Source organism: Kitasatospora sp. NPDC098663 (assembly GCF_044760075.1).
Lineage (GTDB): Bacteria > Actinomycetota > Actinomycetes > Streptomycetales > Streptomycetaceae > Kitasatospora.
This window is the reverse complement of sequence record NZ_JBIWAP010000007.1, coordinates 53,796-165,606: the sequence shown is the minus strand read 5'-3', so window position 1 is coordinate 165,606 and position 111,811 is coordinate 53,796. Positions and strand designations below refer to the sequence as shown.

At 73.0% G+C, this 111,811-nt stretch carries 104 protein-coding genes (2 of these 104 only partly in view); 53 read left to right on the top strand and 51 right to left on the bottom strand.

Annotated elements, in window-relative coordinates; translation table 11 throughout:
- Window positions 1-1,144, top strand: partial view of a hypothetical protein gene (locus tag ACIQVZ_RS10235; RefSeq protein WP_402448613.1) — the 3' portion only. It extends 80 nt beyond the left edge of the window; 1,144 of the gene's 1,224 nt are visible here — the last part of the coding sequence; its start codon lies beyond the left edge, outside the window; the stop codon is at window positions 1,142-1,144.
- On the opposite strand, the gene ACIQVZ_RS10230 is transcribed toward ACIQVZ_RS10235, so the two are convergent.
- From ACIQVZ_RS10230 to ACIQVZ_RS10220, 3 genes are read right to left on the bottom strand one after another with little or no spacing between them, the layout of a single operon-like run.
- Window positions 1,134-1,727, bottom strand: a complete 594-nt coding sequence (locus ACIQVZ_RS10230) for an NUDIX hydrolase (protein WP_363631749.1) — start codon at window positions 1,725-1,727, stop codon at window positions 1,134-1,136. The genes ACIQVZ_RS10235 and ACIQVZ_RS10230 overlap by 11 nt on opposite strands.
- A gap of 43 nt (window positions 1,728-1,770) precedes the next feature.
- Window positions 1,771-4,929 carry a trypsin-like peptidase domain-containing protein gene (locus ACIQVZ_RS10225; protein ID WP_402448611.1) on the bottom strand — a complete coding sequence of 1,053 codons (3,159 nt, stop codon included), beginning with the start codon at window positions 4,927-4,929 and terminating at the stop codon, window positions 1,771-1,773.
- Window positions 4,926-5,798 carry a hypothetical protein gene (locus ACIQVZ_RS10220; RefSeq protein ID WP_402448609.1) on the bottom strand — a complete coding sequence of 291 codons (873 nt, stop codon included), beginning with the start codon at window positions 5,796-5,798 and terminating at the stop codon, window positions 4,926-4,928. The genes ACIQVZ_RS10225 and ACIQVZ_RS10220 overlap by 4 nt, the downstream gene beginning before the upstream one ends.
- A 201-nt stretch (window positions 5,799-5,999) precedes the next feature.
- On the opposite strand from ACIQVZ_RS10220, the gene ACIQVZ_RS10215 reads away from it, so the two are divergent.
- The 3 genes from ACIQVZ_RS10215 (at window position 6,000) to ACIQVZ_RS10205 (ending at window position 8,516) form a co-directional block, all read left to right on the top strand.
- Window positions 6,000-7,310 carry an MFS transporter gene (locus ACIQVZ_RS10215; RefSeq protein WP_402448607.1) on the top strand — a complete coding sequence of 437 codons (1,311 nt, stop codon included), beginning with the start codon at window positions 6,000-6,002 and terminating at the stop codon, window positions 7,308-7,310.
- Between the two features lie 264 nt (window positions 7,311-7,574).
- Window positions 7,575-7,808, top strand: coding sequence for a hypothetical protein (locus tag ACIQVZ_RS10210; RefSeq protein WP_350878384.1), 234 nt, complete (start codon window positions 7,575-7,577; stop codon window positions 7,806-7,808).
- Window positions 7,809-7,970: 162 nt separating this feature from the next.
- On the top strand, window positions 7,971-8,516 hold the full coding sequence (locus tag ACIQVZ_RS10205) for a methylated-DNA--[protein]-cysteine S-methyltransferase (RefSeq protein ID WP_402448605.1): 546 nt from the start codon (window positions 7,971-7,973) through the stop codon (window positions 8,514-8,516).
- Between the two features lie 64 nt (window positions 8,517-8,580).
- On the opposite strand, the gene ACIQVZ_RS10200 is transcribed toward ACIQVZ_RS10205, so the two are convergent.
- A complete protein-coding gene (locus tag ACIQVZ_RS10200; RefSeq protein WP_402448603.1) occupies window positions 8,581-9,660 on the bottom strand; it encodes an ATP-grasp domain-containing protein in 1,080 nt (359 codons plus the stop codon).
- 378 nt (window positions 9,661-10,038) lie between these two features.
- Here ACIQVZ_RS10200 and ACIQVZ_RS10195 point away from each other — a divergent pair, with 378 nt between their 5' ends.
- The 4 genes from ACIQVZ_RS10195 (at window position 10,039) to ACIQVZ_RS10180 (ending at window position 15,852) form a co-directional block, all read left to right on the top strand.
- Window positions 10,039-11,460, top strand: coding sequence for a family 2B encapsulin nanocompartment shell protein (locus ACIQVZ_RS10195; RefSeq protein WP_350878388.1), 1,422 nt, complete (start codon window positions 10,039-10,041; stop codon window positions 11,458-11,460).
- Between the two features lie 272 nt (window positions 11,461-11,732).
- A complete protein-coding gene (locus tag ACIQVZ_RS10190) occupies window positions 11,733-12,782 on the top strand; it encodes a family 2 encapsulin nanocompartment cargo protein polyprenyl transferase (RefSeq protein WP_350878389.1) in 1,050 nt (349 codons plus the stop codon).
- A gap of 299 nt (window positions 12,783-13,081) precedes the next feature.
- Complete coding sequence (locus ACIQVZ_RS10185; RefSeq protein ID WP_402448601.1) at window positions 13,082-14,431, top strand: DUF1254 domain-containing protein; 1,350 nt, start codon at window positions 13,082-13,084, stop codon at window positions 14,429-14,431.
- An 86-nt stretch (window positions 14,432-14,517) separates the two neighbouring features.
- Window positions 14,518-15,852 carry a DUF1254 domain-containing protein gene (locus ACIQVZ_RS10180; RefSeq protein ID WP_402448598.1) on the top strand — a complete coding sequence of 445 codons (1,335 nt, stop codon included), beginning with the start codon at window positions 14,518-14,520 and terminating at the stop codon, window positions 15,850-15,852.
- A 37-nt stretch (window positions 15,853-15,889) separates the two neighbouring features.
- Here ACIQVZ_RS10180 and ACIQVZ_RS10175 read toward each other — a convergent pair whose 3' ends face one another.
- Window positions 15,890-17,782 (bottom strand): hypothetical protein, encoded by a 1,893-nt coding sequence (locus ACIQVZ_RS10175; protein ID WP_402448596.1) that lies wholly within the window; start codon window positions 17,780-17,782, stop codon window positions 15,890-15,892.
- A gap of 150 nt (window positions 17,783-17,932) precedes the next feature.
- Here ACIQVZ_RS10175 and radA point away from each other — a divergent pair, with 150 nt between their 5' ends.
- Window positions 17,933-19,444: a DNA repair protein RadA gene (radA, locus tag ACIQVZ_RS10170; protein ID WP_350878393.1), complete on the top strand. Its 1,512-nt coding sequence runs from the start codon at window positions 17,933-17,935 to the stop codon at window positions 19,442-19,444.
- Window positions 19,445-19,645: 201 nt separating this feature from the next.
- Window positions 19,646-20,704, top strand: a complete 1,059-nt coding sequence (disA, locus tag ACIQVZ_RS10165) for a DNA integrity scanning diadenylate cyclase DisA (protein ID WP_350878493.1) — start codon at window positions 19,646-19,648, stop codon at window positions 20,702-20,704.
- A 184-nt stretch (window positions 20,705-20,888) separates the two neighbouring features.
- Here disA and ACIQVZ_RS10160 read toward each other — a convergent pair whose 3' ends face one another.
- Window positions 20,889-21,779 carry a hypothetical protein gene (locus ACIQVZ_RS10160; protein ID WP_402448594.1) on the bottom strand — a complete coding sequence of 297 codons (891 nt, stop codon included), beginning with the start codon at window positions 21,777-21,779 and terminating at the stop codon, window positions 20,889-20,891.
- Between the two features lie 266 nt (window positions 21,780-22,045).
- On the opposite strand from ACIQVZ_RS10160, the gene ACIQVZ_RS10155 reads away from it, so the two are divergent.
- Window positions 22,046-22,921 (top strand): A/G-specific adenine glycosylase, encoded by an 876-nt coding sequence (locus ACIQVZ_RS10155; protein ID WP_402448750.1) that lies wholly within the window; start codon window positions 22,046-22,048, stop codon window positions 22,919-22,921.
- Window positions 22,922-22,992: 71 nt separating this feature from the next.
- On the opposite strand, the gene ACIQVZ_RS10150 is transcribed toward ACIQVZ_RS10155, so the two are convergent.
- On the bottom strand, window positions 22,993-24,594 hold the full coding sequence (locus ACIQVZ_RS10150; protein WP_350878395.1) for an MDR family MFS transporter: 1,602 nt from the start codon (window positions 24,592-24,594) through the stop codon (window positions 22,993-22,995).
- Window positions 24,595-24,813: 219 nt separating this feature from the next.
- On the opposite strand from ACIQVZ_RS10150, the gene ACIQVZ_RS10145 reads away from it, so the two are divergent.
- Window positions 24,814-25,449, top strand: a complete 636-nt coding sequence (locus tag ACIQVZ_RS10145; protein ID WP_350878396.1) for a helix-turn-helix domain-containing protein — start codon at window positions 24,814-24,816, stop codon at window positions 25,447-25,449.
- Window positions 25,450-25,497: 48 nt separating this feature from the next.
- Here ACIQVZ_RS10145 and ACIQVZ_RS10140 read toward each other — a convergent pair whose 3' ends face one another.
- Window positions 25,498-26,436 (bottom strand): M23 family metallopeptidase, encoded by a 939-nt coding sequence (locus ACIQVZ_RS10140; protein WP_402448591.1) that lies wholly within the window; start codon window positions 26,434-26,436, stop codon window positions 25,498-25,500.
- Window positions 26,437-26,809: 373 nt separating this feature from the next.
- Here ACIQVZ_RS10140 and ACIQVZ_RS10135 point away from each other — a divergent pair, with 373 nt between their 5' ends.
- The gene (locus ACIQVZ_RS10135) at window positions 26,810-28,003 is read left to right on the top strand and encodes a threonine aldolase family protein (RefSeq protein ID WP_402448588.1); all 1,194 of its coding nucleotides are present in this window, start codon (window positions 26,810-26,812) and stop codon (window positions 28,001-28,003) included.
- Between the two features lie 100 nt (window positions 28,004-28,103).
- Here the strand turns inward: ACIQVZ_RS10135 and ACIQVZ_RS10130 are convergent, their stop codons facing one another.
- The 15 genes from ACIQVZ_RS10130 to ACIQVZ_RS10060 form a co-directional block, all read right to left on the bottom strand.
- On the bottom strand, window positions 28,104-30,461 hold the full coding sequence (locus ACIQVZ_RS10130) for an immune inhibitor A domain-containing protein (protein ID WP_402448586.1): 2,358 nt from the start codon (window positions 30,459-30,461) through the stop codon (window positions 28,104-28,106).
- 341 nt (window positions 30,462-30,802) lie between these two features.
- A complete protein-coding gene (locus tag ACIQVZ_RS10125) occupies window positions 30,803-33,322 on the bottom strand; it encodes an ATP-dependent Clp protease ATP-binding subunit (protein ID WP_350878400.1) in 2,520 nt (839 codons plus the stop codon).
- 650 nt (window positions 33,323-33,972) lie between these two features.
- On the bottom strand, window positions 33,973-34,323 hold the full coding sequence (locus tag ACIQVZ_RS10120) for an Lsr2 family protein (RefSeq protein ID WP_350878401.1): 351 nt from the start codon (window positions 34,321-34,323) through the stop codon (window positions 33,973-33,975).
- A gap of 91 nt (window positions 34,324-34,414) precedes the next feature.
- Window positions 34,415-34,951, bottom strand: a complete 537-nt coding sequence (locus ACIQVZ_RS10115; protein ID WP_350878402.1) for an amino-acid N-acetyltransferase — start codon at window positions 34,949-34,951, stop codon at window positions 34,415-34,417.
- Between the two features lie 10 nt (window positions 34,952-34,961).
- Window positions 34,962-35,399 (bottom strand): BlaI/MecI/CopY family transcriptional regulator, encoded by a 438-nt coding sequence (locus ACIQVZ_RS10110; RefSeq protein WP_350878403.1) that lies wholly within the window; start codon window positions 35,397-35,399, stop codon window positions 34,962-34,964.
- Between the two features lie 263 nt (window positions 35,400-35,662).
- Window positions 35,663-37,219 (bottom strand): bifunctional lysylphosphatidylglycerol synthetase/lysine--tRNA ligase LysX, encoded by a 1,557-nt coding sequence (gene lysX, locus ACIQVZ_RS10105; protein ID WP_079135798.1) that lies wholly within the window; start codon window positions 37,217-37,219, stop codon window positions 35,663-35,665.
- Window positions 37,220-37,313: 94 nt separating this feature from the next.
- On the bottom strand, window positions 37,314-38,054 hold the full coding sequence (locus tag ACIQVZ_RS10100) for a hypothetical protein (RefSeq protein WP_350878405.1): 741 nt from the start codon (window positions 38,052-38,054) through the stop codon (window positions 37,314-37,316).
- A 155-nt stretch (window positions 38,055-38,209) separates the two neighbouring features.
- Window positions 38,210-38,995, bottom strand: a complete 786-nt coding sequence (locus ACIQVZ_RS10095) for a type III pantothenate kinase (RefSeq protein WP_350878407.1) — start codon at window positions 38,993-38,995, stop codon at window positions 38,210-38,212.
- Window positions 38,996-39,024: 29 nt separating this feature from the next.
- A complete protein-coding gene (gene nadC / locus ACIQVZ_RS10090; protein WP_350878409.1) occupies window positions 39,025-39,996 on the bottom strand; it encodes a carboxylating nicotinate-nucleotide diphosphorylase in 972 nt (323 codons plus the stop codon).
- 4 nt (window positions 39,997-40,000) lie between these two features.
- The gene (locus ACIQVZ_RS10085; RefSeq protein WP_402448581.1) at window positions 40,001-41,674 is read right to left on the bottom strand and encodes an L-aspartate oxidase; all 1,674 of its coding nucleotides are present in this window, start codon (window positions 41,672-41,674) and stop codon (window positions 40,001-40,003) included.
- Window positions 41,675-41,690: 16 nt separating this feature from the next.
- The gene (gene panD / locus ACIQVZ_RS10080; RefSeq protein ID WP_350878411.1) at window positions 41,691-42,140 is read right to left on the bottom strand and encodes an aspartate 1-decarboxylase; all 450 of its coding nucleotides are present in this window, start codon (window positions 42,138-42,140) and stop codon (window positions 41,691-41,693) included.
- Between the two features lie 95 nt (window positions 42,141-42,235).
- Window positions 42,236-43,141 carry a pantoate--beta-alanine ligase gene (panC, locus tag ACIQVZ_RS10075; RefSeq protein WP_350878412.1) on the bottom strand — a complete coding sequence of 302 codons (906 nt, stop codon included), beginning with the start codon at window positions 43,139-43,141 and terminating at the stop codon, window positions 42,236-42,238.
- Window positions 43,141-44,070: a DUF2520 domain-containing protein gene (locus ACIQVZ_RS10070; protein ID WP_350878496.1), complete on the bottom strand. Its 930-nt coding sequence runs from the start codon at window positions 44,068-44,070 to the stop codon at window positions 43,141-43,143. The genes panC and ACIQVZ_RS10070 overlap by 1 nt, the downstream gene beginning before the upstream one ends.
- 210 nt (window positions 44,071-44,280) lie before the next feature.
- Window positions 44,281-44,970, bottom strand: a complete 690-nt coding sequence (locus ACIQVZ_RS10065) for a response regulator transcription factor (protein WP_350878413.1) — start codon at window positions 44,968-44,970, stop codon at window positions 44,281-44,283.
- 37 nt (window positions 44,971-45,007) lie between these two features.
- Window positions 45,008-46,234 carry a sensor histidine kinase gene (locus tag ACIQVZ_RS10060; protein WP_350878414.1) on the bottom strand — a complete coding sequence of 409 codons (1,227 nt, stop codon included), beginning with the start codon at window positions 46,232-46,234 and terminating at the stop codon, window positions 45,008-45,010.
- Between the two features lie 128 nt (window positions 46,235-46,362).
- Between ACIQVZ_RS10060 and ACIQVZ_RS10055 the strand changes: the two genes are divergently transcribed.
- Together ACIQVZ_RS10055 and ACIQVZ_RS10050 are read left to right on the top strand one after the other, a co-directional pair.
- Window positions 46,363-47,379 carry an SAM-dependent methyltransferase gene (locus ACIQVZ_RS10055; protein WP_350878415.1) on the top strand — a complete coding sequence of 339 codons (1,017 nt, stop codon included), beginning with the start codon at window positions 46,363-46,365 and terminating at the stop codon, window positions 47,377-47,379.
- Window positions 47,376-48,545: an NADH-quinone oxidoreductase subunit D gene (locus ACIQVZ_RS10050; RefSeq protein ID WP_350878416.1), complete on the top strand. Its 1,170-nt coding sequence runs from the start codon at window positions 47,376-47,378 to the stop codon at window positions 48,543-48,545. The genes ACIQVZ_RS10055 and ACIQVZ_RS10050 overlap by 4 nt, the downstream gene beginning before the upstream one ends.
- 82 nt (window positions 48,546-48,627) lie before the next feature.
- Here the strand turns inward: ACIQVZ_RS10050 and ACIQVZ_RS10045 are convergent, their stop codons facing one another.
- Window positions 48,628-49,464, bottom strand: a complete 837-nt coding sequence (locus ACIQVZ_RS10045) for a hypothetical protein (protein ID WP_350878499.1) — start codon at window positions 49,462-49,464, stop codon at window positions 48,628-48,630.
- A 267-nt stretch (window positions 49,465-49,731) separates the two neighbouring features.
- Between ACIQVZ_RS10045 and ACIQVZ_RS10040 the strand changes: the two genes are divergently transcribed.
- From ACIQVZ_RS10040 to ACIQVZ_RS10015, 6 genes are all read left to right on the top strand, one after another.
- Window positions 49,732-50,583: a glycerophosphodiester phosphodiesterase gene (locus tag ACIQVZ_RS10040; protein WP_350878417.1), complete on the top strand. Its 852-nt coding sequence runs from the start codon at window positions 49,732-49,734 to the stop codon at window positions 50,581-50,583.
- Between the two features lie 96 nt (window positions 50,584-50,679).
- Complete coding sequence (locus tag ACIQVZ_RS10035) at window positions 50,680-51,642, top strand: Ppx/GppA family phosphatase (protein ID WP_402448577.1); 963 nt, start codon at window positions 50,680-50,682, stop codon at window positions 51,640-51,642.
- A gap of 599 nt (window positions 51,643-52,241) precedes the next feature.
- Window positions 52,242-53,045 (top strand): sugar phosphate isomerase/epimerase family protein, encoded by an 804-nt coding sequence (locus tag ACIQVZ_RS10030; protein ID WP_402448748.1) that lies wholly within the window; start codon window positions 52,242-52,244, stop codon window positions 53,043-53,045.
- A 46-nt stretch (window positions 53,046-53,091) separates the two neighbouring features.
- Window positions 53,092-53,859 carry a class I SAM-dependent methyltransferase gene (locus ACIQVZ_RS10025; RefSeq protein ID WP_402448576.1) on the top strand — a complete coding sequence of 256 codons (768 nt, stop codon included), beginning with the start codon at window positions 53,092-53,094 and terminating at the stop codon, window positions 53,857-53,859.
- A 179-nt stretch (window positions 53,860-54,038) separates the two neighbouring features.
- The gene (gene ilvD, locus ACIQVZ_RS10020) at window positions 54,039-55,883 is read left to right on the top strand and encodes a dihydroxy-acid dehydratase (RefSeq protein ID WP_402448574.1); all 1,845 of its coding nucleotides are present in this window, start codon (window positions 54,039-54,041) and stop codon (window positions 55,881-55,883) included.
- Between the two features lie 79 nt (window positions 55,884-55,962).
- Window positions 55,963-56,493 (top strand): hypothetical protein, encoded by a 531-nt coding sequence (locus ACIQVZ_RS10015; RefSeq protein WP_350878423.1) that lies wholly within the window; start codon window positions 55,963-55,965, stop codon window positions 56,491-56,493.
- Between the two features lie 3 nt (window positions 56,494-56,496).
- On the opposite strand, the gene ACIQVZ_RS10010 is transcribed toward ACIQVZ_RS10015, so the two are convergent.
- Window positions 56,497-57,861, bottom strand: a complete 1,365-nt coding sequence (locus ACIQVZ_RS10010; RefSeq protein ID WP_350878425.1) for a hypothetical protein — start codon at window positions 57,859-57,861, stop codon at window positions 56,497-56,499.
- 132 nt (window positions 57,862-57,993) lie between these two features.
- On the bottom strand, window positions 57,994-58,443 hold the full coding sequence (locus tag ACIQVZ_RS10005; protein ID WP_402448570.1) for a hypothetical protein: 450 nt from the start codon (window positions 58,441-58,443) through the stop codon (window positions 57,994-57,996).
- A gap of 165 nt (window positions 58,444-58,608) precedes the next feature.
- Between ACIQVZ_RS10005 and proC the strand changes: the two genes are divergently transcribed.
- The 3 genes from proC (at window position 58,609) to ACIQVZ_RS09990 (ending at window position 61,456) form a co-directional block, all read left to right on the top strand.
- Window positions 58,609-59,436: a pyrroline-5-carboxylate reductase gene (gene proC, locus ACIQVZ_RS10000; RefSeq protein WP_063348845.1), complete on the top strand. Its 828-nt coding sequence runs from the start codon at window positions 58,609-58,611 to the stop codon at window positions 59,434-59,436.
- 22 nt (window positions 59,437-59,458) lie between these two features.
- Window positions 59,459-60,109: an HAD family hydrolase gene (locus ACIQVZ_RS09995; RefSeq protein ID WP_350878427.1), complete on the top strand. Its 651-nt coding sequence runs from the start codon at window positions 59,459-59,461 to the stop codon at window positions 60,107-60,109.
- A 150-nt stretch (window positions 60,110-60,259) separates the two neighbouring features.
- Window positions 60,260-61,456, top strand: coding sequence for an MFS transporter (locus ACIQVZ_RS09990; protein ID WP_402448567.1), 1,197 nt, complete (start codon window positions 60,260-60,262; stop codon window positions 61,454-61,456).
- A 28-nt stretch (window positions 61,457-61,484) separates the two neighbouring features.
- On the opposite strand, the gene ACIQVZ_RS09985 is transcribed toward ACIQVZ_RS09990, so the two are convergent.
- Window positions 61,485-62,000 carry a hypothetical protein gene (locus ACIQVZ_RS09985; RefSeq protein ID WP_350878429.1) on the bottom strand — a complete coding sequence of 172 codons (516 nt, stop codon included), beginning with the start codon at window positions 61,998-62,000 and terminating at the stop codon, window positions 61,485-61,487.
- Window positions 62,001-62,120: 120 nt separating this feature from the next.
- Here ACIQVZ_RS09985 and ACIQVZ_RS09980 point away from each other — a divergent pair, with 120 nt between their 5' ends.
- The 5 genes from ACIQVZ_RS09980 (at window position 62,121) to ACIQVZ_RS09960 (ending at window position 66,315) form a co-directional block, all read left to right on the top strand.
- Window positions 62,121-63,317, top strand: coding sequence for an acetoin utilization protein AcuC (locus tag ACIQVZ_RS09980; RefSeq protein WP_402448563.1), 1,197 nt, complete (start codon window positions 62,121-62,123; stop codon window positions 63,315-63,317).
- Between the two features lie 226 nt (window positions 63,318-63,543).
- Entirely contained in the window at window positions 63,544-63,753 is a 210-nt protein-coding gene (locus tag ACIQVZ_RS09975; protein ID WP_063351305.1) for a helix-turn-helix domain-containing protein, read from the top strand.
- 189 nt (window positions 63,754-63,942) lie between these two features.
- Window positions 63,943-64,041, top strand: a complete 99-nt coding sequence (locus tag ACIQVZ_RS09970; protein WP_003948845.1) for a 30S ribosomal protein bS22 — start codon at window positions 63,943-63,945, stop codon at window positions 64,039-64,041.
- A 146-nt stretch (window positions 64,042-64,187) separates the two neighbouring features.
- A complete protein-coding gene (locus tag ACIQVZ_RS09965) occupies window positions 64,188-65,300 on the top strand; it encodes an NAD-dependent epimerase/dehydratase family protein (protein ID WP_350878503.1) in 1,113 nt (370 codons plus the stop codon).
- Between the two features lie 7 nt (window positions 65,301-65,307).
- On the top strand, window positions 65,308-66,315 hold the full coding sequence (locus ACIQVZ_RS09960) for a lysophospholipid acyltransferase family protein (protein ID WP_350878432.1): 1,008 nt from the start codon (window positions 65,308-65,310) through the stop codon (window positions 66,313-66,315).
- Window positions 66,316-66,481: 166 nt separating this feature from the next.
- On the opposite strand, the gene ACIQVZ_RS09955 is transcribed toward ACIQVZ_RS09960, so the two are convergent.
- The 3 genes from ACIQVZ_RS09955 to ACIQVZ_RS09945 form a co-directional block, all read right to left on the bottom strand.
- Window positions 66,482-67,801, bottom strand: coding sequence for a DUF5667 domain-containing protein (locus ACIQVZ_RS09955; protein ID WP_402448561.1), 1,320 nt, complete (start codon window positions 67,799-67,801; stop codon window positions 66,482-66,484).
- Between the two features lie 270 nt (window positions 67,802-68,071).
- Window positions 68,072-68,893, bottom strand: coding sequence for an ECF subfamily RNA polymerase sigma factor, BldN family (locus ACIQVZ_RS09950; RefSeq protein ID WP_063351307.1), 822 nt, complete (start codon window positions 68,891-68,893; stop codon window positions 68,072-68,074).
- Window positions 68,894-69,487: 594 nt separating this feature from the next.
- Window positions 69,488-70,507: an HAD-IB family hydrolase gene (locus ACIQVZ_RS09945; RefSeq protein WP_402448559.1), complete on the bottom strand. Its 1,020-nt coding sequence runs from the start codon at window positions 70,505-70,507 to the stop codon at window positions 69,488-69,490.
- Between the two features lie 119 nt (window positions 70,508-70,626).
- Here ACIQVZ_RS09945 and ACIQVZ_RS09940 point away from each other — a divergent pair, with 119 nt between their 5' ends.
- The 7 genes from ACIQVZ_RS09940 to hemB all read left to right on the top strand — a co-directional run bounded on the left by ACIQVZ_RS09940 (window position 70,627) and on the right by hemB (window position 77,996).
- The gene (locus ACIQVZ_RS09940) at window positions 70,627-70,911 is read left to right on the top strand and encodes a glutaredoxin family protein (protein ID WP_350878435.1); all 285 of its coding nucleotides are present in this window, start codon (window positions 70,627-70,629) and stop codon (window positions 70,909-70,911) included.
- Window positions 70,912-71,073: 162 nt separating this feature from the next.
- Entirely contained in the window at window positions 71,074-71,820 is a 747-nt protein-coding gene (locus ACIQVZ_RS09935; protein ID WP_350878437.1) for a 3'-5' exonuclease, read from the top strand.
- A gap of 107 nt (window positions 71,821-71,927) precedes the next feature.
- On the top strand, window positions 71,928-72,815 hold the full coding sequence (locus tag ACIQVZ_RS09930; RefSeq protein ID WP_350878505.1) for a redox-sensing transcriptional repressor Rex: 888 nt from the start codon (window positions 71,928-71,930) through the stop codon (window positions 72,813-72,815).
- Window positions 72,816-72,912: 97 nt separating this feature from the next.
- Complete coding sequence (locus tag ACIQVZ_RS09925; RefSeq protein WP_063348855.1) at window positions 72,913-74,250, top strand: glutamyl-tRNA reductase; 1,338 nt, start codon at window positions 72,913-72,915, stop codon at window positions 74,248-74,250.
- 41 nt (window positions 74,251-74,291) lie between these two features.
- Window positions 74,292-75,302 (top strand): hydroxymethylbilane synthase, encoded by a 1,011-nt coding sequence (gene hemC, locus ACIQVZ_RS09920; RefSeq protein WP_350878438.1) that lies wholly within the window; start codon window positions 74,292-74,294, stop codon window positions 75,300-75,302.
- Window positions 75,299-76,948, top strand: a complete 1,650-nt coding sequence (locus tag ACIQVZ_RS09915) for a bifunctional uroporphyrinogen-III C-methyltransferase/uroporphyrinogen-III synthase (RefSeq protein WP_350878440.1) — start codon at window positions 75,299-75,301, stop codon at window positions 76,946-76,948. Before hemC ends, ACIQVZ_RS09915 begins: the two co-directional genes overlap by 4 nt.
- A 67-nt stretch (window positions 76,949-77,015) precedes the next feature.
- Window positions 77,016-77,996 carry a porphobilinogen synthase gene (gene hemB, locus ACIQVZ_RS09910; RefSeq protein WP_350878441.1) on the top strand — a complete coding sequence of 327 codons (981 nt, stop codon included), beginning with the start codon at window positions 77,016-77,018 and terminating at the stop codon, window positions 77,994-77,996.
- A 76-nt stretch (window positions 77,997-78,072) separates the two neighbouring features.
- On the opposite strand, the gene ACIQVZ_RS09905 is transcribed toward hemB, so the two are convergent.
- The 3 genes from ACIQVZ_RS09905 to ACIQVZ_RS09895 form a co-directional block, all read right to left on the bottom strand.
- Complete coding sequence (locus ACIQVZ_RS09905) at window positions 78,073-78,339, bottom strand: hypothetical protein (RefSeq protein ID WP_350878442.1); 267 nt, start codon at window positions 78,337-78,339, stop codon at window positions 78,073-78,075.
- Between the two features lie 237 nt (window positions 78,340-78,576).
- Window positions 78,577-78,921: a hypothetical protein gene (locus ACIQVZ_RS09900; protein ID WP_063348860.1), complete on the bottom strand. Its 345-nt coding sequence runs from the start codon at window positions 78,919-78,921 to the stop codon at window positions 78,577-78,579.
- A gap of 77 nt (window positions 78,922-78,998) precedes the next feature.
- Entirely contained in the window at window positions 78,999-79,343 is a 345-nt protein-coding gene (locus ACIQVZ_RS09895) for a hypothetical protein (RefSeq protein ID WP_030232098.1), read from the bottom strand.
- A gap of 302 nt (window positions 79,344-79,645) precedes the next feature.
- On the opposite strand from ACIQVZ_RS09895, the gene ACIQVZ_RS09890 reads away from it, so the two are divergent.
- A complete protein-coding gene (locus ACIQVZ_RS09890) occupies window positions 79,646-80,302 on the top strand; it encodes a hypothetical protein (RefSeq protein WP_402448554.1) in 657 nt (218 codons plus the stop codon).
- Window positions 80,303-80,381: 79 nt separating this feature from the next.
- Here the strand turns inward: ACIQVZ_RS09890 and ACIQVZ_RS09885 are convergent, their stop codons facing one another.
- The 4 genes from ACIQVZ_RS09885 to ACIQVZ_RS09870 form a co-directional block, all read right to left on the bottom strand.
- Window positions 80,382-80,762, bottom strand: a complete 381-nt coding sequence (locus ACIQVZ_RS09885; protein WP_350878444.1) for a hypothetical protein — start codon at window positions 80,760-80,762, stop codon at window positions 80,382-80,384.
- A 118-nt stretch (window positions 80,763-80,880) separates the two neighbouring features.
- Window positions 80,881-81,150 (bottom strand): chaplin, encoded by a 270-nt coding sequence (locus ACIQVZ_RS09880; protein ID WP_402448552.1) that lies wholly within the window; start codon window positions 81,148-81,150, stop codon window positions 80,881-80,883.
- 105 nt (window positions 81,151-81,255) lie between these two features.
- Window positions 81,256-81,498: a chaplin gene (locus ACIQVZ_RS09875; RefSeq protein WP_350878447.1), complete on the bottom strand. Its 243-nt coding sequence runs from the start codon at window positions 81,496-81,498 to the stop codon at window positions 81,256-81,258.
- A 235-nt stretch (window positions 81,499-81,733) separates the two neighbouring features.
- Window positions 81,734-81,985, bottom strand: coding sequence for a chaplin (locus ACIQVZ_RS09870; RefSeq protein ID WP_350878448.1), 252 nt, complete (start codon window positions 81,983-81,985; stop codon window positions 81,734-81,736).
- A gap of 231 nt (window positions 81,986-82,216) precedes the next feature.
- On the opposite strand from ACIQVZ_RS09870, the gene ACIQVZ_RS09865 reads away from it, so the two are divergent.
- The 4 genes from ACIQVZ_RS09865 (at window position 82,217) to ACIQVZ_RS09850 (ending at window position 86,385) form a co-directional block, all read left to right on the top strand.
- Window positions 82,217-82,456 carry a chaplin gene (locus ACIQVZ_RS09865; RefSeq protein ID WP_350878450.1) on the top strand — a complete coding sequence of 80 codons (240 nt, stop codon included), beginning with the start codon at window positions 82,217-82,219 and terminating at the stop codon, window positions 82,454-82,456.
- A gap of 234 nt (window positions 82,457-82,690) precedes the next feature.
- A complete protein-coding gene (locus ACIQVZ_RS09860; RefSeq protein WP_402448548.1) occupies window positions 82,691-84,367 on the top strand; it encodes an RICIN domain-containing protein in 1,677 nt (558 codons plus the stop codon).
- Between the two features lie 170 nt (window positions 84,368-84,537).
- Window positions 84,538-85,830 (top strand): glycosyltransferase family 39 protein, encoded by a 1,293-nt coding sequence (locus ACIQVZ_RS09855; protein ID WP_402448547.1) that lies wholly within the window; start codon window positions 84,538-84,540, stop codon window positions 85,828-85,830.
- A gap of 63 nt (window positions 85,831-85,893) precedes the next feature.
- Entirely contained in the window at window positions 85,894-86,385 is a 492-nt protein-coding gene (locus ACIQVZ_RS09850; protein ID WP_350878453.1) for a MarR family transcriptional regulator, read from the top strand.
- Window positions 86,386-86,450: 65 nt separating this feature from the next.
- Here the strand turns inward: ACIQVZ_RS09850 and ACIQVZ_RS09845 are convergent, their stop codons facing one another.
- Entirely contained in the window at window positions 86,451-87,080 is a 630-nt protein-coding gene (locus ACIQVZ_RS09845; protein WP_371518320.1) for a hypothetical protein, read from the bottom strand.
- A gap of 292 nt (window positions 87,081-87,372) precedes the next feature.
- Here ACIQVZ_RS09845 and hemL point away from each other — a divergent pair, with 292 nt between their 5' ends.
- The 7 genes from hemL to ACIQVZ_RS09810 all read left to right on the top strand — a co-directional run bounded on the left by hemL (window position 87,373) and on the right by ACIQVZ_RS09810 (window position 94,383).
- The gene (gene hemL, locus ACIQVZ_RS09840) at window positions 87,373-88,701 is read left to right on the top strand and encodes a glutamate-1-semialdehyde 2,1-aminomutase (protein ID WP_402448544.1); all 1,329 of its coding nucleotides are present in this window, start codon (window positions 87,373-87,375) and stop codon (window positions 88,699-88,701) included.
- A 72-nt stretch (window positions 88,702-88,773) separates the two neighbouring features.
- Window positions 88,774-89,421 (top strand): histidine phosphatase family protein, encoded by a 648-nt coding sequence (locus ACIQVZ_RS09835; protein ID WP_079136296.1) that lies wholly within the window; start codon window positions 88,774-88,776, stop codon window positions 89,419-89,421.
- Window positions 89,422-89,583: 162 nt separating this feature from the next.
- Window positions 89,584-90,189, top strand: coding sequence for a TlpA disulfide reductase family protein (locus ACIQVZ_RS09830; protein ID WP_350878455.1), 606 nt, complete (start codon window positions 89,584-89,586; stop codon window positions 90,187-90,189).
- Window positions 90,186-90,959, top strand: coding sequence for a cytochrome c biogenesis protein CcdA (locus ACIQVZ_RS09825; protein WP_350878456.1), 774 nt, complete (start codon window positions 90,186-90,188; stop codon window positions 90,957-90,959). Before ACIQVZ_RS09830 ends, ACIQVZ_RS09825 begins: the two co-directional genes overlap by 4 nt.
- A gap of 2 nt (window positions 90,960-90,961) precedes the next feature.
- Complete coding sequence (locus ACIQVZ_RS09820) at window positions 90,962-92,728, top strand: cytochrome c biogenesis protein ResB (RefSeq protein ID WP_402448542.1); 1,767 nt, start codon at window positions 90,962-90,964, stop codon at window positions 92,726-92,728.
- A 3-nt stretch (window positions 92,729-92,731) separates the two neighbouring features.
- Entirely contained in the window at window positions 92,732-93,856 is a 1,125-nt protein-coding gene (gene ccsB, locus ACIQVZ_RS09815; RefSeq protein ID WP_402448539.1) for a c-type cytochrome biogenesis protein CcsB, read from the top strand.
- 122 nt (window positions 93,857-93,978) lie between these two features.
- A complete protein-coding gene (locus ACIQVZ_RS09810; RefSeq protein WP_402448537.1) occupies window positions 93,979-94,383 on the top strand; it encodes a hypothetical protein in 405 nt (134 codons plus the stop codon).
- 43 nt (window positions 94,384-94,426) lie between these two features.
- On the opposite strand, the gene ACIQVZ_RS09805 is transcribed toward ACIQVZ_RS09810, so the two are convergent.
- On the bottom strand, window positions 94,427-95,533 hold the full coding sequence (locus tag ACIQVZ_RS09805) for a ScbA/BarX family gamma-butyrolactone biosynthesis protein (protein ID WP_402448535.1): 1,107 nt from the start codon (window positions 95,531-95,533) through the stop codon (window positions 94,427-94,429).
- Window positions 95,534-95,883: 350 nt separating this feature from the next.
- On the opposite strand from ACIQVZ_RS09805, the gene ACIQVZ_RS09800 reads away from it, so the two are divergent.
- Window positions 95,884-96,510 carry a ScbR family autoregulator-binding transcription factor gene (locus ACIQVZ_RS09800; protein ID WP_350878464.1) on the top strand — a complete coding sequence of 209 codons (627 nt, stop codon included), beginning with the start codon at window positions 95,884-95,886 and terminating at the stop codon, window positions 96,508-96,510.
- A gap of 40 nt (window positions 96,511-96,550) precedes the next feature.
- Here the strand turns inward: ACIQVZ_RS09800 and ACIQVZ_RS09795 are convergent, their stop codons facing one another.
- The 4 genes from ACIQVZ_RS09795 to ACIQVZ_RS09780 form a co-directional block, all read right to left on the bottom strand.
- The gene (locus ACIQVZ_RS09795) at window positions 96,551-97,168 is read right to left on the bottom strand and encodes a ScbR family autoregulator-binding transcription factor (protein WP_350878465.1); all 618 of its coding nucleotides are present in this window, start codon (window positions 97,166-97,168) and stop codon (window positions 96,551-96,553) included.
- Between the two features lie 226 nt (window positions 97,169-97,394).
- Window positions 97,395-97,604: an acyl-CoA carboxylase subunit epsilon gene (locus tag ACIQVZ_RS09790; RefSeq protein WP_063348879.1), complete on the bottom strand. Its 210-nt coding sequence runs from the start codon at window positions 97,602-97,604 to the stop codon at window positions 97,395-97,397.
- Between the two features lie 83 nt (window positions 97,605-97,687).
- Entirely contained in the window at window positions 97,688-99,289 is a 1,602-nt protein-coding gene (locus ACIQVZ_RS09785) for an acyl-CoA carboxylase subunit beta (protein WP_063348880.1), read from the bottom strand.
- A gap of 451 nt (window positions 99,290-99,740) precedes the next feature.
- Window positions 99,741-100,148, bottom strand: coding sequence for a PLD nuclease N-terminal domain-containing protein (locus ACIQVZ_RS09780; RefSeq protein WP_350878466.1), 408 nt, complete (start codon window positions 100,146-100,148; stop codon window positions 99,741-99,743).
- A gap of 90 nt (window positions 100,149-100,238) precedes the next feature.
- On the opposite strand from ACIQVZ_RS09780, the gene ACIQVZ_RS09775 reads away from it, so the two are divergent.
- Window positions 100,239-101,696: a menaquinone biosynthesis decarboxylase gene (locus ACIQVZ_RS09775; RefSeq protein ID WP_371518335.1), complete on the top strand. Its 1,458-nt coding sequence runs from the start codon at window positions 100,239-100,241 to the stop codon at window positions 101,694-101,696.
- Window positions 101,693-102,589: a menaquinone biosynthesis prenyltransferase MqnP gene (mqnP, locus tag ACIQVZ_RS09770; RefSeq protein ID WP_402448530.1), complete on the top strand. Its 897-nt coding sequence runs from the start codon at window positions 101,693-101,695 to the stop codon at window positions 102,587-102,589. The genes ACIQVZ_RS09775 and mqnP overlap by 4 nt, the downstream gene beginning before the upstream one ends.
- Before the next feature lie 48 nt (window positions 102,590-102,637).
- Here the strand turns inward: mqnP and ACIQVZ_RS09765 are convergent, their stop codons facing one another.
- The 5 genes from ACIQVZ_RS09765 to ACIQVZ_RS09745 form a co-directional block, all read right to left on the bottom strand.
- Window positions 102,638-102,895 (bottom strand): hypothetical protein, encoded by a 258-nt coding sequence (locus ACIQVZ_RS09765; protein ID WP_402448527.1) that lies wholly within the window; start codon window positions 102,893-102,895, stop codon window positions 102,638-102,640.
- Complete coding sequence (locus tag ACIQVZ_RS09760) at window positions 102,892-103,242, bottom strand: hypothetical protein (protein WP_402448524.1); 351 nt, start codon at window positions 103,240-103,242, stop codon at window positions 102,892-102,894. The genes ACIQVZ_RS09765 and ACIQVZ_RS09760 overlap by 4 nt, the downstream gene beginning before the upstream one ends.
- A gap of 36 nt (window positions 103,243-103,278) precedes the next feature.
- Complete coding sequence (locus ACIQVZ_RS09755; protein ID WP_402448522.1) at window positions 103,279-104,070, bottom strand: hypothetical protein; 792 nt, start codon at window positions 104,068-104,070, stop codon at window positions 103,279-103,281.
- A 245-nt stretch (window positions 104,071-104,315) separates the two neighbouring features.
- Window positions 104,316-104,711 carry a glycine cleavage system protein GcvH gene (gene gcvH / locus ACIQVZ_RS09750; RefSeq protein ID WP_402448519.1) on the bottom strand — a complete coding sequence of 132 codons (396 nt, stop codon included), beginning with the start codon at window positions 104,709-104,711 and terminating at the stop codon, window positions 104,316-104,318.
- 323 nt (window positions 104,712-105,034) lie between these two features.
- Window positions 105,035-106,261 (bottom strand): FAD-dependent oxidoreductase, encoded by a 1,227-nt coding sequence (locus tag ACIQVZ_RS09745; protein ID WP_402448518.1) that lies wholly within the window; start codon window positions 106,259-106,261, stop codon window positions 105,035-105,037.
- A 102-nt stretch (window positions 106,262-106,363) separates the two neighbouring features.
- On the opposite strand from ACIQVZ_RS09745, the gene ACIQVZ_RS09740 reads away from it, so the two are divergent.
- Entirely contained in the window at window positions 106,364-107,137 is a 774-nt protein-coding gene (locus ACIQVZ_RS09740; RefSeq protein ID WP_402448515.1) for a TetR/AcrR family transcriptional regulator, read from the top strand.
- A gap of 118 nt (window positions 107,138-107,255) precedes the next feature.
- Here the strand turns inward: ACIQVZ_RS09740 and ACIQVZ_RS09735 are convergent, their stop codons facing one another.
- The 3 genes from ACIQVZ_RS09735 to ACIQVZ_RS09725 form a co-directional block, all read right to left on the bottom strand.
- Window positions 107,256-109,310, bottom strand: coding sequence for a hypothetical protein (locus tag ACIQVZ_RS09735; protein WP_402448513.1), 2,055 nt, complete (start codon window positions 109,308-109,310; stop codon window positions 107,256-107,258).
- A 249-nt stretch (window positions 109,311-109,559) separates the two neighbouring features.
- Window positions 109,560-110,270, bottom strand: a complete 711-nt coding sequence (locus ACIQVZ_RS09730; RefSeq protein WP_402448510.1) for an MOSC domain-containing protein — start codon at window positions 110,268-110,270, stop codon at window positions 109,560-109,562.
- A 117-nt stretch (window positions 110,271-110,387) separates the two neighbouring features.
- Entirely contained in the window at window positions 110,388-111,131 is a 744-nt protein-coding gene (locus ACIQVZ_RS09725) for a cyclase family protein (RefSeq protein WP_350878477.1), read from the bottom strand.
- A 68-nt stretch (window positions 111,132-111,199) separates the two neighbouring features.
- Between ACIQVZ_RS09725 and ACIQVZ_RS09720 the strand changes: the two genes are divergently transcribed.
- Window positions 111,200-111,811, top strand: the 5' portion of a protein-coding gene (locus ACIQVZ_RS09720; RefSeq protein WP_402448508.1) for a UbiX family flavin prenyltransferase. It continues 63 nt past the right edge of the window; the window shows 612 of its 675 coding nt (coding positions 1-612); its start codon is at window positions 111,200-111,202; its stop codon lies beyond the right edge, outside the window.

The following is a 111,811-nucleotide window of genomic DNA, read 5'->3' as shown; positions in this document are numbered from 1 at the left end:
CCGGGCCTCGGACCTGCGGTCGCGGGTCCTGCTGCACGTCCTCTTCGCCGACACCCTGCTGATCGGCGACTCGCAGGGCCTCAACAACAGGTACTTCCGGGCGCTCGTCGACGCCGAGGAGGCGCGGAAGGTCCGCTGGTCCCCGGGGGCGGCGGCGCTCTCGGACTTCGGCGCTCTCCTGGAGGCCGGCCGGCTGCGGGTCGCGCTGCGGGCGGGCGGGACCCTGCGCGGGATCAGCGACGGTCACCGGGCCGAGGGCGTGGAGAACGCGCCCGACGTCCCCTACGTGGAGCGGCTGACCGGGGTGTCGTCCGCGCACACGGTGCCGTACGACGGGGCGGCCGTCGCCGCCGCGTTCAAGTCCGGTGTCCTGACGCGGATCGAGGCCGCCGAGCGGGACTTCGCCGGGAGCGCGCGGGAGGCTCTCGAAGCCGCGCGCGCCTGGGTCGCCGAGCAGGATCCGCTGCTCTACAAGCAGCTCCGGGACTGGCTGGCCGGCTACCGGAGCGCGCGCCCCGGGGGTAGCGCCGAACTCGTCCTCGTGCTCCAGTCGGTGGACGACTGGGCCGGCGAGTCCTACCGGCGGGCGCTGCCGCAGGCCCTGGGCGTCGGTATGGCCGGCCCGCGTGACGGCGAGGGCACGATCCCGGTCTTCCGGAGCCGGCGGCTCGTCGAGTGCGCGGGGTTCCCGGCGGTGGTGCTCGACAACCTGTTGCTGTCCCAACTCCCGGTGGAGGTGGTGTTCGAGGCGATCGAGCAGCCCTCCCGGGTTGCCCTGGTCGCGGAGTTGGGGCGGCTGCGCCGGGGGATCCAGCCGGACACGGCGGTGTTGCGTTCGGCGGTCGACGAGTTCAGCGCGTGGACGCTGGAGGTGTTCGAGCGCACCTTCCGCCGCGTCGGGGGCCTGGCGTGGGAGCACTTGCGGGGTGAGGTCCGGCTGATGCGCTTCGGGTTGGACGAGGATCCGGTCGCCGGTCGGCTGGGGGCCGGCCTGGAGGTGGTCTCCCCGGCGAGCGACGGCGTTCGCGACCTGTCGCTCCATGTGGTGAACGGCCCGGGCGCGGCGGGCCCGGACCCGCAGCACCGGGCGCGGCCGCGGCCGTTGCGCGAGCTCGACCCCTTCGAGCGGGTGGTCACCCTCTGACGGCCCCGGTCTGCGGGTCGGGGTGGGCCTGGAGGAGGGCGAAGGCGGCCAGGGTGACGCCGCAGGTGATCCGGCCCTGCCGCAGCCAGCGCGCCATCAGGTCGGGGGAGACCCAGACCGGGTCGGTCACCGATTCCATGGCCTCCGGACGGGCGGTGGCGGTGCCTCCGGGGAGCACGGTGGCGCGGCAGACGTGGATCCCGTTCTCGATCAGGCCGGTGTCCGCGTGGATCAGGCCGAGGCTCTCCACGGTGGAGGCGATGAGGCCGGTCTCCTCCCTGAGCTCGCGCGCGGCGGCCTCCTCCGGGGGTTCGCCGGGCTCGCAGCCGCCGCGCGGGAACTCCAGCGAGGCGGCGCCGACCGGGTAGCGGTAGGAGGGCACCAGCGCGATGCCGTCGGGGCCGGTCGCCACCACGACGACGCCGGTCTGCGACCACTGCCACCGGAGGTAGTTGCCGGCCGTGCCGCCCGGGGCGACGACCTCGTCGTTGTAGAGCCGGCCGAAGCGGTTCCCGAAGACCTCGACGGCCTGGCGGCGTCGGATCGGGGCGGGCGCGGCGAGGTCCTGAGAGTCCGTGGGCATCATGCTCCTACCTGCCGTCGTAGGGCCGCAGGTGGCGGCGGCCTCACCTGCCATGATTGCCCATGGTCGCCAGCTGCTCCACCCAGTGTGCGCGCTCGTCGGTGAACTCGGTTATCTCCGATGAGAGTTGGACCAGCATCTGCAGCGAGGACCGTTGCGCGGCGAGCCGTTGCCGGTCGCCGGGCGGAAGGGCGGCGCGCAGCTGTGCGGCCTCCCGCAGCGCGCGGTACGCCTCGTCGTCCCGGCCGGCCCGGACGAGGCCGATCGCATGCCGGTGCAACGCCTCCGGGAGCCTGGCCAGGTAGCGGCCGGGCTGCTGGTCGGCGAGCTCGCGCAGCAGTTCGAGCGCCCGGTAGCCGGCCGTCACCGCCTCGACGGGCCGGCCGGCCAGCTGCCCGCACCGGGCGAGGAGTTGGAGGCAGGTCAGCAGGGTGGCGTCCTGCCGGGCTCCCGGTTCGGCCTCCTCGCACAGCTCGACGCCGTGCGCGGCCGCGTCGAGGGCCGCGCTCACCTGGCCGTCCTCCATCCGCACCAGGGCCAGGGTGCTCAGCGCCGTCGCGGTGTCCAGGAGGTACGTCTGGCGCAGGGTGTCGTCCCCGTCCGCCCCGGCGAGGAGTTCCTCGTAGCGGGCGACGGCCGACCTGGCGTGTTTGAGCGCCGGTTCGGTCCGGTGGGCGCGGTGCAGCAGGAGGCTCACGTTGTGGAGCGCCCTCGCGTACTCGGGGAGATGGCGTCCGGTCTGCCGGACGAGGTCCCGGCTGAGGCGGACGGCCTGCTGGGCGGCGGTCAGCGCGGAGTCGCCGTCGCCGGGGCGGACGCCGTCCGAGGCCGGCCCGCCCGGGGCCAGTCCGTCCGCGCCGAGTCCGCTGGGGTCCAGTCCGTTGCCCAGTCCGTTGCCCGGTCCGTCCGGGGCGGTCTCGTCGAGCCGGAGGCTGTAGCTGATGAGGCGGCGCAGCCTGCGCAGCTGGTCCTCCTCGCCGAACTCGGGGTCCGGCCGGTCCAGCAGGCGTTTCAGGACCAGCGCCGCCACCGGCGACATGCTGGAGGGGTAGCCGGGCAGCCGGCTCTCGACGGCGGCGAGGACGTCCGGTTCGCACGCCCGTACGGCGGGCAGCATGAGGGCCGCCAGCGGTTCGGCGTGCGGCAGTACGGCGCCGTTGGCGGCCAGGGCGGGCAGGAGCGCGTCGGGCCGCTCGGTGATGCTCCGGGCCAGTGCGGCGTCCAGGGCCGGGTGGGCGGGGTGGTCCACGACCCGCCCCACCCCGGTGCAGCCGCGGGCGCGGGCGAGGATCTCCACGGTCTCGGTGGCCGCCGCGATCCGCTGCTGCGGCGAGGCGGGGTCCGGCGGGTCCAGCAGGGCGAGCAGGTACTCCTCGGAGCGTCCCGAGCTCTCCGGCGTACTCAGTACCCGTCGGACCAGGATCTCGCCGATCCGGCTCGGGCCGACGGGGGCGACCAGGCCGTCCTCGGCCGGGTAGAGCATGCGCAGGAGGGCGTTGACGACGTTCATGTTGAGGGGCGGATGGTGGGGGAACGCCTCGGCCCGGACCCGTTCCAGCAGGGCGATCAGCTGGTCCGAGCGCCGCCCGGGGGCGAGGACCGGGACGAGGAGGAGCCCTTCCGCCAGGAGCCGGCCGGCCTCGCCGGCCAGGGCCGGCTCCGCGGGCAGCCACGCCGTGAGCTGCGCGTGCCAGACCCGGACCTCGTGGTCGCAGAGCCGTTCCAGTGGATCGCCGTTCCCGGACCAGCTGCTTCCCCGGGCGAGGGTGAGGACGGCGTCCAGCGCGAGTGCCAGCACGCCGAGCAGCGAGTCCTCCCGCCCGGCGCGCGACGGAAGGCTCCTCGGTACGGGCAGGCGGTCGTGGCCGAGTCGTCGGGCGAAGACCTCGAAGGCCGAGACGACCAGCGCGGCGGGCGAGGTGTTCCCGGCGGAGGCAGCGGAGGCAGCGGAGGCGGCGGAGGGGATGGAGGCGGCGGAGGGGATGGCGGGGATCGTCCTGGGGAGTTCCACGACGCTGGCGTCGGCCAGTGCCCAGTCGTCGACGCCGCTCTGCAGCGCCCGCCAGAAGGGCTCGGCCGTGCGGGCGAGCAGCAGCAGGCGCAGTCGGGGCTGCTCGGGTCCGAACCGCGAGACGTGGTCCACCAGGGTGCGGATGTCCTCCAGCCGGGCCTGGGCGTAGTCGAAGACGGCGAGGACCGCCAGGCCGTCGTCGAGGGCGGCGGTCAGCTCGTCCAGCCACCCCGCTCCCGCGAGGCTGCTGCGCTGCACGAAGCCCGCGAGCCAGCCGTCCTCGGCCATCAGCCGGCACAGTTCGGCGGCGATCCGGGTCTTGCCGGAGCCGCCCGGCGCGTGGAGCAGGCGCAGCAGCAGCGGGGTCCCGTCGGCGCACCAGGCCCGCAGTTCGGCGAGTTCGGGGCGGTCGACGAAGGGCATCGCGCCCTGCGTCAGCAACTGGGCGGGGGTCGGCCGGGGTGTCTGGCGGGGGCGGTGGTGCCCGTACGCCCCGAAGAGCCGGATCTGGCGCCCGGCCCGGTCCATCGCCAGGTCGTACCAGGCCGTGCCGGGCCGGTGGCCGAGTCCGTTGCGCCGGGCCAGTTCGGGGAAGCAGGTCCGCACCGCGTCGACGGGGACCATCCAGCCGCCCAGGACGGCCGTCTCGTCGCGGGAGGTCTTGAGCACTCCGCACACCCGCCCGGTGGCGGGGTCGAGCACGAGGCTGCCGCTGAACCCCTGGACGACCTGGTCGCTCTTGAGCCGGACGAAGTGGCCCGCTTCGCCGGACCGGCCGACGACGGAGAGGTGCAGGGTGTCCCGGTGGGTGCCGGCGTCCAGGGTCGCGTCGCTGAATCCGTGGACGATCACGTCCGAGCCGCCGGGGGGCACCTGGTCGGCGAGCCAGACGCCGGCGGTGTCCAGCGGTTCGGGGAGCCGGAGCACCGCGAGGTCCGGGTAGGCGTAGATGCCGCTGTCCGGGTCCTGCCGCGGTTCTCGGGCGATCACCTCGGCCCGGAGCGTGCGCCCGTCCACCGTCACCGCCGGGTGCGGGTCGGAGCGGACGACGTGGGCGCAGGTCAGCACGGTGTCGGGGGCGACCAGGAAGCCGGTGCCGGAGCTCTCCGCGGTCTCGATCAGCACCGCCTGTTCCGTGGCGAGTCGGCTGACGGCCTCCCGGCGCCGCCGGGTCTCGTTGTCGGGGATCACTCGGGGTCCCTTCGATCGGGGGTGCCAGGGTGTCGTGTCCGGCCGTCGGAATCCAGTGGCGGGGTTGCACCGGGGCGTAGTTGACGCAGGGTCCAACCGTGGGCGCCGGGGGTCAAGTGGGTGGTGTGGGCGGTGAGGAGTTCGGCGGCGCGGCGGTAGGAGAGGCGGGCGCGGCCGGTGTGGGGGCAGCGGTCGGGGGCGGGGGTGCCGGCGGGGGCGCGGCGGTCGGTGAGGAAGAGCGGGCCGGTGGTGCGGCCGGCGACGAGGAGGGGGAGCAGCCGGGCGGTGCCGCTCCGCCAGTGGACGGGGGTGCGGCCGGGCCGGTGGAGGGTGCGGTGCCGGGGCAGGTCGAGGTGGTCGGTGTCGAGGGCGAGGACGGTGTCGATGGTGGCGCCGGATTCGTGGAGCAGGTGCCAGAGCGACTGTTCGCGCAGGGGCGCGCGGAGGGTGAAGAGGGCGCGCAGGTCGTCGGGTGTCAGCGCAGTGGCGGTCGGTTCGGGCCGCGGGCCGGGGTGCAGGTCGGTGGTGGGGTCGTCGTCGAGCCAGCGCTGGGCCCGCCACCAGGCCACGGCGGCGCGCAGGGTGGAGAGTTCGCGGTTGAGCGTGCGCGGGTCGGTGCCGGCGCGGCGGCGGTCGGCGGCGGTGCGCAGGCGGCGGGCGGCGTCCGGGTGGTCGAGCAGGGCGAGCGGGAGGACGGGCGGCCGGGCGCGCCGCCGTTCGGGGCCGGTGGGGGCGGGGCGGTCGGCGAGGGCCCAGGCCCAGGTGTTCAGGGCGATCCGGTAGATCCGCCGGGAGCCTTCGGCGAGCCCGGAGGCGGCCAGGTAGCGCTCGACGGCGACGGCGTACTCGACCGGGGGGAGTTCTGCCATGGCGGGCCTCTTCCGCAGTAAATCAACTCGTGCCGGACTCCTGAAGGCTATCGTCCAAGCGCAGTAAATCGCAGGTGAACGGCCATTTCTGAGGCCGTTTACTGCGGTAGTCGACAGAGCGTGAAATATTGAGGCCAAAAGACTCAACTTTTTCCTGGAAGCCCTTGAACGCCGTTTCCGTCCGGAGGCAGACTGCCGCCCATGGCAGTGGATGTGGAACGGATCCCGGCCCGCCGTCGGCGGCTGGGAGACCGGCTCGCCGTGCTGGGCGAGCGCGATTTCGCGTGGTTCTTCGTCGGCTACTCGACCTCCCTCCTCGGCTCTTCGATGGCACCGGTGGCGGTGGCCTTCGCGGTGCTCGACGGCGGCGGCAGCGGAACCGACCTGGGGTGGGTGATGGCGGCCCGGATCCTGCCGGTGGTGCTGGTGCTGCTGGCCGGCGGGGTGATCGCGGACCGGTTCGGCAGCCGCCGGGTGATGCTGGGCTCGGACGTCCTGCGCGGGCTCGTCCAGGCGGTGTTCGCCGCGCTGCTGACGGCCGGGCGGGCGCCGGTCTGGGTGATGGTCGCGCTGGTGGCGGTGTGGGGGATCGGGGAGGGGCTGTTCCTGCCGGCCCTCGGGGCGATCGTGCCCGGCCTGGTGCGCCGGAAGGAGCTCCTGGCCGACGCGAACACCCTGCTGGGGCTGGCCCGTTCGGTGGCCACGGTGGCCGGGCCCGCGACGGCCGGCCTGGTGACGGCGGCGCAGGGCCCGGCGGTGGTCCTGCTGGTCGACGCGGTGACGTACGGCGTCGGCGCGTTCGCCCTGGCCAGGCTCCGGCTGCCCGACCGGGCGGCCGGCGCGGCCGGTGGTGAGCAGTCGATGCTCGCCGAACTGCGGGCCGGCTGGTCGGAGTTCGCCTCCCGTCCGTGGTTCTGGATCACCACCGTCCAGATGGGCCTGTTCAACCTGCTGGTCTGGGCGCCGTTCCTGGTGCTCGGCCCGCTCACCGCGCAGCGGGACCTCGGCGGCGCCCGGGCCTGGGGTCTGGTGATGGGGGTGTACGGCGTCGGCGCGGTGCTGGGCGGGCTGGTGATGCTCGGGCGGCGGCCTGAGCGGCCGCTCGCGGTGGCCACCGTGGCCGCGCTGGCCTGGGCGCTGCCCTCCGCCGCGCTCGCGGCCGGTGCGCCGCTGCTTTGGGTGGTGGCCGGCGCGCTGGTGGCGGGGGTCGGCTCGGCGGTCAGCGGGACGCTGCTCAGCACGACGATGCAGAGCTGGGTGCCGCCGGAGGTGCTCGGCCGGGTCAACTCCTTCGGGGCGCTCGGCGCGTTCGTGCTGGGGCCGCTCGGGCTGGCGGGGGCCGGACCGGTGGCGGACCGGATCGGCGTGGACAAAGTGCTGCTGCTCGGTGCGGTCTGGCAACTCGCGGCCGGTACGGTGGTGTTGGCGGTGCCGGCGGTTCGGAACCGCCGGTGGGAGGGGAGCCGGTCCGGCGAGGGCGGGCGGCACGGCGACCGGGAGGGAGCGCCCTGACCCGCGCTGGTCCGGCCCGCGCTGGTCCGGCCCGCGCTGGTCAGACCCGCGCTGGTCCGACCTTCCAGGATCCGCCGACCCACCCGCCCCCGAACGGCTCCGGGGCGCACCCCCGGCCCCCGGTGCGGCCCACCGCGCACCGCGCCCGGCCGGCTCCGGAGCGCGACCAGGTCCGGCCGCCGCACCCCCGCCGCCCGCGGCGGGCGCCGCGGCCGGACCGGTCGTACGGTGGAGGGAGCGGGGGTGGACGGAGGAGGTTTGACCATGCCCGGTTCGCTCACCATCAGCCACCACGAGTCCGCGGCCACCCTGGACCGCACGGACGCCGAGCGGCTCGCCACCGTACTGGCGGAGCTGGCGTACCTGCTGGAGATCCCGGGGCCGAACCGGATCAACGACGCGCAGCTCGCCCTGTTGTGCGAGGGCCGGGCGCCGGACCGCGCCGAGTTGTCGCACTGGTCCCGGGCGCTCGCGGCCGAGCTGAAGGGGCGGCGCTGACGGCCCTGGCGCCCGCCGCAACCGGCGGCCCCGGTGCCTGCCGACGCCGAAGGCGCGCCGCCCCGCCCGCCGTACGATGGCGTGCGGGGCGGGCGGACGTCGCGCGCCCCGCGGGCGCCGGAGTGGCCGGCGGCCGGTCCGGCGGAGGGTGGGGGCCCGAGCGTGCCGCAGTCCTGGTCGATGTCCTGGCTGACCGTGGAGACGCCGCTGCCGAGCGGCCCGATGCACATCGCCGTGACGCCGCTGGGCGTGGCGGCGGCCGGGTACGGCGGGCGGGACGGCGAACTGCCGCCGTGCACCGACGCGTCGAAGAGCGCCGCCGTCCGGGACCGGATCGGCGCCTATCTGGCGGGCCGCAGCCGTGAGTTGGGCCTGCCGATCGACTGGAGCCTGAGCTCCGGCCCGCACCGCACCGTGCTGCGCACGCTCTGGCAGGAGGTGCCGTACGGCCGGACCATCACCTACGGCGAACTGGCGGCCCTCAGCGGGGTGTTCGAGGACGTGGCCGAGCCCGGCCTGGCGGCGCGGACGGTCGGCCAGATGATGGCCGCCAATCCCGTCGCCCTGCTGGTGCCCTGCCACCGGGTGGTGGCGGCGGACGGGATCGGCGGCTTCGGCGGCGGCCGGGTGGGGATCGACGTGAAGCGCTGGCTGCTCACCCTGGAGGGTGTGCTGGAGCCGACGCTCGACTGGAACGGCCCGCTGTAGCACCGGGGTTACCACGCCGACGGAGCCGTGTTCCCCGCACGAGCCGCCCGCCGTCGCGTCCGGGCTACCGCTGCCGGACGAGGGAGACCGGGGCGGGCGCCCGGCGCGGCCGCACCGGCTGGATGCCGGAGACCAGCGTGTACTCGACGCCGTGCACGGCCGGATCCACCCCGGTGGGCTCCGGCCGTTCGCCGAGTGCCAGCCGGACGGCGTCCCAGGGCAGGTTGAGGCCGCACAGCCGCAGCTGGTGGAGCCCGGCGGCGGGCCGGGTGTTGACGTCGATCACCACCGGTCGCCCGGCCAGTTCGCGGAACTGGATGTTGGACAGGTACGCCATCCGGCCGGCCCCGACCAGGCGCCGGACCGGCTCCAGGTGCCGCGGATCGGTGGTGAAGCCGCGCCGGCGGCCCGCCTTGGTGCGGCCGACCACGGTGAGGGGGTGGCCGTCCCGGTCGGCGAGGCAGTCCACCGAGACCTCCGGCCCGTCCAGGTAGGGCATCACCAGCAGGTCGACGGGCTCGTCCCCCTCGCTCCCCGCGTCCGGTCGGGCGGACAGGGCGGCGGCCACCTGCTCGACCTGGACCCGGTGGTCCCAGCCGTGAAGCCGCCACGGCCCGTACGGCTCCCGGGTGAGCACCCGGAAGCCCGCGCCGCCCGCGCCGGTGGTGGGTTTGAGGCAGGCGGTGTGCCCGGCGGCCTCGATCCGGTCGACGGCGTCGAGCAGTTCGTCGGCGGTGCGCACCCGCCACCAGGGCGGGGTGGGCAGTCCGGCGGCGGCGATCGCCCGGTAGCCGTCGGCCTTGCTGGTGTAGGTGGCGACGGCGGTGGCCGGCGGGCAGAGCAGGGTGGTGCCGATCGCCTCGAACTCCGGCCGGGCGAGGGCGATGGCGAGTTGGTGCAGCTGCGGGAGGAAGACGGTTATGGAGTGTCGGGCGCAGTAGTCGAGCGCGTAGCCGACGTAGGCGTCGGCGGGCAGGTCGGCGGGTTCCAGGGTGCCGTGGTCGGCGGCGGCGAGCACCGGGGAGTCGGGGTCGGCGTGGGTCGCATGGACCGTCACCGGGCGTGGCGCGGTGCGGAGTTGTTCGATGAAGAAGATGTTCTCGGCGTAGGTGCGGTTGAGCCAGACGCGGACGGGGGCTGTCAAGACTGCCTCCCAGGGCATGAGATGACGAATGGTCAGGGCTCGCGGTCGGCCGTGCTCGTCAACTGGCCTGGCGGCCCTGTGAGGTGGCACCTTAGCGGCCGGCTCCCCGGGCCCGGACGGGAGGGGCGCCGGGTGTGCGGGCGTCAGGGGGTGGCGACGGAGGGGGTGTCGATGGGGGAAGATGGGAGGCGGTATTCCCGATAAGTTCGAATAATCAGTCGAACAGATATCGATCGGGTGATCCAGTCGTACTATTTGTTCGGTTATCCCGAACCACTCGAACGAGTGATTGCGGCATGCACCCGAATGGGCCCACCATGAAGCTGCAACATGAATGTGCAAGGCGACACTTCATCGGGCATGCGAAGGGCTCCCCTTATGTCGACCGAAACCAATGCCGGTGTTCCCGCGCCCAGCGCGCAACCGGAGATCCGGCAGCAGCAGAGTCTGAGCACGGCGGGTGCGCGGAACCTCGCCACGACCACCAAGTCCGCGCCGCAGATGCAGGGCATCAGCCCGCGCTGGCTGCTCAGGAAGCTGCCCTGGGTGCAGGTGTCCGGCGGTACCTACCGGGTCAACCGCCGCCTGCGCTACTCGGTCGGCCGCGGTCGGGTGAGCTTCGTCAAGACCGGCTCCGAGGTGCGGATCGTCCCGCCGACGCTGGCCGAGGTGCCGGTGCTGCACGGCTTCCAGGACGAGGCCGTCCTGACGGAGCTGGCCGGGCGCTTCGTCCAGCGGGAGTTCGCCGCCGGCGACGTACTGGTCTCCGCCGGTTCGGCGATCAACGAGGTCTTCCTCATCGCGCACGGCAAGCTCGAACGGCTCGGCACCGGCAAGTACGGCGAGGAGACGGTGGTCGGCACCCTCGCCGACGGCGACCACCTCGGCGACGAGGCCCTCCAGCAGGAGGAGGGCACCTGGCCGTACACCGTCCGGGCCGCCACCTCCGGCACCGTGATGGCGCTCTCCTGGCCCGCCTTCCAGGAGCTCCACGACCGCTCCGAGGCCCTGCAACTGCAGGTCATCGAGTACCTGAACGGCTTCCAGCAGGCGCAGAACAAGCACGGCGAGGCCGCGATCGACGTCTCCGCCGGCCACCGGGGCGAGTACGAGCTGCCCGGCGCCTTCGTGGACTACGAGCTCAAGCCCCGCGAGTACGAGCTGAGCGTCGCGCAGACCATCCTCAAGGTGCACTCCCGCGTCGCCGACCTCTACAACCAGCCGATGAACCAGACCGAGCACCAGCTCCGGCTGACCATCGAGGCGCTGCGCGAGCGCCAGGAGCACGAGCTCGTCAACAACCCCGAGTTCGGCCTGCTGGAGAACGCCGCGTACGACCAGCGGATCCAGACCCACTCCGGCCCGCCCACCCCGGACGACATGGACGAGCTGCTCAGTCGCCGCCGCGGCACCAAGATGTTCCTCGCCCACCCCAAGGCCATCGCCGCCTTCGGCCGAGAGTGCAACAAGCGCAGCCTCGTCCCGGGCACGGTCGAGGTCGAGGGCAAGCACGTCACGGCCTGGCGCGGGGTGCCGGTCTTCCCGTGCAACAAGATCCCGATCGTCGGCGGGCACACCAGCTCGATCATGGCGCTGCGCGTCGGCGAGGACAACCAGGGCGTCGTCGGCCTGCACCAGACCGGAATTCCGGACGAGTACCAGCCGAGCCTTTCGGTGCGGTTCATGGGAATCGACGACAAGGCCGTCATTTCCTACCTGGTCAGCGCCTATTACTCCGCCGCGATTCTCGTCCCGGACGCGGTCGGCGTCCTGGAGAACGTGGACGTCGCGCAGCGCTAGGCGCTGCCCGGGGCGCGGCTCCGTCATTCCGGCCGGGCGCGCGATATCCGGGCACGCGCCCAGGCCCGGGGCCGGGCACCGACCGACCGGAGCCGGTCGGAATTCCACGCCGCCCGGCCGGGGCACCCACACCCCGGCCGGGCGGTGCGCCGCGGCACGTCCGGAAAGCGGGCCGGCCGTCGGCCGACCCTGCCAACCGACCGGGTCGGCCGACCCACGACCGGCCCCTCACACCAGGCCACCTCACCGCAGGCCGACAGGGGGAGAAACCCATGACGAGCTCCACACTGGAGCGGGACCACAAAGAGGGGAACGAGGCGGCGGACGTCCTCGCCCGGGCCCGCAACCTGGTCGACCCGGTCCTGCGGGCCGCCGTCGACTCACTGCCCGGCGCGATGCGCAAGGTCGCCGGCTACCACTTCGGCTGGTGGGAGGCGGACGGCTCGCCCGTCGAGGCCCCCTCCGGCAAGGCGATCCGGCCCGCCATGGTCCTCGCCGCCACCCAGGCGCTCGGCGGCACGACCGCCGAGGCCACCGCCGCGGCCGCCGCCGTCGAGCTGGTGCACAACTTCACGCTGCTCCACGACGACGTCATCGACCGGGACGAGACGCGCCGCCACCGGCCCACCGCCTGGCGGGTGTTCGGCACCACCGAGGCCATCCTGGCCGGGGACGCCATGCACTCGCTGGCACTGCGTCTGCTCGCCGAGGACGCCCACCCGGCCGCCCGCGGTTCGGTCCGCCGGCTCACCGACTGCGTGGTCGAGCTGTGCGAGGGCCAGCAGATCGACTGCGCCTTCGAGCAGCGCAGCGACGTCTCGCTCGCCGAGTGCCTGGCGATGGCGGAGGCCAAGACCGGCGCCCTGCTCGGCGCCGCCTGCGCGATGGGGGCCCTGTACGGCGGCGGGTCGGAGGAGGCCGCACAGGCGATGGACGGCTTCGGCCGGGAGATCGGCCTGGCGTTCCAGCTGATCGACGACCTGATCGGCATCTGGGGCGATCCGGCGGTGACCGGCAAGCCGGTGGGCGCGGACCTGGTCGCTCGGAAGAAGTCGCTGCCGGTGGTCGCGGCGCTGGGCTCCGGCACCCCCGAGGGGGCCCGGCTCGCCGGGCTGTACGCCCTCGAACGCCAGCTCAGCCCTGAGGAGTTGGCGCAGTGTGCGGCGTCCGTCGAAGGCGCGGGCGGCCGCGGCTGGGCGCAGGGCGAGTCCTGCGAGCGGATGGCGGCGGCGATGGCGCAGCTGGCCACGGCCGTCCCGGAGCCGTCGGCGGCCGACGAACTGCTGGTGCTGGCCGAACTGGTCACCCGCCGCAGCCACTGACCAGGCTGGTCCGACCGGGCCGGTCCGACCGGACTCGGCCGGCCGGACCCGTCGGGAGCGGGAAGTCGGCCGGCCCGACTTCCCGCTCCGCGCCCGGCGCCTCAGCGTCGGTAGCCGGTAGCCGGTAGCCGGTAGCCGGTAGTCGGCAGCCGGTAGTCGGCGGGCGCCCGGGAAGCATCGGGCCACCCGACATGCTGACCCGCCCCGCCCCGCATAGCATCCCCTATGTATGCGTATGTCCAGAATTCCGGTGCGCGCCCGCGCCACCGGCCTTCCGTGCACTGGGGAGAGCGACGAGCATGGCCAACCCGGCACTCGTGGACCCGGCCACGATCCGCGCGACCGCCGCCGAGGCCTGGATCCGTGCCTACCCGATCCTGCGGAACTACCGCACCCTGTACGCGCAGGCACTGGACGACGCGGACCCGGGGTACGTCGGCGGCTTCGGCGTCTTCCGCCACCGCTCGCAGCCGTTCACCCCGGCCGACACCGACGTCGCCGCCCCCGACAACGACACCCCGCACTCCTGGGCCTGGCTCGACCTGCGCGCCGAGCCGTGGGTGGTGTCCGTCCCGGCCACGGACCGCTACTACGTCCTCCCGCTGCACGAACTCGACACCGTGTACGCCGGGTTCGTCGGTGCCCGGAGCACCGGCCAGGAGGCCGGCGACTACCTGGTGGCCGGCCCCGACTGGCGGGGCGAGCCCCCGCCCGGCGTCCGGGGCGTGCTCCGCACCGCCACCCGCCTGGTCGGCATCCTCGGCCGCACCCACCTCACCGGCGACACCCCCGCGGACGTCGCCGAACTGAAGGCCGTCCAGCAGCAGTACCGGCTGCGGCCGCTGCACGAGTACGCCGGCACCCCGGCGCCCGCCCCCGCGCCGGAGCCGGTCTGGCCGGTCTGGCGCGAGGAGGTGCTGGACACCGTCGAGTTCCTCAGCTTCCTCGACTTCCTGCTCGGCTTCTTCCCGCTCCGCGGGCCCGTCGAGCTGCCGCCCGACGAGGTCGACCTGCGCGGCCGCCTCACTGATCTCGGCATCGACGGGCGCGGCGAGTTCGAGCCCGCCACGCTGCCGATCGAGGTCCGGGCCGAGATCGAGCGCGGCATCGCGGACGGCCGCGCACGGCTGGAGCGCGCCGCCGCCGAATCCGAACCCACCAGCCCGGCCGCACTCTTCGGCACCCGTGAGCGGATCGGCGGGGACTTCCTCCGCCAGGCCCTCGGCGCCAGGCTCGGCCGCTACGGGCTGCCCGCCGAGGAGACCTGGTGCGGCGGTTGGGCGGCGGACAGCGCGGGCAACCGGCCGCCGAACGCCAGCGACCGCGACTACGTCGTCCGCTTCGGCCCGGACGCCCTGCCGCCGGCCCGGTACTTCTGGTCCGCCACCATGTACGCGCTCCCGGACCGCCTGCTGGTCGACAACACCCTGGACCGCTACGCGATCGGCGACCGCACCCCCGGCCTGGTCCGCGACCCGGACGGCGGGCTCACCCTCCACCTCCGGCACAAGCGGCCCGCCGACGCCCAGCACTCCGCCAACTGGCTGCCCGCCCCGGACGGCCCGTTCACGGTCGTCGTCCGGCTGCACGGCCCGGACCGGTCCGTCCTCGACGGCCGCTGGCGCCTCCCGCCGCTCGACCCGAGCTGACCCGCACCGCAGAGATCCGCACCGCAGAGACCGCGCCGCAGAGACCGTGCCGCAGAGACCGCGCCGACCGGACGAAGGACACCCCGATGAACCACCCCGAGCTGGAGGCCCTGGCCGCCGACGCCTACGTCTACGGCTACCCGCTCGTCGCCGACCTCACCATGGTCGAGCGCTTCTCCAGGGGCGGCCTGGGTACCCTGCCGGCGGCGTCGTTCAACCACTTCAGCCACGCCACCCGGCTGGCCGGGCCCAAGGACCACTTCGTCTCGGTCAACAACGACACCCTCTACTCGATCGCCCAGCTCGACCTCTCCGAAGGCCCGCAGGTGCTGCGCGTCCCGGACACCGCGGGCGCCTACTACGTGCTGCAGGTCGTCGGCGCGTGGACGGACAACGTCGCCTACGTCGGCAGCCGTGCCACCGGCACCGGCGAGCAGACCTGGCTGATCGTCCCTCCCGGCTGGCACGGCACCCCGCCCGACCCGTCCCGGGTGATCGAGGCGCCGACCACGGTGGCGACCATCGTCGGCCGCTTCGCCTGCACCGGGCCGGACGACCTCCCCCGGGTCAAGGCCCTCCAGAAGGCCCTCACCCTGGAGCCGCTGGAGCCCGGCGGGCTGGTCGCCGGACTGCCCGAGCCCGACCCGGAGGTGCCCGAGCGGCTGGCCTTCTTCGAGCGGCTCCGGGTCTGGATGCAGGCCTTCCCGCCGGCCGCCCCGGACGTCGAGTACCAGCAGCGCTTCGCCCCGCTCGGCCTGCTCGACGAGGGCATCTCGCCGTACCGCGCGACCGCCGCGGACTGGACCCTCGCGCTGGCCAAGGGACTGGCCGCCGGCCGCGAACGGGTCGAGGACGCCACCCGCCCGCCCGAGGACCACCCGCCCGGCGAGTGGCGCTCGGCGCTCCACCTGTTCGACTACAACATCGACCACCTGGGCCCCGGCACCCTCGACGACCCCGAGTGGCGCATCCCCGACCGCCGCGCCGGCTACCTCAGCCGGGCCGCCGCCGCCCGGGCCGGCCTCTGGGGCAACCACGCCTACGAGGCTTCGTTCGCGATGACCTACGACGACTCCGGCGGCCGCCCGCTCAGCGGCGCGCACCGCTACACGCTGCGGTTCGACCAGCCGCCGCCCGCCGAGGCGTTCTGGTCCGTCACGATGTACGCGCTGCCGGACTACTACCTGGTGGACAACCCGATCGAGCGCTACGCGATCGGCGACCGCACCCCGGGCCTGGTGTACGGCGAGGACGGCTCGCTCACCCTGACGCTCCAGCACGAGCAGCCCGAGGACGAGGTGGAGGCGGCCAACTGGCTGCCCGCCCCGGTCGGCGAGTTCCGGCCGATCATCCGGCTCTACCAGCCGAAGGCGGCCGTGCTGGACGGCAGTTACCGGGTGCCGCCGATCGACCGGAGCTGACCGCCGTCGCCGGGCACGGACGCCGACCGCCGGACGCTCAGTGCGAGGCCGGGGTCGCGGTGCCCGTCGCCGAACCCGTCGGGGTACCCGAGGACGGGTGCGCGGACGCCGACGCGGACGCCGACGCGGACGCCGACGCCGACGCCGACGCCGAGGAGGACGCCGACGGCGAGGGAGCGCCGGACGACGGCGACCCCGACGGGGACGGGGACGGAGCCGCCGTGGCCGTCCCCGACGGCTGCGGAGAACTGCTCGGCTGCGGGTCCGCCGTGGCCGACGCCGACGCCGACGCCCCCGGGGCGGCGGGGGAGGAGGCCGAACCGCCCCGGTTGTGCGGTCCGCCCTCCAGGGTGACGACCGCCTGCGAGGGCGGCAGCGCGATCCGGGCGGTCCAGTGCGCCGCGGGCGCGAGGTCCTCGTCCACGGTGACGGTCACGGTGATCCGCTGGCCCGGTGCGAGGGTGCCGGAGTCGCGGCTGAGCCGCAGCCAGGCGGCGTCCGTCACGGCGTGCCAGTGGATCTCGGTGGTGCCGGAGTCGGTGAGGGTGAGGATGGTCCGGCTGCCGTACTCGGCGGCCTCGACGGTGAGCAGCCCGGCCGGGGCCGGTTCGGCGCTGCCCGGGCCGCCTCCGGGCGCGGGTGCCCGTCCGACGGCGGGGGCGGGTGCGGCGACCAGGGTCGGACTGCCGATCGGGGTCGCCCCGCGGGCCGGTACCGGGACCGCCGGGCCCTGGAGGGTCAGCCGTGGAAAGCCGAGGGGCAACGTTTCTGCACCGATCGCCCCGGCACCCACCGTCCCCGCCCCCGCCAGCTCCATCCCCGGCACCCCCGGCAGCCCCGTGCCCGCCGGTGCGCCCGCCGTCGGCCACGGCTTCGACGGCTGCTGCCCGCCCGTCCGCCCGGCCTCCTCCACCCGCACCGCGGACACCGCGGCCGCCGTCCCCGACCCGCTGCTCCGGTGCCCCGCCCACAGGGCGACCACCGGAGCCGCCAGGACGGCCGCGAGCACCCCGGTGGTCACCACCCGCCGACGCACCGCCAGTGCCCGGCCCGCGTCCGGCGCCCGGTGCCGGGGGAAGCCGCCCTGGTCGAACCGCAGCCCCGACTCGGCCGCCGGCACCGCCTTCGCCCGCCGCACCGCACCGACCGCCGACGGCAGGTGGCCGATCACCGACGCCAGGTACGCCGCTCCCTCGCCTCCCTCGCCCGAGGGCGCCGGAGCGGGGGCGGGAGCCGCCAGCAGCGGCAGCCCGGACATCCCCGCCGCGCCCTCCCGCACCTCGCCGGCCACCCGCCCCGCCGTCCCCCGGCAGGTCGGGCAGTCGACCACGTGCTGCACCAGCTCCCGGCGCAGCGCCGGGCCGAGCACCCAGTCCCGCCAGGACTCCGCCCCGGCCCCGCCGAGCCGGTCCAGCTCCGGGCAACTGCCCACCCCGAGCACCAGCAGCGCCGCCCTGGTCCGGGCCACCTCGGCCTCGGCGGCGGCGAGCAGCGCGCGGGTCCGCTCGAACGGCAGGCCCAGCACCGCCGCCACCTCGTGCGGGGTCAGCCGGTGGCGGACGGACAGCTCCAGCGCCTCGCGCTGCTCCGGGTCGGTGCCGGCCGCCTCCGGCCAGGCGAGTGAGGCCAGCTCGCGCCGCCGCCGGGCCGCCTCGGCCTCGGTCGGCTCCGCCGTGGCGTCCCGCCCGGCGCCGTCCGCGAGCCGTCGCAGGCAGCAGTACCGGGCCAGCGAGAACAGCCAGGCCCGGACCAGCCCGGGCTCGGTCAGCCGGGCGCCGTGCCGCCGTGCCAGCTCGCGGGCCTCGCGCAGGGCGCCGGTGGCCGCGTCGTGCTCGCACAGCACCGAGAGGCAGTAGGTGAACAGGCCGTCCACCTGCCGGTCGTACGCCGCCGGCACGGCGGCCGGCGGCCCTTCAGTACGCGTTGTCACCCGTCCGACGGTAGAGACGGCGGGCGGCGCACCCCGGCCGTTCGCCGTGTATGTACTTCTTTCGGGTAACAACATCGCCCATCTGTGTGGGTTTGGGCCCGGCTCCGGTGGAGCAGGGCGTTGTCGGACCCAGGCGCTACGGTGGGCCGCATGGCTGCCCGTACCAAGACCACCGCCAAGCCGCGCCCGGCGTACCGCTGCACCGAGTGCGGCAACCAGTTGCCCAAGTGGGTCGGCCGCTGCCCGGAGTGCAACGCCTGGGGCACGGTCGAGGAGTACGGCGCGGTGCCGATCCGGACGACGGCCGCGGGCCCGGTCAGCTCGCCGGCCCGTCCGATCGGTCAGGTGGACGGCCAGGTCGCGACGGCCCGCTCGACGGGCGTGCCGGAGCTGGACAGGGTGCTCGGGGGAGGGCTGGTCCCCGGCGCGGTCGTCCTGCTGGCCGGCGAGCCCGGCGTCGGCAAGTCCACCCTGCTGCTGGACGTCGCGGCCAAGGCCGCCACCGACCGGCACCGCACGCTCTACGTCACCGGCGAGGAGTCGGCCGGTCAGGTCCGGCTGCGCGCGGACCGGATCAACGCGCTCTCCGAGCACCTCTACCTCGCCGCAGAGTCCGACCTCGGCGCGGTGCTCGGGCACATCGACGCGGTCAACCCCGGCCTGCTGATCCTGGACTCGGTGCAGACCATCGCCTCCGCCGAGCTGGACGGCGCCCCCGGCGGTCCGGCCCAGGTCCGCGAGGTGGCGGGCGCGCTGATCCGGGTGTCCAAGGAGCGCGGCATGGCGACGCTGCTGGTCGGCCACGTCACCAAGGACGGCCAGATCGCCGGTCCGCGCCTGCTGGAGCACCTGGTGGACGTGGTGCTCAGCTTCGAGGGGGACCGGCACGCCCGGCTGCGACTCATCCGCGGGATCAAGAACCGCTACGGCGCCACCGACGAGGTGGGCTGCTTCGAGCTGCACGACGAGGGCATCGTCGGCCTGGCCGATCCGTCCGGCCTCTTCCTGACCAGGCGTGACAAGCCCGTCCCGGGCACCTGCCTCACCGTCACCCTGGAGGGCAAGCGCCCGCTGGTGGCGGAGGTGCAGGCGCTGATGGTGGATTCGCAGATCCCGTCCCCGCGGCGCACCACCTCGGGCCTGGAGTCGCCCCGGATCGCGATGATCCTGGCCGTGGTGGAGCGGCACGGCGGGGTGAAGCTCGGCAAGCAGGACATCTACACCGCGACGGTGGGCGGGGTGAAGCTGAGCGAGCCGTCCGCCGACCTCGCGATCGCGCTCGCGGTGGCCAGCTCCTCCTCGGACACCCCGCTGCCCAGCAACCTGGTGGCGATCGGCGAGGTCGGCCTGGCGGGCGAGGTACGGCGGGTGACGGGGGTACAGCGGCGGCTCGCCGAGGCGCACCGGCTGGGCTTCACGCACGCCCTGGTCCCGCCGGATCCGGGCAAGGTGCCGCCGGGCATGAAGGTGGTCGAGGTGGCCGACATCGGCGAGGCGCTGCGGGCCATCCCGGGCCGCCGCCGGGCCGCCGCCAAGCCGCGTGCCGAGGCGCGTGCTGAGGCGCCGTCGGCGCCGCCGGCCCCGCGCGCGGCCCGGGTCGTCGCGCACCCGGAGGAGCTGATGGAGGGCTGGGAGCCGCTCGACTCCGACGAACTGCGCTGACCCAAGCCCTGTCGATGCCGCACGCAGTTAGACTTTCCCCAGTCTCATTGGCCAGAAGGCAGTACCGAGCGGTACTGAGCGACAGAGCAACAGACCGCGGACCGGCGCACGGCGCGAGGCGCGCGGCACGGGGTCGACCGGAGGAGTCACGTGGCAGCCAGCGACCGGGGGGCGGACAAGGCCTCCCGTGAGGAGGCCCTGCTGCGGGCCTCCCTCAGTGCCATCGCACCCGGCACGGGGCTGCGCGACGGCCTGGAGCGGGTGCTCCGGGCCAACACCGGCGGCCTGATCGTGCTCGGTTTCGACAAGACGGTCGAGTCGATCTGCACCGGCGGCTTCGTCCTGGACGTCGAGTTCACCGCGACCCGGCTGCGCGAGCTGTGCAAGCTGGACGGCGCGGTGGTGCTGGACAAGGACATCACCAAGATCGTCCGGGCCGGTGTGCACCTGATGCCGGACTCCACCATCCCCACCGACGAGACCGGCACCCGCCACCGCACCGCGGAGCGGGTCAACCGGCAGACCGGCTTCCCGGTGGTGGCGGTCTCGCACTCGATGCGCCTGATCGCGATGTACGTCAACGGCATCCGCCGGGTGCTGGAGGACTCCACCACCGTCCTGTCCCGCGCCAACCAGGCGCTGGCCACCCTGGAGCGCTACAAGCTGCGTCTGGACGAGGTGGCCGGCACGCTGTCCGCGCTGGAGATCGAGGACCTGGTGACGGTCCGGGACGTCACCGCCGTCGCCCAGCGGCTGGAGATGGTCCGGCTGATCGCCACCGAGATCGCCGGCTACGTGCTGGAGCTCGGTATCGACGGCCGGCTGCTCTCGCTCCAGCTGGACGAGCTGATCGCGGGCGTGGAGCCGGAGCGCGAACTGGTCGCCCGGGACTACTTCCCGGAGCGGGCCGCCAAGAAGGGCCGGACGGTCAACGAGGTGCTGGCCGACCTGGAGGCGCTCACCCACGCCGAGCTGCTGGACCTTCAGACGGTCGCCAAGGCGCTCGGCTACTCGGGCTCCCCGGAGTCGCTGGACTCGGCGGTCTCGCCGCGCGGCTACCGGCTGCTGGCGAAGATCCCGCGCCTGCCCAACACGGTGATAGAGCGCCTGGTCGAGCACTTCGGCGGCCTGCAGAAGCTGCTCGCCGCCAGCATCGACGATCTGCAGACGGTCGAGGGCGTCGGCGAGACCCGGGCCCGCTCGGTCCGCGAGGGCCTGTCCCGGCTCGCCGAATCGTCCATCCTGGAGCGCTACGTCTGACCCGGCGCCACATCCGGTCTGACGCACCGCCGCGCACGGCCCCCGGGGAACGCCCCGGGGGCCGTCGCGCATCCCGCCGAGCCATCCCCGACCGACGCCCCGACCGGCGCACCCTGGGCGGCCCGTGAGGCGCCGAAGCCCCCGGCCGCGTCGGCCGGGGGCTTCGAGTCGAGTTGAGGAGGGTTCAGCTGTCCAGGCGGATCGAGGAGCGTGCCGAGACCTGGCCGCCGGAGAGCCCGGTGAGGTCGGCGACCACCAGGTAGGTGCCCGCCGCGGGGGGCGCCGGGTCGGCGGTGGCGCACTGCGGCTTGCTGCGGCTGCGGTCCCAGGTGAAGGTCTCGGTCAGGCCGTTGTTGGCCGGGATCTGCACCCAGCTGCTGCCGCGGTCGGACGGGCAGTCGCCGGAGGACCAGACCCGGTCGCCGTTGCTGGCGGTCACGGTGATCGCGGAGGCCGTCCGGCCCAGGTCCACCCGGCAGTTGGCGCCGGAGGCGTTCTTCACGGTGAGCGAGAGCCGCGGCTTGTCCTTGGGCTGGTACGAGTTCTGCGCGCTGGCCAGCTCCAGGGTGACCTGCGCGGAGACGCAGACCGGAAGCGCCATCACCTCGGGCGTGTTCACCACCGGGGCACCACCGCCCGAGCCGCCGGAGCCGCCCGCGCCGCCGGAACCGCCGGCCGCCGCGCCGCCCGCCGCCGCACCGCCACCCGTGCCACCGCCGGTGGCGGGAGCCGGGTTGGCGCCGCCGCCGGTGCCGCCGGTGCTGAGGCTGACCTCGCCGCCGCCGGAGCCGGCCACCGGGCCGCCGCTCGCGTTGCCGCCGCTGCCGCCGCCTGGGCGCGCCGCGGGGCCGCTCGGCGACGCACCGGGCGTGATGGACTGGGCGGGGGTCTGGCTCTGGGACGGAACGGCCTGCGCGGCCTTGCTCGATGAGCCGCCGCCACCGCCCCCGTCCTGATCGATCATCAGCCAGGCGATCAGGGCGGCGACGAGCACGACGGCGACGAGCACGACGACGCGCCGACGCCAGTAGATCGAGGCCGGCAGCGGTCCCACGGGTTGACGCAGAGAGGGCACGCCCAAACTCTACGAGACTGTGTGTGCCGCTTGACGCACCAACACCGCACAGTCGCCCCTTCCTTCACATGATCCGCCATTTGCGCCGTTCGAGGGAGGTCCGAAGCGGTGGTTCTCCGGGAGATCCGCGGGGGTATCCGGAGTTCTTCTCTCCGCTTCGGTCGTGCCCGTCGGCATGGGAGGATCGAAGGGCCATGGCTGCCATCACCGTCACCTCCGCCCCCGTCCCCCCGGCAGGCGCCGCGCCGGACGCCGTCCGGCCGCCGATGCCGCTGCCGCTGCTGCACGCGACCGTCCTCGACTGGTACGAGGCCGACAAGCGAGACCTCCCCTGGCGGACGCCCGAGGCGACGCCCTGGGCGATCATGGTGAGCGAGTTCATGCTCCAGCAGACTCCGGTGAAGCGGGTGCTGCCCGCCTGGGAGGCGTGGCTGACCCGCTGGCCCACCCCGGGCGACCTCGCGACCGACGCGCCCGGCGAGGCGGTCCGGATGTGGGGCCGGCTCGGCTACCCGCGCCGCGCGCTGCGGCTGCACGCGGCCGCGGTGGCGATCGCCGAGGAGCACGGCGGCGAGGTGCCGGACGACCACGCCACCCTGCTCTCGCTGCCCGGGGTGGGGGAGTACACGGCCGCCGCGGTCGCCTCCTTCGCCTTCCGCCAGCGGCACGTGGTGCTGGACACCAACGTCCGCCGGGTGTTCGCCCGCGCGGTGTCCGGCGTCGAGTACCCGGCCCAGGCCACCACGGCCGCCGAGCGCCGGACGGCGACGGCGCTGCTGCCCGACGACGCCGAGACCGCGGCCACCTGGGCGGTCGGCGTGATGGAGCTGGGTGCGCTGGTCTGCACCGCGCGCGGCCCGGAGTGCGGGGGCTGCCCGCTGTTCGCCCACTGCGCCTGGCAGCGGGCCGGCCGCCCGCCGTACGAGGGCCCGGCCCGGCGCGGCCAGACCTACGAGGGGACGGACCGGCAGGTGCGCGGCAAGCTGCTCGCGGTGCTGCGGGGGTCGCACGGCTCGGTGCCGCAGGCCCGGCTGGACGCGGTCTGGCCGGACGCGGTCCAGCGGGCCCGGGCGTTGGACGGCCTGGTCGCGGACGGCCTGGTGGAGCCCGTCGAGCAGGGCGTCTACCGGCTTCCCCAGTAGTCGGCCACGAACGCGGGACGGCGCCCCCGGAGGATTTCTCCGGGGGCGCCGTCCTGTCGGCGGGAGGGCGGTCAGACGGCCGCCGCCTCCAGCGAGGCCTCGGCGGACTTGTCCGCCTTGCCCGTGCCGGTACCGCGCAGCGGCACCTCGCGCATGAACACCGCGGCGGCGATGGCGACCACGGCCAACCCGGCGCCCCACAGGAAGACGGTGTGAGTGCCGTTGGACACCGCGTGGTGGAAGGCGTCCTGGACGTGCTCCGGCAGCTTGCGCAGTTCGGCCGGGCTCATCTCGCCCGGGTCCTTGGCCCCGCCGCCGGCCGAGGCCTGCGCGCCCAGCCGCGCGGTCATGGTGTCCTTCACCCGGTTGTTGAACAGCGCGCCGAACAGCGCGACACCGAAGGAGCCGCCGATGGTGCGGAACAGGGTGGCGGTGGAGCTGGCCACGCCCATGTCCTTGAGCTCGACGCTGTTCTGGGCGACCAGCATGGTGATCTGCATCAGGAAGCCCATGCCGGCGCCGAGCACGACCATCCAGCAGGCCGAGGTGAAGCTGCTGGTCCCGACGCCCATGGTGGAGAGCAGGATCATGCCACCGGTCATCACGATGGTGCCGATGATCGGGTAGATCCGGTACTTCCCGGTCCTGGTGACGGCCTGGCCGACCACCAGTGAGACCACCAGCATGCCGAACATCAGCGGCATCAGCAGCAGACCGGAGTTGGTCGCCGAGGCACCCTGGACGATCTGCTGGTAGAACGGCAGGAAGAAGGTCGAGCCGAACATCACGAAGCCGACGATGAAGCCGATGATCGAGACCAGGGTGAAGTTCAGGTTCTTGAACAGGGCCAGCGGCAGCATCGGCTCCTCGACACGCTGCTCCACGTAGCAGAAGCCGATCAGCGAGGCGACGGAGAGCGCGATCAGGCCGAGGATCTCATTGGAGCCCCAGGCGTACTGCTGGCCGCCCCAGGTGGTCATCAGCACCAGCGAGGTGATGCCGGTGGTGAGCAATATCGCGCCCAGGTAGTCGATCCGGGCCGTGTTGCGGACCTTCGGCAGCTTCAGGGTGACGATGACCACGGCGAGCGCGACCACGCCGAGCGGCAGGTTGATGTAGAAGGTCCAGTGCCAGCTCAGGTGGTCGGTGATGAAGCCGCCGACCAGCGGGCCACCGACGGTGGCGAGGGCCATCACCGCCGCGAACATGCCCTGGTACTTGCCGCGGTCGCGCGGCGGGACGAGCGCGCCCATGATCGACATGACGCCGACCATCAGACCGCCGGCACCCAGGCCCTGCACGGCGCGGAAGCCGATCAGCTCGGTCATGTTCTGCGACAGACCGGACAGTGCCGAGCCCACCAGGAAGATCACGATCGAGGTGAGGAAGCTGCCCTTGCGGCCGTACATGTCGCCGAGCTTGCCCCAGATCGGGGTGGAGGCGGCGGTGGTCAGGGTGTAGGCGGTGACCACCCAGGACCGGTGCTCGGAGCCGCCGAGGTCGCCGACGATGGTCGGCATCGCGGTGCCGACGATCAGGTTGTCGAGCATGGCCAGCAGCATGGTGACGACCAGGCCGACCATGACGAGGCGGATCTCGCGGGGTGACCGCGGCTGCTCCTCCTCGGCGGACTTCTCCTCCGGTACCGGGCCGGTGGTCTTGGACTGTGACATGAGGTGGTGTCTCCCGGAGGGGTGTTTCGGACAGGCGGAGGCCGCGCAGTGATTCACTTACTTGTCGCCCGGCTAGTTTGTGGACCGTCGGCACGGTAAGTTGTTTACTAGCCGGCCGTCAAGCCAGTTTCCCGCCCGGCTACCTGGGCAGGGAGAATGGGCCCGGGGCGGACGCCACCGGGGTCCGCAGCAGTCACCGACGCACTCATGAGGCAGGCCATGGGCACTCCGCACAGCCCCCGCAGCGACACGCGGTCCCGCATCATCGAGGTGTCCCTGGAGCTCTTCTCCGAGCAGGGCTACGAGCAGACCTCGCTGCGCGAGATCGCCGACCGCCTCGGTGTCACCAAGGCCGCGCTCTACTACCACTTCAAGACCAAGGACGACATCGTCCTGGGCATCGTGGAGCGGATGGCCGCGCCGATCGACGAGACCATCGCGTGGGGCCGGCAGCAGTCCTGGAGCCCGGAGATGCGCGACGAGCTGATCCGCCGCTTCGCCGACGGGATGGCCGAGCGGGCGCCGCTGCTGCGCTTCTTCCACGAGAACCAGCCCGCGCTGCGCGAGTCCGCGGCCGGGCTGGCGTTCAAGGACCGCATGATCACGATGATCCAGCTGGTGCACGGGCCGGAGGCCGACTTCCGGGAGCGGCTGCGCGCCACGATGTCGCTGTTCACCGTCCACTCGGCGATGTTCCTGGTCAAGCAGGACGCCGCGGACTGCGACCACGGCGACAACGTGTGGGGCGAGTCGTGGCCGCCGGCGGCCACCCTGGAGGAGGCGATCGGGGCGGCCCGGGAGGTCGCGCTGGAGATCGGCGGCCGGATCGGCCACCCGGCCCCGGCCCATTCCTGAGCGGACGGGCCGACGGGCGGCCGGGCGGACCGGTAGCCGGGGCCCGGCTCAGAACGCGGTGACGCCGTGCCCCGCGAGGTACGCGATCGGGTTCACCACCGCGCCGTAGCGGTTGCTGGTGCGGATCTCGAAGTGCAGGTGGGGCCCGGTCGAGTTGCCGGTGCTCCCGGACCGCCCGATCTGCTCGCCCGCCGACACCTGCTCCCCCGGCGAGACGCCGAGCGAGGACAGGTGCGCGTACTGCGCGTAGTGCCCGTCCGCCAGCCGCAGCACGACCTCCTTGCCGTACGAGCCGTCCCAGCCGGCCGACACCACGGTCGCGTTCCCGACCGCGAGCAGCGGTGTGCCCGGGTCGACCGCGAAGTCCACCCCGGTGTGGTACCCGGCGGCGTACTCGGAGTTGGCCACCCCGTACGGGTTGCTGGTCGGCGCGTCCGGCACCGGGGCCGACCACTCCGGAGCCGGAGCCGGGGCCGGAGCCGGAGCGGGCTCCGCTGCGGGCGCGGCCTCGGGCTCCGGCGCGGCGGCCTCGGCCGGCGCGTCGGCGACGGGCGGCTCCACCGGCAGCAGGTTGGCGGCCACCGCCACGAACTCCTGCGCCGAGTCGCCGTCGTTCGGCAGCCGGTACGGGCTCGGCCCGGCCACCTGGACCAGCCCCGGGCTGGGCACGGCGGCCTGCGGCGCGGTGAAGGCCGAGCTGCCGGGCGTGGTGGGCCGGACGGTCTGCGCCGAGGCGCTGCCGGGCGCGGCCACCAGCAGTGCGCCGGCGAGCAGCACCGCGGCCGCCCCGGCGGCGACCACCGCGCGCTCCCGTTCGGCCTGCTGGTGTCCACCGGGCAGCTCGTGCCGGCGGGCGGCGAGCGCGCGCAGCGGCGCGGCATGGGTGCGGGCGGCATGGCCGAGCCGGGGCTGCCAGGCCGCCGCCTGGGCCGCCGTACGGGCGGCGAGCCGGCGCAGGACCGGCCCCACGGGCGGGACAGAGGACATCGGTAGCCGTACCTCACGGTGGACGAGGGCAGCACGAAGTGCCCGTTCGGGCGCGTGCTGAGCGGGGGACCACTCAGGTGTAACGGTCACCGAGCGGAGTCCCAAACGGCGTGACGTACTACGGCGTGTAGTCAGCGTCGCGCCGGAGATTCAAGCTGACGGAGTAATGATCATGAGATCTGATCGTCTACCACCGGCCCGCGGCGGGCCGCCCGCGCCCGCGGCCCGGCTACTACCGCCGGTCGTACCGCGCCCGGTGGTGGCCCGGTCGGTGTGACCAGTGCCACGCCCGCCCGGGGTTTGCGTCGGCCGTACACCCCTTTCCGCTGTCCGCCCCGCTGACCTGGCGGGCCCGCTGGGGGACCATCGACGCATGTATGGCAACAGGAGCGAAGACCTCGACGGCAATGACCGCCCGAGCCTGCCGGACCGCCGCTTCGCCGCCCTGCGCGGCTGCGAGCGGATCCTGTCCGGCGAGCGGCCGCAGAGCATGCGCGAACGCCTCGCCGCCCTCGCGGGGGAGGGCGGCGGCCACGACCTGGACCACCGCCCGGACCAGTACGGCGACGGCGTGGTCCGCACCCTCGAACGCACGGTCGCCGACCTGCTCGGTACCGAGGACGCGGCCTTCTTTCCCACCGGCACCATGGCCCAGCAGGTCGCCCTGCGGATCCACGCCGAGGCGGCCGGGCTGCGCACCGTCGCGACCCACCCGCTGGCCCACACCGACCAGCACGAGCGGCACGCGCTCGGCGTGCTGACCGGCCTGCGCAGCGTCTGGCCGACCACGGCCCCGCGCCGGCCCAGCGTCGAGGAGCTGCGCTCCTTCGACGAGCCGTACGCCGCGCTCAGCCTGGAGCTGCCGCTGCGCGAGGCCGGCTTCGTGCTGCCCGACTGGGCGGAGCTGGCGGCGCTGGCCGGGGTCGTCCGGGAGGAGTGCGGCGCGGCCCTGCACCTGGACGGTGCCCGGATCTGGGAGTCGGTGTTCCACCTCGGGCACCCGCTGCCGGAGATCGTCGCGCTGGCCGACTCGGTCTACGTGTCCTTCTACAAGACGCTCGGCGGCATCAGCGGCGCCGCGCTGGCCGGCTCGCGGGGCTTCGTCCGTACCGCGAAGGCCTGGCGGCACCGGTACGGCGGCCAGCTCTACCAGCAGTGGCCGGCGGCGCTCGCCGCGCTGGCCGGGCTGGACGCCCGACTCCCGCTGCTGGAGCGGTACGTGACGCACGCCAAGGTGGTCGCCGAGGCGCTGGACGCGGCCTTCGCGGCGGTCCCCGGCGCCCGGGTGCACCCGGCCCCGCCGCACACCCACCAGTTCCAGCTCTGGCTGCCGTACGCCGCCGGGGAGTTGGACGAGGCCGGGCTGGGGCTGGCCGAGGAGACCGGGGTCGCCCTGTTCGGCGGCTGGCGCGAGCGGGACCTGCCGGGCCTGGCGATGACCGAGGTCACGGTGTCGGCGTCCGCGCTCGACTGGACGGCGGCGGACGTCGCCGAGGCGGCCGCCGCCTTCCTGGACCGGCTGCCGGCCCGGGGCACCGGGGCCGGCGGGAGCCGCGGCGGGGCCTGACCGGAAAAGCGTCCGGCCCGCCCCCGCGCGATGCGGGGACGGGCCGGACGTGGTGGGTCAGAACCGCCTGGTCACAGGCTGATCGCTACTGCTCGACCGATCAGTTGTCGACCGGGCGGACCCGGATCCAGGTCTCCAGGTAGTTCGAGGACTCGTTCTCGACCTCGATGCTGGTACCGGTCTTCGGGACGTCCACGCCGCTGTACGGGTTGTCCTTGGACCACCACGACTTCAGGTCCGAGAACTCGTCGACGCCCTTGGCCTTCGGGATGACCGTCTCGACGCCGTTCTTGTGCAGGGTCAGCTGGCTGGTCTTGCGCGAGCCGAAGGTCGAGTCGTAACCCTGCATGCGCGGACGCAGCAGGGCACCGTCGCTCCACTTGAGCGGGGTCGGGTGCGAGTCGATCGGCAGGATCAGACCGTGGCCCGGGTGGGCGCTGACGTTGTTGTTGGGCTGCGACTCGTCCCAGAACCAGATCAGCAGACCGGGCTGGTACGGGTAGTACTCGACCCACTTCGGCCGGCTGTTGCCCCAGCCGAAGTTGTACGGGCCGGTCTTCAGGGTCTGGTCGAAGGAGACGTACTGGCGGTTCTCCGCGATGTAGTACTGCCCGTAGTCCTTGGTGTAGCTGCCGGCGAAGCGGGTGAAGCCCTTGGCCACCCAGCCGTTGTCACCGTTCTCGACGTCGTCGCTGAAGATCGTCGCACCGTCGGCGGTCACCGAGATGTCGTCGACGGCGAAGCCGCGGTAGTGCAGGCCACCGTCGGTGGTGTTGTGGAAGCGGACCTTGACGGCCTTACCGGCGTAGGCGTCCAGCGGGAAGGACACGTCGCCCCAGGCGGCGGTGAGGCCGGTCAGGGCCGCGCGGCCGCCGGCGTCCTTCGTGATCGGCTTGCCGTTCCAGGTGCCGTCCAGGGCGGTCCAGTTGGTGCCGCCGTCGGTGGAGACCTCGGCGAAGGCGTAGTCGAAGTTCGCCTCCAGCTCGTACCAGGCCTTGGCGTTCAGGCTGGCCTTGGTCTTCCCGGTCAGGTCGATGTCACGGGTGAGCGTGACGTTCAGGTTGTCGTCGCTGCCGCTCCACCACTCGCTCTTGCCCGAAGCGGGCTTGTTGATGTCGGTGGGGATGGTCTTCTTCGGCAGCTCGACGACCAGCGCCTGCGGGAGGTTGCTGTTGTACTCGACCGGGCCGATGTGGTGGGTCGACTCGGTGCCGGCCTTGGCCTTGTCGAACTTCAGCCAGCCGAGCTTGAGCTTGCTCCAGGCGTCGAGGTCGTTGGGCATGTCGCCGATGGCGCCCTTGCCCTCGCCGAGCCAGGAACCGGAGGACATCAGCGACCAGAAGCCGACCGAGTTGTCGATGCCGGTGCCGGCGGTGTCGTAGAGGTCCGGCAGACCGAGGTCGTGGCCGTACTCGTGGGCGAAGACGCCGAGGCCGCCGTTCTCCGGCTGCATCGTGTAGTCGCCGATCCAGAAGCCGGAGTCGCCGACCTGGACGCCGCCGAGCTTGTTGTCGGCCGGGCCCGCCTGGCCGTTCAGGTTGCCGTAGGCGTACGCGCGGTGGGCCCACAGGGCCTTGCTGCCCTGCTTGCCGCCGCCGGCCGACTTGTCCTCACCGGCGTGCACGATCTGGAAGTGGTCGATGTACCCGTCGGGCTGGTTGAAGTTCCCGTCGTTGTGGGAACCGTAGCGGTCCCACTGGTCGTACGACGCCAGGGTGGCCTTGACCTGCTCCTTGGTCTGGCCCTTGGCGATCTGGTCCTTGTACCAGATGTCCACGGCGTCGCGGATCAGGTCCTGGGCGCTGTCGCAGACGTTGGAGCCGCAGTAGTCCGAGCCGTACCGGGCCTCGTTCCACGGCACCCGCACCCAGTCCGAGACCACGCCGTCGACCGAGTAGCGGCCCGAGGACTGCTTCTCGTAGAAGGTCTTCAGCGAGGGCTTGTCCTTGGAGAAGTACAGCTCCTGGAAGTGCTGCTGGTTGTAGTCGGCCTGCCAGGCGGTCGAGTTGTCGTTGGCGCGGTCCGGCTTCTCGATCTCGTTGTGCTTCGGGCCGGGCTCACCGCCGTACATGACCTTGCCGTCGGCGGTCTTGGTGGTGTTGTCCACCTGGTCGCCGAAGTCGACCAGGATGGTGAAGATCTTGTCCGTGCGCTCGCGACCGAGCTCCACGTACTTGTCCTTGCCCAGCTTGATGCTGCTGCTGCCGTTGTGCTGCTCGACCTGGGCGGTGCCCGCGATCAGCTGCTCGGTGGCGGCCTTCTGCTCGGCCTCGACCTTCTCGGTCAGCGGGCCCGGCAGGTTGTGCTCGATGTTGGCGGACTGGACGGCGTCGGCCGGGTCCCTGGGCGCGGGAGCCGAGCCCGCGGCGACGGCGGTGGCCGGGAACAGGCCCGCGCCGAGCGTGACTATGACCGCTGCGGCCGTGGCAGCCGCAGCGGATCTCCTGATGTTCTTCAACGTTGTGACGTCCTCCCCGACCGGGGCCAGCTCTTGGCCAAAGCCCGGCAAACCAAAATGAAAGACAGGTGGACGTCATTTGATACAAGCGTGGACAGAAAAGATAGCCCTTGACCATGACATGGCCACGGCGCTATCCTGCGCAACTTCCGATCAGCTGACCATATGTCAACCGTATGTCCGTTAAAGCTTACTGAGAAATCGGACGCACCCGCACCAGCCCGCCGCGAGGCCATCCGCCCTCGTCCACGGGCACCCCCGGTCCGGCCGGCCGGAACGCGCCGAGCCCCCGGCGCGGACGCCGGGGGCTCGGTAGCTGTGAAGTTGTCTGTTAAATGTTGCTACTTCGTCAGGTCCGGACCAGACGAGGCGACGGCGGCCGGGGTGTCCGCGACGGCCGACTTCTCCTCACCGCGGAAGGTGAACTTGGCCTCCTTGCCCTCACCCTCGACACCGACGACCACGATGTGACCGGCCCGCAGCTCGCCGAAGAGGATCTTCTCGGAGAGGTGGTCCTCGATCTCGCGCTGGATGGTGCGGCGCAGCGGCCGGGCGCCCAGGATCGGGTCGTAGCCGCGCTTGGCCAGCAGCTTCTTGGCCTCGACGCTGAGCTCCAGGCCCATGTCCTTGTCCTTGAGGCGGCCGTCCACCTTCTCGATCATCAGGTCGACGATCTGGATGATGTCTTCCTCGGACAGCTGGTGGAACACCACGATGTCGTCGACGCGGTTCAGGAACTCGGGGCGGAAGTGCTGCTTGAGCTCCTCGCCGACCTTCGCCTTCATCCGCTCGTACCCGGTCGTGGAGTCACCCGTGGCCGCGAAGCCCAGGTTGAAGCCCTTGGAGATGTCCCGGGTGCCGAGGTTGGTCGTCATGATGATGACGGTGTTCTTGAAGTCGACCACGCGGCCCTGGGAGTCGGTCAGGCGACCGTCCTCCAGGATCTGCAGCAGCGAGTTGAAGATGTCCGGGTGGGCCTTCTCGACCTCGTCGAAGAGGACGACGGAGAACGGCTTGCGGCGGACCTTCTCGGTCAGCTGGCCGCCCTCCTCGTAGCCCACGTACCCGGGGGGCGAGCCGAAGAGCCGGGAGACGGTGTGCTTCTCGGAGAACTCGGACATGTCGAGCGCGATCAGCGCGTCCTCGTCGCCGAAGAGGAACTCGGCGAGCGTCTTGGACAGCTCGGTCTTACCGACGCCGGACGGGCCGGCGAAGATGAACGAGCCGCCGGGGCGCTTCGGGTCCTTGAGGCCCGCACGGGTGCGCCGGATGGCCTGGGAGAGCGCCTTGATGGCGTCCTTCTGGCCGATGACGCGCTTGTGCAGCTCGTCCTCCATGCGCAGCAGCCGCGAGGTCTCCTCCTCGGTCAGTTTGAAGACCGGGATGCCGGTGGCGGTGGCCAGGACCTCGGCGATGAGCTCCTCGTTGACCTCCGCGACGACGTCCATGTCGCCGGCCTTCCACTCCTTCTCGCGCTTGGCCTTGGCCTGCAGGAGCTGCTTCTCGTCGTCGCGCAGGGACGCGGCCTTCTCGAAGTCCTGCGCGTCGATCGCGCTCTCCTTCTCGCGGCGCACGTCGGCGATCTTCTCGTCGAACTCGCGCAGGTCCGGCGGCGCGGTCATCCGGCGGATGCGCATTCGGGAGCCGGCCTCGTCGATCAGGTCGATCGCCTTGTCCGGCAGGAAGCGGTCCGAGATGTAGCGGTCGGCCAGGGTGGCGGCGGCGACCAGCGCGGAGTCCGTGATGGAGACCCGGTGGTGGGCCTCGTAGCGGTCGCGCAGACCCTTGAGGATCTCGATGGTGTGCGGCAGCGACGGCTCGGCGACCTGGATCGGCTGGAAGCGGCGCTCCAGCGCGGCGTCCTTCTCCAGGTGCTTGCGGTACTCGTCGAGGGTGGTGGCACCGATGGTCTGCAGCTCGCCGCGGGCCAGCATCGGCTTGAGGATGCTGGCGGCGTCGATGGCGCCCTCGGCGGCGCCCGCGCCGACCAGGGTGTGCAGCTCGTCGATGAACAGGATGATGTCGCCGCGGGTGCGGATCTCCTTGAGCACCTTCTTCAGGCGCTCCTCGAAGTCACCACGGTAGCGCGAGCCGGCCACCAGGGCGCCCAGGTCCAGCGTGTAGAGCTGCTTGTCCTTGAGCGTCTCCGGGACCTCGCCCTTGACGATCGCCTGCGCCAGGCCCTCGACCACGGCGGTCTTGCCCACGCCGGGCTCGCCGATCAGGACCGGGTTGTTCTTGGTGCGGCGGGACAGCACCTGCATGACCCGCTCGATCTCCTTCTCGCGCCCGATGACCGGGTCGAGCTTGGCCTCGCGGGCGGCCTGGGTGAGGTTGCGGCCGAACTGGTCCAGGACCAGCGAGGTCGACGGGGTGCCCTCGGCGGGCCCGCCGGCCGTGGCCGACTCCTTGCCGCCGCCGGTCTGGTAGCCGGAGAGCAGCTGGATGACCTGCTGGCGCACCCGGTTGAGGTCGGCGCCCAGCTTGACCAGGACCTGGGCGGCGACGCCCTCGCCCTCGCGGATCAGACCGAGCAGGATGTGCTCGGTGCCGATGTAGTTGTGGCCGAGCTGCAGTGCCTCCCGGAGCGACAGCTCCAGGACCTTCTTCGCCCGCGGGGTGAAGGGAATGTGGCCGGACGGGGCCTGCTGCCCCTGGCCGATGATCTCCTCGACCTGCTGGCGCACGGCCTCAAGGGAAATCCCGAGGCTCTCCAGGGCCTTGGCGGCGACGCCCTCGCCCTCGTGGATCAGACCCAGGAGGATGTGCTCGGTGCCGATGTAGTTGTGGTTGAGCATCCGGGCTTCTTCCTGAGCCAGGACGACAACCCGCCGCGCGCGGTCGGTGAACCTCTCGAACATCGTTTATCGCTCCTCAGAGCGGTCGGGCAGTTCGGGGTCGGTCCCCGCCCTGTCCTTCCGCATGCTAGTCCCGCTCAGCGGCGCGGCCCACGGATTCACTCCCCGGTACGGGAGCGAGATGCTGCGCGACCAGCCGACACCAATCCCAACCTGATGCTGGGAAACGGTGTTCCCACAGGTGGCCCGGATGCACCGGATACCGCTACGCCATCGGCGAACAAGAGCCGCCGGGGCGGAGCCGGGCCGTCTCCGGCCGGTCACGCATACTGCCCCTGGACGGGTCGAAGGACCCGTCCACCTGCATTCATACCCGGTATCGGGGCGCTTCTCGCGCAGTTTCCGCGGTGGCGGTGTTCGCCTGGCGAGAAGTCGCGTCGCGGCGACGGCGGTTCGGCACGGCCGGTGCGGCCGGTACGCCGCCCGGTGGTGCCGGCGCTACCGCTTCGCCCTTACAGCGTTGCACAGCTCGTGATTGTTCCGCCGCCCGAGCCCGCGCCCCGGACGCCCCCCGGTACCGGTGGCCCTGCGGCCCCCGGGGTGCGCGCCGCGGGGCGCGGAGGAGAGTCCTCCGCGCCCCGCGCGTGTGTCGTCGGCGCCGTGTGCGGCCGCCGGGGCCCCGCATCCGCTCCGGCGTTCCGGCGGCGCCGGGGTCAGGACGCGTTGGCCTTGTCGTAGGCCTCGCGGACGGTGCTCGGCACCCGGCCGCGGTCGTTGACCTCCATGCCCTGCTCCTTGGCCCACGCGCGGATCTTCGCGGTGTCCGGCGCGCTGCCGGAGGGGCGCGGCGCGGTGCCGCGACCCGGGCGTCGCGGGCCGGCGAGCCGGCCGCTCTGCTTGCGGCCCTTCTCCACGTACGGCGCCAGCAGACCGCGCAGCTTGTCCGCGTTGACGCTCTTCAGGTCGATCTCGTAGGCAACGCCGTCGAGCGCGAACGTCACCGTCTCGTCCGCCGAACCACCGTCGAGATCGTCTTCAAGAATGACCTGCACCCTCTGTGCCACGGGCTTCCCTTTCCGCTAAACGACCCATTGCCTAAGGAAAGGAAAGCGCCTTTCTCCGGAAAACACAAACCCTTGACCGGCGCGGAGCCGCTCAGAGGTGCAGCAGCATGCGCGAGTTGCCCAGTGTGTTGGGCTTCACCCGCTCCAGGTCAAGGAACTCCGCGACACCTTCATCGTACGAGCGGAGAAGTTCTTCATAGACATCCGTAGCGATCGCCGCCGGGTCTGTCGTACCATCATCGGTTTCCTGAAGCTCTCCGATCTCGACGAAACCGTGTTTCGCGAAGAACGGAACCTCGAACGTCAAGCAGAAAATCCGACGGACGCCGAGCCAGCGCGCGGTCTGCAGCAGCTTCTCCAGCAGCAGATGTCCGACCCCGAAGCCCCGGCAGGACGGATCGACGGCGAGCGTGCGGACCTCGGCCAGGTCCTCCCACATCACGTGCAGGGCGCCGCAGGCCACCACCGCACCGGTGTCGTCGCGTTCGGCGACCCAGAACTCCTGGACGGATTCGAACAGTGTGACTGTGGGCTTGTCGAGCAGAATGCCGTCGCGCGAGTAGGCGTCGATGAGCCCGCGTACGGTCCGCACGTCCGTGGTCCGCGCGCGGCGGATGGTGACCTCCATGGCCGGGACGTTATCGTGTCGCGCCCGGCGGGGTCTCCCCGGTATCCGGCCCCGGCTCCGCGGATTCGGCGGGGGATGGATCCGGCGGGAACAGAGCGGTGACCCGCAAGGCGTCCCGCAGTGCCTCGCGCTGCCCGGGCGACATCAGGCCGAAGAAGTGCACCAGGGCCGCGGCCGGATTGTCACTGGTGGCCCACGCGTCGTTCATCAGCGCAGCGGTGTACGCCTCGCGGGACGAGACCGGTTCATATCGATAGGCCCGGCCGACCCGCTCGCGGCGCAGCCAGCCCTTTCTGTGGAGCTTGTCCAGGACGGTCATCACCGTGGTGTACGCGATTTCGCGTTCCGACTGCAGATCCAGGAGAACCTCGCGAACCGTCACCGGCCGGTTCCACTGCCACACCCGGGTCATGATGGCGTTCTCAAGTTCACCGAGTTGCCGGACCATAGTGCGGCCAGGATAGGGAGTGAATGGGGCAAATCTTGTGAAGTGCACCAAACCGGCGCGCCGCCACCCCCGGGAATCGGGAATGGCGGCGCGCCGGTGGTTCGGCGGCTGACGGTGTCAGTCGCGGGTTCGCTCGCGGGTCAGTCGAGGTCTTCCTTGGCCTTCTGGGCTCCGCCCTGGCTGCGGATGATGGCCCGCACCAGGAATCCGAAGCCGATCGCCATGACCAGCGGCGGCACGATCGCGCTGACGTAGTCCATCAGTCACTCCTCCTCGGTCTTCTCCGCCGTCGCGGCGGAAGCCTTCGCCTCCGGCTTCACCAGCGGGAAGAGCACGGTCTCCCGGATGTTCTTGCCGGTCAGCAGCATGATCAGGCGGTCCACCCCGAGGCCGAGGCCGCCGGTCGGCGGCATCGCGTACTCCAGGGCCCGCAGGAAGTCCTCGTCGATCTGCATCGCCTCGACGTCGCCGCCGGCCGCCAGCAGGGACTGCGCGGTCAGGCGGGCGCGCTGCTCGACCGGGTCGACCAGCTCGGAGTAGGCGGTGCCGATCTCGGTGCCGAAGATCACCAGGTCCCACTTCTCGGCCACGCCCGGCACCGAGCGGTGCTGGCGGGTCAGCGGGGAGACCTCGGTCGGGTAGTCCTTGATGAAGGTCGGCCGGACGGCGTTCTCCTCCAGCAGGCGCTCGACCATCTCCAGCACGATCTGACCGTGGCCCCAGTCCTTGTCGAACGGGATGCCGTGGTCGAAGGCCAGCTTGCGCAGCTCCTCGACGCCGGTCTCCGGGGTGACCTCGACGCCCAGGCGGGCGGAGATGCCCGGGTAGACGGAGACCTCCTCCCACGGCTCGGCCAGGTCGATCTCGTGCTCCACGCCGTGCGCGTCCAGGCCCTTGATCACCGTGGTGCCCAGCGCGTCCCGGGCCGCGTTGACGATCGTCTCGCGGATCAGCTCGGCCTGGGTGTCGTAGTCGCCGTACGCCTCGTACGACTCCAGGGAGGTGAACTCCGGGTTGTGGGTGGAGTCCGCGCCCTCGTTGCGGAAGTTGCGGTTGATCTCGAAGACCTTCTCGGCGCCGCCGACCACCAGCCGCTTGAGGTACAGCTCGGGGGCGATGCGCATGTAGAGGTCGATGTCGTACGCGTTGATGTGCGTCTTGAACGGGCGGGCGTTGGCGCCGCCGTGCACCGGCTGCAGCATCGGGGTCTCGACCTCGATGTAGCCGCGGTCCTCGTAGGTGCGGCGGATCGAGCGGACCACCTTGCTGCGCAGGTGCAGGATCTCGCGGGCCTCGGGGTTGACGATCAGGTCGACGTACCGCTGGCGGACCCGGGCCTCCGGGTCGGTCAGGCCCTTGTGCTTGTCCGGCAGCGGGCGCAGGCACTTGGCGGTGAGCTCCCAGCGGTCCACCATCACGGACAGCTCGCCGCGCTTGGAGGTGATCACCTCGCCCTCGACGCCGACCTGGTCGCCCAGGTCGATGTCCGTCTTCCAGGCCGCCAGCCGCTCCGCTCCCAGCTTGTCCAGGGAGAACATCACCTGGAGGTCGCCGGTGCCGTCGCGCAGCGTGGCGAAGCAGAGCTTGCCGCCGGTGCGGGAGAGGATCACCCGGCCGGTGACGCCGGCGCGCTCACCGGTCGCGGTGTCGGGTTCCAGGTCCGGGTGCTTGGCGCGCAGGTCCGCGATGGTGCTGGTGCGGGGGAAGCCGACCGGGTAGGGGTCGACACCGGCCGCCCGGAGCCGGTCCAGCTTCTCGCGCCGGACGCGCATCTGCTCGGGAAGGTCGTCGGTCGCGGGGATGGGGCTCTGATCGCTCACCCCACAAGGGTAGCCAGCCACACACCGTGCTCCGCCACGGGATAACGCGGGAGGGGGGCCGCGTCGGCGGTCCCCCTCCTCGGGTGCGGGCGGCTCAGCCGGTGCCGGTGGCGAGTTCGATCTCGTCCGGGTCCGGCGAGGCCGGGGGCGCGGGGTGGGCGGGGGGCTTGGGGCGGCGCCCGAAGAGTTCGGCCGGGGTGGGCATCCGGTGCGGGCGGGGCGGGTTCTGGGGGGCGGCGGGCCGCTCGGCGGGGGAGTCGGTGCTGCTCATCGTGATCCGTCCTCCAACAGGGGTGGGGAGACTGCTCGGGGGTGCGGCGGGGCTCGGTACGACGACGAGGTGGCGGGGCTGCCCGGTGGTGAGGGCGAGCCGCTCGCGGACGGCGGCCTCGGCGAGCGCGTGGCAGCGGCCGGCCAGCCGGGAGCGGCGGGCGCGTTCGCCGTGGCCGCACGGCTGGCGGGTCAGCCCGCGCAGCGCGGTGAGGTCCTCCGGGCCGGGCAGGTAGCCGTCGGTGACGGCCTCCTCCAGGCGTTCCAGGTAGCCGGGGGCGCTGCCGGGCAGGGCCGCCCGGTAGCGCCCGAGGTCGGCGAGCAGGAAGGCGCGCAGCCGGCCGCCCTCCTGGACGGCCTCGTCGATCGCCTCGGTCAGACGCAGCGCGTCCTGGACGTCCTCGGCCCACAGCTCGGCGCCGGGGCCGGCGAACACCGGACGGTCGGGGAGCTGGAGGTGGACGGGGACGGCGGGGTGCAGGGCTTGGGCGAGGGCGCGGCGCAGCACGCGGACTTCGTCGGCGCTGAAGGCCATGCCGCCGCGCGATCCGTGTGGCGTAGGCATGGGCTGACACTACGTGAGGAATATCCGATTTGTCGGTAACGTCGCGCCGACGCCCCACGTTCGGCCCGGCGGAATCGGCCGCGGGAGTGGGGGAGGACGCGCGTCGGCGCCCCCGGACGGACCGGGAGGCGCCGACGGTGGGCCCTGGGGGCCGGTCAGGCCGGGCGGTTGCGCTCGAAGACCAGGCGCAGGCCGATCAGGGTGAGCCAGGGCTCGTGGACGTCGATGGTGGAGGCCTCGCCGAGGACCAGGGGGGCCAGCCCGCCGGTGGCGATCACCTGGACGTCGTCCGGGTCCTTGGACAGCTCCTTGGCCATCCGGTCGACCAGGCCGTCGACCTGGCCCGCGAAGCCGTACAGGATGCCGGACTGCATGCCCTCGACGGTGTTCTTGCCGATCACGTTGCGGGGCCGGGCCAGCTCGATCTTGCGCAGCTGGGCGCCGCGGACGCCGAGCGCCTCCACCGAGATCTCGATGCCGGGGGCGATCGCGCCGCCCACGTAGTCGCCGCGGGCGTTGACGGCGTCGAAGGTGGTGGCGGTGCCGAAGTCGACCACGATGCACGGGCCGCCGTACAGGTGGTTGGCGGCCAGGGCGTTGACGATCCGGTCGGCGCCGACCTCCTTGGGGTTGTCCATCAGGACGTGCACCCCGGTCTTCACGCCGGGCTCCACGATCACCGCGGGGACGTCGCCGTAGTAGCGGCGGGTCACCTCGCGGAGCTCGTGGAGCACGGCGGGAACGGACGAGCAGATCGCCAGGCCCTCCACCGCGGCCTCCCGGACCGCGGTGTGGTTGCCCATCAACCCCTGTAGCAGCACTGCCAGTTCATCGGCCGTGCGGCGCGAATCGGTCGAGATCCGCCAATGTTCCACCACGTCCTCGCCGTCGAACAGGCCGAGCGTGGTCTGGGTGTTGCCGACGTCGATGGTGAGGAGCATGGGGCGCTTTCTGCGAGTCGGGACGAAGGTCAGGCGCGCAGGTCGAGGCCGATGTCCAGGATCGGCGAGGAGTGGGTGAGCGCGCCCACCGCCAGGTAGTCGACACCAGTCTGGGCGACCTCGCGCGCGGTGGCCAGGGTCAGGCCGCCGGAGGCCTCCAGCTTCGCCCGGCCGGCCACCAGCTCGACGGCCTCCTTCAGCTGCGGGACGGTGAAGTTGTCCAGCAGGATCAGGTCGGCCCCGGCCTCCAGCACCGGCGGGATCTGCTCCAGGGTGTCGACCTCGATCTCGACCGGCAGGTCGGGGTAGGCGGCCTTGACGGCCCGGAAGGCCTCGGCGACGCCGCCGGCCGCGACCACGTGGTTGTCCTTGACCAGGGCCGCGTCGGACAGGGCCATCCGGTGGTTGGCGCCGCCGCCGCAGCGCACCGCGAACTTCTCCAGCGCGCGCAGGCCCGGGGTGGTCTTGCGGGTGTCCCGGACGACGGCGCCGGTGCCCTCCAGGGCGTCGGCCCAGGCGCGGGTCGCGGTGGCGATGCCGGACAGGTGGCAGAGCAGGTTGAGCGCGCTGCGCTCGGCGGTGAGCAGGTCGCGGGTGCGGGAGCGGACCGACAGCAGGACCTGGCCGGCCTCGACCCGGTCGCCGTCCTGGACGTGCCGCTCGACCTCGAACTCCTCCTCGCAGATCAGCGAGACGACCGCCTCGGCGATCCGCAGGCCGGCCACCACGCCGGCCTGGCGGGCGGTGAAGTCGGCGGTGGCGACGGCCTCGGCGGGCACGGTGGCCACCGAGGTGACGTCCTCGCCGCCGGCCAGGTCCTCGGCCAGCGCCAGGGTGGCGATGTCCTCGACCTCGATCGGGTCCAGTCCGGCCTGCTCCAGCAGCTCGGCCAGCTGCGGGTCCAGGCCGGTCTCGTAGCCCTCGCCGTCCCCGCAGGCGCAGCCGTCGCCGCAGCCGCCCTGGGCGTCGGCCAGGGGGAGTTCCTCGTGGGAGTGGGTCATGGTTCTACTGCTCCTCAGGGGTGCTGACGGGGCCGCCGGAGGCGGTGAGGGTGGTGATCAGGTGGCGCCGCCAGTGGGCGTCGTCGCGCTCGGGGAAGTCCTCGCGCCAGTGGCAGCCGCGGGTCTCCTCGCGCTGCGCGGCGGCCGCGACCAGCGCGGTGGCGACCAGCAGCAGGTTGGCGGCCTCCCAGGTCTCCACCCGCGGGTCGGCGGGCTTCTCCTCGGCGACGTGCGCGTGGGCCTGCTCGGTGAGCAGGGCCAGCCCGGCGGCGGTGCCGGCCATCGAGGCGGCCGAGCGCAGCACGCCCGCGCCGCGCGACATCAGCCGCTGGATCTCGGCGCGCGACTCGGGGGCGGGCAGCGGCACCGGCCGTGCGGCGCGGGCGGCGGCGACGTCCACGACGCGCTCGGGCAGTGCGCCGCGGCGGTGCCGGTCGGCGAGGTCGGCGGCGATCCGCTCGGCGAAGACCAGGCCCTCCAGCAGCGAGTTGGAGGCCAGCCGGTTGGCGCCGTGCACCCCGGTGCAGGCGACCTCGCCGCAGGCGTACAGGCCGGGGACGCTGGTGCGGCCGTGCCGGTCGGTGCGGATGCCGCCGGAGGCGTAGTGCGCGGCCGGGGCGACCGGGATCGGCTCGGTGACCGGGTCGATGCCGTGCGCGCGGCAGGAGGCGAAGATGGTCGGGAAGCGCTGCTGCCACATCTCGGCGCCGAAGTGCCGCCCGTCCAGGTACATGTGCTCGGCGCCCTGCTCCTGCATGCGCCGGGTGATCGCCTTGGCGACGATGTCGCGCGGGGCCAGTTCGGCCAGCTCGTGCTGCCCGAGCATGAAGCGGGTGCCGTGCGCGTCCACCAGGTGGGCGCCCTCGCCGCGGACCGCCTCGGAGACCAGCGGCTGCTGGCCCTCGGCCTCCGGGCCGAGCCAGAGCACGGTCGGGTGGAACTGGACGAACTCCAGGTCGGTGACGGCGGCGCCGGCCCGCAGGGCGAGCGCCACGCCGTCGCCGGTGGAGACCGCCGGGTTGGTGGTGGCGGAGAAGACCTGGCCCATGCCGCCGGTGGCGAGCACCACCGCGCGGGCCCGGACGGCGCCGACGCCGTCGCGCTGGCCCTCGCCCATCACGTGCAGGGTGAGGCCGGCGGCGTGCCCGTCGGCGTCGGTGAGCAGGTCGAGGACGAGGGCGTGCTCGATCAGCTCGACGCCGGGGTCGCTGCGGACGGCTTCCACCAGGGCGCGCGATATCTCGGCGCCGGTGGCGTCCCCGCCGGCGTGCGCGATCCGGCGGCGGTGGTGGCCGCCCTCGCGGGTGAGCAGGATCTCGCCGTCGGCGCCGCGGTCGAAGGCGGCGCCGACGGCGATCAGCCGGCGGACGGCGTCCGGGCCCTCGGTGACCAGGGTGCGCACGGCCTCCTCGTCACAGATCCCGGCGCCGGCGACCAGGGTGTCGTCCAGGTGCTGCTCGGGGGTGTCGCCCTCGCCCAGGGCGGCCGCGATGCCGCCCTGGGCCCAGCGGGTGGAGCCGTCGTCCAGCATCGCCTTGGTGACCACCAGGGTCCGCAGGCCGGCCTTGCGGGCGTTGAGGGCGACGGTGAGGCCGGCCACCCCGGAGCCGACCACGACCACGTCGGTGGTGGCGGTCCAGCCGGGGGACGGGGCGGTGAGGCGGTGCGTGGCGGACATGGCGTCAGTGGCTCCTTCAGCGCGCGGCGGTCGGGGCCGCGCCGTTGCCGTCACCGTACGCCTCGTCGCCGCGGAGCAGTCCGGTGCCCTCCGGGGCCTCGGCGGGGTCGCCGCCCAGGCCGGTGATCCGGTTCCGCTCGTCCACGAAGACGATGCTCGGTTCGTAGCCCTTGGCCTCGGCCGTGTCCATCTGCCCGTAGGCGATGAGTATGACCAGGTCGCCGGGGTGGACCAGGCGGGCGGCGGCGCCGTTGATGCCGATCACGCCGGAGCCGCGCGGGCCGGCGATGGTGTAGGTCTCCAGCCGGGCCCCGTTGTCGATGTCGACGATGTGGACCAGCTCGCCGGGGAGCAGGTCGGCGGCGTCGAGCAGGTCCTCGTCCACCGTGACGGAGCCGACGTAGTGCAGGTCGGCCTGGGTCACGGTGGCCCGGTGGATCTTGGACTTGAGCATGGTGCGGAGCATTGCGGGTCACGCCTCCTGTGAGTGCATGCCTGAAAGGGGAGCTCTTGCCGAACGGTTCCGTGCCGGGTGGTCAGCTGCCTGAGCCCGGACAGGCCCTAGCGGCAGATGACGTGGACGTTGTCGATCAGGCGGGTGGAACCCACCTTCGCGGCGACGGCCAGCACCGCCGCGCCCTGGAAGTCGTCCGCCGCTTCGCTGAAGTCGTGCGGGTCGATCAGGGCGAGGTAGTCGATGGTGATGCCTTCGGCCGCGTCCAGGACGGCCGAGGCGGCCTCGCGGACGGCCTTCGGGCCCTGGGCGGCGGCGTCCCGGCCGGCGAACAGCGCCTTGGAGAGGGCGAGGGCCTGCTCGCGCTCGTCGGCGGAGAGGTAGCGGTTGCGCGAGGAGCGCGCCAGCCCGTCCTCCTCGCGGGCGGTCGGCACCCCGACCACCTCGACGTCGAAGTCGAGGTCGGCGACCATCCGCTGGATGATCGCGAGCTGCTGCGCGTCCTTCTCGCCGAAGAACGCGAAGTCCGGGTCGGTGATGTGCAGCAGCTTGGCGACGACGGTCAGCACGCCGTCGAAGTGGCCGGGGCGGGTGGCGCCCTCGAAGCGCTCGCCCATCGGGCCGGCCGACAGGCGCACCTGCGGCCGGCCGTTCGGGTACACCTCGTCGACGGAGGGCGCGAACACCACGTCGGCGCCGTTCTCCTCGGCCAGCTTCACGTCCTCGTCCAGGCTGCGCGGGTAGCGCTCCAGGTCCTCGGCCGGGCCGAACTGCAGCGGGTTGACGAAGACCGTCACCGCCACCCGGCCCTCCTGGCCGACCTGCTTGCGGGCGGCCCGGATCAGCGCCGCGTGGCCCTCGTGCAGCGCGCCCATGGTCATCACGACGGCGTTGTCGACCGGGCGCTCGTCCGGCCAGAACGCGGCCTCGAAGTCGTCCACGGTGCGGGTGACGACGGCCCGGTGGACCTTCGGCGCCCGCTGGGTCCTGACCGGCTGCTTTCCGCGTGCCATTAGCGATTCTCCTCGTTCAGTACGTCCAGCAGCGCCGCCGCCGACGCTTCGTCGATCGTCCCGTTGGCGAGCGCCCGCTGCGCGGTGGCGCGGGCCATCGCCCGGTAGGCCGCCGGGATGTCCGGGGACACCGTACTGAGCTGCGCCAGGTGGCGCCGTACGGTGCCCGCGTCGCCCCGGGCGACCGGGCCGGTGAGGGCCGCGTCGCCGGAGCGCAGGCTGTTGTCCAGGGCGGCGCCGAGCAGCGGGCCGAGCAGCCGGCCGGGCTCGGCGACGCCGGCCGTGCGCAGCAGGTCCATCGCCTGCGCGACCAGGGTGACCAGGTGGTTCGCGCCGTGCGCGAGGGCCGTGTGGTAGAGCGGGCGGACCTGCTCCGGCACCCACTCCGGCTCGCCGCCCATCTCCACCACCAGCGCCTCGGCGACCGGCCGCAGCTCCTCGGGGGCGGTCACCCCGAACGGGCAGCCGGCCAGCCGGTCCAGGTCGACGGAGGTGCCGGTGAAGGTCATCGCGGGGTGAAGCGCCAGCGGCAGCGCCCCGGCCAGGGTGGCGGGCTCCAGGATGCCGACGCCGTGCGCGCCGGAGGTGTGCACCAGCAGCTGCCCGGGGCGGACGGCGCCGGTCGCGACGAGACCGGCCACCAGGTCGGCCAGGGTGTCGTCCGGCACGGTGAGCAGCACCAGGTCGGCGGCGGCCAGCACCTGCGGCGGGGTGACGATCCGCACCCCCGGCAGCAGCGCCTCGGCGCGGCGGCGGGAGGTGGCGGACACCCCGGAGGCGGCGACCACGGTGTGCCCGGCGAGCTGCAGGGCGGCGCCCAGCGCCGGGCCGACCCGGCCGGTGCCGACCACGCCGACGGCCAGCCGGGCCGGGCGGTTGCCGGGGTCGGCCGGGTCGTCGCGGTAGCTCGGGTGGCCCGGGTCGTTCAGGCGGCTCGGATCGCCGAAGCCGTCGGCGAGCGGGGCGAACCCGCCGTCGGCGGCGTGGTCGGCACTGTCGGACGTGTTCACGGCCCGGCCCTCGTCCTTAGCTCCTCGTTCCGGTCCTCTTCGGGTACCGGACGTACCGGCCCATTCTACGGGCGCTCAGCCCGTCCTCCACGGGGTGCTCCACGGGATGCCCGGGGGCGCCCGGGGCGCTCAGTCCGTCGCCCCGGCCCGGATCAGCCCGGCCTCGTAGGCGAGCACCACGGCCTGGACCCGGTCGCGCAGGCCGAGCTTGGCCAGGATCCGGCCGACGTGGGTCTTCACGGTGGCCTCGGAGAGCACCAGCCGGGCCGCGATCTCGCCGTTCGACAGCCCCTGGGCGACCAGCAGGAACACCTCCCGCTCCCGCTCGGTCAGCGGCCCGAGGGCGTCCGCGCCGGGCGCGCTCTGCGGCGTCGGCAGCACCTCGGCGAAGCGGTCGATCATGCGGCGGGTGGTGGTCGGCGCGACCACCGCGTCCCCGCCGTGCACCGCGCGGATCGCGGCCACCAGCTCGGTCGGCGGGACGTCCTTGAGCAGGAAGCCGCTGGCGCCGGCCTTGAGCGCGGCGAAGGCGTACTCGTCCAGGTCGAAGGTGGTCAGGATGAGCACGTGCGGGGCGTTGGGCACGGGGCTGCCGTCCTCGGCGAGGCAGATCCGGCGGGTGGTCTGCACCCCGTCCAGGCGAGGCATCCGCACGTCCATCAGGATCACGTCCACCTCGGTGTGCCGCAGCTGCTCCAGGGCCCGGGCGCCGTCGCCGGCCTCGGCGACGATCTCGATGTCGCCCTGCGACTGCAGGATCATCCGGAAACCGGTGCGCAGCAGTTCCTGGTCGTCGACGAGCATCACGCGGATGGTCAAGGTGGCTCCTTCAGAGGGCGTCGGGGGGACCGGGGGGTTAGTGGGCCGCCTTGAGCGGCAGGATGGCGCGGATCCGGAAGCCGCCGCCGGGGCGGGGGCCCACGTCGAGGCTGCCGCTGACCATGCCGACCCGCTCGCGCATGCCGATCAGGCCGTGGCCGAGGCCGTCCGTGCCGCCGGTGGCCAGGTGCTCGTCGGTGCTGCCGCGGCCGTCGTCCTCGACCAGGACGGCCAGCTCGCGCTCGCCGAAGTCGACCGCGACCCGGGCGTGCACGTCGGGGCCGCCGTGCTTGCGGACGTTGGTCAGCGCCTCCTGGACGATCCGGTAGACCGTCAGCTCGACGCCGCGCGGCAGCTCGCGCGGGTGCCCGGAGGTCGCGTAGTCCACCTGCAGCCCGGCCGTGCGGACCTGCTCCAGCAGCTCCGGCAGTTCCTCGACGCCCGGCTGCGGCACGTACTCCTCGGCGGTGTCGGCGGTGCGCAGCACGCCCAGCAGGCGGCGCATCTCGACCAGCGCCTGCCGGCCGGTGGACGCGATCGTGCCGAGCGCCTCCTTCGCCTGCTGCGGCGAGTTGTCGAGCACGTACGCGGCGCCGTCGGCCTGGACGATCATCACCGAGACGTTGTGCGCGACCACGTCGTGCAGCTCGCGGGCGATCCGGGCGCGCTCGGCGGCCACCGCCACCTTGGACTGGGCGTCCCGCTCGCGCTCCAGCCGGGCGGCGCGGTCCTCCAGCTCGGTCAGGTACGCGCGGCGCACCCTGGTCAGCCGGCCCCACGCCCAGCACAGGATGAACGGGGTGCTCATCAGCAGCGTGATCAGCGCGGCCTCGGCGAAGGAGTACGGGCGGGTGTGGAAGTCCCCGGCGCCGTTGGAGACCGTCTTCAGCGGGTGGAGCTGCCAGAACACCAGGGGTCCGGCGGCCAGCCCGGCGACCAGCGCCAGCCGGGACGTCCACTTCTGGCCGAAGGCGGCGCCGGTGTACGCGAACACCAGGTAGGCGATGGAGGAGGCGGCCGGGAGGACGTCGGCGGCCACCTGGCCGAGGCCCAGGCCGGTGGCGGCCGCCACGGTGACGTCGGGGAAGCGTCGGCGGAAGACCATGAGCGCGGGCAGCAGCACCGCGATCAGGATCTGTGCGTCGAAGCGCCAGCCGTCGCTGAAACTGTCGTTCGGCAGCAGGCCGGCGAAGAGCACCATCGCAGCCCAGGCGGCGTCGACCACCACGGGGTGACGGCGGAGCCAGGCGTTGAGTCGATGCACGTCTCCAGCCTAGGCAGTCACCTGGCGTGTTCAGGTCCGCCGGTAGGGCGATCCGTCCTACTCCGTAGGTCGGAGACGCACCGTACCGGTGGGGAGGGCGCGCCCGGCTCCGGGTAGCGTCCCGCGCTATGACTTGGATGCGGTGGGCGCCCGCCATGGAGCAGGCGCTGTACGACCCGGACGGCGGCTTCTACCGCAGGCCGGAGGGCCCGGCCGGGCACTTCCGCACCTCGGTGCACGCCTCGCCGCGGTTCGCCCGCGCGGTGGCCCGGCTGCTGCTGGAGGTTGACGCCGCCCTAGGCCGTCCGGAGGAGCTGGCCCTCGTCGACGTCGGGGCCGGACGCGGCGAACTGCTCACCGGGGTGCTGGCCGAACTGCCCGGCGAGGTGCTGGCGCGGCTGCGTCCGTACGGCGTGGAGATCGCGCCGCGCCCGGCGGGCCTGCCGTCCACAGCCCTGTGGACGGACGAGGTGCCGCGCGGCCTCACCGGGCTGCTGTTCGCCAACGAATGGCTGGACAACGTGCCGCTGGACGTCGGCGAGGTCGACGAGGACGGGGTGCTGCGCTACCGGGAGGTGGACACCGCGACCGGCGGGGAGCGGCTCGGCGGGCCCGCCTCGGCGGCCGACGCGGCCTGGGCCGAACGCTGGTGGCCGGTCGGGCACCCCGGGGACTTCGTGGAGTTCGGCGGTACCCGGGATGCCGCCTGGGCGCGGGCCGTCGCCGGGCTGGAGCGCGGCCTGGCCGTCGCCGTCGACTACGGGCACACCGCCGACCGGCGTCCGCTGTTCGGCACCCTCACCGGCTTCCGGGGCGGCCGCGAGGTGTCGCCGGTGCCGGACGGCTCCTGCGACGTCACCGCGCACGTCGCCCTGGACTCCGCCGCCGCACCCGGTCTCCACAGCCTGTGGACAACCCAGCGGGACGCCCTGCGCGCCCTCGGCGTGAACGGCGCCCGGCCGCCGCTCGCGCTCGCCTCCACCGACCCGGTCGGCTACCTGCGGGCGCTCGGCGGGGCCGGCGAGGGCGCCGAACTGACCGACCCGGCCGGGCTCGGCGCCTTCGGCTGGCTCGCCCAGGCCGTCCGCATGCCGGTACCGGAGGCCCTGGCCGCCCTCCCGGGGTGGCAGACTCTGACCCCATGAGGGAGACCACGGTCGGCATCGGGGCGGGAGCCGAGAACTTCACCGGCGAGGCGGGCACCACCGACATGGTGCTCAACATCGGCCCGCAGCACCCCGCCACGCACGGCGTGCTGCGGCTGCGGCTGGTGCTCGACGGCGAGCGGATCATCACCGCCGAGCCGGTGATCGGCTACATGCACCGGGGCGCGGAGAAGCTGTTCGAGGCCCGCGACTACCGGCAGATCATCATGCTGGCCAACCGGCACGACTGGCTCTCCGCCTTCGGCAACGAGCTCGGCGTCGTCCTCGGCGTCGAGCGGATGCTCGGCATGGAGGTCCCCGAGCGGGCGGTGTGGATCCGCACCCTGCTCGCCGAACTCAACCGGGTGCTCAACCACCTGATGTTCCTCGGCTCCTACCCGCTGGAACTCGGCGGCATCACCCCGATCTTCCACGCCTTCACCAGCCGCGAGGACCTCCAGCACGTCCTGGAGGAGGCGTCCGGCGGGCGCATGCACTACATGTTCAACCGGGTCGGCGGCCTCAAGGAGGACATCCCGGCCGGCTGGCTCGGCCGTGTCCGCACCGCCGTCGCCACCGTCCGCTCCCAGCTGCCGGTCTTCGAGGAGCTCGTCCTCGGCAACGAGATCTTCCGCGCCCGCACCGCCGGCGTCGGCACCCTCACCCGGGCCCAGGCCCAGGCGTACGGCGTCAGCGGCCCGATCGCCCGCGCCAGCGGCCTCGATTTCGACCTGCGCCGCGACGAGCCCTACCTCGCGTACGGCTCCGACGAACTGCGGCAGGTGCTCACCGTGGTCACCCGCGAGGAGGGCGACTGCCTGGCCCGGTTCGAGTGCCTGCTGGAGCAGACCCTCAACTCGCTGGACCTCGCCGACGCCTGCCTCGACAAGATCGCCACCCTGCCGCCCGGCCCGGTCAACCAGCGGCTGCCCAAGGTGCTCAAGGCCCCCGAGGGCAGCACCTACTGCTGGACCGAGAACCCGCTCGGCATCAACGGCTACTACCTGGTCTCGCGCGGCGACAAGACGCCGTGGCGGCTCAAGCTGCGCTCGGCCTCCTTCAACAACGTCCAGGCGCTGACCGAGCTGCTGCCCGGGACGCTGGTCGCGGACATGGTGGCGATCCTCGGGTCGATGTTCTTCGTCGTCGGGGACATCGACAAGTAGGGCCCGGCCCTTCGCGGGCCGGGCCTGCGCAGGGCCGGTGCTTTCCGAGCCCAGCCCTGCTCCGGCCCAGCCCTGCTCCGGCTCAGCCCTTCTTCGGCCGCTTGACCGGGTCGGCCGGGTGCGGGGCCACCTTGCGGTCGCCCTTGGTGGCGATCCGCTCCGCGCACAGGCCGGCCAGCACGTCGTACGCCGCCTTGCCCATCAGCTCGGTCAGCTCGGGGCGGTAGCTGACGTACACCGGGTCCGGGCCCTGGTGCGCGGCCGGGCTGCCGGTGCACCACCAGTGCAGGTCGTGGCCGCCCGGGCCCCAGCCGCGGCGGTCGTACTCGCCGATCGAGACCTGGAGGTAGCGGGTGTCGTCCGGCCGGTCGATCCAGTCGTAGGTGCGGCGGACCGGCAGCTGCCAGCAGACGTCCGGCTTCGTCTCCAGCGGCTCCCGGCCCTCCTTGAGCGCCAGCGCGTGCAGCGCGCAGCCGGCGCCGCCCGCGAAGCCGGGGCTGTTCACGAAGATGCACGCCCCGCCCACCCGGCGGGTCTGGCGGTCGCCGTCCTCGTCGAGCATGGTGATGCCGCCGTCGGACGTGATCCGGCCCGCGGCGTCGGTGCCGTGCGCGAAGTTCTCCCACAGCTCGGGCGTCAGCCGCGCCGCGTGGCCGAGGACGCGCTTCTCGTCGTCCTCGTCCGAGTAGTGCGCGCCCAGCGTGCAGCAGCCGTCCGACTCGCCGCGGCCCTCGCGGATGCCGTGGCAGCCCTGGCCGAAGACGCAGCCCCAGCGGGAGGTCAGCCAGGTGAGGTCACAGCGGAACACCTGCTCCTCGTCGTCGGGGTCGGCGAACTCGACCCAGGCGCGCGGGAAGTCGAGCGGGACCTCGTCACGCGGGATCCCGCCGAGCGGGGCCTCGCCGCGCAGGGTCGGCATCGCCAGGTCGACGGGGGCGGGGGAGGCCTTGGACTTCTTCTTGGACGTTTCTGCTGGTGCCACCCGGCAAGGGTAGAGCCTTCGGGGCGGCCTGCCCGGACCCGTCCGGGTGATCCGGGCTGCGCCGCGGCGCCGGCGGCGGCCGACCGACCGCAGGCTGGAGGGAACCGGGCGGCACTGTCGGGTTGTCAGATCAGTTTGATGATCTCGCGTTGACCCGTATTGGATGCCCTGGAACACCCCGGATCACCACTGGAGCCCCGAGCCGTGACCGCCTCGCCCCGCGCCGCCCAGACGGCCGTCCTCGCCGCCCTCGCGGTCCTGGCCGCCGGGTGCGCCTCCGCGCCCGCCCTGCGGGCCCGGTCGGCCGCCGCCGCTCCGCTGTGCGACGCCCCGGTGGTGATCGGCCACCGGGGCACCCCGCGCAACGCCCCCGAGAACACCATGGCCTCCTTCGAGACCGCCCTCGACCAGGGCGCCGACTGGCTGGAGACCGACGTCCAGACCACCCGGGACGGCGTCCCGGTGCTGATGCACGACCCCACGGTGGACCGCACCACCAACGGCAAGGGCGCCATCGCCGACCTCACCGCCGCCCAGATCGCCGCCCTGCGGGTGACCGTCGGCCCCGGCCCCACCGAGCCCGTCCCCACCCTCCAGGAACTGCTCGAACGCCTCTCCGACAGCAACGCCACCCTGCTGATGGAGATCAAGTGGCAGCGCGCCGAGGACGTCACCCGGATCGCCCGGATCGCCGCCGCCAGCGGCGCCCGGGTCGTCCTCTACTCGTTCTCGGCGGAGCACCTGCGCCAGGCCCACGCCGCCGCGCCCGCCCTGCCGGTCGTGCTGATCCAGGGCTCCGCCATCGCCGAGGACCCGGGTGACCTGCCGCTGCGCGGCATCGCCCTGGACGCGGCGCTGGCCAGCGCCTCCCGGATCGCCGCCGAGCGCAAGGCGGGCCGCGAGGTGTACGTCTGGACGCTCGACGACGAGGAGTCCTGGCAGCTGATGTCGGCCCGGGACGCCGACGGCCTGATCACCGACACCCCGGGCCGGGCCCGTCGCTGGGTGGACACCAACTGCCGCCCCGAGCGCCGGGCCGGACCGCGCGGCCACTGACGCGTCCGGTCGCCGGAGGCGGGGTACGGCCGGGACCGGTGTGAAGACGGTCGAGACCGGTTTCCCCCGGGGCCGGATCGCGTAGCGTGGAGAGTTATGCGACTCGGTGTACTCGACGTAGGTTCCAACACCGTCCACTTCCTCGTGGTGGACGCCCATCCGGGTGCCGCCCCGCTGCCCGCGTACTCGCACAAGGCCGAACTGCGGCTGGCCGAACTGCTCGACGACGACGGCGCGATAAGCGAGGCGGGCGTCGAGCGGCTGGTCGGCCACGTCGCCTCGTCGCTGCGGGTCGCGGAGGACAAGGGCGTCGTCGACATCCTGCCGTTCGCCACCTCCGCCGTCCGGGAGGCCGCCAACGGGGAAGAGGTGCTGCGCCGGGTCGCCGCGGAGACCGGGGTGGAGCTGCGGGTGCTGTCCGGGCAGGACGAGGCCCGGCTCACGTTCCTGGCCGTCCGGCGCTGGTTCGGCTGGTCCTCGGGTCGACTGCTCAACCTGGACATCGGCGGCGGCTCGCTGGAGATCGCCTGCGGCCTGGACGAGCAGCCCGACGTCGCCTGCTCGCTGCCGCTGGGCGCCGGCCGGCTCACCGCCCGCTGGCTGCCCGGCGACGTCGCCGACCCGGACGGGCTGCGCGGGCTGAGACGCCACATCCGGGCCGAGATGGCCACCGTCGTGGGCGAGGTCGCCCGGCTCGGCGCGCCGCAGCACGCCGTCGCCACCTCCAAGACCTTCAAGCAGCTGGCCCGGATGACCGGCGCCGCCCCCGCCGACGCCGGCCCGTACGCCGACCGCCGGCTCACCCGCAGCGGGCTGTCCGCCTGGCTGCCGCGACTGTCCTCGATGACCGTCGAGGAGCGGGCGCGGATCCCCGGCGTCTCCGAGGGCCGCGCCAGGCAGCTGCTGGCCGGGGCGCTGGTCGCGGACGCCGCGATGGACCTGTTCGGCCTCGACGAGCTGGATGTCTGCCCGTGGGCGCTGCGCGAGGGCATCATCCTGCGCCGCCTGGACGCCATGGACGGCGCGGCGGACCGCCGCCGCCCCGCCCTCACCCCGTAGGGCTCCGCACCGGCGGCCCGATGGCCCGTCCGGCGGCTCGCCGGGGCCGGCCGGGGATCCGGTCCCGTTCGGAGCGCGGTCCGCATACGCTGTCTCCCGTGGCGCAACCAGCGGGCGAGGACGGGACGCGGGAGGGCCGCGCTCCCGGGGACGGGCAGCCGCGGCCGGACAGCCCGCGCCGCAAACTCGGCAAGGCCGTCAAGGGAGCCACCGGGGCGCAGGCCGCGAAGGCCGTCGAGGCGGCCCGGCGCACCGCGCGGAAGAGCACCGCGCGCAAGGGCGCCGAGAAGCCGTCCGCGCCCGGGGCGAAGCAGCCCGCGGGGGACGCGTCCGAAGCGCGGAAGTCCACCGGAACGAAGCCCGCCGGGACGAAGCCCGAGGCGAGCAAGCCCGCCGGGACGAAGCCCGAGGCGAGGAAGTCCGGAACGCGGAAGGCCGCCGCGACCGCCGCCCCCCGGGAGACCCGCACCGCCCGGGCCGCCGGCGCCGCCAAGGCCGCCGTCCAGTCGGTGCGCTCGGTCAAGGCCGCCCGGCGCGACGCCGCCCGCCCGCCGCTGCTGCGCACCACCGACCGGCTGGTGTTGCCCTCGCACCCGACCCTGCACATCCCCGACACCAAGGTGGTCCTGTCCACCGCGTCGGTGTACCCGGCGGGCACCGCCGTCGCCTTCGAGCTGGCCGCCAAGCTCGGCTACGACGGGGTCGAGGTGATGGTCTGGAACGACCCGGTCAGCCAGGACATCGAGGCCCTGCGCCGCCTCTCCGACGCCCACCAGCTGCCGATCCTGGCCGTGCACGCGCCGTGCCTGCTGATCACCCAGCGGGTGTGGACCACCGACCCGTGGACCAAGCTGGTCCGCGCCCGGGCGGCGGCCGAGAAGCTCGGTGCGAGCGCCGTCGTGGTCCACCCGCCGTTCCGCTGGCAGCGCCAGTACGCCCGGGACTTCGTGACGGGCATCAACCGGATGGCGGGCGAGACCGACGTCCGCTTCGCGGTGGAGAACATGTACCCGTGGCGGTACCGCGACCGCGAGGTGCTGGCCTACGCCCCGGGCTGGGACGTCACCGACGAGGAGTACCGGCACTTCACCATCGACCTCTCGCACGTCGCCACCTCCCGGATCGACGCGTTCGCCATGGTCGAGCGGATGGGCGACCGGCTCGCCCACATCCACCTCGCCGACGGCAGCGGCTCCGGCAAGGACGAGCACCTGATCCCGGGCCGCGGCAAGCAGCCCTGCGCCGAACTGCTGGAGCACCTGGCCCGTACCGGTTTCGACGGCCACGTGGTGCTGGAGGTCAACACCCGCCGCGCCGCGTCCCCCGCCGAACGCGAGGCCGACCTGGCCGAGGCCCTCGCCTTCACCCGCTTGCACCTGGCCACCCCCTCGCGCGTACGCTGAGGAACCGCGCCCGGCTGGGTGCGAACTTCCTTGCGTAAGGGGAGAGATGACGGACCAACAGGACTTCCGGGAGATCGCCCAGAGCTTCGGCGGGGTCGCCGCGGAGTACGACCGGGCCCGCCCCGGCTACCCGGACGGGCTGTTCGAGGCGCTGGAGCGGTTGTCCGGCCGCAGCCTCAAGGGGGCCCGGGTGCTGGACGTCGGCGCCGGTACCGGCATCGCCACCCGGCTGCTGGCCGCGCGCGGCGCCGACGTCGTCGCGGTGGAGCCCAACGCGGGCATGGCCGCCCAGTTCCTGGCCTCCTCGGCGGGCCTGCCGCTGGTCAGGGCCGGCGGTGACGAACTGCCGTTCCACGACAACTCCGCGGACCTGATCAGCTACGCCCAGTCCTTCCACTGGACCCGCACCGAACGGGCCATCCCCGAGGCGATCCGGGTGCTGCGGCCCGGCGGCGCCCTCGCCGTCTGGTGGAACGTGCACGACGAGACCGTGCCCTGGGTCCGGGCCCGGGCCGAGCGGCTGAGTGCCGCGCTGCCCAACTACCACGGCTACGGCCGGACGGCCGAGTTCATCGCCCTGCTCGCCCCGGCCGGGCTGAGGGTCGAACGCGCGGTGCTGCGCTGGGAGCGGCGGATCACCGTGGACCACGTGCTCGACGACCTGGTCTCCCGCTCGTTCATGGCCTCGCTCCCCCCTGCCGAGCGCGAACCGGTGCTGGCCGTCGAGCGGCAGGCGATGATCGCCGAGTTCCCGGACGGCTGGGTGGTCGAGCCCTACGTCCTGGAACTGGCGGTGGGCATCACCCCGGCCTGACCCGCACCCCGGCCGACCCGCACCCCGCCCGACCCTCGCCCGGACGGCCCGCCCGCGTGCCCGCATCGCGGACGGACCGTCCGCCGCCTGGACGTCGGGCGTAGGCTCGGTAGCCACAGCGGCCCCCGCATCCTCCTACCGGCGGGGCGCCGGCGAGAGCCCCGAAGGAGTGGAGCACAGTGCCCGAGCTGAGGTCCCGTACGGTCACCCATGGTCGCAACATGGCAGGCGCCCGGGCGCTTCTCCGGGCCGCCGGCGTAGCCCGCGAGGACTTCGGCAAGCCGATCATCGCGGTCGCCAACTCCTTCACCGAGTTCGTCCCGGGCCACACCCACCTCCAGCCGGTCGGGCGGATCGTCTCCGAGGCGATCAAGCAGGCGGGCGGCATCCCGCGCGAGTTCAACACCATCGCCGTGGACGACGGCATCGCGATGGGCCACGGCGGCATGCTCTACTCGCTGCCCTCGCGCGACCTGATCGCCGACTCGGTCGAGTACATGGTCAACGCGCACTGCGCCGACGCGCTGATCTGCATCTCCAACTGCGACAAGATCACCCCGGGCATGCTGATGGCCGCGCTGCGCCTCAACATCCCGACCGTCTTCGTCTCCGGCGGCCCGATGGAGGCCGGCAAGGCCACCCTCGTCGACGGCACCGTGCGCAGGCTCGACCTGATCGACGCGATCTCCCAGGCGGCCAACGAGAACGTCTCCGACGAGGACATCGCGATCATCGAGGAGAACGCCTGCCCCACCTGCGGCTCGTGCTCCGGCATGTTCACCGCCAACTCGATGAACTGCCTCACCGAGGCCATCGGCCTCTCGCTGCCCGGCAACGGCTCCGTCCTCGCCACCCACACCGCCCGCAAGGCCCTGTACGAGCGGGCCGGGCGGACGGTCGTCGAGATCGCCGACCGCCACTACGGCCAGGACGACGCCTCGGTGCTGCCCCGCGCGATCGCCACCCGCGCCGCCTTCGAGAACGCCATGGCCCTGGACATCGCCATGGGCGGCTCGACCAACACCATCCTGCACCTGCTCGCCGCCGCCCAGGAGGCCGAGCTGGACTTCGACCTGCGGGCCATCGACGCCGTCTCCCGCAGGGTCCCCTGCCTGTCCAAGGTCGCGCCCAACGGCTCGTACTACATGGAGGACGTGCACCGGGCCGGCGGCATCCCCGCCATCCTCGGCGAGCTGTACCGCGGCGGAATGCTCAACGAGGACGTCCACACCGTCCACTCCGACTCGCTCGCCGAGTGGCTCAAGACCTGGGACGTGCGCGGCGGTTCGCCCTCCGCCGAGGCCGTCGAACTGTGGCACGCCGCCCCCGGCTGCGTCCGCTCCGCCGAGGCCTTCTCGCAGTCGGAGCGCTGGGAGTCGCTGGACACCGACGCCGCCAAGGGCTGCATCCGCAGCGTCGAGCACGCCTACTCGGTCGAGGGCGGCCTCGCCGTCCTGCACGGCAACCTCGCCGAGGACGGCTGCATCGTGAAGACCGCCGGCGTCGACGAGTCGATCTGGACCTTCAGCGGCCCGGCCGTGGTCGTCGAGTCCCAGGACGACGCCGTCGAGGCGATCCTCGCCAAGCGGGTCAAGGAGGGCGACGTCGTCGTCATCCGCTACGAGGGCCCCAAGGGCGGCCCGGGCATGCAGGAGATGCTCTACCCGACGTCCTTCCTCAAGGGCCGCGGCCTCGGCAAGGCCTGCGCGCTGGTCACCGACGGCCGCTTCTCCGGCGGCACCTCCGGCCTGTCCATCGGCCACGCCTCCCCGGAGGCCGCCTCCGGCGGCACCATCGCCCTGGTCGAGGACGGCGACACCATCGCCATCGACATCCCGGGCCGGAGCATCTCCCTGGAGGTGCCGGACGAGGTCCTGGCCGAGCGCCGCTGCGCCCTGGAGGCCGCGGGCGGCTACCGCCCGAAGAACCGCGACCGCCAGGTCAGCCAGGCCCTGCTCGCCTACGCCGCGATGGCCACCTCCGCCGACAAGGGCGCTGTCCGCGACGTCACCAAGCTCGGCTGAGCCCCGCAGCACCGCAGTACCGCAGGAGCCGTCCCGCAGGCCGGGGCGGCTCCTCGCGCGTTGGGTGATAATCGACCCCGTGAGCGAGCAGCCCCCCACCCCCGCACCCAAGCCCGCCGGCGCCCCCGAGCCGGAGCCGATCCGCTGGTTCGGCACCACCTGGGTGAACCGGGACAACGGCTACTGGCTGCGCCGCGTCGCCGTGTCGGCGGGCGCGCTGGTGGCGACCGCCGCCGCCGTCCTGCTGCTGCGCTTCGGCGTCGAGGGCGTCGCCCTCTCCGACGGCGGCGGCTTCCTGAACGGGCTGCTGACGGCCGCGATCGCGGTCTGCTCGATGATGTGCGTCATGCGCACCTGGAAGGTCCTCACCGAGGGCAAGGACCAGTTGAGCGGCTGGATGGCCGAGGACAAGTCGCTCGGCGCGGTCTGGCTCATCGGCGGCGCCGGCAGCCTGGCCGCCTACTTCGCCCGCAGCCTGGTCGAGGCCCCCGGCGAGACGGTCAGGCGGTCCTCGTACGAGCGGGCCGTCGCCCAGTACGAGAAGCGCCAGGCGGGCCGCAGCGGCCGGCCCGGCGCCAAGGCGCCGGGCCGGGGCAAGCGCAAGGGCTGAGCCTCAGAGGCGGCTGGCCGCGCCGCACTCGTCGCGGGTCGACAGGTCCTTGTGGCGGTCGTACGGGTCGGTCGTGGGGCCGGTCGGGCGGCTGCCCGGGGTGTCCGGCGACTGCGCCGCGAACTGGTCGAACTGCGGGTGGTAGTAGCCGTCGTAGACGTCGCAGGACGAGTTGGCGGACTCCGACCCGCCGCCCTCGCCGAACACGAGCTTCTTCGGGTTGATCCGGTAGCGGGCCGGATCGTAGAAGCGGAAGTTCTCGACCCGGCGCACGATCGTGCGCGTGGTCCAGGTGTCCCCGGTCACGTCGGCCGCCGGCACCAGCAGACCCACCGGCTTGGCCGTGCCGTCCTTCGGCGCGGCCGGCTTCGTCGGCGGCTGCCCGCCCGTCGGCGGCTGGGGTGACGCGGCGCGCTTGGCGGCGTCCGGGCCGGGGCGCATCGCGTACACGTAGCTGAAGTCGGCGTGGACGAGCAGGCCCTTGTCCCCGTCGCCCTCGAAGGTGATCCGGCCCTGCACCTTGACCGTGTCGCCCACCTGGACGGCCTCGCGCTGGTCGAAGCGGCTGAACCAGGTGGTCGGGTCGGTGTCCTTGGAGGGGTTCGCCAGCGCGTTGATCGCGCGGTCCCGGTCCTCCCGGTCCAGCAGTGCCAGGGCGGCTTCCGGCCGGCCGCCCGCGATGACCTGCGGGTCCAGGTTGGCGGCGGTCAGGTAGTCCTTGACCAACTGCAGCTGGGCGCCCACCTGGTCGGCGGAGAACACGCCGGTGGCCCGGGCGTCGGGCAGGACGAAGGCCTCGGCGCCGTTCGGCCAGCCCTCGGCGATGGAACCGGCCCACGGGTGGTCCACGGTCGGCTGCTGCTCGTCGACCTTCGGCGGCGCGGCGGTCGGCTGGGCCGTCTCCGGGGCGACGGTGGGCACGGGGGTGCGGGCGTTCGAGGAGCCCCCGCCGTAGTGGTCGGAGTACCAGCCGCGCAGCCCGTCGAGGTTCAGGGCCGCGAGCAGCACCGCGATGGTCAGCGCGACGTACAGCGGCGCGCGCCAGTCCAGCCGGCGGCGGCGCGGGCGCGGGTTGCCCCAGGGGTCGGTCACCGGGGGCTTCGGCGTGCGGCCGAACCGGCGGCCGGCCTTGGCCGGGCCGTCGTTGACCGAGCGGCGGCCGCCCGGGTCGACCGGCGGGGTGTGCTTCCATCGGGCGGCCAGCATCCGGGTGCGCCCGGACTGCTCGGTGACGGCCGCCCCCTTGACGAACTCCTCGTCCAGGACGAGGTCTGCGAACGGGTCCTTCCCGCCCGCTCCGGACGGGGCGGACCCGTCCGGCTCACGGCCCTCGGCGGGGCGCGGTTGTGGATCTTCGGCTATCGGCATCGCGCCAGTATGCCGACGGGGTGTGACGATTCGTCGATCGGGGGCACACCTTGTGGTGAACTCGTGCGCGGGCGTGGCGATCCGTCCCGGTCTGTTCCGTTCCGGCCGTGTCCGGCGCGCCCTGCGGGGGCGTCAGTCCTTGGTGCGGGCCTGCTTCACCGACCCCACGATCCCGGCGACGGCCAGCAGGATGCCGGCCGGCAGCAGCGCCAGGAAGAACGCGCCGAACAGGCCCGCGTCCCCGAGCAGCAGCTGCGCCAGCATGTCCAGCACCAGCAGCCCGCCGGCCGCCGGGAGGGCCGACTGCCACGGGTGGTCGTTCGCCCAGCGGCGCAGCCGCCGTTCGGAGGTGTCGCGGCGCAGCTGCCCGCCGACGGTGCCGACCAGGAAGAAGAAGAACAGGGCCCAGCCGGCCGGCCCGGCCAGCATGCCCAGGGACCAGTGCCCGGAGATCGCGCCGATCCCCAGGGCGGTCGCACCCACCACCGCACCGACCCCCGCGGCCGTCCGCCACGGTCCCACGGTCGCCGAGGCGGCGGCGAGTTGCCGGTTCTCACGTCGGGACATTTCGTCGTGTGCCATGACTCCACGGTGCTCCCGCGCGGCGCCGGAGGCCATAGGGGAAACCCCCGAGATTCTCCCTAGGGACGCCGAACGCACCGCCGCCGCCGACCACGGGTCGGACGGTCCCGGCGGGTGCCCCCGCGCGGTGCGAGGATGGCCGCAGTACCGAGGTAAGGAGCGGCCATGGGCGCCAGCGCAGCACACGGACAGAAGATCGCCTTCCTGGGCACGGGCAAGATCGGCGAGGCCCTGCTCTCCGGCCTGCTGCGGGCCGGCAAGGACCCGGCGGACGTCCTGGTGACCGCCCGCCGCCCCGAGCGCGCCGCCGAACTCGCCGCCCGCTACGGCGTGGTGGCCGCCTCCAACGCCGAGGCCGCCAAGCTCGCCGACACCCTGATCCTCGCCGTCAAGCCGCAGGACATGGGCACTCTGCTGGAGGAGCTGGCCCCGCACGTCGGCGCGGACCGGCTGGTGATCTCGGCCGCGGCCGGCATCCCCACCGCCTGGTTCGAGGAGCGGCTGGCGGCCGGCACCCCGGTGGTCCGGGTGATGCCCAACACGCCGGTCCTGGTGGACGAGGGGATGAGCGTCATCTCCGGCGGCTCGCACGCCACCGAGGAGCACCTGGAGCGGGCCGAGGAGATCTTCAGCTCGGTCGGCAAGGCGCTGCGGCTGCCCGAGGCGCAGCAGGACGCGGCCACCGCACTCTCCGGCTCCGGCCCGGCCTACTTCTACTTCCTGGTCGAGGCGATGACGGACGCGGGCATCCTGCTCGGCCTGCCCCGGCAGGTGGCGCACGACCTGATCGTGCAGTCCGCGATCGGCGCCTCGGTGATGCTGCGCGACTCCGGCGAGCACCCGGTGAAGCTGCGCGAGGCCGTCACCTCCCCGGCCGGCACCACCATCGCGGCCATCCGCGAGCTGGAGAACCACGGGGTGCGGGCCGCGCTGCTGGGCGCCCTGGAGGCGGCGCGGGACCGCTCCCGGGAGCTCGCCTCCGGGGGGAAGTAGTCGGCTGGGTAGGCTCGACGGCATGGCCTACGACCTGGTGATCTTCGACAACGACGGTGTCCTGGTGGACAGCGAGCCGCTCTCCAACCGGGTGCTGGCCGCGTACCTGACCGAACTCGGCTACCCGACCACGGTCGAGGACTCCTACCGGGACTTCATGGGCTGTGCCGCCCACCGCATCCACGACGTGATCGCCGAGCGGCACGACGGCGCGACGCTGCCGGAGGGCTTCGACGAGCTGTTCCACGGCCGGGTCTTCGACGCGTTCGGCTCCGAGCTGACGGCCGTCCGGGGTGCGGAGCAGCTGCTGAAGGAAGTGCGGCAGCGCGCCGTCCCCTACTGCCTGGCCTCGTCGGCGCACCACGTGTGGATCCGTACCGCGCTGGACGTCACCGGCCTGCGCGGGTACGTCGCCGAGGAGCGGATCTTCAGCGCCCAGGACGTCGGCGTGGGCAAGCCCGCGCCGGACCTCTTCCTGCACGCCGCCCGCACCCTCGGCGTCGACCCGGCCCGCTGCCTGGTCGTCGAGGACAGCCCCAACGGCGTGCTGGCGGCCCGGGCCGCGGGCATGGACGTGTACGGCTACACGGCGCTCACCGACCCGGCGAAGCTGACCGCGGCCGGGGCCACCGGGCTGATCGCGGACCTCGCCGAGGTCGCCGCCCTGCTCTGACCCGCTCTGCGCCGACCCGTTCCGCCCGACCTGTTCCGCCCGGCCCTTCCGTCCGGCTGCGGAAAGTCCCTGCGCGACCCCTCCCGCAATCGCGGTCCACCGCCTACGCTCTCGCCAACATCGTCGTACCGGCCAGTAGCGAGGTTCGCCATGAGTGCCGCGTCACCCGCGATCCCGCCCGGCCTGCGCGCCGGGCGGGCCGCGCTCGCCGTCAGCTTCCTGCTCCAGGGCACCACCTTCGCGCTGCTGGTCACCTGCATTCCGGAGATCCAGCACCGGTACGGGCTGAGCGACGCGCTGCTGCCGCTCTTCCTGGCCGCGGTGCCGATCCTCGCCGGCGTCGGCTCGATCACCTCCGAACGGCTGGTGAAGCGCACCGGCGCGCGGGCCGTGCTGCGGGTCGTCCAGCCGCTGGTCTGCCTCAGTCTCGCGGGCGCCGGCCTGGGCGACACGCTCTGGCAACTCGCCGTCGCGCTCGGGGCGTTCGGCCTGCTGGTGGGCGCGCTCGACGCGAGTATGAACATGCTCGGGGTGGGCCTGCAGCACCGCTACGGCCGCTCGATCATGATCGGCTTCCACGCCGCGTTCAGCCTCGGCGGCATCCTCGGGGCGGCCCTCGCCGGCCTCGGCTCGCACTACGAGCTCGGCCTGCCCGTGCTGTTCGGCACGGTCGCGGCGGTGATCGCCCCGCTGGCCCTGCTGACCGGCACCCGGTTCGCCGGACCGGCCGAACTCGGGGACGCCGTCCGGGAGGCCGCCGAGGCCGCCGCGCGGTCCATCCCCTGGCGGCCGCTGCTGCCGCTGTGCCTGGCGATGGCCTTCGCGTACATCGCGGACGCCTCGGTCTCCAACTACAGCGTCAAGTACCTCACCGACGGCCTGGGCAGCGCCGCGGACGTCGCCAAGCTGTCCTACCTCGGCTACATGGTCGCGATGCTGCTGGGCCGCGCGCTGGGCGACCGCGCGGTGCAGCGCTGGGGCGCCGTCCCGGTGGTCCGGGCCGGTGCCGGGCTGGCCGCGCTCGGCTTCGCGCTGGCCGCCGCCGCGCCCGCCGCCTGGGTGGGGATCGCCGGGTTCACCGTGCTCGGCTTCGGCATCTGCGCGATCATCCCGCAGGTGTTCGCGGCCGGGGGCCGGCTGTTCCCGGCCGACTCGGACGCCGCGGTGGCCCGGCTGAACCTCTTCAACTACGTGGGCTTCCTGATCGGTTCGCCGCTGGTCGGGACGATCGCCGACGCGAGTTCGTACCGTTGGGCGCTGCTCGCCCCGATGCTGCTGGTGCTCGCCGTCCTGCCGCTGGCCGAGCGCTTCGCGCCGGCGCCCGTGCTCGCCCCCGCCACGGTGTGACGGGGGCGAGCGGGGGCGGGAAGGGGGGTCAGCCGATCACGGTGGCCAGCTCGGGCAGGCCCTCGGCCCAGAGCTGCCCCTTGGCTCCGCCACCCGACTGGTAGTACTCGTAGTAGACGTACGGCGCCCAGTTCAGGGTGTACGGCCCGGTCCAGGTCGGGGCCGAGGTGATCTGGACGGTGACCGCGACGGTGCGGGTCTCGCCCGGGGCGATCGGCGCCCGGAAGTGGAAGTTCGCGTTGTTCCCGCCGAAGGCGCAGTCGGTGGAGTCACCGGAGCACCCGGTGACCGTGAACGCGCCGGCCTCCTGGTTGGCCGGCCAGATCGGCTGGATGAACTCGTAGGCGAAGTAGATGTCGGTGGTCTCGGTGTTGGTGAGCGAGAGCGTCAGGGTCAGCTGGTCGCCCGCCGCCGCCGTCTTCCTGTCGACGGCGAACGAGCTGCCGCTGACCGCGGCGGAGGCCGGCTGGGCGGCAAAGAGCAGGCCAAGTCCCAGTAATGCAGCGAGAATTACCCCAAGGCGTTGCGCGCTGAATGGCTTCATGGCGGAGAGGATATGAAGTCGTGAAGGTTTTGTCTGTAGGGCCTCCGCCGGAGCTCTGAGCCCCGCCCCCGGCGCGCCCTGGGCAAGGCCCGGCCACCCCCACCCGCTACGGTGGAGGCCATGCCCGACGCCGAGCGTGACACCCCCTGCGGCCTGCACCTCTTCTGGGACGAGGCCGTCACCGCCTACGACTTCGGCCCCGGCCACCCGATGGACCCGACCCGGCTGGCGCTCACCATGCGCCTGGTCGAGGCCCTCGGACTGGACGCCGGGCCCGGGGTGACGGTGCGGGCCGCACCGCCCGCCGGCGAGTCCACCCTGCGGCTGGTGCACACCCGGGAGTACGTCGAGGCGGTCAAATACGCCGCCGCCCACCCTGACGAGTCGGATCCCCGGCACGGACTCGGCACCGACGACAACTGGGCCTTCCCGGCCGTCCATTCGGCCTCCGCGCTGATCGCCGGTCAGTCCGTGGCCGCCGCCGAGGCGGTCTGGCACGGGGAGACCCCGCACGCCGTGAACTTCGCCGGCGGGCTGCACCACGCGATGCCCGGCAGGGCCTCCGGTTTCTGCGTCTACAACGACCCGGCGCTGGCCGTCGCCCGGCTGCTCGAACTCGGGGCCGAGCGGGTCGCCTACGTCGACGTGGACGTCCACCACGGCGACGGCGTCCAGCAGGCCTTCTGGAACGACCCCCGGGTGCTCACGATCTCGCTCCACGAGCACCCCGCCACGCTCTTCCCGCAGACCGGCTGGCCCACCGAGACCGGCGGCCCGGACGCCCCCGGCTCCGCCGCCAACCTGCCGCTGCCGGCCGGCACCGGCGACGCCGGCTGGCTGCGGGCCTTCCACGCCGTGGTGCCCGAACTGCTCACCGCCTTCCGCCCGCAGGTCCTGGTCACCCAGCACGGTGCCGACACCCACCTGGAGGACCCGCTCGCCCACCTCGCCGTCACGCTGGACGCCCAGCGGATGATCGCCGAGGAACTGCACGACCTCGCCCACCAGCTCACCGGCGGCCGCTGGATCGCCACCGGCGGGGGCGGCTACGCCGTCGTGGACGTCGTCCCGCGCACCTGGACCCACCTGGTCGCCACCGCCGCCGGACGGCCCGTCGACCCGGCCACCGAGACCCCCGAGTCCTGGCGCGCCGAGGTCTACCGCCGTACCCGCCGGCCCGCCCCGCTGCGGATGACCGACGGCGCCCGACCGGTCTGGCGCGACTTCGACGCGGGTTACGATCCGGCCGACCGACTCGATCAGGCCATCCTCGCCAGCCGCCGAGCGGTGTTCCCCCACCTCGGACTCCTGGCCTGAGACCGGCCTCCCGGCCCAGGTGCAGGTGGGACGTGCGTACGCCCGCTCCCGCGTTCCGCCGAGCGACTACGTACTGCAACAGTCCTATCTCTCACCGTACGAGGACCGCACCTCCCCTCTTCCCACTGGTACCACCCATAACTACTCTGGGGATACACGTGTGCCGGTGGAGTCACCGGAGGGGAAGCCGGTGCCTTGCACACGGGTGAAGGGTCGGGTGATGGTCATGAGTTCCGGCGAACGCCCCTTGCAGGAAGTCGTCTTCCTGACCGTGGCGGAGGTTGCCTCGGTCATGCGGGTGTCGAAGATGACGGTGTACCGGTTGGTGCACAGCGGAGAGCTGCCGGCCATCAGGGTCGGGCGGTCCTTCCGGGTGCCCCAGCAGGCGGTGCACGAGTACCTCAAGGAGTCCTACGTGAGGCTTGAGAGCGCGTAGTTCCGGGTGGGCGGGGGTGGGGCCGCAGCTGCGGATCCCACCCCCGTTCGCCGGGGATTCCCCGCGAGTTTCCCGGTCACCGGGAGCACGATTACGGCCCTGGGCCCGTGGACGGTAGGCTAGGCCGTCCGTCAGTCGTATGGACTCCGTCTCTCACGGGCGAGAGTCTCAGTGAGCGAGGGTTGTTCCGTGGGCTCTGTCATCAAGAAGCGTCGCAAGCGTATGGCCAAGAAGAAGCACCGCAAGCTTCTGAAGAGGACCCGCGTTCAGCGTCGCAACAAGAAGTAAGCGCCCCCGGCCGCGCTCAGCGCGCCCGGCGCTTCCACCGCCCGCCCAGGCCTCGGCCTGGGCGGGCGGTGTCGTTTCACGGCCCGGCGGGGCGGCACGGTACGGTGCACGCAGGCCGCTCGGGTCGAGGGAATGGGGTGCACACCGTGGGCGTGGTCGTGCTCGTCACCGGCGTGGCACGCCATCTCGGTGCCCGCTTCGCCGCCGAGGTCCGCCGCCGTCCGGGCGTGGACCTGGTGGTCGGCGTGGACGTGCAGCCGCCCCGGCTGCCGGTCGAGGAACCGGACGGACCGGCCGCCGAGTACCGCTTCCACCAGCTCGACCTGCGCCGCCCGGCGGTCTCCCGGGTGATCGCCGAGCACCGGGTCGACACCGTGGTCCACCTCAGCGTCAGCGCCACCGGCCTGGGCTCCACCAACCGCTCCGCGGTGAAGGAGTCCAACGTCATCGGCACCATGCAACTGCTCGGCGCCTGCCAGAAGGCGCCCGGGGTGCGCCGGTTGGTGGTGAAGTCGACCACCGGCGTCTACGGCTCCGCGCCCCGCGACCCGGCGGTGTTCACCGAGCGCATCCAGCCGAAGAACCCGCCCGGCGGCGGCTTCGCCAAGGACGCGGCGGAGGTCGAGGGCTACGTCCGCGGCTTCGCCCGGCGCCGCCCGGACGTCGCGGTGACGGTCCTGCGCTTCGCCAACATCGTCGGCCCCGGCGCGGACACCCCGCTCAGCGAGTACTTCGCGCTGCCCGTGCTGCCGACCGTCCTCGGCTACGACCCCCGGCTCCAGTTCGTGCACGAGGACGACGCCGTCGCGGTGCTCTGCCGGGCCGCCGCCCAGGCCGAGCCGGGCACCGTCAACACCGGGACCTTCAACGTGGCCGGGGAGGGCGTCCTGCTGCTCTCCCAGTGCGCCCGCCGGCTCGGCCGGCCGACCGTGCCGCTGCTGCTGCCCGCGGTCAGCTGGATGGCCGCACTGGCCCGGCAGACCCGGCTGCTGGACGTCTCGCCGGAGCAGCTGCGGCTGCTCACCCACGGCCGGGTGGTGGACACCGCGCGACTGCGCGAGACGCTCGGCTACCGCCCGGCGTTCACCACCCCGGAGGCCTTCGCCGACTTCGCCGCCGCGCAGGGGCCCGGCCTGCTGCCGCCCGAACGGCTGGCCGCCGTCACCGACCGGCTGGCCGCCCTGCTCGGCCCGGTGCGGGCCCCGGCCGCCGACGTCCCCACCGTCCGTACCGACCGCCCCCGCCGACCCAGGAGCTGAACCCGCGATGAGTGCCGCAGCCGAGAACGCGCCGGGCGAGGCCAGGGTCATCCCGATCGAGTCCGCCCCCAGCTGGACCTCCCCCGACGACCCCGGGCCCGCCGACCGGCTCGCCGACGCCGTCGGCGGGGCGCTGTCCGGGCAGCTCGGTTCGGCGGCCACCCGGCTGTTCGGCAAGGGCTGGGAGGGCCGGGCCGCGGACGGGCTGGCCTTCCTGCGCCGCCGGATCACCGGCGACTACGAGGTGGACGAGTTCGGCTTCGACCGGGAGCTCACCGAGGAGGTGCTGCTCGCCCTGCTGCGCCCGTTGGCCGAGAAGTACTTCCGGATCGAGGTCCAGGGCGTCGAGAACATCCCGGCCGAGGGCGGCGCGCTGATCGTCGCCAACCACTCCGGGACGATCCCGCTGGACGCCCTGATGACCCAGGTCGCCATCCACGACCACCACCCGCACCGCCGGCACCTGCGGATGCTCGCCGCCGACCTGGTGTTCGTGCTGCCGGGCGTCAACGAGCTGGCCCGCAAGGCCGGCCACACGCTGGCCTGCAACGAGGACGCCCAGGCGCTGCTGGAGCGCGGCGAGGTGGTCGGGGTCTGGCCGGAGGGCTTCAAGGGCATCGGCAAGCCGTTCGCCGAGCGGTACAAGCTCCAGCGCTTCGGGCGCGGCGGCTTCGTCTCCTCGGCGCTGCGCGCCAAGGTGCCGATCGTGCCGTGCTCGATCGTCGGCGCCGAGGAGACCTACCCGATGATCGGCAACGTGAAGACGCTGGCCCGGCTGCTGGGCCTGCCGTACGTGCCGATCACGCCGACCTTCCCGTGGCTGGGGCCGCTGGGCGTGCTGCCGCTGCCGACCAAGTGGACCATCCGGTTCGGGGAGCCGATCGCCACCGACGGGTACCCGGCGGAGGCGGCGGACGACCCGATGCTGGTCTTCGACCTGGCCGACGAGGTGCGCGAGACGATCCAGCACACGCTCTACAAGCTGCTGGTGCAGCGGCGGTCGGTGTTCTTCTAGGTTTTCCCGTGACCCTTGGGTCTTTTCCGTGGCCCCCGGGGCACGGCGGACCTGCGAGGCACGGCCGAGGGCCCCGGCGGTCCCTGGAACTCCAGGGACCGCCGGGGCCCTGCGCTGTCCGGTCGGTTGTCGGGCAACCGTCGAGCAGCTGTCGGCCAACTATCGGTCAGCCGAGGAGCCGCAGCCCGGGCAGCAGGCCCGGGATCAGCGGGGGCACCTCGACGCCCTGCGGCTGGCCGGCGGCCGGGGCGCTGGGTGTGCCGGAGGGCGGCTGCGGTACCTGCGGCGGGGCCGGGGCGGCGCTCGGCGAGGTCTTGCCGCCGGTGAGCCCGCTGGTGAGGTCCCCGACGAGCCCGTTGACGGCGTCCGGCGCGCTGCTGGGCAGGGTGCTGGGCAGGCCGCCGCCCTTGGCGCCGGTGCCGCCGGGCGTGCTGGCGCCGGTGCCGGCGGGGGCCCGCTCGGTGCCGCCGGGGCGGTTGTTGCCGCCGCTGGTCGCGCCGGTGGCGCCGCCCTGGGCCGGGCCGTCGCCGGGCGCGGTGCCGGAGCCGTTCGCCGGGGTGTCGGCGGGGGCGCCGCCGGTGGCCGGGCCGGCCGTGTCGCCGCCCGCTCCGGTGCCGGCCGGGCCACCGCTCTTGGCGGTGGGCTGGGCCAGGCGCAGGGGCGCGACGTCCTCGCTTATGTCGTCGAAGAGCTGGTCGACCAGGTGGGCCTGCTGGGTGAGCTGGACGGGCAAGTGGCCCGCCAGTTCGGTCCAGCGGCCGTCCTCGCCCTGGGCGAAGCCGGCCAGGGCGCGCATCGGGCCGAGCGAGCCGTTGCTGCGGTAGACCGAGCGGAGCAGCTCGCGGCCCTTGATGGCGTCGGCGTGCATGTCGTCCAGCGCGCGGCGGACCCGTTCGACGGTGCCCGGGCTGAGCCCGGTGGCCGGGCCGGGGTGGCCGACCAGGGTCTTGGCCTCGCCGAGCCGGGTGGCGGCATTGTCGAGCAGCAGTTCGCCGCGCTCGGAGTCGGTGTCCGCCAGGTCGAGCCTGAGCCCTTCGAGGCCGCGCTTCATACCGTAGAGCGTGTCCCCGGGGAGGGCGTTGGAGCTGGCGGCGGCGGCGCCGGCGAGGCTGCCGACGGCCAGTCCGGCGACCAGCCCGCCGATCGCGAACCGGCGGCTCCAGCGGCCGCGTGGCGCCATCCGGATGGCCCGGTGCCGGCGTTGGCGGGGCACCGTGGCGCCCGGTCCGCCGGCGAAGGCCTGCTCGAACGCGGCCATCAGCTGGGCGCGTTGGACGGTCCGTACCTCCGGGTCCAGCGCCGGTCCGGGCATCGCGCCCAGTGCGTCGGTCAGGCCGACCAGTTGGGCCATCGCGACCGAACCGGCGCCGGTGGCAGCGGTGTTGGCCGATTCGGCGTCCGCTGCGCCGCGCTGCTCCGCCCGGTGGGCCTCCAGCGCCTCGGCGAAGGCCTTCGCCCGTCGGTGCTCCAGCACGTTTGCCGTCACGGGCCACACCTCCCTTCGTCGTTGTCGACACCCCGGCCTGCCGGACGGTTGCCTCGGCGGGCCAAAGCCACTCCATCGGGTGACAGGTCGCAATTCGGCTTGACCGTACGCCTGGTGGGGACTTGCACGCTGGCCAACGAGTGGTGCGGGCGGTGGGTTACGCACGGCTGATCATCGGATCGACCGTTCACCCGGACGTGTCGGTCGGGTGCGGATGGTGACGACCCGTCCGGCCGCCCGCCGGCTATGCCGCTTCCGGTCACCGCGGCCTCACCGGGCGTCCGGCGGCAGCAGCCGGGCCAGGGTGCGGACGGCGCGGTACTGGAGGGTCTTGATGGCGCCCTCGTTCTTGCCCATGATCCGCGCGGTCTCGGCCACCGAGAGCCCCTGGAGGAAGCGGAGCGTCACGCACTCCTGCTGCTGCGGGTTGAGCCGGTGCACCGCGTCCAGCAGGGCGGCGTTGGAGAGCGACTCCAGCACCGACTCCTCCGGGCTGCGCTCGCACTCGTTGGAGTCGAGCATCTCGCCGGTGGTCACCTCCAGCCGGAAGCGGCTGGACTTGAAGTGGTCGGCGACCAGGTTGCGGGCGATGGTCACCAGCCAGGCGCCGAAGTCCCGGCCCTGCCAGGTGAAGGTGCCGATCCGGCGCAGTGCGCGCAGGAACGTCTCGCTGGTGAGGTCCTCGGCGGTGGCCCGGCTGCCGACCCGGTAGTAGATGTAGCGGTAGACGGTGTCCGCGTAGTGGTCGTAGAGCCGCCCGAAGGCCTCGCTCTCGCCGGCCTGGGCCCGCTCGACCAGCTCCATGATCGGGTTGTGCTCGGTCTCGTAGCCGGGGCTCGGCGCGGTCCGGGCGCGGCCGCGGCCGACGCCGGTGCTGCCGGTGCGGCCGCGCGAGCCGGTGCCGGTGGAGCCGGCGGCGGTGGTGCGCAGCGCCAGGCCGGAGCCGTGCGGGTGGCCGAACGGGGCCCCGGCGGGCACGAGTTGGGGCGAGGCGGCGAGCTGGCTGCGGAGCAGGTTGCGCAGCAGGTCCAGGCCGGTGGAGATCTGCCGGTCGGCGACGGGGCGGCCGCGGAGGCCGGTGCGGGGGCGCAGGGGCGCGGACGACGGGCGGGAGGGTGCAGGCGCGTCGTTCCGGACGGGTGGGTACACGGGACTCCCAGAGGCAGAACTGTGGACGGATCACCTCCGCCTGCGCGGAGAGCACTCCCGCGCCGCCCGTTCGAGCGGGGCGCGTGGGTGACGTGCATCCAGGAGAGAATAACGCTTTGTGCAATGACAGCTACACCGTGTGGTCGAAGTGGTCGTTTGGGATCCATTTATCGCGCATATTCGGCTGACACTGACCGGACCTGTCATCGTTCATCCGGCTCAACGTGACCGTTCGGGCGCCCAGGGTGACCAATTCGGCGGTCGGACCGGTGGTTTCCCAGTCTTGAGGCCCGGCAACCCCCGACTTTCCCGGTCTGGCGAACGATCAGAACCGGTCACCGGCTGACAGGTTCGTTCATTGGACCGGAAAGCCGTACCGGAAAAGGGAGTTCGCCCGTACGAGGGGCCAGGTCAGAGGCCTGGTTGACGGCCGGTCACCCGCGCGGGGAGACCGCAGGGAGGCCGTGCGGAGGCTGCGGGCGGGCCCGCCGGAGGGGGCGCGACCGGAGGAGGCGTGACCGGGGCGGCGGGAGCCCGTCAGGCGCAGCGGCGGCGGCGGTTCAGGGCCACCCCGGCGGCCGCCGCACCCGCGAGCACCCCGAGCGCGGCCGCGGCCGGCAGCCCCACCCGGGCCGCCTTCCGGCCGGTCCGGAAGTCCCGCACCCGCCAGCCCTGGGCCCGGGCGTGGCGGCGCAGCGCGCCGTCCGGGTTCACCACGTACGGGTGGCCGACCAGCGAGAGCATCGGGATGTCGTTGGCCGAGTCGCTGTACGCGGCGCAGCGGTCGAGGTCCAGCCGCTCGTGCCGGGCCAGCGCGTGCACCGCGGCCGCCTTGGCCGGGCCGTGCAGCAGCTCGCCGACCAGCCGGCCGGTGTACCGGCCGCCGTCGGCCTCGGCGACGGTGCCCAGGGCGCCGGTCATGCCGAGCCGGCGGGCGATCACCCGGGCCACCTCCAGCGGGGCGGCGGTGACCAGCCAGACCCGCTGGCCGGCGTCCAGGTGCATCTGGACCAGGGCGCGGGTGCCGGGCCAGATCTTGTCGGCCACGACCTGCTCGAAGACCTCCTCGCAGATCGCCTCCAGGTCGGCGGTGCGCTTCCCGGCGACCAGGCCGAGCGCGGTGTGCTGGGCGTCCGAGATGTGCTCCGGATCCTCGGCGCCGTTCAGCCGGAACCAGGCCTGCTGCCAGGCGAACCGGGCGATGTCGCGGCGGGTGAGGAAGCCGCGCCGGTAGAGGCCGACCCCGAGGTAGAAGATCGCGGCCCCGCGCAGGATGGTGTTGTCGCAGTCGAAGAACGCGGCGGCGCGCGGGTCGCCCGGCTCGGGGGTGTGGTTCTCGGCCGGGGCCTTGGGCGCCTTGCCGGGCCTGCCCGCGGCGGGCGCGGCGCTGTCGGTGCGCTCGGCGTGCGCGGCGCTCTCCGTGGGGGTGGGGGCGGTGGCCGGCTCCGGCTCGGCCTGCAGCGCGGCTGCCGCCGCCTCGGCGGCAGCCTCGCCCGCCAGGGCGCTCCGCTCGGTGGTGGAACGCTTCGCCTGGGTGAGCCTTCGGAGCACGGCCATGTCATCGAGCATATCCAGCCGGGCGCGCGACGGCCGTGACGGCGGCGTGCCCGCGCGGTGAACACCGGGCGGTCCCGGGCCCCGCCGGGGCGGTCGCCGGGCGGGCGGACAATGGCCGGGTGAGCCCACTGCTGCGACGTGACAAGAGCCCGAAGCCCGCGCCGGCCGACCGCACCGTGACCCTGGTCGGCAAGCCCGGGTGCCACCTGTGCGACGACGCCCGGGAGGTGATCGTCCGGGTGACGGGCGAGCTGGGCGCGACCTTCGAGGAGAAGGACATCACCCAGGACGAGGAGTTGTACCGGCGCTACTGGGAGCAGATCCCGGTGACCCTGATCGACGGCCGCCAGCACGACTTCTGGCGGGTCGACGAGCGCCGCCTGCGCGCCGCCCTCGGCGGCTGACCGCTCCCGCGCGCCGCGCTTGCCGCCCCGCCACTCGGCGGGGGCGGTTCGCCGAATCGTTGTCAAAGACACCCCGGTCCGGCTTGGGCCGGGGCCGGTTGGTCGGCTTACGATCGAACGCGTTTGCGCCCGAGGGGGGCTGAGCACGCGAGGAGTGCCGCCATGCTTCCCGGCCCGACCCCTGGGACGCCCGAAGCCCCGCCGGGCGCCCGGGGCTTCGCCGTGGTGGACGTGGAGGCGACCGGCCGCAGCCCGTGGCGGCACCGGGTGGTCGAGATCGCGGTGGTCCTGCTGGACGAGCGGCTGCGCCCGGAGACGGAGTTCGCCACCCTGCTCGATCCGCTGGGCCCGGTCGGCCCGACCCACGTGCACCGGATACACCAGGCGGACGTCGAGGGCGCCCCGCGCTTCCGGGAGATCGCCCCGCGGCTGCTGGAGCTGCTGGCCGGCCGGGTGCTGGTGGGTCACCACGTCAGCTGCGACCACGGATTCCTGGATCGCGAGTTCGCCCGGATCGGGGTCGCGCTGCCGCCCGTGCCGCTGTTGTGCACGATGCGGCTGGCCCGCGCCCACCTGCCGCAGGCCCGCGGCCACGGCCTGGCGGCCTGCGTGGAGGCGGCGGGCCTGGGCTGGTACCCGGCGCACACCGCGCTGGGCGACGCCCGGGTGACCGCCGAGCTGCTGCGGCACTGCGTCGGCGTCCCGTCCTGCCCGCCGGACGACTGGGCGGGCCCGCTGCGCGAGGCGGCCCGGGTGCCCTGGCCGCGGCTGGGCCGGGCCCGCTCCCGCCCGTCTGGCACGCCCGTCCCGCTGGTGCGCCGGGAGGCGCCGTACGGCCCGTGGCTGCCCGGGGTGCCCGCCCCGGCCGTCCTCCTGACAGGGCGCGGTGCTATGGGCTCCACGGCGTGATGCGCATCACTGTGCGGGGACAAAACGGACACCATCTTTGTGCACACGTTCACAAACGCATAGCCTGGACGCCAAAGCCCAGCTTCACCCACAGGAGCACCGTGGCAATCGGCCGATCACCACAGAGCAGTTCGCAGACGCCCGACCAGGGCGCCGCGCGCCGACCCTCGCGTGCCCGGGGCATCCCGGAGGCGACCGTCGCCCGCCTCCCCCTCTACCTGCGCGCGCTCACCGCGCTCTCCGAGCGTTCGGTGCCGACGGTCTCCTCCGAGGAACTGGCCGCCGCCGCCGGCGTGAACTCGGCGAAGCTGCGCAAGGACTTCTCCTACCTGGGCTCCTACGGCACCCGCGGCGTCGGCTACGACGTCGAGTACCTCGTCTACCAGATCTCCCGCGAGCTGGGCCTGACCCAGGACTGGCCGGTCGTGATCGTCGGCATCGGGAACCTCGGCCACGCCCTCGCCAACTACGGCGGCTTCGCCTCCCGCGGTTTCCGGGTGGCCGCCCTGCTGGACGCCGACCCGAACGTGGTCGGCGGCAGCGCGGCCGGCCTGCCGGTGCGGCACATGGACGAGCTGGAGTCGATCGTCGAGAGCCAGCACGTCTCGATCGGTGTGATCACCACCCCGCCCGGCGCCGCCCAGCAGGTCTGCGACCGGCTGGTGGAGGCCGGCGTCACCAGCATCCTCAACTTCGCCCCGACCGTGCTGACCGTCCCGGACGGCGTGGACGTGCGCAAGGTCGACCTCTCCATCGAGCTGCAGATCCTGGCCTTCCACGAGCAGCGCAAGGCCGGCGAGGAGCCGGACCGCGCCGAGTCGGTGCTGGACCGCGCCCCGGGCCCGGTCCGGGCGGCGGCCGCCAAGCTGCGCCGCGCGGCGGGCGGCAGCGGCAAGGGCCGCGGCACCGCCGAGACCGCGGCCAAGGACCAGGCCGAGCAGGGCCAGTCCGGCAAGGGCGGGGAGGGCGATCTCCCCGCGGTGATGCCCGCATGAGCGAGCGAGTCAGCCGCAGGACGCAGGTCGTGCGAAGCGCCCGCCGAGCGGTGCCGGGCGGCACCAGTACGGACAACCGTGGGACCTGGGGGCGGGCGTGAGTCTTCTCGTCGTTGGACTGAGCCATCGCACGGCGCCGGTCGGCGTGCTGGAGCGCGCCGCGCTGACCGGTGAGGTGCCGACCCGGCTGCTGCACGACGCGGCCGCCACCGCGACCGTCGCCGAGGCCGCGCTGCTCAACACCTGCAACCGGATCGAGCTGTACGCGGACGTGGACAAGTTCCACGCCGGCGTCGCCGAGCTGTCGCTGCTGCTCGCCCACCACAGCGGGGTGGACCTGGAGGAGCTGACCTCCCACCTCTACGTCCACTACGAGGACCGCGCCGTCCACCACCTGTTCTCGGTGGCCTGCGGCCTGGACTCGATGGTGGTCGGCGAGGGCCAGATCCTCGGCCAGCTGCGTGACGCGCTGGCCACCGCGCAGGAGGAGCACACCGCCGGGCGCGGCCTGAACGAGCTGTTCCAGCAGGCGCTGCGGGTCGGCAAGCGGGCGCACAGCGAGACCGGCATCGACAAGGCCGGCCAGTCGCTGGTGACCTTCGGCCTGGAGCAGGTCGCGGCCGGCGCGGGCGAGATCGCCGGCAAGCGGGCGCTGGTGGTCGGCGCGGGCTCGATGAGCTCGCTGGCCGCCGCCACCCTGGTCCGCTCCGGCGTCACCGACGTGCTGATCGCCAACCGGACGCCGGCCCGCGCCGAGCGGCTGGTCGAGATCCTCGGCTCCGGCGTGGCCCGCACCCTGGACCTGGCCAAGGTGCCGGAGGCGCTGGCCGACGTCGACCTGGTGATCTCCTGCACCGGTGCGGCCGGTGTGGTGGTCAAGGCCGGGGACGTGGCCGCCGCGGTCGCCGCCCGCACCGCCGACCAGCCGCTCGCCCTGCTCGACCTGGCCATGCCGCGCGACGTCGACCACGCCGTGCACGAGCTGCCCGGCGCCCTGCTGGTGGACCTGGAGAGCCTCTCCCACGCGCACGCCGCCACCCCCGGCGCCGGTGACGTGGACCAGGTCGGCCGGATCGTCGCCGACGAGGTGGCCGCCTTCGGCGCCGCCCAGCGGGCCGCCCGGATCGCGCCGACCGTGGTCGCGCTGCGGGCGATGGCCTCCGGCGTGGTCTCCGCCGAGCTGGGCCGGCTGGACTCCCGGCTGCCCGACCTGGACGAGCGCTCCCGCGCGGAGATCACCCAGACCGTCCGCCGCGTCGTCGACAAGCTGCTGCACGCCCCGACCGTCCGGGTGAAGCAGCTGGCCGCCGAGCCCGGCGGCGCCTCCTACGCGGACGCGCTGCGCGAGCTGTTCGACCTCGACCCGGCGGCCGTGCACGCCGTGTCGGGCACACCCGTCGGCGGCCCCCAGCCCTCGGGCGGGGGCGCCAGATGAACCGTCAGCCATCCCACGAGTACCACCGGGACGATCACCTCATGAATGGTCAACCGATCACGGAGCAGACTCCGGCCGCCACCGCGACCCTGCGGCTCGGCACCCGGCGCAGCGCGCTCGCCATGGCCCAGTCGGGCATGGTGGCCCGCGAGGTCACCCGGGTCACCGGGCGCCCCGTCGAGCTGGTCGAGATCACCACCTACGGCGACACCTCCCGGGAGGCGCTGGCGCAGATCGGCGGCACCGGCGTGTTCGTCTCCGCCCTGCGGGACGCGCTGCTGGAGGGCCGGATCGACTTCGCCGTGCACTCGCTCAAGGACCTGCCCACCGCCGCCCCCGAGGGCCTGGCGCTGGCCGCCGTCCCCGAGCGCGAGGACGCCCGGGACGCCCTGGTCGCCGCCGAGGGCCTGACCCTGGACGAGCTGGTGGAGAAGCTGGCCGGTGCCGGCCGCCCGGCCCGGATCGGCACCGGCTCGCCGCGCCGGATGGCCCAGCTGAACGCCTGGGCCACCGCCCGCGGCGCCGCGCTGGAGACCGTCGCGATCCGCGGCAACGTGGACACCCGGATCGGCTTCGTGACCAGCGGCGAGCTGGACGCGGTGGTGCTCGCCACGGCCGGCCTCAACCGGCTCGGCCGCAGCGCCGAGATCTCCCAGCACCTCGACCCGGAGCTGATGGTCCCGGCCCCCGGCCAGGGCGCGCTCGCGATCGAGTGTGCCGGCGCCGACACCGACCTGACCGCCGCGCTCGCCGCCCTGGACCACACCCCCACGAGGGTCGCCGTGGTCGCCGAGCGGGCCCTGCTGGCCACCCTGGAGGCCGGCTGCTCGGCTCCGGTGGCCGCGCTGGCCACCTGGGTCCGGCCGAACGAACTGCGGCTGGAGGGCGTGGTCGGCGACCCCGACGGCGCCGCCCTGCTGAAGATGTCCGCCAACGGTCCGATCGTCCTCGACGAGACCGCCGAGCAGCACGCGACGGCCCTCGGCCGCGCGCTGGCCGCCCGGCTGCTCGACGCGGGCGCGGCCACCCTGATGGGGGAGCGAGCCCGATGAGCCCCACCGCCGCCACCGAAACCCCGTTCCCGGGCGGCCAGTCCGCCACCGGACGGTGCACCTTCCTGGGCGCGGGCCCCGGGGACCCGGGGCTGCTGACCCTGCGCGCGGTCGAGGTGCTGTCCTCGGCCGACATCCTGGTCGCCGACCCGCTGACCGCGGTGGCCGTGCGCACCCACTGCCCGGCCGGTGTGCAGGTGCACACCCCGGCCGCCGAGGGCGCGGACTTCAACCTGGCCCGGCTCGTCGCCGAGGCCGTGCGGGCCGGCAAGCACGTGGTCCGCACCGTCGACGGCGACCCGGGCCTGGACGGCTGCGCCGCCGAGGAGATGCTCAGCTGCGCCGGCGACGGCATCCCCTTCGAGGTGATCCCGGGCGTCGCCCAGTCGGTCGGCGTCCCGGCGTACGCGGGCGTCCCGCTGCGCGGCGCGGCCGGCACCGACGTGCGCTTCGTGGACGGCACCGCACTGCTGGCCGGCAGCCCGGTGGACCTGGGCGCGCCGGAGACCACCCTGGTGGTCCGGACCACCCTGGGCCAGCTGCCGGCCACCGCCGGCGCCCTGGTCGCCAACGGCCGCAAGCCGGAGTCGGCGCTGAGCGCCACGCTCTCCGGCACCACCACCCGCCAGCGGACCTTCACCTCCACCCTGTCCGGCATCGCCGCCGACCTGAAGGCCGCCCGGGTGCTGCCCTCGCCGGTCTCCGCCCCGGTGGACCCGGCGACCTCGGTGATAGCCGTGGTGGGCGAGCAGGTCGCCCACCGGTCCTCGCACTCGTGGTTCGAGACCAAGCCGCTGTTCGGCTGGAACGTGCTCGTGCCGCGCACCAAGGAGCAGGCCACCGGTCTGTCCGAGCAGCTGCGCTCGTACGGCGCGGTGCCGCAGGAGGTGCCGACCATCGCGGTCGAGCCGCCGCGCACCCCGCAGCAGATGGAGCGGGCCATCAAGGGCCTGGTCACCGGCCGCTACGAGTGGATCGCCTTCACCTCGGTGAACGCGGTCCGGGCGGTCCGGGAGAAGTTCGAGGAGTACGGCCTGGACGCCCGCGCGTTCGCCGGGATCAAGGTCGCGGCGGTCGGCGAGACCACCGCGCAGGCCCTGGTGGACTTCGGCGTGAAGCCGGACCTGGTGCCCTCCGGCGAGCAGTCCGCGGCCGGCCTGCTGGAGGACTGGCCGCCGTACGACCCGGTGTTCGACCCGATCGACCGGGTGCTGCTGCCGCGCGCCGACATCGCCACCGAGACCCTGGTGGCCGGCCTGGTCGAGCTGGGCTGGGAGGTCGACGACGTGACGGCGTACCGGACGGTGCGCGCCTCGCCGCCGCCGGCCGAGACCCGCGAGGCGATCAAGGGCGGCGGCTTCGACGCGGTGCTCTTCACCTCGTCCTCGACCGTGCGGAACCTGGTCGGCATCGCGGGCAAGCCGCACAACGTCACGGTCATCGCCTGCATCGGCCCGGCCACCGCCAAGACCGCCGAGGAGCACGGCCTGCGGGTCGACGTGATGGCCCCGGCGCCGTCGGCGGCCGCGCTGGCCCAGGCGCTGGCAGACTTCGGGGCCAAGCGCCGCGACACCGCGACGGCCGCCGGCGAGCCGGTCTACCGGCCCAGCGAGCGCCGTCCGGGTTCGCGCCGCAAGGCCCGCTGACACCCTCGGGACCGGGGGCGGCGATCCGTCGCCCCCGGCACTGCACAACCGTTCGGAGAGAGAAGCCGTGTCCGCTGAATTCCCGTACGTACGCCCGCGCCGGCTGCGCCAGAGCCCGGCGATGCGCCGCCTGGTCGCCGAGACCCGGCTGCACCCGGCGGAGCTGATCCTGCCGCTGTTCGTCCGCGAGGGCGTCAGCGAGCCCGTCCCGGTCAGCTCCATGCCGGGCGTGGTCCAGCACACCCGGGACACCCTGCGCAAGGCCGCGGTGGAGGCGGCCGAGGCGGGCCTGGGCGGCCTGATGCTGTTCGGCGTGCCGGCCGTGCAGGACGCCACCGGCAGCGAGGGCACCAACCCGGACGGCATCCTCCAGCAGGCGATCCGCGACGTGGTCGCCGAGGTCGGCGACGCCCTGGTGGTCATGTCCGACCTCTGCCTGGACGAGTACACCGACCACGGCCACTGCGGCGTGCTGGCCGCCGACGGCAGCGTGGACAACGACGCCACCCTGGAGCGCTACGCCGAGATGGCCCGGGTGCAGGCGGACGCGGGCGTCCACCTGGTCGGCCCGTCCGGCATGATGGACGGCCAGATCGGCGTGATCCGGCGGGCGTTGGACGAGGCCGGGCACCAGGACGTGGGCATCCTCGCCTACACCGCCAAGTACGCCTCGGCGTTCTTCGGGCCGTTCCGCGAGGCGGTCGGCTCCTCACTCAAGGGCGACCGCAAGAGCTACCAGCAGGACCCGGCCAACGCCCGCGAGGCGCTGCGCGAGCTGGAGCAGGACCTCACCGAGGGCGCCGACCTGGTGATGGTCAAGCCGGCCATGGCCTACCTGGACATCCTGCGCCAGGTCGCCGACGCCTCCCCGGTGCCGGTCGCCGCGTACCAGGTGTCCGGCGAGTACGCGATGGTCGAGGCGGCCGCGGCGAACGGCTGGATCGACCGAGAGCGGATGATCATGGAGACGCTCACCTCGATCCGCCGGGCCGGCGCCGAGCAGATCCTCACCTACTGGGCGGTCGAGGCCGCCGCGATGCTCAAGTAGCCGGTGCCGCAAGGCAGAACCAGAGCAACGAGAAGGCCGGGCCGCTCCCCGTGGGGGCGGCCCGGCCTTCCGGGTTCTACTTCCAGCCGTTGATGTGCGCGAAGCCCTCGCCGCCGCCGATCAGGTCGGTGGAGGTGGCGGCGCCGCCGCCGAAGCCGCCGGCGACGACGTCGCTGGTGTGGCCGACGCCGAAGCCCGCACCGGCCGCGAACGGGTGGTCGCCCGAGGCGACGAACTCGCCGCCGCCCGCGAAACCGACGTGCGCGAACGCCGGGGTGGCGGCACCCGCGAGCGCCAGCGCGGCGGTGGCGGTCAGCGCGGCCTTGGCCAGCTTGCTCTTCATGGAAATGCCCTCTCTTTCGGAGCGCCCCGGCGGGCGCTGCCTCTGACACGTGATCACATCCGGCCGTTCGGGTCGGCGCCCCACGCGCTGGCCCGAACGCCCGCTCACCCGGCCGGTCCGCGCCTGTTCGGCGGCGGCCGGCCGGACACCTCGCCCGTGGCGCCCAGCGCCCGTAGCGCCCGGAGGGCCCGGGGAGACGTACCTCCCCGGGCCCTCCGTCCGTGCCGTGCCCCTTGATCAGCCGATCAGGTGCGAAACGCCCGCGTCGCCCGAGGACTGGGTGTTCTGGCCGACGTTGCAGATCTGCTTCGGGGTGCTGTTCAGGACGGGCACCTCGACCGGAACCGCGACGCCGATCACGGCGACGGCGATGTTGTGGACCTCCGGCAGGCAGATGTTCGCGTTGTCCAGGGTGTGGAAGTTCGGGCTGCCGTTGCCGTGGGTGCCGGTCTGGTTGGTGCCACCGTTGCCCTGGACGGAGGTGGCGGCGCCGTCCGCGTCGACGATGGCGGAGGCCGAGCCGGCGGACATCGCGATGGCGGCGGCGGCCAGGCCGGCGGCGGCGAGGGACTTCTTGATCATTTCCGGTTTTCCTCTCGAGGGGTGAATCGGGGAGCGATTCGAAGGGTGGTTCAGGGGGAGTGCAGCTGGGGGAACGGTCAGCCGATCAGGTGGGACACGCCCGCGTCGCCGTGGCTCTGGGTGCCCTGGCCCTGGGTGCAGTACTGCTTGCCACCGCTGTTGGCGATCGGGACCTCGACCGGGACGGCCACGCCGAGCACGCCCACCGCGATGTTGTGGATCTCGGGGAGGCAGACGTTCGCGTTGTCCAGGAAGTGGAAGTTCGGGCTGTTGTTCCCGACCGTGCCGGTGAAGTTGGTGCCGCCGTTGCCCTCGATGGAGGCTGCGGCGCCGTCCGCGTCACCGATCGCCGAGGCGGGCGCGGCGGCGGCGGCCAGCGCGGCGACGGCCAGGCCGGCGGCGGCGAAGGACTTCTGGATCATGGGGAGATCCCTCTCTGAAATGCTCTTGGTTTCCGTGCGTACAACGCGTAGAACGCTCAGACCCGGTCTGCAGTCACTGACGTCCAGATCAAAGAATGACGGCACGGAAGGTTACGGGGATTTTTGAAAAGAGTCCGGGAGGCGCGTCGAAGAGTGGTTTCCGGTCGGATTATTACGCCGAACCGGTTAACCGCCGCAATCCGCACTCACGGTCACTCGTTGAGGCAGATTGCTTTCCGGCTGCGCCCCGCAGCCCCTCCCTTCAGGGATCTCCAGTACGGACAGGCAGAACGGTGAAAAGCATGAAGTTCTCCAAGCGGGCCGGCGCGATGCTGTTGGCGGTCGGTGCGGGCATGCTCGCCTCCCAGGGAGCGGCCAGTGCCGCCCCGGTCAGCCCCGACCAGGTCGGTGCCCTGGAGGACAAGCTGGCCACCCAGCAGGTCCTGGCGGACGTGCCGCTCACCCCGCTCGGCAGCCGCGTCACGGCCGGCATCCCGACCTCGCTGCTCCTGCCGCCGGCGCCCGGCCGCACCACCAGCACCGAGCTCATCCCGGACCGGCTGGTCCCCGAACTGCAGACCGGGAAGGTCGGCCCGAGCGCCAAGGCCCAGCTGCCGCTCCCGCTGGTCGACCGGGGTGCCGACCTCGGCCAGGTGCTGCTGGAGGCCCCGGCCTCGCCGCTGCACGCCGACGTTCCCGGCCTCGCCGTCGGCAAGCCGCTCGCCCTCGTCCAGGACGGCACCGGCCAGCTGGCCGACGGCCGGCTCAAGGTGGACGAGGTGGACCCGCGGCTGGTCACCGGCACGGTGCAGGCCGTTCCCGGGGCCACCGCCAGCCTCGGCGACGACGACCACCCGATCTCGGTCACCGACAAGGTGGGCGACCTGGCCGCGACCACCACCGCGACCACCACCGGCGTGGTGCAGCAGACCGGCCTGACCGACCTGACCCAGCTCTGAGCCGAGCGGCTCCGGGCACGGTGGAGCCCGGCACCCCGGACGCGACCGGGGTGCCGGGCTCCCGCCTGCGCCGGGCGGCTCAGCCCGGCAGCACGCCGGTCAGCCCGCCGACCAGCGGGAGGTCCCGGATACCGCCGCCGGCGCTCAGCGGGCCGGTCAGCCCGCCGGTGCCGACCGGGGCCAGGCCCTGGTCGGGCTTGACGGTCGCGCCGTTGTTGAGCACGTCGGCGGAGGAGTTCGCCCACGGGTCCAGGCGCAGGTCCTTGACCGGCGCGAGCCCGTAGCCGAGGCCGGAGGTCGTCCCGTTCAGCGCCTGACCGACGTCGGTCTTCGCCAGCTTGGCCGGGCCCGAGGCGGGGGCCGAACCGGTCGTGGTGGCGGCCTGCGCCGAGCCCGCGCCGAGCAGCATCGTGGCGCCGACGGCGACGACCAGGCAGGCCCCGCTCTTCTTCGAAACCATGCGGATCACCCTTCGGTGGATCGGGGGCCGGACGGCCACCGGCCGCCCGGGGATGCCGAACTGCCCCCCGGCCGGCTGGTCGGGGGGCAGTACGGCCGGAACGGGTGCCGATCGGGGATCAGCAGTCGTCCGCGGGCGGCGGGGGGAGCTCCACGTTGGCGCAGGTGTTGCCGAACGCCGGGTTGAGCAGGCCGACGACGTTGATGGAGTTGCCGCACAGGTTGACCGGGATGTGCACCGGGATCTGGACCTGGTTGCCGGAGACGACACCGGGGGAGCCGGCGGCCACGCCCTCGGCGCCGGAGCTGGCGGCGGCGGACCCGGCCGCGCCGAGCACCAGGCCGGCAGCGGCGGCGGACAGGACGGCGGCCTTCTTCACGTTCTGCATGGGGGTTGATCTCCTCGATCACACACGGGTGGAGCGTGCCGCGCCCCGGCGTCGCGGGGCGCGGCACTCGGTGAATCAGCTGTCGCCGGTGCGGCGACGGCCGGTTCAGCCGGCGTTGACGCAGGTGTTGCCGAACGCCGGGTTGAGCAGGCCGATGATGTTGATGGAGTTGCCGCACAGGTTGACCGGGATGTGCACCGGGATCTGGAGCTGGTTGCCGGAGAGCACACCGGGGGAGCCGGCGGCCACGCCCTCGGCGCCGGAGCTGGCGAACGCACCGCCGGCGGCACCGAGGACCAGACCGGTGGCGGCCAGGGACAGGACGGCGGCCTTCTTGAAGTTGCGCATCTCTTTCCTCCGTTTTCTGCCCGACGGATGGGAAATGTCGGGAGCCGGGCGAGCACGAATACTCACCCGCTGGCTTCTGGGGATTGCCGTGATTGTCACTCCGGCGGCGCACACCGGCGTGTTTCGCCCATGGCTCGGGCGTCGACGCGGCCGCCGCGTTGTTCCAGCACCTCGCGAACAATTCCCGCACGGCCGGGAGCGGTTCGGGCGGAGGTGCGACCAGGGGAATTCCCGGTCAGGCGCTGAGGCAGTTGTTGCCGAACGCCGGGTTTAGGAGGCCCACCACGTCGATCGAGTTGCCGCACACGTTGAGCGGAATGTGCACGGGCACCTCCACCGAGTTGCCCGAGACCACGCCGGCCGAGCCGGCCGCGACACCCTCGGCGGACGCGCCGTGCAGGTGGTGGGCGGACGCGACGCCGGCGCCGGCGGCGAGCAGGGCGGCGCCGGCCGCGGTGCCGACGACGCCGTGGGCGAGCTTGCGCATGGGAGGTACTCGATTCGTGTGGAGGGGGCCGGGTGGATCGTGTTCCGCCAGAGAGAACGAGGCACCGCGCGAGGGGAAACGGTCCGGTCCGCTGATCACCCGAATGCCGGTCGCCGTCCCCGTTGGGCCGGATGGGTGACAGTGCGTCCACTGTCGCAACCGGCCCGGGTGGGTGTCGTTCTTGATGTCGCACTCCCCGTGCATCTCTGTATGAACAGTCAGGAGGCTCGTATGAGCATCAAGAAGACCGCCGCCGTCGGCGCGGCCGTGGTGGGCATCGTGGCCGCCGGCGCCGGCACCGCGATGGCCAGCTCCGGCGCCGAGGGTGTCGCCGCGGGTTCCCCCGGTGTCATCTCGGGCAACCAGGTTCAGGTTCCGGTTCACGTTCCGGTCAACCTGTGCGGCAACACCATCGACATCATCGGTCTGCTGAACCCGGCGTTCGGCAACCACTGCGCCAACGTGGGCTGATCCTGCTCCCGGTTCGGCCGGTACGAGCCGCCGTTCCGCGCTTCCCTCCTGGGGCGCGGGGCGGCGGCTCTCCGCATGTCCGGGCGCATGCCGGGGCGTCAGGTTCCGGTGGTGTCACAAGCCTTGTTGCGTTACTTGTCAGTACCTAGAATATGAGACCTGCTCACCTTTCTTGCTCCGCGCCGCTCGGCGCCCGGCCGGGCGGCCCCCCACCCCCCCCGCAAGGAGTCGCGTGTGATCAGGTCCCGACTGACAGCGGCGCGGCGGCCCCGGACGGTGGCGCGCCGCTCCCCGTACGGCGCACTGCTCGCCACCGGCGCCCTCGTCGCCGCCCTCGGCCTGGCCGGCGCCCCCGCCGCCCTCGCCGACCCGGCTCCCGCGGCCGGTGCCACCCGCCCGGCCGCCATCGTCGCCCTGGGCGACAGCGCCATCTCCGGGGAGGGCGCCGGCACCGACACCAACGACGGCTACTTCCCGGAGACCGACAGCCCCACCAACTACTGCCACCGGCACCCCAAGTCGGAGATCTTCGTCACCGACATCCCCGGGGTCACCCCGATCGACCTCGCCTGCTCCGGCGCCCAGACCGGCGACCTGGTCAGCGACCCCGAACTCGCCAAGGTCACCGGCTCCGGCAGCGGCGACTTCGGCGAGCCCAAACAGGACGTCAAACTCGCCGACGCGGCGGGCAGGTACGACGTGAAGATGGTCGTCGTCACGATCGGCGCCAACGACGACTTCGACTTCAGCGGGATCATGATGCACTGCCTCGCGCAGTACTTCCCGATCCCCAAGGACCAGGGCTGCCGCGACACCATCGGCAGCGACGAGATCGTCCAGCGCGCCAAGCGGGTCCAGCCCAAGGTCGTCGCCGCGCTCCAGAACATCCGGCAGACCATGCGGAAGGCGGGCTACGCCGACTCCTCCTACCAGCTGGTCTACCAGTCGTACTTCAATCCGATCACCCCGGACATCCGGCGCAACGACTACCTCGGCAAGGTCGCCGACGGCTGCCCGGCCTTCCCCGAGGACCTGGCCTGGGGCCACAACTGGGTGGTGCCGACCTTCAGCGACGCGCTGCGCGGCGCCGCCGAGCAGGTGCCCGGCGTGCGCTACCTCGACCAGCGGCGGGTCGCCTTCGGCCACGAGGTCTGCGCGGAGTGGACCAGTTCCCCGTACGAGTACAGCAACGGGGACGTCATCAACCTCTCCGAGTGGGTCCGCAACGGCTGCGACTCGCAGATCGGCATCCCCGGGCTGTGCATGAACATGGTCCGCCAGTCGTACCACCTGAGGGTGGCCGGCTACCGCGGCGAGGGCGTCTGCCTCGGCCAGTTCTTCGCCAAGCCCGAACTGGCGCAGGCCTACTGCACGCTCAACCAGCAGAACACCACCTCCATCCAGCCGCTCACCCCCGGGCAGCCGTTCGCGGACGTCCCCGAGGACGGTTCCTGGTACCAGCTCACCAACGCGGCCAGCGGCAACGCGCTCGACCTCACCGGCGGCGGCACCTACGGCGACTCCACCAACGGCCGGGCCGCCATCACCTATCCGGCCACCGGCGGGCTCAACCAGTCCTTCGTCCTGGAGGCCAAGGCCGGCGGCAGCTACGAGCTCGACTTCAGCGGCAACCGGGACATGTGCCTGGACGCCAACGCCGCCTCCACCGCCGCCGGCACCCGCATCCAGCAGTGGCGCTGCAACGGCGGCGGCAACCAGCACTGGGTCCTCAAGCCGGCCGGCGGCGGCCGCTACAAGATCGCCGACTCCCAGGACCCGACCAAGGTGATCGCCCCCGGCACCACCCTCGACGCCAAGGGCAACCCCGCCGTCGAACTCGCCGCCGACACCGGCGCCGCCGGCCAGCTCTGGCAGCTCACCAAACTCGGCATCGTCTACCTCCACGGCTGATCCCCGGCCCTCCGCGGCGCCGCCCCCACCGATCGCGGGGGGGCGGCGCCACGGGGTTTTCGGGGCGGGCGGGCGTTCGCGGGGCAGCTGGGGACGTGCCGTAGGCTCACCTGAAATCGCTGCGCCGTAGCCGCGCGGACCACCAGCGTGGCGGGGAGTACCCAGAGCAGATGAGCACGGCATCGAGCACCGAGTCGTCCAGCACCGAGCCCGGCGCGCCCGCGGCGCCGGCGGCGGAGCGGCCCGCGGAGCGCTCCGAGGAGCGGGCGGGCCGGCGGCCCGGGCGGTTCGGCGCCCTGGTGGAGCGCTTCGCGCCCGCGCTCGGGGCGTACGCGGTGGTCAAGGCCATCGGTCTCACGGTCTTCATGCTGCTGCTGTCGCACACCGGGGACTACCTCAAGAAGAACCCGGGCCGCGGTGGCGGCGCCCAGCCGTGGGACGTGCTGGGCACCTGGGACGGCGTCTGGTACCAGCGGATCGCCGAGAACGGCTACGACCCGCAGCTGCTCCCGATGCACGGCTGGCCGCTGGCCTCCTACTACGAGAACTCGGCCGCCTTCTTCCCGCTCTACCCGTGGCTGATGCGGCTGGTCGGCGCGGTCACCGGGCTCGGCCCGTACGGCTCCGGGATCGCCGTCTCGGTGATCGCCTCGCTCGTCGCGGCGGCGGGGATCTTCGCGATCGCGGAGCGGCTCGGCGGCTTCCGGGCGGGCGTGATCGCCGCGGTGATCTGGGGCCTGTTCCCGGGTTCGGGGGTGGAGTGGGCGGTCTACTCGGACTCGCTGTTCGTCGCGCTGTCCGCCTGGGCCTGCTACTGCGTGATGACCCGCCACTGGCTGACGGCCGGCGTGCTGGCGCTGGTGGCGGGCCTCAACCGGCCGACCGCCGCCGCGCTGATCGCCGCGGTGTCGATCGCCGCGCTGGTGGCGCTGATCCGGCGCACCGACGGGGTGGCCCGGCCGCTGACCGCGATGCTGATCACCCCGTGGGGCCTGATCGGGTACGTCGTCTGGGTCGGCTACCGGATGGGCGACTGGGGCGGCTACTTCAAGCTCCAGCGGGGCGCCTGGAACCGCTACTTCGACGGCGGCGCCTCCACGGTCCGCACGATCATGGACGTGATCACCGGGCACTGGAACTTCTGGCAGTCCAACCCCACCCCGGACCTGATCGCGATCGCCCTGCTGATGGCCCTGCCCGGACTGCTGGTGCTGCTGTGGCGCACCCGGCCGCCGTTGGTGCTGGTGGTCTACACGGTGCTCACCATCGCCACCGCGCTGAGCAGCAACCAGATCTTCGGCAACATCTCGCGCTACCTGCTGCCGGCCTTCCCGCTGTTCATCGGTCTGGCGGTGGCGCTGCGCCGGGTGCGGACGTCCTCGCTGGTCGGCCTGCTCGCGATGCCGGTGCTGGCGGCGGGCTGGTACGCGGGGTATGCGCTGTTCGAGTTGGGCATCCCGTAGACCCGGGGTTGGTTGCCAACGGGATCATCCGGCAGTGGACGGGCCGTTGCTAATCTCGGACGTATGACGACGACCCCGCCCGTGCGCCAGATCCGTGACATCTCCGGCCTGCTGGACCACGCGAGCCACGTGCTGGCGACCCGGATGGCGGCCGCCTTCACCGAGCTCGGGATCACCCCCCGCGCGTACTCCGTGCTGTTCCACGCGCAGGAGACCGAGCGCACCCAGATCCAGCTGGCCGAGCTGTCGGACCTGGACAAGACCACCATGGTGGTCACCGTGGACGAGCTGGAGAAGGCGGGCCTGGCCGAGCGCCGCCCGTCCGCGACCGACCGCCGGGCCAGGATCATCTCCGTCACCGAGGCGGGCGAGCGCGTCGTCGAGCGGGGCACCGCGATCGCCGACCGGGTGCACCGGGAGGTGTTGGAGTCGCTGCCCGGCCCGGAGCGGGACGTGTTCGTGTCAGCGCTGACGCGCCTGGTGGACGGGCCGCTGGCGGAGCCGGTGGAGAGCGAACGGGCGGTACGGCGGGCCCGCCGCGCCCGGACGAACTGACGCGAGGTCACATCCGCTCGCCCCGGCCGCCGTTCGGCGGGCGGGGCGAAGGATTCCGGGAAGTCCTACGGCCAGACCAGGCAGTACAGCTGGTGCCCGGCCTCGTGCAGGCGGTTGGCGAAGTCCTGCCACTCGTGCAGCATGCTGTAGATCACGAAGGCGTCGCGCGGTCCGCGCCGGTCGGGGACGGTGGACCAGATGAAGGCGGCGGCGCCGAGCTCGGTCTCGTCGGCCTTGCGGAGCGGTTCGACGACGTTCTGCGGGAGTTGGACGACGGCGTAGTCGGGGTGCAGCACGACGAGTTCCAGCGGCGGGACCTGGTGCAGCGGGACGCCCTGGATGCCGGTGAGGACCATGGCGCTCATGGTCTCCGGCTTGATCTTGGTGGAGAGGTGGCCGTTGGGGGAGCCGCTGGTCTCCATCAGGTCGCCGAGCCGCCCGAGCGAGCCGAGTTCGCCGGCGTCCAGGCCGAGCCCGCCGGGCCCGAGGGCGGTGGGGACTCTGGCGGCGGTGGCGCGGTCCGGTGCGCCGAAGTACTTGTACGTCACCCCCACGCGTCCCTCACCCCGCCTCTCGCCGCCGCGGCGGCCACGACCCGTGCCCGCTCCCTTACCCCCGCGTGCGGTTTCGGCGGGCCTGCGGGAGCCCCCCGCAGCCTCGTCGTAGCCGTCCTGCGCCTCGGACACTCGGACCATCCTCACCGGAATTCGCCGGAATCGACAGACCCCCGCACGTCCGGCGTCCCTCCGGACGTGCTCCTTACCCGTCATGCGCCGCCGTACCCACTCGCGGTACGCGGCAGTCCTCTCCACACCCCTGCACACAACCGGAACACTTGCGCACTCTGAGTGCACAGTCTGACTGGTCCGTGCTCCGGAGCAGTCAGCGGCCCCGTCTGTACGGACAACCGTACAGACAACGGTGCCCGGATCATCGTTCCAGATGATCGGGTCCGACATGCAGAGCTCAAGGACACGATTTGAGACCATGTCTCCCGTGAGCTACCCCTACGAAGCCCCCCAGTCCCAGTCGCTGTTCGACCGCGCCTCCGTCGTGACGCCCGGCGGCGTCAACTCCCCGGTGCGCGCCTTCCGCGCGGTCGGCGGCACGCCGCGCTTCATGGTGTCCGGCACCGGCCCCTACCTCACCGACGCCGACGGCCGCGAGTACGTCGACCTGGTGTGCTCGTGGGGCCCGATGATCCTCGGTCACGCGCACCCCGCGGTGATCGACGCCGTCCAGCAGGCGGTCACCCGCGGCACCTCCTTCGGCACGCCCGGCCAGGGCGAGGTCGAGCTGGCCGAGGAGATCGTCGGCCGGGTCGCCCCGGTCGAGCAGGTCCGCCTGGTCTCCTCCGGCACCGAGGCCACCATGTCCGCGATCCGGCTGGCCCGCGGCTTCACCGGGCGCGCGAAGGTGGTGAAGTTCGCCGGCTGCTACCACGGCCACGTGGACGCCCTGCTGGCCGCCGCCGGTTCGGGCGTGGCCACCTTCGGCCTGCCGGACACCCCGGGCGTCACCGGCGCCCAGGCCGGCGACACCATCGTGCTGCCCTACAACGACCTGGCCGCCGTCGAGCAGGCCTTCGCCGCCCACCCGGGCGAGATCGCCTGCGTGATCACCGAGGCCTCGCCCGGCAACATGGGCGTCGTCCCGCCGCTGCCCGGCTTCAACGCGGGCCTGGCCCGGCTCTGCCGGACGAACGGCGCACTGTTCGTCTCGGACGAGGTGATGACCGGCTTCCGCGTCTCCAAGGCCGGCTGGTACGGCCTGGAGGCGGCGAACGAGGGCTGGGCGCCGGACCTGCTGACCTTCGGCAAGGTCATGGGCGGCGGCTTCCCGGCCGCGGCCTTCGGCGGGCGCGCCGACGTGATGGCCCACCTGGCCCCGGCCGGCCCGGTCTACCAGGCGGGCACCCTGTCCGGTAACCCGATCGCCACCGCGGCCGGCCTGGCCCAGCTGCGCGGCTGCACCGACGAGGTGTACGCGACCGTGGACAAGGTCGCCGCCGAGATCTCCGGCCTGGTGTCGCAGGCGCTCACCAAGGAGGGCGTGACGCACCGGCTGCAGACCGCCGGGAACATGTTCTCGGTGTTCTTCACCGAGGCCGCCGTCACCAACTACGACGAGGCCAAGACCCAGGAGGCGTACCGTTTCACCGCCTTCTTCCACGCGATGCTCGCCGAGGGCGTCTACCTGCCGCCGTCCGCCTTCGAGTCCTGGTTCGTCTCGGCGTCCCACGACGAGCGGGCGATCGAGCGGATCGCCGCCGCCCTTCCGGCCGCCGCCCGCGCGGCCGCCGCGGCCACGGTCTAGGCCCCGATCCATCCCTGCGAGCCCCAGGAGTACTGAGAAGTGAGCGCCAAAGAGATCACCGTCGTCCATCTGATGCGGCACGGTGAGGTGCACAACCCGGAGGGCATCCTGTACGGGCGCCTGCCGGGCTACCGGCTGTCCGAGCTGGGCCGGGAGATGGCCGAGCGGGTCGCCGAGGACCTGGCCGGCCGGGACATCACCCACGTGGTGGCGTCCCCGCTGGAGCGGGCCCAGGAGACCGCCGGGCCGATCGCCAAGGCGCACGGCCTGGACGTCGCGGCGGACGAGCGGCTGATCGAGGCGGACAACATCTTCGAGGGCAAGACCTTCGGCGTCGGCGACGGCTCGCTGCGGAACCCGGGCTACTGGAAGTACCTCACCAACCCGTTCAAGCCCTCCTGGGGCGAGCCCTACCTCGACCAGGTGGTGCGGATGATGGGCGCGCTCGGCGCCGCCCGGGACGCCGCGCGCGGGCACGAGGCGGTCTGCGTCAGCCACCAGCTGCCGATCTGGATCGTCCGCTCCTTCGTCGAGCGCCGCCGGCTCTGGCACGACCCGCGCCGCCGGCAGTGCTCGCTGGCCTCGCTGACCAGCTTCACCTTCGAGGGCGACAAGATCGTCTCGGTCGGCTACCGCGAGCCGGCCCGCGACCTGCTGCCCGCGCACCTGATCGGCAAGGGCGGCAAGGACAAGCCGGTGGGCAAGAGCTTCGGCGCGTGAGCCCGCGGGGCCGTTGGTAAACCCCGCGTAAGTATGGGATCGGGCCGCCCGGCGAGAACCGGGCGGCCCGACTCCGTCACAGGTCAGAGGGGGTGCGACGCGCTAGGGAGGACCCCGGCGAACCTGCCCGGAACTCCATGCGAAACTTTTCACATGTCTGCCATGGCGCGCCCCCGTCCCCGTGTCGCCGCAGCCGCCGCCACAGTCGCCGCCGCTGCGCTCGTCCTCACCGGCTGTTCCTCCTCGGGCTCGTCGGGCAGCGGCGAAGGCCAGGTCGGCTTCGTCACCGTCAAGGGGACCAACCTGTCCAAGGTGGACATCGGCAAGCGCGGGAGCGCGCCGGACATCTCCGGGCAGACCCTGGACGGCGGCCAGACCAAGCTCTCGGACTACCAGGGCAAGGTCGTGGTGCTGAACGTCTGGGGCTCCTGGTGCGGGCCGTGCCGGGCCGAGGCGAAGAGCCTCCAGGCCGTCTCGGAGAAGTACAAGGACCAGGGCGTCCAGTTCCTCGGCGTCAACACCCGGGACAGCGACAAGACCAACGCCGTCCGCTTCGAGCAGGAGCAGGGCGTCACCTACCCGAGCATCTTCGACCCGGCGGGCACCCAGCTGCTCAAGTTCCCCAAGGGCAGCCTCAGCCTGCAGTCGCTCCCGACCACCCTGATCGTCGACCGCGACGGCAAGCTGGCCGCCCGCGCCGTCGGCGGCACGACCCAGGACGCGCTGGAGTCGATCCTCCAGCCGGTGGTCGCGGAGCCGAAGCAGTGAGCCTGCCGCTACAGCTCGCCGACAACACCGGGACCCTCCAGAGCGGGGCACTGCTGGTGGCCGCGCCGATCGCGCTGGCGGCCGGGCTGGTCTCGTTCTTCTCGCCCTGCGTGCTGCCGCTCGTCCCCGGCTACCTGTCGTACGTGACCGGCTTCTCCGCCGCCGACCTCGCGGACGCCCGCGGTGCGCGGCGCGGCCGGATGCTGCTCGGGGCGACGCTGTTCATCCTCGGCTTCACCGCGGTGTTCGTCTCGGGCGGGGCGCTGTTCGGCCAGTTCGGCGACACCCTCAAGGAGCACCAGCGGGTCATCTCGATCGTGCTCGGCGCGCTGACCATCGTCATGGGCCTCGCCTTCATGGGCCTCGTCCCCGGCCTGAGCATGCGCGAGGTGCGCTCCCACCGCCGCCCGGCGGTCGGCCTGTGGGGCGCCCCGCTGCTCGGCGTGGTGTTCGGCGTCGGGTGGACGCCCTGCATCGGCCCGACCCTGGCGACCGTCCAGAACCTGGCCCTGAACCAGGCCGACGCGCAGCGCGGCGCCCTGCTGATGACCTTCTACTGCCTCGGTCTGGGCGTACCGTTCATCGTGGCCGCGCTCGCCTTCCGCCGGGCACTGGGTGCCTTCGGCTGGGTCAAGCGGCACTACCCGCTCGTCATGCGGATCGGCGGCGGCATGCTCGTCGCGGTCGGTCTGCTGCTCGTCACCGGGGTCTGGGACTCCACGATGAGCGAACTGCAGTCCTGGACCGCCGACTTCTCGATCGGAATCTGACCGTGAGCAAGACCACGACCGAGGCCGAGCTGCCCCAGGCGCCGGACGACGCGGCCGCCGAGCGGCTCAGCACCGCGCCGGTCGAGTCCGAGGGCCCGACCGGCATAGGGGTGCTGGGCTGGGCGCGCTGGATGTGGCGCCAGCTGACCTCGATGCGGGTCGCGCTGATCCTGCTCTTCCTGCTGTCGCTGGCCGCCATCCCGGGCTCGCTGATCCCGCAGTACCAGAACGGCCAGGGCCTGCTCAAGGTCGAGGCGTGGAAGACGCACCACACCACGGTCGCGCCGATCTACGAGAAGCTCCAGCTGTTCGACGTCTACAGCTCGGTCTGGTTCTCCGCGATCTACATCCTGCTGTTCGTCTCGCTGGCCGGCTGCATCGTCCCGCGCACCTGGCAGTTCGTCGGCGTGCTGCGGGCCCAGCCGCCCACCGCGCCGCGCAACCTGACCAGGATGCCGGTCTACGCGGCCTGGCGCACCGAGGCGGACGCCGACGCGGTGAACGCCGCCGCCCACCGGCTGCTGCGCAAGCGCCGGTTCCGCGCCAACCTGGCCGGCGGCTCGGTGGCCGCCGAGAAGGGCTACCTGCGCGAGGTCGGCAACCTGCTCTTCCACATGTCGCTGTTCGCGCTGCTCGGCGGCTTCGCCTGGGCCAGCCTGGCGTCCGGCACCGGCGGCAAGCTGATGGTCGAGGGCGAGGGCTACTCCAACACCATCACCCAGCTCGACGACTTCAACGGCACGCGGTTCTACGGCACCGAGGACCTCGACCCGTTCTACCTGAAGCTGAACGGCTTCACCGCCAAGTTCCAGGACAAGGGCGACCAGATCGGCGCCGCCCGGCAGTTCACCGCGAACGTCGAGTACACGGCGGGCGAGGACACCTCGAAGCTCAAGCAGGGCACGATCGAGGTCAACCACCCGCTGGAGATCGGCGGCAGCAAGGTCTTCCTGATCGGTCACGGCTACGCCCCGGTCATCACCGTCAAGAACGGCAAGGGCGACGTCGTCTACCGGGGCGCCGTGCCGTTCCTGCCGCAGGACGGCAACCTGACCTCGACCGGTGTCGTGAAGGTCTCCGACTACGGCGTCGGACCGGACGGCAGCTCGACCCAGATGGGCTTCTCCGGCTTCTTCCTGCCGACGGCGCCGCTGAGCTTCGAGGGCACCGGCCCGGTCTCGCTCTTCCCCGGCGACGCCGCCCCCGAGCTGGTGCTGAACGCCTTCGCGGGCGACCTGGGCACCGACTCCGGCCTGCCGCAGAACATCTACCAGCTCAACACCCGCAAGCTGACCCAGCTGACCCAGGACGGCCAGCCCGCCAAGGCCCGGCTCAAGCCCGGCCAGGCCTGGGACCTGCCGGACGGCTACGGCAGCGTCACCTTCGAGGGCTACAAGCAGTGGGCCAGCTTCAACGTCTCGCACCGCCCGGGCAACACGATCGCCCTGACCGGTGCGGTGCTGGCGATCCTCGGCCTGATCGGCTCGCTGTTCGTGCAGCGCCGCCGGATCTGGGTGCGCGCGGTCGCCCTGCCGGGCGGCGGCACCCAGGTGGAGCTGGCCGGTCTGGCCCGCAGTGAGTCGGCGAAGATCGCCGAGGAGCTGGCCGAACTCGCGGTGGACCTCCAGGACGACGCCCCGGCGTCGGAGGACGAGGACGACGCCGCACCCGAAGGCCCCGCGCCCGAAGGCCCCACAGCCGAAGGCCCCGCGGCTTCGGACGCACCCGCAGAACCCGCAGTCCCTGCCGACCAGAACTCCAAGGAGTAGACGGTGCATCTCGCCTCGGGGGTCGACCCACAGCTGGCCGACCTCTCCAACAAGCTGATCTATTCGGCGATGGTGGTCTACACGCTCGCCATGTTCGCCCACATGATCGAGTGGACCTTCGGCAGCAAGGGCGCCGTCGCCGTCCGCTCGACGGAGCAGTCGGGCAGTCTGTCCGAGACCGTCGCCGGGACCAAGGGCGCGAAGAAGGTCACCGTCACCGTGGCGGGGGCCGGTGGCGGCACCACCACGCTCACCCGCACCGCCCTGGCGGGCGAGGGCGCGACGGTGGTCACCAGCGGGCGCGGCGCGGACGAGGAGGACGGTCCGGGCGCGGCGGGCAACAGCACCCGCGCCGACCTGGCCGGCCGGATCGCGGTCTCGCTCACCGTGCTGGGCGCCCTGCTGCACGCCGGCGGCATCGTCACCCGCGGCCTCTCGGTCTCCCGCTGGCCGTGGGGCAACATGTACGAGTTCTCCTGCGCCTTCGCCTTCGCCATGACGGCGGCGTACCTGGTGCTGCTGGCCTCGAAGAAGAACGTCCGCTGGCTCGGCCTGCCGGTCGTGCTCGCGGGGCTGCTGACCCTCGGCATCGCCACCACGGTGCTCTACACCGACTCCGAGCAGCTCGTCCCGGCGCTGCACTCGCCGTGGCTGGCGATCCACGTCTCGACCGCGATCTTCTGCGGCGGCGCCTTCTACGCGGCGTTCATCGCCACGCTGCTGTACCTCGGCAAGGACTCCTTCGACAAGCGGATCGCGGCCGGCCTGACCACCGGCCCGCTGGGCACCCCGGCGTCGATCTGGCGCCGGCTGCCCGCCGCGTCCACCTTCGACAAGCTGTCCTACCGGATCAACGCCCTGGTCTTCCCGCTCTGGACCTTCACCATCATCGCGGGCGCGATCTGGGCCGAGGCGGCCTGGGGCAAGTACTGGGAGTGGGACCCGAAGGAGACCTGGTCGTTCATCACCTGGGTCGCCTACGCCTGCTACCTGCACGCCCGCGCGACGGCCGGCTGGAAGGGCCGCAAGGCGGCCTACCTGGCGCTGGCGGCCTTCGCCTGCTGGCTCTTCAACTACTACGGCGTGAACATCTTCGTCACCGGCAAGCACTCCTACGCGGGGATCTGACCGGGGCACACAGTCACCCACCGGCCCGGCTCTCCGCAGAAGGTAGCCGGGCCGAGGTGCGACAGGGGTAGTTCGTGCCGGCCGCCGGCCGGCACGGGGAGGAACGAGGAGGAAATCGCGCAATGGAGTGCGACGAGGTCATGCTGACCGTCCGAATCACCGCCGCCGAGCGCACGTTGCTCCGCCGGCTCGCCCAGGGACACCGCAGCGACGTGTCCGAGGTGGTGGCCGACGGCCTGCTGGACATCATCCCCACGCTCAGCTCGCCGGGGGACGCCTACCGTCTGCTGGGCGCCCTGGCGGCGCCGGCGCCGTGCGCGCTGACGGTCTGGCTGCCGACCCCGCTGGCCGACCTGCTGGTGCCCGGCGCGGCGCGGATCGCGCAGGTCACCGAGGTCCGGATCGAGTCGGCCAGCGCGATGCTGGGCGCGGCGCTGCGGCTCTGGCTGGCCCAGGACCCGGTCCGGCTGGCCACCAACCTCAGCGTGATGCACGCGGGTCGGCCGTCGGCGCTGGTCGCCGCCTAGCGGGCGGCCAAGGGGGCCCAGGGGGCGCTCAGGGGAGGCCGGTTCAACTGGCCAGCGGTAGCCGGGGGCTGCCGATGCCCTGGCCGGCGGGGTGGTCGTCGAAGGCCTCCCGCCGGGCGGGTACCGTCGGCGGCTCGCCCGGTCTGTCACCCCGTCTGTCGGCCGGCCTGTCCGCCGATCCGTCGGCGGGCCCGTCGATCGGTTCGGTGAGCAGCCGGCAGTCGGCCGCCGTCCGCCCGTCCTGGACCAGCAGCACCCGGACGGGCAGCCGGCGGCCGTCCGGCGCCTGCTCGTGGACCGCCTGGACGAGGCAGGGCCGGTCCAGCTCGATGTAGTGGTCGAAGGACGTCACCAGCTCGACCGGCACCACCGGTTCGGGGTGGCGCAGCCGCTGGGCGGCCTGCCGGGCGGCCTCCAGTACCAGCATCCCGGGCACGTGGTCCAGCTCGTGGTCGAACAGCACCGGGTGCCCGGCGTCGGTGCGCAGCAGCCAGGTGTCGGGCCGCAGGGTGGGGCTGAGCACGACGTCCGTGGGCTGTGCGCGGCCGACCAGTTCGGGCGCGGTGGGCGCGGGCGGCCGGGGCAGGGCGGCGGTCTGCCGCTCGGGGCCGCGCAGCCGGGCGTAGGAGGCGGGGGAGACGACCCGCAACTGGCCGGAGCCGTGGCCGATCGGGTGGCCGTCCCGGGATATGTCGATGTGCACCCGCAGCGAGACCAGCCGGCCGTGCCGCATCCGGACGTCCTCGCAGCCGACCGCGAGCATCAGCGAGGCCGGTCCGGTGGTGACGGCCAGGCCGCGCAGCCCGTCCGGGCCGAGCGCGTAGGAGAGGTCCTCCATGACGAAGTGGTGGCCGCGCGGCACCCCGAAGCCGGCGTGGCCGATCAGCAGCCCGGCCTGCCGGATGGTCTCGGCCATCAGCACCGGGTCGTGGAAGCGGTCCCCGGGCAGGCGGTAGAAGGCGTGCAGCCGGGGCCACTGGGCGCCGAGCAGGAAGTCGTACGGACCGGTGGCCTGCCAGCCGGTGAGGAACACCTCGGACACCGAGGTGCGGTGCACCAGGTGGCGGGAGACGGTCCGCTCGTGGAAGTCGTAGCCGGGACCGGGGTGGGCGTACGGACCGTGGGCGTCCGGCTCTACGATCAATGGCATGACGGGCCCCACTCCAGGGTGACGGTCGAGCGGCCGGTACGGTCGCCTGAGATAAAACATACAGACCACCCGGTTTCTCTTCTGCGTCTGGGGTGGCCCCTGCCGCGCAGCCCGACGCGACCACGCTACCCCTCCCCTGGACTGGGGTAATGGCCGCCCGGGGGGCGGCAGGCCCGGGGTGGGGGTGCTCCCCACTGGACGGCGGGGTCCGCGAAGGAGCTAGATTAGATACCAACCATGCGGTTTCGGTCGGCGCCGTCCGCATGCGAGGCGTCGCCCCCAACGGCGGCGCGCCGACAGCAGCGGGGCGGGCGGGGGGAAACGCGTCCGGCCGAGTCCGGAGGGGGCCAGTGGTCAAGCAGGAACGTGCGGGGCGGACCAGGCGTGCCGTGCTGCTCGCCGCGGCGGACACGTTCGCCGGCGTGGGCTTCGAGGCCGCCAGCCTGGTCGACATCAGCCGCCGGGCCGGGGTGAGCAAGGGCGCCCTCTACTTCCACTTCGTCTCCAAGCAGGCCCTCGCCGACGGCGTGCGCGCCGCCGCCGGGCGCGAGGTCGGCTCGGCCGCGCTGCGCGCCCTGCGCTCCGGCGGACCGGCCCTCCAGGGACTGATCGACTTCTCGCACGAACTCGCCCGGCTGCTGCGCGAGGACGTGATGGTCCGGGCCGGCGTCCGGCTCGGCCGCCAGGGCCCGCCCCGGGCCGACACCCCGGACGGCCCGCCCGGCGCGGACGCCGCCTGGCGCAGCCTCACCGCCGTCGTCCACCGGCTGCTCGACCGCGCCGCCGAGGCCGGCGAGCTGCGCCCCGGGCTGGACCGCCGGGCCGCCGCCGAACTGCTGACGACGATGGCGGCCGGCCAGGTACTGCTCGCCGCCGAGGAGGCCGACCGGCCCGGGCCGGAGGCCGTCGCCCGGCTCTGGGCGGCCGCGCTGCCGGCCCTGGTGGCGGTGGAGCACTGCGCCGGCTACCGGCTCTGAGTGGCCCCGGGCGGCCCGGGGCGGAAAGCCCCCGGAGCCCCTAGGAGGGCACGCGTTCGGCGACGCTCAGCCGGGCGAGCGCGTGCGGCTGGACCAGGCCGGGCAGCACCAGCGTCCACAGGTCGGACATCCGCTGGATGAGGTCCCGCCGGTCGGTCAGTACCTGGGAGCTCAGCTGGATCCCGGTGACGGCCCCGGTGATCACCCCGGCGGCGGCCGCCAGGTCGATCCCCGGGTGGAGGTCCCCGGCGTCCCGGGCGCGTTCCAGCAGCCCGCGGGCCACGTCGGACCAGCCCTGGTAGGCGGCGATCTGCGGCTGGGTGAAGCTGCCGTGCTCGATCGTCAGCCGGATGCTGCCGCGCACCAGCGGGTCGTCCTGGAGGGCGTGGGCGAAGGCGTACCCGAGGTCGATCAGGGTCTGGACCGGGCTGTCCGAGGACGGCTGCCAGGTGCCCAGCCAGGCGCCCTGCCCCTCGATGACGGCGAGCGCCAGCTCCTCCTTGGAGCGGAAGTGGAAGTACAGCGCGCCCTTGGTGACACCGGCCCGGTCCAGGATCTCGGACATCGTGGCGGCGGCGTAGCCCCGCTCGTCGAACACCTCGGCCGCCGCGAGGAGTACCGTCTGGCGGGTCGCCAGCGCGCGGGCCTGCCTGGCCATCGCAGCCTCCCTGGATAGTTCTGGTCCATCGGCAGCGGCCGATCCTATGGGGGCCGACGGGGCGGCGGGCCGCATACCGTCCAGTAGGTATTCTACCGAGCCGCGCCGGGGCGGAACGGACACCCGGTGGTCGGACCGGCCTGGCCCGGTGGCTCCGGCCGCCGGGAAGGCCGGAAGGCCGGCCACCCGGGTGGGGTGACCGGCCGTCGCGGGAGGACCCGGGCCGTCAGGCGGCCTGCTGCCAGCTGACCGGCGAGTAGTAGGCCGGGCGGCGCTCCAGGCGCTGCCAGTTGGCGATCGGCTCGACCTGCGCGGTCGCGGCGGCCTGCTGCGCGACGGCCGCCCGGGCCATCAGCACGGCGGTGAGGGCGGCCAGCTCCTCGTCGGAGAGCGAGCCGCGGACGATACGGACGAGGGGTTCGGCGGAAGCAGTCATGGTCTGGTTTTCTCCCCCGGTGGCTTGTGGTGTGTGGTGGTCGCTCGGAACTGCGTGCTGCGGGCCGCGCGTGGGCGCGGGCGTCACATCGGCGGGTTGCCGTGCTTGCGGCTGGGCAGGTCGGCGTGCTTGGTGCGGAGCATGGCCAGGGCGGAGGCGATCACCTGGCGGGTCTCGGCGGGGTCGATGACGTCGTCGACGAGGCCGCGTTCGGCCGCGTAGTACGGGTGCATCAGTTCGTTCTTGTATTCCTTGATCTTCTGGGCGCGCATGGCGTCGGGGTCTTCGGCGGCGTTGATGTCGCGGCGGAAGATGACGTTGGCGGCGCCTTCGGCGCCCATGACGGCGATCTCGTTGGTGGGCCAGGCGTAGGAGAGGTCGGCGCCGATGGAGCGGGAGTCCATGACGATGTAGGCGCCGCCGTAGGCCTTGCGCAGGATGAGCTGGATGCGGGGCACGGTGGCGTTGCAGTAGGCGTAGAGGAGCTTGGCGCCGTGGCGGATGATGCCGTCGTGCTCCTGGTCGACGCCGGGCAGGAAGCCGGGGACGTCGAGCATGGTGACGAGGGGGATGTTGAAGGCGTCGCACATCTGGACGAAGCGGGCGGCCTTCTCGCTGGCGTTGATGTCGAGGACGCCGGCGAGGGACTGGGGCTGGTTGGCGATGATGCCGGTGACGTGGCCGTCGATGCGGGCCAGGACGCACAGGACGTTGGTGGCCCAGCGTTCGTGGACTTCGAGGTATTCGCCGTGGTCGACGATCTCCTCGATGACCTTGCGCATGTCGTAGGGGCGGTTGCCGTCGGCGGGGACGAGGTCGAGGAGGGTGTCGTTGCGGCGCTCGACGGGGTCGTCGTTGACGGCGGGGGGCGGCATCTCGCGGTTGTTCTGGGGGAGCAGGGAGAGGAGGTAGCGGACTTCCTCGATGCAGGACTGCTCGTCGTCGTAGACGAAGTGGGAGACGCCGGAGACGCCGGCGTGGACGTCGGCGCCGCCGAGGCCGTTCTGGGTGATCTTCTCGCCGGTGACGGCCTGGACGACGTCGGGTCCGGTGATGAACATCTGGGAGGTCTCGCGGACCATGAAGACGAAGTCGGTCAGCGCGGGGGAGTAGGCGGCGCCGCCGGCGCAGGGGCCGAGCATGACGGAGATCTGCGGGATGACGCCGGAGGCCTTGGTGTTGCGCTGGAAGATGCCGCCGTAGCCGGCGAGGGCGGTGACGCCCTCCTGGATACGGGCGCCGGCGCCGTCGTTGAGGGAGACCAGGGGTGCTCCGGCCGCGATGGCCATGTCCATGATCTTGTGGATCTTCTGCGCGTGGGCCTCGCCCAGCGCGCCGCCGAAGATCCGGAAGTCGTGCGCGTAGGTGAAGACGGTCCGCCCGTGCACGGTGCCCCAGCCGACGATCACGCCGTCGGTGTGCGGCTTCTTCGCCTCCAGGCCGAAGCCCTGGGCGCGGTGCCGGCGCAGCGGCTCGACCTCGCGGAAGGAGCCCTCGTCCAGCAGCAGGTCGATGCGCTCGCGGGCGGTCAGCTTGCCCTTCGCGTGCTGGGCCTCGGTGGCCTTCTCGCTGGGGCCGCGCCGCACCTTCTCGCGCAGTTCGTGCAGCTCGGCGACCCGCCCGCGGGCGTCGGCCGCGACCTCGGGGACCTCGCCGTCGACTGGCGCCTCATGCACAACCGTCATCTCGAACCACTCCAAGGGTGAGGGAACTGTCCGACAGCCAACGTCTGCTGTGCCCCCGGCTGCGAATCACTTTCTTCACTTATGACTGTACGAGGGGCCGTGCGTTGGTTTCGGCGTCGATTCCGTACAAGGTCAGGTCCGTTTAGATGTCAGGCCTGCACAGAAGCGGTGGTGTCGAAGCCGGAGCACTGGGTGTCCGTTCGCATACCGGGGGCTGTCGGTCAGGTGATGGTCCGATGATCTGAACATGAAGAAAAGTGCAGGTCAGGGCCGTCGTTCAGTAATGTAGGGCGGCTCTCTTGCGCTTTGCTCAAGCCCCGCTCAAGTCCGGTCGGGCACCGGTGCGGATCCGTGCTAGAGGGCGCCGAGTCGTAGGGAAGCGCCAAAAACACCGCAGCCCACCCGGTGCCGTCCGGGTGGGCTGTCCGGGGGATCCCCCCAGTGGCTCCGATCAGCTCTTTCGGCCGTCCTCGGGCTCGTCCTCGCCCCGCAGCTCCTGCTCGCGGCGGCGCAGATCGGCCTCCCACTGCTTCAGCATGTCCTCGTGATCCTTGTCGCTCTTCTTCAACGAGGCGAGGAATTCGGGGTCGTCGTCCGGTGCGAGCGGGCGGCCGTCGCGCCGGACCGGCTGCCCCGGACGGCCGTCGGCGTCGTCGGGAGCACCGGTCCGCAGGAGGCCGCGCTGCTTGCCGGCCACCAGCCAGGCGATCGGGCCCACCGGCGGGAACAGCAGCACGATGAGCACCCACACCGGCTTGGGCAGGTGCTTCACCTGGTCCTCGGGCGTGGTCAGGCAGTCGATGAACGCCCACACCCAGAGCGCGAGCGGAAGGACGATGGTCAGAAGAATTCTCAGCACGGCGGCGATCTCCCTGCGGGGCGGTCGGGGCGGGTGCCTTCCCGGGGCCCTTGACGGAGCCAGGCTATCCGGTGGCGGATACTGACAGGCATGGCATACGACGATCTCCGCTCGTTCCTGCGGGCACTCGACCGTGAGGGCGACCTCAAGCGCATCAAGGCAGAGGTGGACCCGCACCTGGAGATCGGGGAGATCGTCGACCGGGTCCAGAAGGCCAAGGGCCCCGCGCTGCTCTTCGAGAACGTCAAGGGCTCGACGATGCCGCTCGCGATGAACGTCTTCGGCACCGAGCGGCGCCTCGCCAAGGCACTCGGCCTCAAGGGCCCGGACGACATCGCGGAGAAGATCGCCGGCCTGCTCAAGCCCGAGCTGCCGCAGGGCTTCACCGGCTTCCGGGACGCCTTCGGCAAGCTCGCCTCGATGGCGCACGTGCCGCCCCGGCACGTGAAGTCCGGTGACGCGCCGGTCCAGGAGGTCGTGCTCACCGGCGACGACGTCAACCTGGACGAGCTGCCCGCCCTGTTCACCTGGCCGATGGACGGCGGCTCCTTCTTCAACCTGGGCCTCACCCACACCAAGGACCCGGACAGCGGCATCCGCAACCTCGGGCTCTACCGGCTCCAGCGGCACGACCGCCGCACCATCGGCATGCACTGGCAGATCCACAAGGACAGCCGCAACCACTACGCGGTGGCCGCGAAGCGCGGCGAGCGGCTGCCGGTCGCGATCGCCTTCGGCTGCCCGCCCGCCGTGACCTACGCGGCCACCGCGCCGCTGCCCGGCGACATCGACGAGTACCTGTTCGCCGGCTTCGTCGCCGGGGAGCGGGTGAAGATGGTCGACTGCAAGACCGTCCCGCTCCAGGTCCCGGCCGACGCCGAGGTGGTGCTGGAGGGCTGGCTGGAGCCCGGCGAGATGCTCCCCGAGGGCCCGTTCGGCGACCACACCGGCTTCTACACCCCGCAGGAGCCGTTCCCGGCGCTGAAGATCGACTGCGTGACGATGCGCCGCCGCCCGATCCTCCAGTCCATCGTGGTCGGCCGCCCGCCGACCGAGGACGGCCCGCTGGGCAAGTTCACCGAGCGGTTCTTCCTGCCGCTGCTGAAGATCATCATCCCGGACATCGTCGACTACGACCTGCCCGAGGCCGGCGGCTTCCACAACTGCGTGATCGTCTCGATCGACAAGAAGTACCCCAAGCACGCCCAGAAGACGATGCACGCCATCTGGGGCGCCCACATGATGTCGCTGACCAAGCTGATCATCGTGGTGGACTCCGACTGCGACGTGCACGACTACCAGGAGGTCGCCTGGCGGGCCTTCGGCAACGTCGACTACAGCCGCGACCTCACCGTCGTCGAGGGCCCGGTCGACCACCTCGACCACGCCTCCTACCAGCAGTTCTGGGGCGGCAAGGCGGGCATCGACGCGACCCGCAAGCTCCCCGAGGAGGGGTACACCCGGGACGGCGGGTGGCCCGAGATGGTCGAGTCGGACCCGGCCACGGCCGCCCTGGTGTCCCGCCGCTGGAAGGAGTACGGACTGTGAGCACGGCCGCTGTCGAGACGCCCGGGCGCACGAAGGCCTTCCTGCGCCTGGTGATGATCGAGCACTCGGTCTTCGCCCTGCCCTTCGCCTACACCGCCGCGCTGACGGCCATGTTCCTCGCCGACAAGCGGGTGCACTGGGGCGAGCTGTTCATCGTCACCGTCTGCATGGTCGGCCTGCGCACCTTCGCCATGGCCGCCAACCGGATCATCGACCGCGAGATCGACGCCCGGAACCCGCGCACGGCCTCGCGCGAACTCGTCACGGGTGCGGTGTCGCTGAAGACGGCGTACGCCGGATCGGCCGTGGCGCTGATCGTCTTCCTCGGCGCGGCGGCGATGCTCAACCCGCTCTGCCTGGCGCTCGCGCCGGTCGCCGTCGTGCCGATGGTGGTCTACCCGTACGGTAAGCGCTTCACCGACTTCCCGCAGGCCATCCTGGGCCTCGCCCAGGCCATGGGCCCGGTCGGCGCCTGGCTCGCGGTGACCGGCACCTGGTCGTGGGACGCCCTCGTGCTGGGCGTCGCGGTCGGCGTGTGGATCGGCGGCTTCGACCTCATCTACGCCTGCCAGGACGTCGAGTCCGACCGGCACGGCAAGGTGCGGTCGGTGCCGGCCCGCTTCGGCATCCCGGCGGCCATCTGGGGCGCGCGGGTGTGCCACGTCGTGACCACGCTCCTGCTGGGATGGTTCGCGCTCCTGACGCACGCCGGCGCGGCGTTCTGGGTCGGCCTGGCCGTCGTCGCGGGGGCGTTCGTCTACGAGCACACCATCGTCAAGCCGAACGACCTGTCGAAGCTCAACCGGGCGTTCTTCCAGACCAACGGGTTCGTGGGCATCTCGCTGTTCGTCTTCGCCCTGCTGGACCTCGTCATCCGAGGGATCGGGGTCTGAGTCCCGCGGAGCCACTTGCGTGGACCCCGTCGCCTTGGGAGACCTGGATCAGGTGAGCGGCGGGGTCAGCTGGCAGACGACGACGAGTTCGAGCCGGGGAACGATGTAGTAACTGATCAGTCCTCCAGCGACGTCGAGGCACTGCATGGGCTCGCCGCTGCCCTCGTACGTGGTGCCATCCAGGTAGAGCGCCTCGGCTGCCCGAACCAGTTCGGCGGCCTTCTGCTCGACTGCCGCGAGGAAACCAGCCGGTGCCCCGCCGGTGACATGCTCCTCGCTGGGCAGGTACTCCCAGCTCCAGCTCACCCGTTCACCGCCGAGAAGGCGGACCGGTACAGCACGGCGACCTCCGTGGCGTGTCGGCGGCACTCCTCAGCGGTTGCCGCGTGGTTGGCCAGGTAGTTCGCCCGGTGGTAGGCCAGTGCCGTGGCCGGAACCCGTTCGATCTCCACCACGGCGGCCCAGTGGGCGACGAACGCGCGGATCGGGTTGACGCTGCCTGCCTCGATGGCGGCCGCCATGGCTCTGGTCTGCCCTTCCACCATCTCCGGAAGTCGGTCGGCAGCCAGCACGGCGAGCGCGGCCTTGATCGCCGCAGGGGTCTTCTCAGGTCGAGGGATGAGTTCGGCTCCATTCGACACCGGCTGGCTCACAGGGCGCTCCTCTCGTCTCGTCCGAGCCTAGCCGGGTCAGCGGAACAGGGCGGCGTGATCCGTGGCCCAGGTGCGGAAGTTGCGGGGCGGGTGGCCGGTGAGGTCCCGGACCGTCGTGGTGGCCGGGTTCGGGGTGGTGATGCGGGCGTGGATGAAGTCCAGGGCGCCGTCGACGGCGCCCTGGGGCTGGCGGTTGGCGAGCATCCGGTGCCTGGCCGCCTCGCGGGGGATCTCCTGCCACGTCACCGGGCGGCCGGCGGCCTCGCCGATGATGCCCACCTGTTCCGCCTGGGTGGGGCACTCCGGGCCGGTGAGCAGGTAGTGCGCGCCGTCGTGGCCGTCCTCGGTGAGGGCGCGGACGGCGACCGCCGCGATGTCCCGTTCGTCCACCGGGTTCAGTCCGGCCGCGCCGCCGTAGCCGTGTACGGCGCCCCCGGAGCGGATCTCCTCCACCCACTGGAGCGCGGCGGCGAACCCGTGCGCCCGCAGCACCGTGTGCGGTACCCCGCTCCCGGCGAGCAGCGCTTCCACCTCGTCCTCGGCCCGGACGGCCGCCGACGACAGGAACACCACCCGCCCGACGTCCCGGGCCAGCACCCCCACCACGTCCGTCGCCCCGTCCGCCTCCGCGAACGGCCACCCCAGCAGCACCGCGCCCGCCCCCTGGACCGCCGCCTCCAGTGTCGACGGGTCGAGCAGGGCCTGCTGTGTCAGCGTCCTCACCCGCACCCCGGCGGCGGCGAGCTGCAGCCCGACGTGTCGCCCGACCGTTCCGGAGGCGCCGACCACCAGCACAAGTGATGCTTCATCAACTCGCTTCTCTGTCATGCCTCGAACGTAGGCGAGAAGTATGAGACGCCCAATGCGCACGGGTCTCGGGTCCATGCGCCAGCGTCTACCGGGCGCGCGCCAACTCGCTTGCGCTCCCAAGTGCTTCGCGCGCCGATTGATCGTCAATCCGGTTGGCGACAGTCGATCGGGGGCCCGGGGCCCGGCCCCCGCCACCTGACCGGGCGGCCCTTGTGTACGGGAAGTCGGCGGCTCCGACTTCCCGTGCACAAGGGCCGGGGCGGCTACTCCGAACGGTCGGAGATGTAGGCCTCGTACTGGGCGGCCGTGAGCAGTTGCTTCAGCTCGTCGGGTTTGGCCACGGTGAGCTCGACGATCCAGCCGTCACCGTACGGGTCGGTGTTGGCCAGCTCGGCTTCGTCGTTCAGGCCCTCGTTCATCGCGGTGACCGTTCCGGTGAGCGGCATGAAGATGTCGCTCACGGCCTTGACCGACTCCACCGTGCCGAAGGCCTCCTCGGCTTCGAGCTTCCTTCCCACGGTGGGGATGTCGATGAAGACGATGTCACCGAGCTGCTTCTGCGCGAAATCGGTGATGCCCACCTGGGCCTTGTCCTTTCCGGTGGTCCGTACCCACTCGTGGTTCTTGGTGTACTTGAGGTCTTTCGGGACGTCGGTCATGGGGATCTCCGCGAGGTCGAGGTGACTGTGCTGACGGATCGTCAGTCATGTGGAGGAGCCTGCTACAGGCCCCCACCCCTCGACGGGAAGCTCGCCCGCTCGGGTGAAGGCGGGTGTCAGTCGCGCGGGAAGGACTCCAGCGCGGTGGCCGGCGCCACCGGCGTCTCGTACATCGGGTAGTGGAGCTGCCGCCGAGCTGATGCGGTGTTCCAGGTCGGCCGTCGTCCAGTCCCGCACGTACCCGCCGAAGGCCTCGGGTGCGGAGAGCCGGAGCGACTGGTCGACCGTGCGGTCCAGCCCGACCCTGACCGTGCGGCGGGCGGCTACGCCATGGGGCGTCGGGCGAAGGCCGGGGCGTGTTCGGGGCGGGGGCCGAAGGCGATCAGGCGGGAGATGCCCAGCCGGACCACCGGGACGTGGCGGACGAGCGCGGCGAATCCCATCGGCGGGCCGGACCGCCGGCCGGTGAGCGCCGGGACGAACATCACGCCGTGCAGGATCCGCTGCAGCCGCTGGATGACCACCGTCGGCATCTGGCGCCGCCGTTGCACCCGGGCGAGCGCGGCGGTGGTCGGGCGGCCGCGCAGCAGCGGCTCGGCGAGCAGGGTGGCGGCCGCGACGGCGTCCTGGATGGCGAGGTTGATGCCGACCCCGCCGGCCGGGGACATCGCGTGGGCGGCGTCGCCGATCAGCAGCAGCCCGTCGGTGTACCAGCGGTCCAGCCGGTTGAGCCGGGCGTCGAGCATGTGGACGTCGTCCATGCCCGCCAACTGGTCGACGCGGTCGGCGTATTGGGGCAGCAGCCGGGCGATCCGCTCGCGGAAGCGCTCCACGCCCTCGGCGCGCAGCTGCGGGTCGGAGCCCTTGGGCTTGAAGTAGGCGATCTGGAAGTAGCCGTCGCGGGCGATGCTGAGGGCCACCTCGCCGTCGCCGAAGCCGGCGACGAGGCTGGGCGGCACGGCCTGCTCCTCCGCGTGCCGGGGCAGGCGGAACCACCAGACGTCGAAGGGCACCGGGTACTCCTCGGCCACCAGCCCGGCCGCCTTGCGCAGGGTGGAGTGCCGGCCGTCGGTGCCGACGGTGAGGTCGGCGCGGAGCTCGCCCTGCTCACCGTCCCGGGTGCGGTAGCGCACGCCGGCCACCCGGCCGCCCTCCTGGATCAGTCCGGTGGCCTCGGTGTTCATCCGCAGGGTGAAGGTGGGCTCCTGCCGGGCTTCCTCGACCAGGAAGTTGAGCAGGTCCCACTGCGGCATCATCGCGATGTAGTTGTACGGCGCGGGCAGCCGGTCGTAGGCGCTCAGCGGGACTTGGCCGACGCCGGGCACCGGCACCACCAGGTTGCCGAGCCGGCTCTGCGGCAGCGCGGCGAACTTCCGGCCGAGGCCGAGTTCGTCCATCAGTCGCACGGTGGAGGCGTGGACGGTGTCGCCGCGGAAGTCCCGCAGGAAGTCCCCGTGCTTCTCCAGCACGGTCACCTCGACACCCGCCCGGGCCAGCAGCAGGCCCAACATCATTCCGGCCGGTCCGCCCCCGGAGATCACGACGCTCATGGCTCTCTCCCTTGCTGTGCTCGGTTGATCACCTTCCGTGTGGAACTTACATTGATAGAGTCTCTGGAACCGTCTCAGGTGTCAAGTAGTATGCTGCTTCACATGAAGGATCTGGTGGCGGCCGCCCTCGCGGCGGCGAAGGACCGGGGCCAGGACGTCGCGGACGTCCCGCTGACGGCGATCGCCGCGACGGCCGGAATCTCCCGCAGTACCCTGCTGCGCAGGCTCGGCGGCTGCCGGGCACCGCTGGACGAGGCGGTCCGGCAGGCGGGCGTCGACCCGGGCGGACGGCCGCCGGTACGGGAGCGCGCGATCGCGGCGGCGGCCGGGCTGGTGGCCGAACGCGGCCTGGGCGGGGTCACCCTGGACGCCGTGGCGGACCGCGCCGAGTGCTCGCTGCCCAGCCTGCACACCGTCTTCGAGGGCCGGGACGGCCTGCTCACCGCCGTCTTCCTCCAGTACGGCCCGCTGCCGGACCTGGAAGCGCTCGCCGCGAACCCGCCGGAGTGCCTGGAGGGCACCGTCCGGGCACTTCACCGCGCCTTCGCCGCGGCCTTCGACCGCCGGCCCCGGGTCATGCCGGCGGTCTTCGCCGACCTGTTCGCCCGGCCGGACGGCCCCGCCTCCCGGATGATGGCGGCCCACCTGCCGCGACTGTTCGACGGCCTCGGCCGGCTGCTGCTGCCGCACGTCGAGGCCGGACGGCTGCGGCCGCTGCCGCTCCCGGTGCTGGGCCAGCTGCTGTTCGGCCCGCTGATCAACCACATCCTGCTGCGGCCGGTCCACGAACCGGTGCTCGGCGCCGGACTGCCCTCGCTGGAGGAGTCCATCGACCTCTTCGCCGAGGCCTACCTGCGGGCGGTCGCCCTGCCGTAGCGGCGCCGGGAGACTGCCTGATCCGTTCCCCGGACAGGGCCTGGGACGTGTCTCCCGGAAAGCGCCGAGCCCCGGCTCGCCGGGCGGAGCCGGGGAGCCGGGGCTCGGACGGGGGTGGTCAGGCGCTGCGGCGGCGGCGCGCGACGAAGAGCGCGCCGATGCCGCTGACGAGCAGGGCGGCGGCGCCCGCCGCGGTCTTGATGACGCCGTCCGACCCGGTGTGGGCGAGCTGGCCGCCCGCCAGCTGGGCGGCGGTGCCGGTGGTGCCGGTGGTGCCGGCGGTGTCGGTCTCGTCGGCGGTGCCGGTGGTGTAGGTGGTCCGGATGACGGGGCCGGTGTCGACGCCGGAGGTGTCGGCGGTCGCGGCGGTGAGCTGGATCGCGCTGCCCTGCGGGCCCGCGCTGGAGACGTGGGCGGTGCCCTCGTTGATGAGGGCGGACGGGATGACGAAGGTCTGGCCGACCTTGGCCTCGGCGGTGTAGGCGAGGCGGACGTGCTTGGTGATGGTCGCGCCTGCCGCGAGGCCGTCGCCGCTGAGGAGGTAGCGGACGTAGCCGCCGGACTGGGGCCCCGGGGTGCCGGGCACGGTCTCCCAGGCGCCATCGGCCTTCTGCAGCTCCAGGACGCTGTGCGGGTCGATCCACAGGATGGTGGCGAGCTTGCCGAACCGGGAGGTGCTGGGGTTGTCGACGGTGACGTCGAACTCGACCGGGGCGCCGCCGACGACGGCGGTGGTCGGCGCGTTCTTGAGCTGGACGGCCAGCGACTTCACCGCGACGTCCTTGGCGGCCTCGGCGAGCACGGTGTCCTCGGCCGCCGGGTCGACGACGGCGGAGTAGAGCTTGGCCGGCTCGTTGTAGCCGCTCGTGTCGTTGTTGCCCACGGCGGCGAGCCGCAGCTGGACGGTCTTGGTGGCGCCGGCGGGGACGGTCAGGCCGGTCACCTTGCCACTGAAGTCGAAGGTCCTGTAGCTCTGCTTGAAGGTTAGCTCGACCGGCTTCCAGATGCCGTCGGCGTCGCGGTAGTCGATGGCGAACGCGTCGCGCACCCGGGCGTGCCCGTTGCTCACGTTGAGCTTCAGGGTGAACGGCGCCTCGGCGGTGCCCGGGTTGGTGACGGTCTCGGAGAACTCGACGGGCTCGCCGCCGTACCCGATCGGGGACGGCTCCTGGATGGTCAGGGCCGGCTTGGCGGTGGCCGGGGCCGCGGTGAGGTTGATCTCGACGTACTGGGGGCCGACGATCGCGGGCGCGTACCGGCTGCCCAGGTCGAGCACCGCCCACGGGTGGATGTAGTTCCTGCCGATCGGGGCGTCGGCGGTGTAGGCGAGGCGGATGTGCTTGGTGAAGGTCTCGTTGGGCGCCATGTTCTGGTCGCCCGAGAGGTGGTAGGTGACCCGGTCGGCGAGCGAGTCGGTGCCGGGGGTGCCGGTGAGGTTCTCCCAGCTGCCGTCGGCCCTCTGCACCTGGAGCGTGCTGTGCTGGTCCGCTTCCACGACCTTGTCGACGTTGGTGTAGCGGGAGGCGCTGGAGTTGTTGATGGTGACGTCGAACTCGACCGGGGCGCCGCCGACGACGGCGGTGGTCGGAGCGTTCTTGATCTGCAGGCTGATGGCCTTGGCCGCGACCTGGTCGGTGCTCTCGGCGAGGACGGTGGCTCCGGCGGCGTCCAGGACGGCGGAGCTGAGCGTGACGGTCGAGTCCTGGTTGGGCCAGTAGGCGGCGATCTCGGTGGTGAGGCGCAGCTGGACGGTCCTGGTGGCACCGGCGGCGACGGTCAGGCCGGGGACCTTGTCGGCGACGGGCTTCCAGGTGCCGTCCGCGTCGCGGTAGTCGACCTTGATGGCGTTGGTCGAGATGGGGCCCGCGCCGCTCGTGCCGATCCTCAGCGTGAACGAGGCCTCGGTGGTGCCGGGGTTCGTGATGGTCTCGGTGAACTCGACCGGTTGTCCGCCGCGGCCGACCGTCGCCGGCGCGTTGACCTTCAGCGACGGCTTGTCGGCCGTGGCCTCGGCGGCCTTCGCGGTGCCCTCTGCCGGGGCGGTGGCGGCGGCCGGGGCCTGGGCGGCGTACGCGGCCGGGGAGGACAGCACCGCGCCGGTGGCGAGCAGCACGCCGAGGGTGGCGGCGGTGAGGACGGTGGAGCGGGAACGACGGGCGCGGACAGCAGGCATGGAAATACCCCCCAGGGTGTTCTACCGTCGGCATTTCAGCCGCCGGCCGGTACAGGTGGTTGATGTCGGACCCGAAGTTCGAGGGCGTCGCCCCCGGCGCCTCTCGCAGTCCGGGTTCGGCGGGCTTCCCCGCCTCTCACTGACATAGACGTGCGGCGGCCGCCGGGGTTGCAGCTGATCCAAAAGTTTTTTCGAAAATCTCCGAGACCGCCCTGACCTGCGGTTTCTTCTCCCCAGCTCCCGCCGGGCTCAGTGCAGCGCGAGCTCGTCGCCCACGCTCAGTCGCCCCGGGGCGGCGACCTCGGCGAGGGCGTCGAGCCGGCCGTCGTGGGCGTGCACGATCGCCTTGAGGATCTCGGGGGCGTGCGGCAGCCCCGGCTGCGGGGCGCCGGTCATCGCGCAGCGCTCGCTGGAGCGCACGAAGGCGAGGCGGACGCCGGTGCCGCCGTGGCCCTCCCGGCCGAACCAGCGGTCCTCGACGAAGGGCGGGGTGCCCGGGGGCGTCCGCAGCAGGATGTTGGGACGGAACCGGCGCTCGTCGACCACCGTGAAGGGGGCGGCCTCGCGGACCCAGTCCAGGGTGGCGGTGGTGAGCACGCTGACCGGCAGCTGGTCGAAGTGGGAGACGGCGTCCTCGCGGGCGAGTTCGACGTCCTCGCGCTGGAGGTAGGCGCGCAGGAACGCAGCCGGGGCGGCGACCGGGCGGCCGAGCGGGTCGAACAGTTCGGGGCCGTCGATCCGGTGGCCGAGGCGGGCGGAGAGGCGGAGCAGGCCGTCCATCCGGCGGAAGCGGCGGGTGTTCTTGCCCGAGCCGAGCTTGCCGTCCGCGTCGCGGACGGCGTAGAGGCGGTCGCCGGCCAGGCCGCGCTCGTCCACCTCGACGGAGTCGAGCCGCTCGCCGCCGGTGGACTTCACGGGGTAGCGCCAGAGTCGCTCGATCACTCCGATGATCTCTGCCATGGGCGGACAGCGTAGCGGCGGCGCCGGGGGATGGTCTAGACCAAGTCCCGTGCCGCGACTGGCCGGAACGTCCCGGGGCGTGTCTTCGAACGCCCGCCTGCACGCCGACGACACGCCTCAGCCCAGCCGAGCCACCGCCCTGACCGGCGCACCGTCCGCCGCCGCCAGCCGCAGCGGGAACAGCGACACCTCGACCGGCAGTCCGGCCGCCTGGGCGTCCAGCAGCGCCCGCAGATCGGTCAGGTTCTCCGCGATCACCCCGCCGCCGGGCGCCCCCAGCAGCACCCGGTGCGCGGCGAGGGTCGGCTCGTCGGCGCCGGGCCGGTCGTGCTCGTCGGTGAGGTCCGCGAGCAGCGCGGCGACCGCCGGGTCTCCCGGGCCCGGGTCGGGGGTGGGGTCGACGCTCAGCGCGTCCACCCCGACGGTCCGCACCCCGGCGGCGACGATCGCCTCGGCTGCGGCCGCGGTCAGGCTGGGGTGCGCGAGGTAGGCGTCGGTGCCCCAGTGCCGGGCCCAGCCGGTGGCGAGCAGCAGGACGGACCCCTCGCCGACGCGCTCCAGGGCGGGTGCGAGCAGCTCGGGGGTGACGGCGGCCCGGGGCTCCAGCCCGCGCAGGTCGGCGAGCACCGCGGGGCCGGTGAACCGCTCCAGCGGCAGCCCGTCCAGGGTCGGCCAGGTGACGTCCACGTGGTACGGCGCGTCCACGTGCGTCCCGGACTGCGAGCCGAGGTGCAGGGCCAGCACGTTCACCCCGGCGGTGGCGGTGGTGAGCGCGGGCTCCAACAGGACGGCCGGATCGCCGGGGTAGACCGGCATCGCGGTGGTCACCTGATGGGTGAGGTCGACGAGGGTCGCTGCCATGTCCCCCATCCTTCCAGGGGAGCCCGCGGATGAGGCCCGGCCGGGTGAGTCCGGATAGAAATGGGGACATGGGAACAGTCAAGCGTCAGCCGTGGGTGGTCGGAGTCTCCGGTGCGTCGGGGACGCCGTACGCCGCCTCGGTGATCCGGGCGCTGCTCGCCGCCGGGGAGCCGGTGGACCTGATCGTCAGCCGAGCCGCCCGGCTCACCATCCTCGACGAGACCGGCATCTCCTTCCGGGACGCCCACTGGCGCGCCGACCTGGCCGCCTGGCTGGGCTCCGACGAGGGCCTGGACGGCGTCCGCTACTGGCCCGCCGGGGACTTCGCGGCCGGCCCGTCCAGCGGCTCGTACCCGGCCAAGGGCATGTTGGTGGTGCCCGCGACCACCGGCGCGGTCGCCGGGATCGCGCTCGGTCTGAGCAAGGACCTGCTGCAGCGGGTGGCCAGCGTCACCCTCAAGGAGCGCCGGCCGCTGGTCGTGTGCGTGCGTGAGACGCCACTCAACGGGGTGACGTTGAAGCACCTGGTGGAGCTCGACGCGCAGGGCGCCGTCGTCCTCCCCGCCTCGCCCGGTTTCTACGCCGGCGGATCGACCGTGCGGGAACTCGTCGACTTCGTGGCCGGCCGGGTGCTGGACGCGGTCGGCGTCCCGCATTCCCTGTACCTGCGCTGGGAAGGG

Coding starts and splice junctions, on each gene's coding strand:
- ACIQVZ_RS10230 (WP_363631749.1), bottom strand. CDS start 1,727: ATGCCCACGGACTCTCAGGACCTCGCCGCGCCCGCCCCGATCCGACGC.
- ACIQVZ_RS10220 (WP_402448609.1), bottom strand. CDS start 5,798: ATGGCAGAACTCCCCCCGGTCGAGTACGCCGTCGCCGTCGAGCGCTAC.
- ACIQVZ_RS10215 (WP_402448607.1), top strand. CDS start 6,000: ATGGCAGTGGATGTGGAACGGATCCCGGCCCGCCGTCGGCGGCTGGGA.
- ACIQVZ_RS10210 (WP_350878384.1), top strand. CDS start 7,575: ATGCCCGGTTCGCTCACCATCAGCCACCACGAGTCCGCGGCCACCCTG.
- ACIQVZ_RS10195 (WP_350878388.1), top strand. CDS start 10,039: ATGTCGACCGAAACCAATGCCGGTGTTCCCGCGCCCAGCGCGCAACCG.
- ACIQVZ_RS10190 (WP_350878389.1), top strand. CDS start 11,733: ATGACGAGCTCCACACTGGAGCGGGACCACAAAGAGGGGAACGAGGCG.
- ACIQVZ_RS10185 (WP_402448601.1), top strand. CDS start 13,082: ATGGCCAACCCGGCACTCGTGGACCCGGCCACGATCCGCGCGACCGCC.
- ACIQVZ_RS10180 (WP_402448598.1), top strand. CDS start 14,518: ATGAACCACCCCGAGCTGGAGGCCCTGGCCGCCGACGCCTACGTCTAC.
- radA (WP_350878393.1), top strand. CDS start 17,933: ATGGCTGCCCGTACCAAGACCACCGCCAAGCCGCGCCCGGCGTACCGC.
- ACIQVZ_RS10155 (WP_402448750.1), top strand. CDS start 22,046: ATGCCGCTGCCGCTGCTGCACGCGACCGTCCTCGACTGGTACGAGGCC.
- ACIQVZ_RS10150 (WP_350878395.1), bottom strand. CDS start 24,594: ATGTCACAGTCCAAGACCACCGGCCCGGTACCGGAGGAGAAGTCCGCC.
- ACIQVZ_RS10145 (WP_350878396.1), top strand. CDS start 24,814: ATGGGCACTCCGCACAGCCCCCGCAGCGACACGCGGTCCCGCATCATC.
- ACIQVZ_RS10140 (WP_402448591.1), bottom strand. CDS start 26,436: ATGTCCTCTGTCCCGCCCGTGGGGCCGGTCCTGCGCCGGCTCGCCGCC.
- ACIQVZ_RS10135 (WP_402448588.1), top strand. CDS start 26,810: ATGTATGGCAACAGGAGCGAAGACCTCGACGGCAATGACCGCCCGAGC.
- ACIQVZ_RS10125 (WP_350878400.1), bottom strand. CDS start 33,322: ATGTTCGAGAGGTTCACCGACCGCGCGCGGCGGGTTGTCGTCCTGGCT.
- ACIQVZ_RS10115 (WP_350878402.1), bottom strand. CDS start 34,951: ATGGAGGTCACCATCCGCCGCGCGCGGACCACGGACGTGCGGACCGTA.
- ACIQVZ_RS10110 (WP_350878403.1), bottom strand. CDS start 35,399: ATGGTCCGGCAACTCGGTGAACTTGAGAACGCCATCATGACCCGGGTG.
- ACIQVZ_RS10100 (WP_350878405.1), bottom strand. CDS start 38,054: ATGCCTACGCCACACGGATCGCGCGGCGGCATGGCCTTCAGCGCCGAC.
- ACIQVZ_RS10095 (WP_350878407.1), bottom strand. CDS start 38,995: ATGCTCCTCACCATCGACGTCGGCAACACCCAGACCACGCTCGGCCTG.
- nadC (WP_350878409.1), bottom strand. CDS start 39,996: ATGACCCACTCCCACGAGGAACTCCCCCTGGCCGACGCCCAGGGCGGC.
- ACIQVZ_RS10085 (WP_402448581.1), bottom strand. CDS start 41,674: ATGTCCGCCACGCACCGCCTCACCGCCCCGTCCCCCGGCTGGACCGCC.
- panD (WP_350878411.1), bottom strand. CDS start 42,140: ATGCTCCGCACCATGCTCAAGTCCAAGATCCACCGGGCCACCGTGACC.
- panC (WP_350878412.1), bottom strand. CDS start 43,141: ATGGCACGCGGAAAGCAGCCGGTCAGGACCCAGCGGGCGCCGAAGGTC.
- ACIQVZ_RS10055 (WP_350878415.1), top strand. CDS start 46,363: ATGACTTGGATGCGGTGGGCGCCCGCCATGGAGCAGGCGCTGTACGAC.
- ACIQVZ_RS10050 (WP_350878416.1), top strand. CDS start 47,376: ATGAGGGAGACCACGGTCGGCATCGGGGCGGGAGCCGAGAACTTCACC.
- ACIQVZ_RS10045 (WP_350878499.1), bottom strand. CDS start 49,464: ATGCCGACCCTGCGCGGCGAGGCCCCGCTCGGCGGGATCCCGCGTGAC.
- ACIQVZ_RS10035 (WP_402448577.1), top strand. CDS start 50,680: ATGCGACTCGGTGTACTCGACGTAGGTTCCAACACCGTCCACTTCCTC.
- ACIQVZ_RS10025 (WP_402448576.1), top strand. CDS start 53,092: ATGACGGACCAACAGGACTTCCGGGAGATCGCCCAGAGCTTCGGCGGG.
- ACIQVZ_RS10010 (WP_350878425.1), bottom strand. CDS start 57,861: ATGCCGATAGCCGAAGATCCACAACCGCGCCCCGCCGAGGGCCGTGAG.
- ACIQVZ_RS10005 (WP_402448570.1), bottom strand. CDS start 58,443: ATGGCACACGACGAAATGTCCCGACGTGAGAACCGGCAACTCGCCGCC.
- proC (WP_063348845.1), top strand. CDS start 58,609: ATGGGCGCCAGCGCAGCACACGGACAGAAGATCGCCTTCCTGGGCACG.
- ACIQVZ_RS09995 (WP_350878427.1), top strand. CDS start 59,459: ATGGCCTACGACCTGGTGATCTTCGACAACGACGGTGTCCTGGTGGAC.
- ACIQVZ_RS09990 (WP_402448567.1), top strand. CDS start 60,260: ATGAGTGCCGCGTCACCCGCGATCCCGCCCGGCCTGCGCGCCGGGCGG.
- ACIQVZ_RS09985 (WP_350878429.1), bottom strand. CDS start 62,000: ATGAAGCCATTCAGCGCGCAACGCCTTGGGGTAATTCTCGCTGCATTA.
- ACIQVZ_RS09980 (WP_402448563.1), top strand. CDS start 62,121: ATGCCCGACGCCGAGCGTGACACCCCCTGCGGCCTGCACCTCTTCTGG.
- ACIQVZ_RS09975 (WP_063351305.1), top strand. CDS start 63,544: ATGAGTTCCGGCGAACGCCCCTTGCAGGAAGTCGTCTTCCTGACCGTG.
- ACIQVZ_RS09960 (WP_350878432.1), top strand. CDS start 65,308: ATGAGTGCCGCAGCCGAGAACGCGCCGGGCGAGGCCAGGGTCATCCCG.
- ACIQVZ_RS09945 (WP_402448559.1), bottom strand. CDS start 70,507: ATGGCCGTGCTCCGAAGGCTCACCCAGGCGAAGCGTTCCACCACCGAG.
- ACIQVZ_RS09935 (WP_350878437.1), top strand. CDS start 71,074: ATGCTTCCCGGCCCGACCCCTGGGACGCCCGAAGCCCCGCCGGGCGCC.
- hemC (WP_350878438.1), top strand. CDS start 74,292: ATGAATGGTCAACCGATCACGGAGCAGACTCCGGCCGCCACCGCGACC.
- ACIQVZ_RS09915 (WP_350878440.1), top strand. CDS start 75,299: ATGAGCCCCACCGCCGCCACCGAAACCCCGTTCCCGGGCGGCCAGTCC.
- ACIQVZ_RS09905 (WP_350878442.1), bottom strand. CDS start 78,339: ATGAAGAGCAAGCTGGCCAAGGCCGCGCTGACCGCCACCGCCGCGCTG.
- ACIQVZ_RS09900 (WP_063348860.1), bottom strand. CDS start 78,921: ATGATCAAGAAGTCCCTCGCCGCCGCCGGCCTGGCCGCCGCCGCCATC.
- ACIQVZ_RS09895 (WP_030232098.1), bottom strand. CDS start 79,343: ATGATCCAGAAGTCCTTCGCCGCCGCCGGCCTGGCCGTCGCCGCGCTG.
- ACIQVZ_RS09890 (WP_402448554.1), top strand. CDS start 79,646: ATGAAGTTCTCCAAGCGGGCCGGCGCGATGCTGTTGGCGGTCGGTGCG.
- ACIQVZ_RS09885 (WP_350878444.1), bottom strand. CDS start 80,762: ATGGTTTCGAAGAAGAGCGGGGCCTGCCTGGTCGTCGCCGTCGGCGCC.
- ACIQVZ_RS09880 (WP_402448552.1), bottom strand. CDS start 81,150: ATGCAGAACGTGAAGAAGGCCGCCGTCCTGTCCGCCGCCGCTGCCGGC.
- ACIQVZ_RS09875 (WP_350878447.1), bottom strand. CDS start 81,498: ATGCGCAACTTCAAGAAGGCCGCCGTCCTGTCCCTGGCCGCCACCGGT.
- ACIQVZ_RS09870 (WP_350878448.1), bottom strand. CDS start 81,985: ATGCGCAAGCTCGCCCACGGCGTCGTCGGCACCGCGGCCGGCGCCGCC.
- ACIQVZ_RS09865 (WP_350878450.1), top strand. CDS start 82,217: ATGAGCATCAAGAAGACCGCCGCCGTCGGCGCGGCCGTGGTGGGCATC.
- ACIQVZ_RS09855 (WP_402448547.1), top strand. CDS start 84,538: ATGAGCACGGCATCGAGCACCGAGTCGTCCAGCACCGAGCCCGGCGCG.
- ACIQVZ_RS09850 (WP_350878453.1), top strand. CDS start 85,894: ATGACGACGACCCCGCCCGTGCGCCAGATCCGTGACATCTCCGGCCTG.
- ACIQVZ_RS09845 (WP_371518320.1), bottom strand. CDS start 87,080: ATGGTCCGAGTGTCCGAGGCGCAGGACGGCTACGACGAGGCTGCGGGG.
- hemL (WP_402448544.1), top strand. CDS start 87,373: ATGTCTCCCGTGAGCTACCCCTACGAAGCCCCCCAGTCCCAGTCGCTG.
- ACIQVZ_RS09835 (WP_079136296.1), top strand. CDS start 88,774: ATGCGGCACGGTGAGGTGCACAACCCGGAGGGCATCCTGTACGGGCGC.
- ACIQVZ_RS09830 (WP_350878455.1), top strand. CDS start 89,584: ATGGCGCGCCCCCGTCCCCGTGTCGCCGCAGCCGCCGCCACAGTCGCC.
- ACIQVZ_RS09810 (WP_402448537.1), top strand. CDS start 93,979: ATGGAGTGCGACGAGGTCATGCTGACCGTCCGAATCACCGCCGCCGAG.
- ACIQVZ_RS09805 (WP_402448535.1), bottom strand. CDS start 95,533: ATGCCATTGATCGTAGAGCCGGACGCCCACGGTCCGTACGCCCACCCC.
- ACIQVZ_RS09795 (WP_350878465.1), bottom strand. CDS start 97,168: ATGGCCAGGCAGGCCCGCGCGCTGGCGACCCGCCAGACGGTACTCCTC.
- ACIQVZ_RS09790 (WP_063348879.1), bottom strand. CDS start 97,604: ATGACTGCTTCCGCCGAACCCCTCGTCCGTATCGTCCGCGGCTCGCTC.
- ACIQVZ_RS09785 (WP_063348880.1), bottom strand. CDS start 99,289: ATGACGGTTGTGCATGAGGCGCCAGTCGACGGCGAGGTCCCCGAGGTC.
- ACIQVZ_RS09775 (WP_371518335.1), top strand. CDS start 100,239: ATGGCATACGACGATCTCCGCTCGTTCCTGCGGGCACTCGACCGTGAG.
- ACIQVZ_RS09755 (WP_402448522.1), bottom strand. CDS start 104,070: ATGACAGAGAAGCGAGTTGATGAAGCATCACTTGTGCTGGTGGTCGGC.
- gcvH (WP_402448519.1), bottom strand. CDS start 104,711: ATGACCGACGTCCCGAAAGACCTCAAGTACACCAAGAACCACGAGTGG.
- ACIQVZ_RS09745 (WP_402448518.1), bottom strand. CDS start 106,261: ATGAGCGTCGTGATCTCCGGGGGCGGACCGGCCGGAATGATGTTGGGC.
- ACIQVZ_RS09740 (WP_402448515.1), top strand. CDS start 106,364: ATGAAGGATCTGGTGGCGGCCGCCCTCGCGGCGGCGAAGGACCGGGGC.
- ACIQVZ_RS09735 (WP_402448513.1), bottom strand. CDS start 109,310: ATGCCTGCTGTCCGCGCCCGTCGTTCCCGCTCCACCGTCCTCACCGCC.
- ACIQVZ_RS09730 (WP_402448510.1), bottom strand. CDS start 110,270: ATGGCAGAGATCATCGGAGTGATCGAGCGACTCTGGCGCTACCCCGTG.
- ACIQVZ_RS09725 (WP_350878477.1), bottom strand. CDS start 111,131: ATGGCAGCGACCCTCGTCGACCTCACCCATCAGGTGACCACCGCGATG.